At 67.2% G+C, this 107606-nt stretch carries 121 protein-coding genes (2 of these 121 running past the window's edge); 32 read left to right on the top strand and 89 right to left on the bottom strand.

Annotated elements, in window-relative coordinates; genetic code table 11:
* From J7U46_RS10295 to J7U46_RS10280, 4 genes are all read left to right on the top strand, one after another.
* Positions 1–389, top strand: partial view of a formate--tetrahydrofolate ligase gene (locus J7U46_RS10295; RefSeq protein WP_282825468.1) — the final stretch only. The gene continues 1270 nt to the left of window position 1, outside the view; only the last 389 of its 1659 coding nucleotides appear in the window; its start codon lies beyond the left edge, outside the window; its stop codon occupies positions 387–389.
* A gap of 16 nt (positions 390–405) precedes the next feature.
* Positions 406–948: a hypothetical protein gene (locus J7U46_RS10290; protein ID WP_282825466.1), complete on the top strand. Its 543-nt coding sequence runs from the start codon at positions 406–408 to the stop codon at positions 946–948.
* Positions 949–1088: 140 nt separating this feature from the next.
* Positions 1089–1958 carry an ABC transporter ATP-binding protein gene (locus J7U46_RS10285; RefSeq protein ID WP_282825463.1) on the top strand — a complete coding sequence of 290 codons (870 nt, stop codon included), beginning with the start codon at positions 1089–1091 and terminating at the stop codon, positions 1956–1958.
* On the top strand, positions 1955–3520 hold the full coding sequence (locus J7U46_RS10280; RefSeq protein WP_282825461.1) for a hypothetical protein: 1566 nt from the start codon (positions 1955–1957) through the stop codon (positions 3518–3520). Before J7U46_RS10285 ends, J7U46_RS10280 begins: the two co-directional genes overlap by 4 nt.
* Here the strand turns inward: J7U46_RS10280 and J7U46_RS10275 are convergent.
* Entirely contained in the window at positions 3462–4904 is a 1443-nt protein-coding gene (locus J7U46_RS10275; RefSeq protein WP_282825459.1) for an EAL domain-containing protein, read from the bottom strand. The genes J7U46_RS10280 and J7U46_RS10275 overlap by 59 nt on opposite strands.
* A gap of 110 nt (positions 4905–5014) precedes the next feature.
* Here J7U46_RS10275 and dusA point away from each other — a divergent pair, with 110 nt between their 5' ends.
* The 4 genes from dusA to J7U46_RS10255 are packed head-to-tail and all read left to right on the top strand — an operon-like array spanning position 5015 to position 8857.
* Positions 5015–6049: a tRNA dihydrouridine(20/20a) synthase DusA gene (gene dusA, locus J7U46_RS10270; RefSeq protein WP_282825457.1), complete on the top strand. Its 1035-nt coding sequence runs from the start codon at positions 5015–5017 to the stop codon at positions 6047–6049.
* Positions 6050–7009, top strand: a complete 960-nt coding sequence (locus J7U46_RS10265; protein ID WP_282825455.1) for an MBL fold metallo-hydrolase — start codon at positions 6050–6052, stop codon at positions 7007–7009.
* On the top strand, positions 7006–7566 hold the full coding sequence (locus J7U46_RS10260; RefSeq protein ID WP_282825453.1) for a methylated-DNA--[protein]-cysteine S-methyltransferase: 561 nt from the start codon (positions 7006–7008) through the stop codon (positions 7564–7566). The genes J7U46_RS10265 and J7U46_RS10260 overlap by 4 nt, the downstream gene beginning before the upstream one ends.
* A gap of 52 nt (positions 7567–7618) precedes the next feature.
* On the top strand, positions 7619–8857 hold the full coding sequence (locus tag J7U46_RS10255; RefSeq protein ID WP_282825451.1) for a DEAD/DEAH box helicase: 1239 nt from the start codon (positions 7619–7621) through the stop codon (positions 8855–8857).
* A gap of 72 nt (positions 8858–8929) precedes the next feature.
* On the opposite strand, the gene J7U46_RS10250 is transcribed toward J7U46_RS10255, so the two are convergent.
* The 4 genes from J7U46_RS10250 to J7U46_RS10235 all read right to left on the bottom strand — a co-directional run bounded on the left by J7U46_RS10250 (position 8930) and on the right by J7U46_RS10235 (position 12616).
* Positions 8930–9913 carry a recombination-associated protein RdgC gene (locus J7U46_RS10250; RefSeq protein WP_282825450.1) on the bottom strand — a complete coding sequence of 328 codons (984 nt, stop codon included), beginning with the start codon at positions 9911–9913 and terminating at the stop codon, positions 8930–8932.
* A 90-nt stretch (positions 9914–10003) separates the two neighbouring features.
* Entirely contained in the window at positions 10004–10654 is a 651-nt protein-coding gene (locus tag J7U46_RS10245; protein WP_282825449.1) for a DsbA family oxidoreductase, read from the bottom strand.
* A complete protein-coding gene (locus tag J7U46_RS10240) occupies positions 10651–11637 on the bottom strand; it encodes a succinylglutamate desuccinylase/aspartoacylase family protein (RefSeq protein WP_282825447.1) in 987 nt (328 codons plus the stop codon). The genes J7U46_RS10245 and J7U46_RS10240 overlap by 4 nt, the downstream gene beginning before the upstream one ends.
* Before the next feature lie 43 nt (positions 11638–11680).
* Positions 11681–12616 (bottom strand): DMT family transporter, encoded by a 936-nt coding sequence (locus tag J7U46_RS10235; protein WP_282825446.1) that lies wholly within the window; start codon positions 12614–12616, stop codon positions 11681–11683.
* A 125-nt stretch (positions 12617–12741) separates the two neighbouring features.
* On the opposite strand from J7U46_RS10235, the gene J7U46_RS10230 reads away from it, so the two are divergent.
* The 3 genes from J7U46_RS10230 (at position 12742) to J7U46_RS10220 (ending at position 15546) form a co-directional block, all read left to right on the top strand.
* On the top strand, positions 12742–13341 hold the full coding sequence (locus tag J7U46_RS10230) for a TetR/AcrR family transcriptional regulator (RefSeq protein ID WP_282825444.1): 600 nt from the start codon (positions 12742–12744) through the stop codon (positions 13339–13341).
* A gap of 97 nt (positions 13342–13438) precedes the next feature.
* Positions 13439–14140: an SDR family oxidoreductase gene (locus J7U46_RS10225; RefSeq protein ID WP_282825442.1), complete on the top strand. Its 702-nt coding sequence runs from the start codon at positions 13439–13441 to the stop codon at positions 14138–14140.
* 11 nt (positions 14141–14151) lie between these two features.
* On the top strand, positions 14152–15546 hold the full coding sequence (locus J7U46_RS10220) for a DHA2 family efflux MFS transporter permease subunit (RefSeq protein WP_282825440.1): 1395 nt from the start codon (positions 14152–14154) through the stop codon (positions 15544–15546).
* A gap of 4 nt (positions 15547–15550) precedes the next feature.
* Here J7U46_RS10220 and J7U46_RS10215 read toward each other — a convergent pair whose 3' ends face one another.
* From J7U46_RS10215 to J7U46_RS10180, 8 genes are all read right to left on the bottom strand, one after another.
* Positions 15551–17527, bottom strand: coding sequence for an alkyl sulfatase dimerization domain-containing protein (locus J7U46_RS10215; RefSeq protein WP_282825438.1), 1977 nt, complete (start codon positions 17525–17527; stop codon positions 15551–15553).
* A 129-nt stretch (positions 17528–17656) separates the two neighbouring features.
* Entirely contained in the window at positions 17657–18028 is a 372-nt protein-coding gene (locus J7U46_RS10210; protein ID WP_282825436.1) for a hypothetical protein, read from the bottom strand.
* The gene (locus tag J7U46_RS10205; RefSeq protein WP_282825435.1) at positions 18025–18393 is read right to left on the bottom strand and encodes a hypothetical protein; all 369 of its coding nucleotides are present in this window, start codon (positions 18391–18393) and stop codon (positions 18025–18027) included. Before J7U46_RS10205 ends, J7U46_RS10210 begins: the two co-directional genes overlap by 4 nt.
* 20 nt (positions 18394–18413) lie before the next feature.
* On the bottom strand, positions 18414–21521 hold the full coding sequence (locus J7U46_RS10200; RefSeq protein ID WP_282826194.1) for an efflux RND transporter permease subunit: 3108 nt from the start codon (positions 21519–21521) through the stop codon (positions 18414–18416).
* Between the two features lie 97 nt (positions 21522–21618).
* Positions 21619–22713, bottom strand: coding sequence for an efflux RND transporter periplasmic adaptor subunit (locus J7U46_RS10195; RefSeq protein WP_282825433.1), 1095 nt, complete (start codon positions 22711–22713; stop codon positions 21619–21621).
* Positions 22710–23261, bottom strand: a complete 552-nt coding sequence (locus J7U46_RS10190; protein WP_282825431.1) for a hypothetical protein — start codon at positions 23259–23261, stop codon at positions 22710–22712. Before J7U46_RS10190 ends, J7U46_RS10195 begins: the two co-directional genes overlap by 4 nt.
* The gene (locus tag J7U46_RS10185) at positions 23258–24502 is read right to left on the bottom strand and encodes a TolC family protein (RefSeq protein ID WP_282825430.1); all 1245 of its coding nucleotides are present in this window, start codon (positions 24500–24502) and stop codon (positions 23258–23260) included. The genes J7U46_RS10190 and J7U46_RS10185 overlap by 4 nt, the downstream gene beginning before the upstream one ends.
* 120 nt (positions 24503–24622) lie before the next feature.
* Positions 24623–24979 carry a DUF2946 family protein gene (locus J7U46_RS10180; RefSeq protein ID WP_282825428.1) on the bottom strand — a complete coding sequence of 119 codons (357 nt, stop codon included), beginning with the start codon at positions 24977–24979 and terminating at the stop codon, positions 24623–24625.
* A gap of 101 nt (positions 24980–25080) precedes the next feature.
* On the opposite strand from J7U46_RS10180, the gene J7U46_RS10175 reads away from it, so the two are divergent.
* The gene (locus J7U46_RS10175; protein ID WP_282825426.1) at positions 25081–26550 is read left to right on the top strand and encodes a B12-binding domain-containing radical SAM protein; all 1470 of its coding nucleotides are present in this window, start codon (positions 25081–25083) and stop codon (positions 26548–26550) included.
* Here the strand turns inward: J7U46_RS10175 and J7U46_RS10170 are convergent.
* Positions 26547–27572: a hypothetical protein gene (locus J7U46_RS10170; RefSeq protein WP_282825424.1), complete on the bottom strand. Its 1026-nt coding sequence runs from the start codon at positions 27570–27572 to the stop codon at positions 26547–26549. The genes J7U46_RS10175 and J7U46_RS10170 overlap by 4 nt on opposite strands.
* A 40-nt stretch (positions 27573–27612) precedes the next feature.
* Here J7U46_RS10170 and J7U46_RS10165 point away from each other — a divergent pair, with 40 nt between their 5' ends.
* A complete protein-coding gene (locus J7U46_RS10165) occupies positions 27613–28842 on the top strand; it encodes a nucleotidyltransferase family protein (RefSeq protein WP_282825422.1) in 1230 nt (409 codons plus the stop codon).
* On the opposite strand, the gene J7U46_RS10160 is transcribed toward J7U46_RS10165, so the two are convergent.
* Positions 28837–29952, bottom strand: a complete 1116-nt coding sequence (locus J7U46_RS10160) for a glycosyltransferase family 4 protein (RefSeq protein WP_282825420.1) — start codon at positions 29950–29952, stop codon at positions 28837–28839. The two genes, J7U46_RS10165 and J7U46_RS10160, sit on opposite strands and share 6 nt — an antisense overlap.
* Before the next feature lie 29 nt (positions 29953–29981).
* On the opposite strand from J7U46_RS10160, the gene J7U46_RS10155 reads away from it, so the two are divergent.
* Entirely contained in the window at positions 29982–30821 is an 840-nt protein-coding gene (locus J7U46_RS10155; RefSeq protein WP_282825418.1) for a class I SAM-dependent methyltransferase, read from the top strand.
* Here J7U46_RS10155 and J7U46_RS10150 read toward each other — a convergent pair.
* From J7U46_RS10150 to J7U46_RS10095, 12 genes are all read right to left on the bottom strand, one after another.
* Entirely contained in the window at positions 30782–32236 is a 1455-nt protein-coding gene (locus tag J7U46_RS10150) for an oligosaccharide flippase family protein (protein ID WP_282825417.1), read from the bottom strand. The two genes, J7U46_RS10155 and J7U46_RS10150, sit on opposite strands and share 40 nt — an antisense overlap.
* Positions 32233–33342, bottom strand: a complete 1110-nt coding sequence (locus tag J7U46_RS10145) for a glycosyltransferase family 4 protein (RefSeq protein WP_282825414.1) — start codon at positions 33340–33342, stop codon at positions 32233–32235. The genes J7U46_RS10150 and J7U46_RS10145 overlap by 4 nt, the downstream gene beginning before the upstream one ends.
* Positions 33343–33357: 15 nt before the next feature.
* Positions 33358–34848, bottom strand: coding sequence for a radical SAM protein (locus J7U46_RS10140; protein WP_282825412.1), 1491 nt, complete (start codon positions 34846–34848; stop codon positions 33358–33360).
* Positions 34845–35993 carry an amidohydrolase family protein gene (locus J7U46_RS10135; RefSeq protein ID WP_282825409.1) on the bottom strand — a complete coding sequence of 383 codons (1149 nt, stop codon included), beginning with the start codon at positions 35991–35993 and terminating at the stop codon, positions 34845–34847. The genes J7U46_RS10140 and J7U46_RS10135 overlap by 4 nt, the downstream gene beginning before the upstream one ends.
* Positions 35990–36676: a class I SAM-dependent methyltransferase gene (locus J7U46_RS10130; protein ID WP_282825407.1), complete on the bottom strand. Its 687-nt coding sequence runs from the start codon at positions 36674–36676 to the stop codon at positions 35990–35992. Before J7U46_RS10130 ends, J7U46_RS10135 begins: the two co-directional genes overlap by 4 nt.
* Positions 36673–37695 (bottom strand): radical SAM protein, encoded by a 1023-nt coding sequence (locus J7U46_RS10125; RefSeq protein ID WP_282825406.1) that lies wholly within the window; start codon positions 37693–37695, stop codon positions 36673–36675. The genes J7U46_RS10130 and J7U46_RS10125 overlap by 4 nt, the downstream gene beginning before the upstream one ends.
* Positions 37682–38773, bottom strand: coding sequence for a hypothetical protein (locus J7U46_RS10120; RefSeq protein ID WP_282825405.1), 1092 nt, complete (start codon positions 38771–38773; stop codon positions 37682–37684). The genes J7U46_RS10125 and J7U46_RS10120 overlap by 14 nt, the downstream gene beginning before the upstream one ends.
* Positions 38770–39171, bottom strand: coding sequence for a hypothetical protein (locus J7U46_RS10115; RefSeq protein WP_282825404.1), 402 nt, complete (start codon positions 39169–39171; stop codon positions 38770–38772). The genes J7U46_RS10120 and J7U46_RS10115 overlap by 4 nt, the downstream gene beginning before the upstream one ends.
* 114 nt (positions 39172–39285) lie before the next feature.
* Positions 39286–39960 (bottom strand): TorF family putative porin, encoded by a 675-nt coding sequence (locus tag J7U46_RS10110; RefSeq protein ID WP_282825403.1) that lies wholly within the window; start codon positions 39958–39960, stop codon positions 39286–39288.
* A gap of 32 nt (positions 39961–39992) precedes the next feature.
* On the bottom strand, positions 39993–41231 hold the full coding sequence (locus J7U46_RS10105) for a S8 family serine peptidase (RefSeq protein ID WP_282825401.1): 1239 nt from the start codon (positions 41229–41231) through the stop codon (positions 39993–39995).
* Positions 41228–41869, bottom strand: coding sequence for a zf-HC2 domain-containing protein (locus tag J7U46_RS10100; RefSeq protein ID WP_282825399.1), 642 nt, complete (start codon positions 41867–41869; stop codon positions 41228–41230). Before J7U46_RS10100 ends, J7U46_RS10105 begins: the two co-directional genes overlap by 4 nt.
* A gap of 7 nt (positions 41870–41876) precedes the next feature.
* A complete protein-coding gene (locus tag J7U46_RS10095) occupies positions 41877–42536 on the bottom strand; it encodes a sigma-70 family RNA polymerase sigma factor (protein WP_282825397.1) in 660 nt (219 codons plus the stop codon).
* Positions 42537–42705: 169 nt separating this feature from the next.
* Here J7U46_RS10095 and J7U46_RS10090 point away from each other — a divergent pair, with 169 nt between their 5' ends.
* Both J7U46_RS10090 and J7U46_RS10085 read left to right on the top strand, forming a co-directional pair.
* Positions 42706–44316 (top strand): D-aminoacylase, encoded by a 1611-nt coding sequence (locus J7U46_RS10090; protein ID WP_282825395.1) that lies wholly within the window; start codon positions 42706–42708, stop codon positions 44314–44316.
* 75 nt (positions 44317–44391) lie between these two features.
* Positions 44392–44754, top strand: coding sequence for a DUF1801 domain-containing protein (locus J7U46_RS10085; RefSeq protein ID WP_282825393.1), 363 nt, complete (start codon positions 44392–44394; stop codon positions 44752–44754).
* Positions 44755–45089: 335 nt separating this feature from the next.
* Here J7U46_RS10085 and J7U46_RS10080 read toward each other — a convergent pair whose 3' ends face one another.
* From J7U46_RS10080 to J7U46_RS10060, 5 genes are all read right to left on the bottom strand, one after another.
* Entirely contained in the window at positions 45090–46535 is a 1446-nt protein-coding gene (locus tag J7U46_RS10080; RefSeq protein WP_282826192.1) for a TIGR01777 family oxidoreductase, read from the bottom strand.
* Positions 46535–46978 carry a cell division protein gene (locus J7U46_RS10075; RefSeq protein ID WP_282825391.1) on the bottom strand — a complete coding sequence of 148 codons (444 nt, stop codon included), beginning with the start codon at positions 46976–46978 and terminating at the stop codon, positions 46535–46537. Before J7U46_RS10075 ends, J7U46_RS10080 begins: the two co-directional genes overlap by 1 nt.
* 147 nt (positions 46979–47125) lie before the next feature.
* The gene (locus J7U46_RS10070; RefSeq protein ID WP_282825389.1) at positions 47126–47680 is read right to left on the bottom strand and encodes a MarR family transcriptional regulator; all 555 of its coding nucleotides are present in this window, start codon (positions 47678–47680) and stop codon (positions 47126–47128) included.
* Between the two features lie 120 nt (positions 47681–47800).
* A complete protein-coding gene (locus J7U46_RS10065) occupies positions 47801–50041 on the bottom strand; it encodes a molybdopterin cofactor-binding domain-containing protein (protein ID WP_282825388.1) in 2241 nt (746 codons plus the stop codon).
* A complete protein-coding gene (locus J7U46_RS10060; protein WP_349239491.1) occupies positions 50038–50538 on the bottom strand; it encodes a (2Fe-2S)-binding protein in 501 nt (166 codons plus the stop codon). The genes J7U46_RS10065 and J7U46_RS10060 overlap by 4 nt, the downstream gene beginning before the upstream one ends.
* Positions 50539–50666: 128 nt before the next feature.
* On the opposite strand from J7U46_RS10060, the gene J7U46_RS10055 reads away from it, so the two are divergent.
* Entirely contained in the window at positions 50667–51611 is a 945-nt protein-coding gene (locus J7U46_RS10055; RefSeq protein ID WP_282825384.1) for a class I SAM-dependent methyltransferase, read from the top strand.
* Here J7U46_RS10055 and ftrA read toward each other — a convergent pair.
* On the bottom strand, positions 51572–52570 hold the full coding sequence (ftrA, locus tag J7U46_RS10050) for a transcriptional regulator FtrA (protein ID WP_282825383.1): 999 nt from the start codon (positions 52568–52570) through the stop codon (positions 51572–51574). The genes J7U46_RS10055 and ftrA overlap by 40 nt on opposite strands.
* A 104-nt stretch (positions 52571–52674) precedes the next feature.
* Between ftrA and J7U46_RS10045 the strand changes: the two genes are divergently transcribed.
* Positions 52675–53079, top strand: a complete 405-nt coding sequence (locus tag J7U46_RS10045; protein ID WP_282825381.1) for a rhodanese-like domain-containing protein — start codon at positions 52675–52677, stop codon at positions 53077–53079.
* A gap of 32 nt (positions 53080–53111) precedes the next feature.
* Entirely contained in the window at positions 53112–53966 is an 855-nt protein-coding gene (locus J7U46_RS10040) for a hypothetical protein (protein WP_282825379.1), read from the top strand.
* A gap of 12 nt (positions 53967–53978) precedes the next feature.
* Here J7U46_RS10040 and J7U46_RS10035 read toward each other — a convergent pair whose 3' ends face one another.
* Complete coding sequence (locus tag J7U46_RS10035; RefSeq protein WP_282825378.1) at positions 53979–55286, bottom strand: aspartate aminotransferase family protein; 1308 nt, start codon at positions 55284–55286, stop codon at positions 53979–53981.
* Between the two features lie 141 nt (positions 55287–55427).
* Between J7U46_RS10035 and J7U46_RS10030 the strand changes: the two genes are divergently transcribed.
* Positions 55428–55898, top strand: a complete 471-nt coding sequence (locus J7U46_RS10030) for an Lrp/AsnC family transcriptional regulator (RefSeq protein ID WP_282825376.1) — start codon at positions 55428–55430, stop codon at positions 55896–55898.
* Positions 55899–55921: 23 nt separating this feature from the next.
* On the opposite strand, the gene J7U46_RS10025 is transcribed toward J7U46_RS10030, so the two are convergent.
* The 6 genes from J7U46_RS10025 to J7U46_RS10000 form a co-directional block, all read right to left on the bottom strand.
* Positions 55922–56083: a hypothetical protein gene (locus J7U46_RS10025; RefSeq protein WP_282825375.1), complete on the bottom strand. Its 162-nt coding sequence runs from the start codon at positions 56081–56083 to the stop codon at positions 55922–55924.
* A gap of 108 nt (positions 56084–56191) precedes the next feature.
* A complete protein-coding gene (locus J7U46_RS10020; RefSeq protein WP_282825373.1) occupies positions 56192–57112 on the bottom strand; it encodes a DMT family transporter in 921 nt (306 codons plus the stop codon).
* A gap of 98 nt (positions 57113–57210) precedes the next feature.
* On the bottom strand, positions 57211–57900 hold the full coding sequence (locus J7U46_RS10015; protein WP_282825371.1) for a Bax inhibitor-1/YccA family protein: 690 nt from the start codon (positions 57898–57900) through the stop codon (positions 57211–57213).
* Positions 57901–57942: 42 nt separating this feature from the next.
* Positions 57943–58686, bottom strand: a complete 744-nt coding sequence (locus J7U46_RS10010; RefSeq protein ID WP_282825369.1) for a TerC family protein — start codon at positions 58684–58686, stop codon at positions 57943–57945.
* Between the two features lie 114 nt (positions 58687–58800).
* Complete coding sequence (locus tag J7U46_RS10005) at positions 58801–59103, bottom strand: hypothetical protein (protein WP_282825367.1); 303 nt, start codon at positions 59101–59103, stop codon at positions 58801–58803.
* 39 nt (positions 59104–59142) lie between these two features.
* The gene (locus J7U46_RS10000; RefSeq protein ID WP_282825365.1) at positions 59143–59940 is read right to left on the bottom strand and encodes a ferritin-like domain-containing protein; all 798 of its coding nucleotides are present in this window, start codon (positions 59938–59940) and stop codon (positions 59143–59145) included.
* Positions 59941–59997: 57 nt separating this feature from the next.
* Between J7U46_RS10000 and J7U46_RS09995 the strand changes: the two genes are divergently transcribed.
* The gene (locus J7U46_RS09995; protein WP_282825363.1) at positions 59998–60522 is read left to right on the top strand and encodes a gamma carbonic anhydrase family protein; all 525 of its coding nucleotides are present in this window, start codon (positions 59998–60000) and stop codon (positions 60520–60522) included.
* Complete coding sequence (locus J7U46_RS09990; RefSeq protein WP_282825361.1) at positions 60522–61478, top strand: Hsp33 family molecular chaperone HslO; 957 nt, start codon at positions 60522–60524, stop codon at positions 61476–61478. Before J7U46_RS09995 ends, J7U46_RS09990 begins: the two co-directional genes overlap by 1 nt.
* 6 nt (positions 61479–61484) lie before the next feature.
* On the opposite strand, the gene J7U46_RS09985 is transcribed toward J7U46_RS09990, so the two are convergent.
* From J7U46_RS09985 to J7U46_RS09945, 9 genes are all read right to left on the bottom strand, one after another.
* Positions 61485–63167 carry a bifunctional metallophosphatase/5'-nucleotidase gene (locus tag J7U46_RS09985; protein WP_282825359.1) on the bottom strand — a complete coding sequence of 561 codons (1683 nt, stop codon included), beginning with the start codon at positions 63165–63167 and terminating at the stop codon, positions 61485–61487.
* A gap of 85 nt (positions 63168–63252) precedes the next feature.
* On the bottom strand, positions 63253–63930 hold the full coding sequence (locus tag J7U46_RS09980; RefSeq protein ID WP_282825357.1) for an ATP-binding protein: 678 nt from the start codon (positions 63928–63930) through the stop codon (positions 63253–63255).
* On the bottom strand, positions 63923–64552 hold the full coding sequence (gene pnuC, locus J7U46_RS09975) for a nicotinamide riboside transporter PnuC (RefSeq protein WP_282825355.1): 630 nt from the start codon (positions 64550–64552) through the stop codon (positions 63923–63925). Before pnuC ends, J7U46_RS09980 begins: the two co-directional genes overlap by 8 nt.
* 18 nt (positions 64553–64570) lie before the next feature.
* Positions 64571–64840: a cell division protein FtsB gene (ftsB, locus tag J7U46_RS09970; protein ID WP_282825353.1), complete on the bottom strand. Its 270-nt coding sequence runs from the start codon at positions 64838–64840 to the stop codon at positions 64571–64573.
* Between the two features lie 20 nt (positions 64841–64860).
* Complete coding sequence (eno, locus tag J7U46_RS09965; protein WP_282825352.1) at positions 64861–66147, bottom strand: phosphopyruvate hydratase; 1287 nt, start codon at positions 66145–66147, stop codon at positions 64861–64863.
* 110 nt (positions 66148–66257) lie between these two features.
* On the bottom strand, positions 66258–67901 hold the full coding sequence (locus J7U46_RS09960) for a CTP synthase (protein WP_282825351.1): 1644 nt from the start codon (positions 67899–67901) through the stop codon (positions 66258–66260).
* 67 nt (positions 67902–67968) lie between these two features.
* On the bottom strand, positions 67969–68799 hold the full coding sequence (locus tag J7U46_RS09955) for an alpha/beta hydrolase (RefSeq protein WP_282825350.1): 831 nt from the start codon (positions 68797–68799) through the stop codon (positions 67969–67971).
* Positions 68796–71393 carry a DNA mismatch repair protein MutS gene (gene mutS / locus J7U46_RS09950; protein WP_282825349.1) on the bottom strand — a complete coding sequence of 866 codons (2598 nt, stop codon included), beginning with the start codon at positions 71391–71393 and terminating at the stop codon, positions 68796–68798. Before mutS ends, J7U46_RS09955 begins: the two co-directional genes overlap by 4 nt.
* Before the next feature lie 68 nt (positions 71394–71461).
* Entirely contained in the window at positions 71462–72406 is a 945-nt protein-coding gene (locus J7U46_RS09945; protein WP_282825348.1) for an inositol monophosphatase family protein, read from the bottom strand.
* Between the two features lie 134 nt (positions 72407–72540).
* On the opposite strand from J7U46_RS09945, the gene J7U46_RS09940 reads away from it, so the two are divergent.
* The gene (locus J7U46_RS09940) at positions 72541–73269 is read left to right on the top strand and encodes an RNA methyltransferase (RefSeq protein WP_282825347.1); all 729 of its coding nucleotides are present in this window, start codon (positions 72541–72543) and stop codon (positions 73267–73269) included.
* A 43-nt stretch (positions 73270–73312) separates the two neighbouring features.
* Entirely contained in the window at positions 73313–74086 is a 774-nt protein-coding gene (gene cysE, locus J7U46_RS09935; RefSeq protein ID WP_282825346.1) for a serine O-acetyltransferase, read from the top strand.
* Between the two features lie 17 nt (positions 74087–74103).
* Here cysE and J7U46_RS09930 read toward each other — a convergent pair whose 3' ends face one another.
* The 3 genes from J7U46_RS09930 to yjgA are packed head-to-tail and all read right to left on the bottom strand — an operon-like array spanning position 74104 to position 75702.
* The gene (locus J7U46_RS09930; RefSeq protein ID WP_282825344.1) at positions 74104–74580 is read right to left on the bottom strand and encodes an FKBP-type peptidyl-prolyl cis-trans isomerase; all 477 of its coding nucleotides are present in this window, start codon (positions 74578–74580) and stop codon (positions 74104–74106) included.
* Positions 74577–75158, bottom strand: coding sequence for a molybdopterin adenylyltransferase (mog, locus tag J7U46_RS09925; protein WP_282825342.1), 582 nt, complete (start codon positions 75156–75158; stop codon positions 74577–74579). Before mog ends, J7U46_RS09930 begins: the two co-directional genes overlap by 4 nt.
* A complete protein-coding gene (gene yjgA / locus J7U46_RS09920) occupies positions 75151–75702 on the bottom strand; it encodes a ribosome biogenesis factor YjgA (RefSeq protein WP_282825341.1) in 552 nt (183 codons plus the stop codon). Before yjgA ends, mog begins: the two co-directional genes overlap by 8 nt.
* 66 nt (positions 75703–75768) lie before the next feature.
* Between yjgA and pmbA the strand changes: the two genes are divergently transcribed.
* Together pmbA and J7U46_RS09910 are read left to right on the top strand one after the other, a co-directional pair.
* On the top strand, positions 75769–77151 hold the full coding sequence (pmbA, locus tag J7U46_RS09915) for a metalloprotease PmbA (RefSeq protein ID WP_282825339.1): 1383 nt from the start codon (positions 75769–75771) through the stop codon (positions 77149–77151).
* A gap of 138 nt (positions 77152–77289) precedes the next feature.
* Positions 77290–78375 carry a TRAP transporter substrate-binding protein gene (locus J7U46_RS09910; RefSeq protein WP_282825337.1) on the top strand — a complete coding sequence of 362 codons (1086 nt, stop codon included), beginning with the start codon at positions 77290–77292 and terminating at the stop codon, positions 78373–78375.
* A 99-nt stretch (positions 78376–78474) separates the two neighbouring features.
* On the opposite strand, the gene J7U46_RS09905 is transcribed toward J7U46_RS09910, so the two are convergent.
* The 6 genes from J7U46_RS09905 to J7U46_RS09880 form a co-directional block, all read right to left on the bottom strand.
* On the bottom strand, positions 78475–80268 hold the full coding sequence (locus J7U46_RS09905) for a TRAP transporter large permease subunit (RefSeq protein WP_282825336.1): 1794 nt from the start codon (positions 80266–80268) through the stop codon (positions 78475–78477).
* A 2-nt stretch (positions 80269–80270) separates the two neighbouring features.
* Positions 80271–80870 (bottom strand): TRAP transporter small permease subunit, encoded by a 600-nt coding sequence (locus J7U46_RS09900; protein ID WP_282825334.1) that lies wholly within the window; start codon positions 80868–80870, stop codon positions 80271–80273.
* A gap of 146 nt (positions 80871–81016) precedes the next feature.
* A complete protein-coding gene (locus J7U46_RS09895; protein ID WP_282825332.1) occupies positions 81017–81358 on the bottom strand; it encodes a TIGR01244 family sulfur transferase in 342 nt (113 codons plus the stop codon).
* Between the two features lie 13 nt (positions 81359–81371).
* Positions 81372–81818 (bottom strand): GatB/YqeY domain-containing protein, encoded by a 447-nt coding sequence (locus J7U46_RS09890; RefSeq protein WP_282825330.1) that lies wholly within the window; start codon positions 81816–81818, stop codon positions 81372–81374.
* A 131-nt stretch (positions 81819–81949) separates the two neighbouring features.
* Positions 81950–82162, bottom strand: coding sequence for a 30S ribosomal protein S21 (rpsU, locus tag J7U46_RS09885; RefSeq protein WP_007833691.1), 213 nt, complete (start codon positions 82160–82162; stop codon positions 81950–81952).
* 184 nt (positions 82163–82346) lie between these two features.
* Complete coding sequence (locus J7U46_RS09880) at positions 82347–83558, bottom strand: NAD(P)/FAD-dependent oxidoreductase (protein ID WP_282825302.1); 1212 nt, start codon at positions 83556–83558, stop codon at positions 82347–82349.
* A 305-nt stretch (positions 83559–83863) separates the two neighbouring features.
* Between J7U46_RS09880 and J7U46_RS09875 the strand changes: the two genes are divergently transcribed.
* Positions 83864–84898, top strand: coding sequence for a GGDEF domain-containing protein (locus J7U46_RS09875; protein WP_282825300.1), 1035 nt, complete (start codon positions 83864–83866; stop codon positions 84896–84898).
* Between the two features lie 9 nt (positions 84899–84907).
* On the opposite strand, the gene J7U46_RS09870 is transcribed toward J7U46_RS09875, so the two are convergent.
* From J7U46_RS09870 to J7U46_RS09835, 8 genes are all read right to left on the bottom strand, one after another.
* Positions 84908–85717, bottom strand: coding sequence for a sulfite exporter TauE/SafE family protein (locus tag J7U46_RS09870; protein WP_282825298.1), 810 nt, complete (start codon positions 85715–85717; stop codon positions 84908–84910).
* A complete protein-coding gene (locus tag J7U46_RS09865) occupies positions 85717–86163 on the bottom strand; it encodes an EVE domain-containing protein (protein WP_282825296.1) in 447 nt (148 codons plus the stop codon). Before J7U46_RS09865 ends, J7U46_RS09870 begins: the two co-directional genes overlap by 1 nt.
* A gap of 264 nt (positions 86164–86427) precedes the next feature.
* On the bottom strand, positions 86428–86769 hold the full coding sequence (locus tag J7U46_RS09860; protein ID WP_282825294.1) for a cell division protein ZapA: 342 nt from the start codon (positions 86767–86769) through the stop codon (positions 86428–86430).
* Between the two features lies 1 nt (position 86770).
* Positions 86771–86986 carry a cell division protein ZapB gene (gene zapB / locus J7U46_RS09855; protein WP_282825292.1) on the bottom strand — a complete coding sequence of 72 codons (216 nt, stop codon included), beginning with the start codon at positions 86984–86986 and terminating at the stop codon, positions 86771–86773.
* A 49-nt stretch (positions 86987–87035) separates the two neighbouring features.
* Positions 87036–87695 carry an endonuclease III gene (gene nth, locus J7U46_RS09850; RefSeq protein ID WP_282825290.1) on the bottom strand — a complete coding sequence of 220 codons (660 nt, stop codon included), beginning with the start codon at positions 87693–87695 and terminating at the stop codon, positions 87036–87038.
* A 4-nt stretch (positions 87696–87699) separates the two neighbouring features.
* Positions 87700–88374, bottom strand: a complete 675-nt coding sequence (rsxB, locus tag J7U46_RS09845; RefSeq protein WP_282825289.1) for an electron transport complex subunit RsxB — start codon at positions 88372–88374, stop codon at positions 87700–87702.
* Positions 88371–89678: a polyhydroxyalkanoate depolymerase gene (phaZ, locus tag J7U46_RS09840; RefSeq protein ID WP_282825287.1), complete on the bottom strand. Its 1308-nt coding sequence runs from the start codon at positions 89676–89678 to the stop codon at positions 88371–88373. Before phaZ ends, rsxB begins: the two co-directional genes overlap by 4 nt.
* 157 nt (positions 89679–89835) lie before the next feature.
* Positions 89836–91038 carry an amino acid aminotransferase gene (locus J7U46_RS09835; RefSeq protein ID WP_282825285.1) on the bottom strand — a complete coding sequence of 401 codons (1203 nt, stop codon included), beginning with the start codon at positions 91036–91038 and terminating at the stop codon, positions 89836–89838.
* Positions 91039–91211: 173 nt separating this feature from the next.
* Here J7U46_RS09835 and uvrB point away from each other — a divergent pair, with 173 nt between their 5' ends.
* Positions 91212–93311 (top strand): excinuclease ABC subunit UvrB, encoded by a 2100-nt coding sequence (gene uvrB, locus J7U46_RS09830; RefSeq protein WP_282825283.1) that lies wholly within the window; start codon positions 91212–91214, stop codon positions 93309–93311.
* The gene (locus J7U46_RS09825) at positions 93312–93437 is read left to right on the top strand and encodes a hypothetical protein (RefSeq protein WP_282825281.1); all 126 of its coding nucleotides are present in this window, start codon (positions 93312–93314) and stop codon (positions 93435–93437) included.
* 6 nt (positions 93438–93443) lie between these two features.
* Here J7U46_RS09825 and J7U46_RS09820 read toward each other — a convergent pair whose 3' ends face one another.
* The 22 genes from J7U46_RS09820 to J7U46_RS09715 all read right to left on the bottom strand — a co-directional run bounded on the left by J7U46_RS09820 (position 93444) and on the right by J7U46_RS09715 (position 106114).
* Entirely contained in the window at positions 93444–94511 is a 1068-nt protein-coding gene (locus J7U46_RS09820; RefSeq protein WP_282825279.1) for a tyrosine-type recombinase/integrase, read from the bottom strand.
* Positions 94508–94732 carry an excisionase gene (locus J7U46_RS09815; RefSeq protein ID WP_282825276.1) on the bottom strand — a complete coding sequence of 75 codons (225 nt, stop codon included), beginning with the start codon at positions 94730–94732 and terminating at the stop codon, positions 94508–94510. Before J7U46_RS09815 ends, J7U46_RS09820 begins: the two co-directional genes overlap by 4 nt.
* Positions 94729–95196, bottom strand: a complete 468-nt coding sequence (locus J7U46_RS09810; protein ID WP_282825275.1) for a hypothetical protein — start codon at positions 95194–95196, stop codon at positions 94729–94731. Before J7U46_RS09810 ends, J7U46_RS09815 begins: the two co-directional genes overlap by 4 nt.
* A complete protein-coding gene (locus J7U46_RS09805; protein WP_282825273.1) occupies positions 95193–95357 on the bottom strand; it encodes a hypothetical protein in 165 nt (54 codons plus the stop codon). The genes J7U46_RS09810 and J7U46_RS09805 overlap by 4 nt, the downstream gene beginning before the upstream one ends.
* A gap of 23 nt (positions 95358–95380) precedes the next feature.
* Positions 95381–96022, bottom strand: a complete 642-nt coding sequence (locus J7U46_RS09800) for a hypothetical protein (RefSeq protein ID WP_282825271.1) — start codon at positions 96020–96022, stop codon at positions 95381–95383.
* 55 nt (positions 96023–96077) lie between these two features.
* Positions 96078–96482 carry a hypothetical protein gene (locus tag J7U46_RS09795; protein ID WP_282825269.1) on the bottom strand — a complete coding sequence of 135 codons (405 nt, stop codon included), beginning with the start codon at positions 96480–96482 and terminating at the stop codon, positions 96078–96080.
* Between the two features lie 65 nt (positions 96483–96547).
* The gene (locus J7U46_RS09790) at positions 96548–97099 is read right to left on the bottom strand and encodes a hypothetical protein (protein ID WP_282825268.1); all 552 of its coding nucleotides are present in this window, start codon (positions 97097–97099) and stop codon (positions 96548–96550) included.
* 7 nt (positions 97100–97106) lie between these two features.
* Positions 97107–97418, bottom strand: coding sequence for a hypothetical protein (locus J7U46_RS09785; protein ID WP_282825267.1), 312 nt, complete (start codon positions 97416–97418; stop codon positions 97107–97109).
* A gap of 27 nt (positions 97419–97445) precedes the next feature.
* The gene (locus J7U46_RS09780; protein WP_282825265.1) at positions 97446–97757 is read right to left on the bottom strand and encodes a hypothetical protein; all 312 of its coding nucleotides are present in this window, start codon (positions 97755–97757) and stop codon (positions 97446–97448) included.
* Positions 97754–98290, bottom strand: coding sequence for an HNH endonuclease (locus tag J7U46_RS09775; protein ID WP_282825263.1), 537 nt, complete (start codon positions 98288–98290; stop codon positions 97754–97756). Before J7U46_RS09775 ends, J7U46_RS09780 begins: the two co-directional genes overlap by 4 nt.
* The gene (locus tag J7U46_RS09770; protein WP_282825260.1) at positions 98287–99576 is read right to left on the bottom strand and encodes a hypothetical protein; all 1290 of its coding nucleotides are present in this window, start codon (positions 99574–99576) and stop codon (positions 98287–98289) included. Before J7U46_RS09770 ends, J7U46_RS09775 begins: the two co-directional genes overlap by 4 nt.
* 110 nt (positions 99577–99686) lie before the next feature.
* Entirely contained in the window at positions 99687–99842 is a 156-nt protein-coding gene (locus tag J7U46_RS09765; RefSeq protein WP_282825258.1) for a hypothetical protein, read from the bottom strand.
* The gene (locus tag J7U46_RS09760) at positions 99839–100729 is read right to left on the bottom strand and encodes a DNA methyltransferase (RefSeq protein WP_282825256.1); all 891 of its coding nucleotides are present in this window, start codon (positions 100727–100729) and stop codon (positions 99839–99841) included. Before J7U46_RS09760 ends, J7U46_RS09765 begins: the two co-directional genes overlap by 4 nt.
* Positions 100726–102135, bottom strand: a complete 1410-nt coding sequence (locus J7U46_RS09755) for a DEAD/DEAH box helicase (protein WP_282825255.1) — start codon at positions 102133–102135, stop codon at positions 100726–100728. The genes J7U46_RS09760 and J7U46_RS09755 overlap by 4 nt, the downstream gene beginning before the upstream one ends.
* Complete coding sequence (locus tag J7U46_RS09750; RefSeq protein WP_282825253.1) at positions 102132–103223, bottom strand: AAA family ATPase; 1092 nt, start codon at positions 103221–103223, stop codon at positions 102132–102134. Before J7U46_RS09750 ends, J7U46_RS09755 begins: the two co-directional genes overlap by 4 nt.
* 12 nt (positions 103224–103235) lie before the next feature.
* A complete protein-coding gene (locus J7U46_RS09745; protein ID WP_282825251.1) occupies positions 103236–103346 on the bottom strand; it encodes a GlyGly-CTERM sorting domain-containing protein in 111 nt (36 codons plus the stop codon).
* Positions 103343–103621, bottom strand: a complete 279-nt coding sequence (locus tag J7U46_RS09740) for a hypothetical protein (RefSeq protein WP_282825249.1) — start codon at positions 103619–103621, stop codon at positions 103343–103345. Before J7U46_RS09740 ends, J7U46_RS09745 begins: the two co-directional genes overlap by 4 nt.
* Positions 103618–103815 carry a hypothetical protein gene (locus tag J7U46_RS09735; protein ID WP_282825247.1) on the bottom strand — a complete coding sequence of 66 codons (198 nt, stop codon included), beginning with the start codon at positions 103813–103815 and terminating at the stop codon, positions 103618–103620. The genes J7U46_RS09740 and J7U46_RS09735 overlap by 4 nt, the downstream gene beginning before the upstream one ends.
* The gene (locus tag J7U46_RS09730) at positions 103812–104081 is read right to left on the bottom strand and encodes a hypothetical protein (RefSeq protein WP_282825245.1); all 270 of its coding nucleotides are present in this window, start codon (positions 104079–104081) and stop codon (positions 103812–103814) included. The genes J7U46_RS09735 and J7U46_RS09730 overlap by 4 nt, the downstream gene beginning before the upstream one ends.
* A 138-nt stretch (positions 104082–104219) precedes the next feature.
* The gene (locus J7U46_RS09725; RefSeq protein WP_282825243.1) at positions 104220–104981 is read right to left on the bottom strand and encodes a hypothetical protein; all 762 of its coding nucleotides are present in this window, start codon (positions 104979–104981) and stop codon (positions 104220–104222) included.
* Positions 104960–105334 carry a hypothetical protein gene (locus tag J7U46_RS09720; RefSeq protein ID WP_282825242.1) on the bottom strand — a complete coding sequence of 125 codons (375 nt, stop codon included), beginning with the start codon at positions 105332–105334 and terminating at the stop codon, positions 104960–104962. The genes J7U46_RS09725 and J7U46_RS09720 overlap by 22 nt, the downstream gene beginning before the upstream one ends.
* Positions 105335–105352: 18 nt before the next feature.
* Positions 105353–106114: a hypothetical protein gene (locus J7U46_RS09715; protein WP_282825240.1), complete on the bottom strand. Its 762-nt coding sequence runs from the start codon at positions 106112–106114 to the stop codon at positions 105353–105355.
* Between the two features lie 84 nt (positions 106115–106198).
* On the opposite strand from J7U46_RS09715, the gene J7U46_RS09710 reads away from it, so the two are divergent.
* The gene (locus J7U46_RS09710; protein ID WP_282825238.1) at positions 106199–106450 is read left to right on the top strand and encodes a Cro/CI family transcriptional regulator; all 252 of its coding nucleotides are present in this window, start codon (positions 106199–106201) and stop codon (positions 106448–106450) included.
* A gap of 16 nt (positions 106451–106466) precedes the next feature.
* Here the strand turns inward: J7U46_RS09710 and J7U46_RS09705 are convergent, their stop codons facing one another.
* Entirely contained in the window at positions 106467–106895 is a 429-nt protein-coding gene (locus tag J7U46_RS09705; protein WP_282825236.1) for a hypothetical protein, read from the bottom strand.
* Between the two features lie 254 nt (positions 106896–107149).
* Here J7U46_RS09705 and J7U46_RS09700 point away from each other — a divergent pair, with 254 nt between their 5' ends.
* Together J7U46_RS09700 and J7U46_RS09695 are read left to right on the top strand one after the other, a co-directional pair.
* Positions 107150–107530 carry a hypothetical protein gene (locus tag J7U46_RS09700; RefSeq protein ID WP_282825234.1) on the top strand — a complete coding sequence of 127 codons (381 nt, stop codon included), beginning with the start codon at positions 107150–107152 and terminating at the stop codon, positions 107528–107530.
* Positions 107530–107606 carry the 5' portion of a hypothetical protein gene (locus J7U46_RS09695; protein ID WP_282825232.1) on the top strand. Its footprint extends 700 nt past the window's final position, so 77 of the gene's 777 nt are visible here — the first part of the coding sequence; it begins with the start codon at positions 107530–107532; the stop codon falls past the right edge of the window. Before J7U46_RS09700 ends, J7U46_RS09695 begins: the two co-directional genes overlap by 1 nt.

Genomic DNA, 107606 nt, shown 5'->3' with positions numbered 1-107606 from the left:
CGGGCGGCGCGGCGCGCATGCAGTTGCTCTATGAAGATGAGCTGCCGCTGGATCAGAAGCTCGCCGCCGTGGCCCACAAGATCTACCACGCCGATCACGTGGACTGGGAGCCCAAGGCCCGCACGCAGCTCGCGGAGTTGCAGGCCCTCGGTTTTGGCGGCCTGCCGGTCTGCATCGCCAAGACCCAGTATTCGTTCAGCAGCGATGCCAAGCTGCTGGCCGCGCCCAGCGGCCACGCGCTGCGCGTGCGCGAGCTGCGGCTCAATGCCGGTGCCGGCTTCGTCACGGCCGTTTGTGGTGACATCATGACCATGCCTGGCCTGCCCCGGCAGCCGGCCGCCGAGCGCATCGATGTCGATGCCGAAGGCCGTATCAGCGGCCTGTTCTGAAGCGAAGAGGGGAGCGATGCAAGAGAAAAAGATGATCCACCACCTGCTGCTGCTGGCCGCGGTGCTGGGCCTGTCGGCCTGCGCCAGCAAGCCCGACACCGGCGAGCGCATCGGCAATGCCGCCACCGCACCGCTGAACGACCTGAACCTGGTCAAGGACAAGATTCCGGCCGTGCTGCTTGAGGCCCAGGCCGCGCCCTACAAGGCCCCGGCTGACGCCAGCTGTGCGGGCCTGCTGACGGCACTGCGCCCGCTCGACGAGGCCCTCGGCCCCGACATCGACGCGCCGCGCGAGCGCAACGAGCAGGGCCTGGCGGAGAAGGGCGGCGAGGCGCTCGGCGATGCGGCGCTGGATGCGCTCAAGCGCACCGCCGAGGGCGTGCTGCCGTTCCGCGGCTGGCTGCGCAAGCTCAGCGGCGCCGAGCGCTATTCCAAGGAAGTCGCAGCCGCTGTGATCGCCGGCCGCTCGCGCCGCTCCTTCCTGAAGGGCATGGGCGCGGCCCAGGGCTGCCCGCCGCCGCCTGCGGCCGCAGCGAGCGCGGCCAGCGCGGCGTCCTGAGCCCCGTCGTTTGATCGGCCGCATTTGCGGCCTGTCGCCGCAACGCTGCGCCGTGTCGTAAGCGCGTGGCCGCCATAGCGCCCTCTCCTTAACCTGCCGGCTTTCAAGCAAGCGTCGAGCAAGGCGAGGGGAGACAGGCGATGTTGAGCATTCAGGATCTGGTCAAGGTGCATGGCGGCAAGCTGCGCGCGGTGGATGGGGTGTCGCTGGAGCTGGGCCCCGGCGTGCTGGGCCTGGTGGGCCACAACGGCGCCGGCAAGAGCACGCTGATGCAAATGCTGGCCACGCTGACCCGGCCGACGAGCGGCCGCATCCTGCTGGACGGCCAGTGCATCGTGCAGAAGCCCGAGGCCATGCGTCGCCGCCTCGGCTATCTGCCGCAGGACTTCGGCGTGCCGGCCCACCTGACGGCGCTCGAATTCCTGCAGTACTTCGCCGCGCTCAAGGGCGTGCGCGATCCGGCCCGCATTCAGAGGCTGCTGGAGCTGGTCAATCTGCATGAGCAGGCGAAGCGCCTGGCCATCGGCTTCTCCGGCGGCATGCGCCAGCGCCTCGGCATCGCGCAGGCCTTGCTGAACGATCCCGACGTGCTGATCGTCGACGAGCCCACGGCCGGCCTCGATCCCGAGGAGCGGCTGCGCTTCCGCCATCTGCTGTCCGAGGTCGGCTTCTCCAAGCTGGTGATTGTCTCGACCCACATCGTCTCCGATATCGAGAACATGGCCACGCGCCTGGCCATCCTGCGCCAGGGCAAGCTGGTGGCCTTCGACACGCCCGAGCAACTGCTGCAAGGTGCGCGCGGCCGCATCTGGACGGCATTGCTGGAGCCAGCGCATTACGAAGAACTGCGCGGCCAGGTCCTCCATGTGCTGCATGCGCAGCGCCAGGGTGAGCGCATCCAGGTGCGCATGGCCCATGGCCAGCAGCCCTGCCACGAAGCCCAGCCCGGCGAGCCCAGCCTTGAAGAGGCGCTGATGGCACAGCGCTATGCCTTGCAGGTGGCCGCATGAACGGCTTCGCGCTGCGGGCCCTGGTGCTCGACGAATTCCGCCTGCGCTCGCGGCGCCTCGGCAGCCTCGTCTGCCTGCTCGCTGTCGTCGCCCTGTGCTGGCTGCTGGTGGCCGACCCTGAAAGCGGCCGCGCCATGATGGTGATGGGCAAGCAGCGCATCGCCTACCAGAGCCAGACCCTGGCCTTCGGTACCGCACTGACCGCCGGCATGCTGATGGGCCTGGCGGGCTTCTACCTGGCGCGGGGCCGCACGCAGCTGGACCTGCGAAGCAGCATGGCCTCGGTGCTGGCCGCCACGCCGGTGGGCAACGGCACGCTGCTGCTGGCGCGTTGGCTGGGCGCGATGCTGTACCTCAGTGCCCTGATGGGCGGCCTGCTGCTGACCGTGATGGTGCTGCACCTGGTGCGCGACGCCGGGCCGCTGGAGCCGCTGGTCTACCTGGTCACCTATGTGCTGGTGCTGGCCCCCGTGCTGATGCTGACGGCCAGCATGGCGGTGCTGGCCGATGCCTGGCAGCCGCTGATGGGCAAGCGCGGCGATCTGCTGTTCTTCGTGCTGTGGACGGCCCAGTTCGCGTCTCTGCCCCTCGTGATGACGTCCGAGCATCGTGAGATCACGGCCTGGCTGGTGTTCGACATCTCGGGCCTGCCGGCCCATCTGCTGCGCATGAGCGAGCTGCTGCAGACCGAGCATTTCAGCCTGGGCGGCTCGGGCTTCGATCCGAACCTCGCGCCGGTCCAGCTGCACGAGAGTTTCTGGACTCTGCAGCTCGTGGCCTTGCGCGCCGGCTCTGCCTTGCTGGCCCTGTTGCCGCTCGCGCTGGCGGTGCGGCTGTTCCATCGCTACTCGCCCGACAAGGTGCGCGCCATGCCGGGCGGCGAGCGCCGTACCTGGCTGGCTGCACTGCAGCGCCTGCTGCAGCCGCTGGCCCGGACGGTGAACCGCCTGCTGCCCGCGTGCGCGAACTGGCCTGGCCTGGCCGGGCAGGTGGCGGCCGAGCTGCTGAGCAGCCTGAGCGCCAACCCGCTGGCCCTCTTGATCGGCCTCGGCCTCTTCGTGGCCGGCGTGCTCAGCCCGGTGGACAAGCTGGGCTCGGTGCTCGCGGCGGTGGCGGCGCTCTGGGGCATCCTGATCAGCGACATCGGCGCGCGCGACCAGCAGGCCGGACTGCTGAGCCTGACCAGCCTTGCGCCGGGCGGTCCGCGTGCCCGCTATCTGCGCCAATGGCTGGCCAGCCTCGCGCTTGGCCTGGTCTTCAGCCTGCCCGTGCTCTTGCGCTGGAGCCTGCATGCGCCGCTGCTGGCCGTGGCCTTGCTCAGCGGTCTGGCGTTCCTGAGCGCCCTGGCCAGTCTGCTGGGTCTGTTGACCGGCAGCGGCCGCGCCTTCCTGTCGCTGTTCCTGTTCGGCTTCTATATCGCCGTGCAGACGCCGCAGATCGCCTGGTTCGACCCGCTCGGCTTCAATGGCTCGGCCACGCTGGCCACCGTGGGGAGCTACCTCGTTACTGGGCTTGTGCTGCTGGCGCTGGGGCAGGGCTGGAACCAGCGCCGGCACGCCTGAGGGGCGCGCGCACCAGCGCTTCGAACTCAGGCGCCGGCAGGGCGCGCGAGTAGAAGAAGCCCTGGTGCACCGTGCAACCGAGCTGGTAGAGCGTCTCGGCCTGGGCCGCCGTCTCCACGCCCTCGGCCACTGTTTCGAGGCCCAGCTCGCGGCTGAGGCCGATGATGGTGCGCGTGATGGCCAGCGCGCCGGCATCCAGCGGCAGGCCGCGCACGAAGCTCTGGTCGATCTTGAGCTGGTCCAGCGGCAGCAGCTTCAGATAGCTGAGCGAGGAGAAGCCGGTGCCGAAGTCGTCCAGCGCCATGCGGATGCCTCGGGCCCGGCATTCGGCCATGCGTTCGCGCACGCCGCGAAAGTCCTCGACGAAGACCGATTCAGTCAGCTCGAACTTGACGGAGCCATGCCGCAGCGACGGGTCGGTCACGATGTCCAGCAGCCGCTGCATCGCGCGGGCGTCGCGGATTTGGCCCGGGCTGACGTTGATGGCGACGCTGAGGCCCGCCAGCACGGGGTCGTTCTTCCAGCCTCGCAGCAGCGCGCAGACCTGGCGCGCCACCACCTCGCCGGCCGGCACGATCAGGCCGGTGCGTTCGGCGACCGGAATGAACTCGGCCGGCGAGACCCAGCCACGCTGCGGATGCTGCCAGCGCATCAAGGCCTCGGCGCCGACGATGCGGCCCTGGCGGTCACACTGCGCCTGCAGGTGGACCTGGATCTCCTCGGAGCCCAGGGCCCGCAGCAGCTCGGACTCGAGGGCCGAGTTCTCGCGTGACTCGCCGAGGATGGCGATCAGCAGCATGTAAAGCGTGCCCGCGGTGAAGGCCACGACCCACCAGACGGCCGGGATGCGCATTTCGTCGGTCAGCAGCGGCGGGAAGCCGAAGCTGCCGGGATGGCCGGTCAGCACGGCGAAGCTGGCCAGCGTCAGCAGCGGCAGAGTCCAGCGCCAGTGGCGCCGGTCCTGCTGCAGCAGGAAGAAGCTGCTGACGAACAGCGGTATCAGCATCAGGTGCAGGCTGCGCGGCATGGCGGGCGTCGGGACGTCGGTCGCCAGGGTCAGGCCGACCACGGCCATCAGGCTGGACAGCGAGAACAGGAGGCTGGCCAGGCGCAGCAGACGCAGATGCATCAGGCGCAGCACGCCGAAGGCACACGCGGCCACCGCAGCCTCTCCCAACGCCGCGGCCGGATGGGCGATGTAGATGAAGAACAGCATCCAGGGAATGGAGCTGAGTAGGGTGGCGCCGGCGCCAAGCGTCAGCACGCGGCGGCGGCGGCGGTCGAAGGCGGCCGTGGCTGGCGCCTCGCCGGCATTGAGCCGGCGCAGCTGCGCCAGCCAGACCTTGCTGTAGAAGCCGGCATCCTCAGCCAGGCTTTTGTCCATCTTTGCTCCCCGTTGCCGCTCGATGGAGGCGGCAGGCCTGCTGCTTTTATCGGCCGCAGGGCATTCTGGCAAGCCCACTGGGGCGGGAGCGTCGCTGGGATAATGCGCCGGTGAATGCTTCTGCCTCCCCCTGGCGTCTGTCCGTGGCGCCCATGTTGGACTGGACCGACAGCCCCTGTCGCGTCTTCCATCGCCTGCTGACCCGCCACACCCGGCTGTACACCGAGATGGTGACCACCGGCGCGCTCTTGCATGGCGACGTGCCGCGCCACCTGGACTACGACGCCGTCGAGCATCCGGTCGCGCTGCAACTGGGCGGCAGTGAGCCGGCCGACCTGGCGGCCTGCGCCAGGCTGGCCGAGCAATGGGGCTATGACGAGGTCAACCTGAATTGCGGCTGCCCCAGCGAGCGGGTGCAGAAGGGCGCCTTCGGTGCCTGCCTGATGGCCGAGCCCCAGCTGGTGGCCGATGGCGTCAAGGCCATGCGCGACGCGGTGGGCATCCCGGTGACGGTCAAGCACCGCATCGGCATCGACCGCGAGGAGCGCTACGAGTTCGTGCGCGACTTCGTCGGCACCGTCGCCGAGGCGGGCTGCGAGGTTTTCATCGTTCATGCGCGCAATGCCTGGCTGCAAGGCCTCTCACCCAAGGAGAACCGCGAGATCCCGCCGCTGCGCTACGAGCTGGTGCACCAGCTGAAGCGCGAGTTCCCGCACCTGACCATCGTGCTCAACGGTGGCATCAAGGACGACGCTGAGATCGAGGAGCAACTGCGCCATGTGGACGGCGTGATGGTGGGCCGCCAGGCCTATCACGAGCCCTGGCAGATGGCGAGCTGGGATCAGCGTTTCTTCGGTACCGCGGGCCCGGCTGAGAGCCGCGAGCAGGTCGAGGCCGCCTGGGTTGAATGGCTGGACCACCGCAGCCAGGCCACGCGTCGCCACTGGCCGCAGGCCATGCGCCATGCGCTGGGCCTCTGGAACGGCGAGGCCGGCGCGCGCCGCTGGCGCCAGATCTGGAGCGACCACAAGATGAAGGCGCTGCCCGCTGCCGAGGTGGCCGCGCTGGCCGATGCGGCACGGCGCGGCATTGCGGCCCATGCTGCCGAACACCAGGCCGAGAACCGGCATCCCCAGGTGGCCTGAATGCGCCGCCTGCTGTGCCTGCTCCTGTTGCTGCTCGGTAGCACAGCCTGGGCGCAGCAGCAGATCGCGCCCGATGTCTGGCTGCTGCGTGGCGCCTACGAAGCGGGCAAGCAACCCGATGGCAACAGCATCCTCCTGCGCGGCAGCGAGGGCTGGGTGCTGATCGACAGCGGCCGCCATGCCGCCCACGCCGAGGCTTTGCTCAAGCAGGCGGGCGGTCAGCTGAAGGCCGTGATCAACACCCATTGGCACCTCGACCATCTGGGGGGCAATGCCTTGCTGCGCGAGCGTGTCCCCGGCGTGCAGGTCTACGCCAGCGCCACCGTCGACACGGCCCTGCAAGGCTGGCTCGCTCGCAGCCGCGAGCAGATGCTGGCAGCGATGAAGGACGACAAGCTGCCCAGCGCCACACGCCAGATGATGCAGATCGACCTGGATCTGCTGAGCAAGCCGCAGGCGCTGGCGCCGGATCAGCGCATTCGCGAGCCGGGGCCCCTGCAACTCGCGGGGCGACGCTTGCGCATCGGCCTCGAGAGCGCAGTCAGCGGCGGCGACCTGTGGGTCTTCGACGAAGCCACGGCCACCTTGATGACCGGCGACCTGATCACCTGGCCCGTGCCCTTCATGGACACGGCCTGCGCCGAGGACTGGGATGCGGCGCTGGCGCGGCTGGAGGCCCTGCCTTTCGAGCGCCTCGTGCCCGGCCATGGGCCGGTGATGAGCCGGGCCGATCTGCAGAAATACCGCCAGGCCTGGCAGACCTTGCAGGCCTGCGCGGCCAGCAGCGCCGAACCCCGCGCCTGCAGCATGGCCTGGATCGAGGCGCTGCCGGGCCTGATCGCCACCGAGGAGCGGCCGCGCGTGCACGCCATGCTGGCCTACTACCTGAAGTCCCGGCTGCGCGCCGCACCGGCCGAGGCGCGGGCCTTCTGCGCTGCGGCTGCAAAGGACGGGCATTGAAGCGCTTCTTCTTTCATTGCTACGAGACGGCGTACGGCACTTGCGGCATCGCCTGGAGCGAACCGGGCGGCATCTGCGGCTCCCAACTGCCCGAGGAGAGCGCCGCCGCCACGCGCGACCGCATGCGGGTCCGCTTCCCGTCGGCCGTTGAAAGCGCCACTGAGCTGCCGCCCGCCGTGCGCGTGGCCATCGAGGGCGTGCGGGCGCTGCTGAGCGGCGAGGTGCGCGACCTGCTCGAGATTGAGCTGGACGAAAGCGGCGTGCCCGAGTTCAACCGCAAGGTCCATGCGCTGACCCGCCAGATCCCGGTCGGCCAGACCCGCACCTATGGCGAGCTGGCCCTGGCCCTCGGCCTGCCGGGTGCCGCACGCGCCGTAGGCCAGGCCGAAGGCAGCAACCCGTTCGCGCCCATCGTGCCCTGCCATCGGGTGATGGGCAGCGGCGGCGTCGGCACCGGCTTCTCAGCCCATGGTGGCGTGCAGACCAAGCTGAAGCTCTTGACCATGGAAGCGCGCGCCACCGGCCAGCAGGCGGCCGAGCAGAGCTCGCTGTTCTGAGGCTGTGCAGAGGCGCGCCCCGCCCGTCGGGCCGCCAAACCTACAATCCCGCATGTCTTTTCAAACCCTGGGCCTGTCGCCCGCCTTGCTGCGCGCGGTGCGCGAGCAGGGCTACCACGCCCCCACGGCCATCCAGGCCGCTGCGATTCCCGCTGTCCTGACGGGCGCCGACCTGCTCGCCCTGGCCCAGACCGGCTCCGGCAAGACCGCCGCCTTTGCCTTGCCCTTGCTTCAGCGCCTGCTGCAGTCCGCGCCCTCGCGCCAACCGCGTGCCTTGCTGCTCTTGCCCACGCGCGAGTTGGCGGTGCAGGTGGGCGAGGTGCTGCGCGAGCTGGCTCGCCACCTGCCTGAACGGCTGAAGATCACCGTGCTGTTCGGCGGCGTCTCCATCAATCCGCAGCTGATGGGTCTGCGGGGCGGCTGCGACATCGTCGTGGCCACGCCGGGCCGCCTGCTCGATGTGGTGGACCACAACGCGCTGCGCCTTGATGGCGTGCAGACGCTGGTGCTCGACGAAGCCGACCGCCTGCTGGCCCTCGGTTTCGCCGAAGAGCTGCAACGCGTGCTGAGCCTGCTGCCGGCCGAGCGGCAGAACCTGTTCTTCTCGGCCACCTTTCCGAAGCCGGTCGAGGCCTTGGCGGGCTCGCACCTGCGTGAGCCGCAGCGCATTGAGATCGCGCCGGAGCCGGTGCGCACCGAGGCGATCACCCAGCGCGCCATCGTCGTGGACCAGGCCAAGCGCACGCCGCTCTTGCGTCACCTGCTCAAGGCGGAAGGATGGGAGCGAGCCCTGGTCTTCGTGGCCACGCGCTATGCGGCCGAGCATGTGTCGGACAAGCTCTGGAACACCGGCTTCAAGGCGGCTGCCCTGCATGGCGAGCTGAGCCAGGGCGCTCGTACGCAGGTGCTGGCCGCGCTGAAGAGCGGCGAAGTGCAGGTCCTGGTGGCCACCGACGTGGCGGCGCGCGGCCTCGATATCCCGGACCTGCCGGTGGTCGTCAACTACGACCTGCCGCGCTCGCCGGCCGACTACACGCACCGCATCGGCCGGACCGGCCGTGCGGGGGCGACCGGCCTGGCCGTGAGCTTCGTGCCGGCAGCGGCCGAGGCGCATTTCCGCCTGATCGAGAAGCGCCAGGGTCAGCGCGTGATGCGCGAGCAGATCGATGGCTTCGAGTCGACGGAGGAGCTGCCTCAGTCGGACCCGAACGGTGGCATCAAGGGCAAGCGCCCGAACAAGAAGGACAAGCTGCGGGCGGCAGCGGCGGCTGCTGCCGAGTCAGGCACCTAGCCGTCCCGCTCGCAGGCGGGCCGGCCTTCGTCAGGCGTCATCGAGTGCGCAGGCACTCGATTCGGCCCCGACTCAGTCCCAAGGCGCCGCGCCTTCCAGCGCCGGCTCCGGGCTGAGCGTCGGCTTGGCATCGACAGCCGTCGACGCCGGTGCCGAACCGAAGAAGTCATGCTCGCCGCCCAGGCCTTCGATCAGCGCCGGGATCAGCTCGCCGAGTTCCAGCGTCGACAGCGACATGTCCGCATCGAAGGCCTCGTCCTTCGAGGGCTTGTCCTTGCCCTCGAACACGAGGTCCAGGAAGGAGATCTTCTTGATCTGCAGCGTGTCGGTCAGCACAAAGGACACGCGGTCGCGCCAGCTGAGCGCCAGCTTGGTCGGCGCCTTGCCGCTTTGCAGGTGCATGCGCACCTCTTCGATGTCCAGCGCGTGGCGGGCATAGCGCACCACCGACTTCATCTCGTCGCCGCTCTTGAGCTCGCAGTCGCGGTCGATGGTGAACTCATGCGGCGGCTGGCCGTCCATCAGCCAGGCGGCCATGCAGACGGCCGGCGATTCGGCGGTCTGGATCAGGTGCAGCGAGAGGCCGTCCAGCGACTTGATCAGGAGGCTCACCACCTCTTCAGCGCGGGCCGGGCTGGAGGCGTCGATCATCAAGAGGCGCTGCTGCGGCGCGATCCAGACGCGGATGCTGCCCTGCTTGGTGAAGGCCATCGGCAGCAGTTCCTGCGTGGCGAATTCCTTCATTTCCTTGAGCGCCTTCTTGCCGGGCTTGCGGCCGCTCTGCGCTTCTTCGGCAGCGGCCATTTCCTCGACGCGGCGCTTGACCACCGAGCCCGGCAGCACGCGCTGCTCGACCATCAGCTTCAAGAGCAAATGGCCGTCGATGGCCTCGACCAGGGGCGCGTGCTCGATGCCGCGCGGCGGCACCCAGCCGACCGACTGCGCCTGCGTGGCGCCGCATTCGACAAACCGGCCGGCGGCCAGCGCTTCTTCGATCTTCTCCACATCGGCCTGCCACTCGGCGCCGACGCGATACACCATCAGGTTCTTGAACACGTGTTACCTGCCATCCATCAACCAGGGAATCAGAAACGCAGCGCGCCCCGCTAGAGGGGCGCGCCAAGGGGATCAGTGCTGGATTGTCGCTCAGCCCTGGGCCGCGATCTGCAGCAGGGCCTGCTGGAAAACTTGAGGGGGCTGGCCGCCCTGGATCAGGTGGCGGTCGTTGATGATCACCGAGGGCACCGAATGGATGCCCTGGCTGTTGTAGAAGGCCTCGCGCTCACGCACCTCGGCCGTGTACTGGCCCGAGCTCAGCACCTGGCGGGTGGCCTCGGCATCGAGGCCCACGGCGGCCGCGCGGGCCATCAGCACCTCGTGGTCGCCGGGGTTGAGCCCGTCGGTGAAATAGGCGCCCAGCAGGGCCAGCTTGAGGTCTCGCTGGAACGTGCCGCCTTGCAGGCCGGCCCAGTGCAAGAGGCGGTGCGCATCGAAGCTGTTGTAGATGCGGTCGCGGGCCTCGACGCTGAAGGTGAAGCCGAGGGCCGCACCACGCTCGCGGATGGCCTGGCGCGTGGCCTGTAGTTGATCGAGGCTGGCGCCGTATTTGCGCTGCAGGTGCTCGTTGATCTCCTCGCCCTCGGGGACCATCTGCGGGTTCAGCTCGAAGGGCTGGAAATGCAGCTCCGCCTTCACCTGGCCTTCAAGCGCGCCGAGCGCTTGTTCCAGCGACTTCAGGCCGATGGCGCACCAGGGGCAGGAAACGTCGGAGACAAAATCAATCTTCAAGTTCTTCATGCAAGCTTCCGGTCGCTGGGGCGGGCCAGGTAGAACCATTCCTGGCCCGGCTGCGCCTTGTTGTTGGGGAAGACGATGCGGCCGCCGCTGGGCGCATGCACGGGCGTGCCGTCGTGCCGCGTACCGATCAGCTGGCCCTCGGTGACTTCGTCGAAGCTGGCCCACTCGCGGACGAACTGGTCGTCCGCATGCTCGCGGTCGATCACCTCGTAGAGCTGCAGCACCTCGATGGGCCGGTTCGGGTCGGCCAGTTCAACGGCGCCCGGCGCGATCATGCCGAGCAGGGTCAGCGTGCGCAGGATGGCCTTGTAGGCGACTTCGGGCCCTTGCGGGTCAACGTGCTGGCCGCATTCCAGCGTGATCGCATAGCCGCCCTGGCTGCGCATGTACTCGGTGGTGCCCACGCCGTAGTGCGGGTCCTGCACCAGGCTGGCCTGGCGCGAGCCGTCGCTCTGGCGCGCGGCGCGGCGCTGCAGGCCGAGCGCGTAGGTGGAGAGCCAGCCCTCGACGATGCGGCCCGTGCCCACGCAGGCGGCGAGCGCGGCCTCGGCCTGCTCGTGGCGGAAGGGCTCCAGTTCGTCCTGGTTGTCGCGCGGGCCCATCATCGCGAAGGCCGGGCCGGGGTTGTTGAAGCTGTGCAGATCCAGCAGCACCTCGGCATCGGCGAGGTAGGGGCAGAGCTGGTTGGCGATGCGGTCCTCGAAGTCCTGCGGAATCGGTGCCGGGCGCAGGTTGCGGTTCAGGTTGCGCTCGCCTTCGCGGCGCTGCAGGCGGTGGGCCAGCGGGTTGACGATGGGGATCATCGTCAGCGTGCCGCGCAAGAGCGTCAGCTTGCCCTCATCGAACTCCTTCAGCACGCGCGTGATGCCGTGCACGCCAGCCGTCTCGTTGCCATGGACGGCGCCGGTGACCAGCAGCCGGGGACCGACCTTGAGGCCGGCGAGTTGGTGGATGCGCAGATGGGTGGGGTGGGGCGTCGTCATGGGCGTCAACAGCAGGAGGTGAGGGGCATTTTCAGGCAAGGGCTCAAGGCTTGGCCGGCCCGGGGGTATAGCTTTTCTTGGCTGCCTCATGAGGCGGGGCTGGCGCCGTGGTCGCCAGGATCACGCCCAGCACCGCGAGCCCATAGGCCAAGGCCTGCAGGAGACTCATCTGTTCGCCCAGGAAGACCAGGCCCACGAGCCCGGTGGCCAGCGGCAGGAAGACCATGAACACCCCGGCTTGGGCAGCCGGCACGCGCTTGAGCCCCGTCATCCACAGCCAGACGGTGAGGATGCTGGCAGCGGCTGCATAGCCCAGCAGGCCAGCCCAATGCGCGAGGCCCGGCGCGCTGAAATCAAAGCTCAGCGCTTGCCACAGCGCCAGCGGTGTCACAAGGATCAGGCCCCAGCCATTTATCAGCGCGCTGATGCGCCGGGGCGAGAGGCTGGCTGTCAAGCGCTTGCCGATGACCACATAGCCGGCCTCGCAGAACACCGTGGCAAGCAGGAGCAGGGCGCCGAGCCCGCTGGTCTCTCCGCCGCCGCTGCGGCTGAATGCCACGAGGGCGATGCCACCCACGCAGCAGGCAATGGCCGCCATCACCCGGGGCGAGATGCGTTCCTTCAGGAAGACCCGGCCCAGCAAGGCCACGGCCGCCGGAATGCCGGCCATGATCACGCCGGCCGCCAGGGCCGAGCTGTGCTGCAGGCCGAACAGCAGGCAGATCGAGAACAGGAAGTTGCCGACAAAGGACTCGAGGAACAGCAGCCAGCGGGTGCGCCCATCGAGCGGCGCCTCGCCAACATCCTTGCGCAGCCAGGGCAGCATCAGCACCGCCGCAAAGCCGAAGCGCAGGCCCGCCAGCAGAAAGACCGGGAAGGCCGTCAGCAGCAGCTTGGACAGGCCTATGTAGCTGCCCACCACGCTGGTGCTGAGGGCGAGGCAGGCATAGGCGAGCCAGGGGATGCGTTGGGGATCCATGCAGAGGGTGGGAGACGGTAGCAGGCGGCTCCGCATGATGCCTGGATTGCAGCGGCACCAGCCTCGTGCTTGACGAAGTGCGGATTCGCCAATAATATGACGAGCATCATATTTTGAATCAAGCCATGTCCACCACGCCCAGCCGCAAGGAGCTCAGCCATCAGCGCATCGTCGAAGCAGCGGCGCGGGCGCTGCGCCGTGCGGGCCACGATGGCGTGGGCGTGGCCGAGGTGATGAAGGAGGCCGGCCTCACGCATGGCGGCTTCTATGCCCATTTCGCTTCGCGCGAGGCCTTGATCGCCGAGGCCATCGCCCATGCGGGACGGGCCAGCAGCGAGAGCATCGGTGCCCGCATGGCCGCCAAGGCCGCCAAGGGCGCGAGTCCGCTGCGCGCCCTGGTCGAGTCCTATCTGTCGGACTCGCATTTGTCCGCCCTGGAGCAGGGCTGCCCGGTCGCGGCGCTGGCCTCCGAGCTGCCGAGGCAGGAAGGCCTGCTGCGCGAGGCCGGCGTGGCGCGGGTGCAAGGCCTGATCGAGCGGGTGCGCGAGGCGCTGCCGGCTGCTGCCAAGGCCGATGCGGGTGTGGTCGCCGCCAGCCTGGTCGGCAGCCTGCAATTGGCCCGCGCGCTGGGTGACAACGCGGAAGGTCGGGCGCTGCTGACGCGCAGCCGCCGTCAATTGGTCGAACGTTACGAACGGGATTCCGAGGAGCAGAAGGCGCGCTGAAGCGCCCAGCAGATTTGGCGGCCACTGCGGTGGCCATTTCTTGAATCAACAATATGACGATCATCATATTTATCCAAACCACAGAAGGAATCGAACCATGAAGCTCCACAACGCCACCGTTCTCATCACCGGCGCCAACCGCGGCATCGGCCTGGCCTTTGCTCGGGAGGCCCTCGCACGCGGCGCCCGCAAGGTCTATGCGGCCGCGCGAGACCCCTCGAAGATCACGCTGCCCGGCGTGGTGCCGGTGCGGCTTGACGTCACCAAGCCCGACGAGGTCGCTGCGCTGGCGGCCGAGCTCAAGGACGTGGACGTCCTGATCAACAACGCCGGCATCGCCGACTTCGGCGGCTTCCTGGCCGAGGGCAGCGTGGCCTCGGCCCGCAAGCACTTCGAGACCAATGTCTTCGGCCCCATCATGCTCAGCCAGGCATTCGCACCGGCCTTGGCAGCCAACGGCGGTGGCGCCGTCCTCAACGTGCTGTCCATCGCCAGCTGGATCAACCGGCCGCTGCTCGGCGTCTACGGTGCCAGCAAGTCGGCCGCCTGGGCTTTCACGAATGGCTTGCGCCATGAACTGCGCGGCCAGGGCACCCAGGTGCTGGGCCTGCACATGGGCTTCGTCGACACCGACCTGACCACGGGCGTGGAAGCGCCCAAGAGCCGGCCGGAGGACATCGTTCGCGTGGCCTTCGATGCGCTGGAGGCCGGTGCCGAGGAGGTGCTGGGCGACGAGATGACGCGCCAGGTCAAGGCCAGCCTCGGCTCGCCGCAGGCCGCCTACCTGGCTGCCGTCTGAGGAGCGATTCCATGACCGCCACCACCACCGCGCCCGTCATCGCCACGCCGGCCGGCTCGCCCTGGCCGGTGTTCTGGATTGCAAGCGCCGCCGTTTTCCTGGTCTCGCTGGACACGACCCTGCTCTATGCCGCCTTCCCGGCGCTGCGTGCCAGCTTCGCCTCGGCCTCGGCGGCCGATCTGTCCTGGGTTCTGAACGCCTACACGGTGATCTACGCGGCCATGCTGGTGCCGGCCGGTGCCCTGGCCGACCGGCGCGGCCGCAAGCGCATCTTCATGCTCGGCGCCGTGCTGTTCCTCGCCGCCTCGGCTGCCTGCGGCCTGGCTGGCAGCGTGGGCTGGCTGATCGCGGCGCGGGCGCTGCAGGCGGTGGGCGCAGCGCTCCTGACGCCGGCCTCGCTGTCCCTGGTGCTCGGCGCCTTCCCGGCGGCGAAACGCGCTGTGGCGATCAGCCTCTGGGGCGCCGTCAGCGCGCTGGCCGCCGCCGTGGGGCCTAGCCTCGGCTCGCTGGTGGTGGACAGCGTCGGTTGGCCTTGGGCCTTCTACATCAACCTGCCCATCGGCGCTCTGGCCCTGTGGTTCGGCGCGGGTACGCTGACAGAAGCCAAAGGCAATGGCCATGGGCGGATCGACGGAGTCGGCATGACGCTGCTGATACTCGCCGTGGGCGCGATTGCGCTGTCCATCGTGCAGTCGGAATCGCCGCACTGGACGCGCGGCGAGCTCGTCATCGCCGCCATCACCGGCGCGGTCTCGTTGGCCGCCTTCGTCGCCTGGGCCCGCAAGACGCCGCAGCCCTTGGTCGATCTCGGCCTGTTCCGTCACAAGACCTTCGCCATGGTCAACCTGGCCACGCTGGCCTTCGGCGCGGCCTTCGCGATGATGTTCTTCGGCTTTTTCTTCTACATGACCGGCATCTGGCACTACACGCTGCCGCAGGCCGGCTTTGCCGTGACGCCGGGGCCGCTGATCGTGATTCCGGCGGCCGTCATAGGCGGCCGCCTGGCGGCGCGGATGGGCCACCGACCGGTGATGGTGACAGGCGCCCTGATCTATGCCCTCGCCGGCCTCTGGTTCAAGACCATGCCGGGCGAGACGCCCGACTACCTCGGCCGCTGGCTGCCCGGCCTGATCCTCAACGGCATCGGCATCGGCCTCGTGATGCCCTCGCTGTCGGCTGCTGCTGCCCACAAGCTGCCACCCCATCAGTACGCGGTGGGGAGTGCGGTGAACCAGGCCATACGCCAGATCGGCTCGGTGCTCGGCGTGGCCGTGACCGTGCTGCTGCTCGGCCATGGCGTCCTCAGCCACGCGAGCTTCGTGCCCCTGTATGCCGGCCATATCGGCCTCGCGCTGATGACGGCCTTGCTCTGCCTGGCCGTCGACACGCGCCCCAAGGCGGCCTGAGCGCTCAGCGCGTGACGATGGGGAAGGTGCCCGGCGCCTTGTCGATCAGGCCGAAGAAGCGCACCAGGTCGATGCGGCTGCCGCTGGTCTTGAGATCGTCCGACATCAGGGTGTCCTTGGCGCCGGCCGTGCCGGCCATCATCTTGATGAAGATCGGATGGGTCAGCGTCAGCGTGGCATTGGCGTCTGCTGCGGGCTCGGCCTTGCGGTGGTGCAGCACCGAGTTCTCGATCCAGAGCTGGTAGCTCTCCTTGCGGTCGGTGAAGACCAGGTTGATCTTCAGGTTCTTGCCCTCGGCGGCCGGGCCATCAAGGCCGGCGGCCATGGCCTCGAAGAAGCGCTCCAGCGGCGTCTGCATCAAGGTGTCGATCAGGAAGGAGCGGTCGATGCCTTTCTTGGGCGGGCCGTTCCTCAGCTCGGCGGCTGCCGTGAGGTAGCTGTTGCGCCAGGTCGAGGCCTCGGCGGCATAGCCCATCTGCTCGTAGGTCTTGGCCAGCAAGGCCTTGGCGGCCGCGTTGCCGCTCTCGGCGAAGACCACGTGGTTCAGGAGCTCGGCCGCCCAGCGGTAGTCGCCGGCATCGAACGCGGTTTGCGCGGCCTGCACAGCCTTGTCGGCACCGCCGGCCAGTTGCACATAGCGCTTGGCCGATTCCACCGGCGGCAGCGGGTTCAGATTGGCCGGGTTGCCGTCATAGGCGCCGAGGTAGAACTGGTAGACGGCCTTCACGTTGTGGCGCAGGTCGCCGTAGTAGCCGCGGGCGCCGAAGTACTGCTGCAGCGAGGCCGGCAGCTTGATCGTGTCGGCGATCTCGCGCGGCGTGAGGCCCGCGTTGATCAGGCGCACCGTCTGGTCGTGCGTGTACTTGTAGACGTCGCGGTGCTTGGTGATGAACTCGGTGATGCGGGCCTGGCCCCAGATCGGCCAGTTGTGCTGGCCGAAATAGACCTCCGCATCGCCGAGCTGGTCCAGCGCCTGCTGCATGTACTCGCTCCAGCGCAGCGCGTCGCGCACCTTGGCGCCGCGCACGGGCAGCAGGTTGTGCATGGTCTGGGCCAGGTTCTCGGCGCCGCCATAGGCCTTCAGCGAGGGAATGGAGAACGTCATCTCGGCCGGCGCCTCGGCCCCGGGCACGTTGTGGAAGACGAAGCGCAGGCCGTCCAGCTCCAGCTCTTCGGTCGCCTGTGTGATCAGCTTGCTGGGCTGCAGGATGCCGATGGACCCATAGGCCACGTTCTTGCCCAAGCCGGTGTCGACGAGGCCCTTGGCCGAGCGCTCCAGGTCCTTGCCGAACTGGTAGATCGAGCGCCGCGCCATGGCCGTGCCGACGAGGATGTTCTCGCTGGTCGATTCCTCGATGAAGCCGGCCGAGGCAATCACCGGCACTTGGCGCGCCGCCACCTCCTCGGGTGTGAGCACGCCCAGCGCGCCGCCGAAGTGGTCGGCATGGCTGTGCGTGAAAAGCAGGGCCGTGACCGGCTTGTTGCCCAGGTGCTGGCGCGCGAAGGCGAGCGCGGCAGCGGCGCTCTCGCGGGCGGTCAGCGCGTCCACCACGATCCAGCCGGTCTTGCCCTCGATCAGCGTCATGTTGCTGATGTCGAAGCCTCGCAGCTGGTAGATGCCGTCCCTGACCTTGAAGAGCCCGATCTCGGCATTCAGACGCGCATGGCGCCAGAGGCTGGGGTTGACCGTGGACGGCGCCTTGCCGTCCACGAACTTGAAGGCGTCGAAGTCCACGAGGACGGTCTTGCCGTCGGCCGAGAGGATCTTGCCTTCCGGCCGCGCGATGAAGCCGCGCTTGGCGTCCTCGAAGTCCTGCTGATCGGCGAGCGGCAGGCTTTGCTCGAACTGCGCGTTGGCGGCCACGGTGGCCGGCGAGGCGTCGCCGCTGGCACCGCCGACGCCGCTTTGGCGGTTGCAGCCGGCCAGGGCCAGCAAGGCAAGGGAGAGGGCGGCGAGCGGCGTCTTCGACCTGAACTTCATGGGGGCGATCTCCGGTGATTGATCGGACCCGCAGCGCTGCGGCCTGGCGCGGGACTCGTCTGCTGCCTTGTCGCCGATCGCGGCGTCCGGCGCATTGGTGTTTCCGCCGATCCGGGCGGCCTCCTGCCTTCAGCGCTTCTGCTGCAACTGCAGCTTCAGCCTGACCGGCTTCTCGCCCTTGTTGCTCCACATCCAGCAATAGCCCTGGCCCTGCTCGACCTTGAGCAGGCCCTCGCGCTTTGTCACGCCGTTCTCGCGGGACGGGTAGGTGACCTTCTCGCCCTCGTGGAAGTGGATGTTGAAGTTCAGGAGGCCATCGGCCTCGAAGGACCAGGCCACCTGCTCGCCGGCCTTCAAGGGCCCGCAGACTTCGGCGAACTTGCCAGGCGCGAGCTCGAGCGCCTGCGCATGGACGCCGGCCTCGCTCCAGCGGATCTCCTGCACGGCAGCGCCGGCGGCGCTGGCCAGGACCAGCAGCGACAACAAGGCGGCGCGCTTCACTTGAGGCTCCAGCGCACGGTCACGGTCTTGCCGTGCACGCCGTTCAGCACGGCCACCAGCTTGGCCCCGGCCTCGGCCTTGAGGCCGGCGGCGCGCAGCAGCTTGCCGTCGGCGGCGGGCTTGAGTTCCGCCTCCTGCTTGGCGCCGCCGGCCAGCAGGGTCAGCTTGCCGCTGATGCCCGTGGCGGCGAAGGCCTTGCCGTGGTCGGTCAGGTAGATCGCCAGGCCCTCGGCCTCGTTGACCAGTTCGAAGCCGAGGTCTTCGGCCATCTGCACGGTGCCGCCATGCTGGGGCTTGGCATCGCCATGGGCGAGGCTGAGGCTGGCGGCCAAGGCCAGGGTGATGGCGATCAGGGTGTTCTTCATGTTCATGTCCTCATGAGAAATCAAAGGGCTTCGTTGCTGGCCGTGGATAGCAGGCGCTCGGTGGGCCGGCGGCCGTAGCGCCAGTAGAGCAGCGGCGTGAGCAAGGTGTCGAGCAGGGTGGAGCTGACCAGGCCGCCGAAGATCACCACGGCCACCGGATGCAGGATCTCCTTGCCCGGCGCGTCGCCAGCGAGCAGCAGCGGCGTGAGCGCGAAGGCCGCCACCAGGGCCGTCATCAGCACCGGCGTCAGCCGCTCCAGCGAGCCGCGCACGATCATCTGCTGGTCGAAGCGCTCGCCTTCGAAACGGCAGAGGTTGACGTAGTGGCTGATCTTCAGGATGCCGTTGCGCGTGGCGATGCCGGCCAGCGTGATGAAGCCCACCATGGTGGCCACCGAGAGGCTCACGCCGGCGATCCACATGGCGACCACGCTGCCTATCAGGGCCAGCGGGATGTTGGCCATGATGATGGCGGCCAGCACGGCCGAGCGGTAGCGCGTGAACAGCACCAGGAAGATCATCGCCAGCGAGATCAGCGAGAGCGCGAGTATCAGCCGCGTCGCCTGCTCCTGCGCCTGGAACTGGCCTTCCAGGCTGATGAAGCTGCCGCTGGGCAGCTCGGTCCTGGCCACGATCTCGCGGATGTCGGCGATCACATGAGCCATGTCCGTGCCGTCGGTGTTGGCATAGAGGACGATGCGCCGCCGGCCGTTCTCGCGGCCGATCTGGTTGGGCCCGTCGGCCTCCTCGATGCTCGCGAAGCTGGACAGCGGCAGCTTGCCGGCCGGTGTGTCGATCAGCATGCGCGAGAGCTCCTGCGGGCCGCGCTGGCCCTCGGGCAGGCGCAGCAGCAGCTCGTAGCGGCGTGCGCCGTCCACGAGCTGAGCCGTGGGGCTGCCGTCGGTCAGCGTCTGCAGGATGCGCAAGGCCTCGCCCGGTGCGAGGCCGGTGCGGGCCAGGCGCTCATGGTCCAGTCGCAGCAGCAGCTGCGGTATCAGCACCTGCTTCTCGACCGTGAGGTCGGTGAGGCCGGGCAGGGTGGCGAGCTGCGAGCGCAGCTGCTCTGCGAGGCCGCGCAGGCTGTCGATGTCGTCGCCGAAGACCTTGATGGCGATCTGTGCTCGCACGCCGGAGAGCAAATGGTCCAGCCGGTGCGAGATCGGCTGGCCGATGGAGATCTGCGCCGGCAGCGAGGCCAGCCGGGCGCGCACGGCGGCGAGCAAGGCCGCGCGGTCCACGTCCTTGCCGCCGCGCTTCAGGTCGATGTCGATCTCCGAGGAATGCACGCCCTCGGCATGCTCGTCCAGCTCGGCCCGGCCGGTGCGGCGCCCGACCTGGGCCACACCGGGCACCTCCTTGATCAACTGCTCCGCGAGGGCGCCCATGCGGTTGGCCTCGGAGAGCGAGGTGCCGGGGTTGAACAGCAGCGAGAGCACCAGCGAGCCCTCGTTGAAGGCCGGCAGGAAGGCACGCGGGAAGAACGGAATGCTGGCCGCAGCCCCAGCCACCGCGATCACCGCCACGGCGATCAGCCGCTTGGAGCGCGGGAACGACCACTGCAAGAGCCGCTCGTCCCAGCGCTTGAGCCGCGCAACCAACGGGCTGTCGCCATGGTCCAGGCGCTTCATGCCGGGCAAGAGGAAGCTGCACAGCACCGGCGTCACCGTCATCGAGACCAGCATCGAGGCGAGGATGGACACGATGTAGGCAATTCCCAGCGGCGCGAACAAGCGGCCCTCGATGCCCGGCAGCGCGAACAGCGGCACGAAGACCAGGACCACGATCACCGTGGCGTAGACGATGCCCGACCGCACCTCCACGCTGGCCTGGCGCAGCAGCTCCAGCAGTGGCAAGGGAGTCTCGGCCGTGCGGTTCGCCTTGAGCCGGCGCAGGATGTTTTCCACGTCGACCACGGCATCGTCCACCAGCTCGCCGATGGCAATCGCGAGGCCGCCCAGCGTCATCACATTGATCGACTGGTCCAGCAGGCGGAACACGAGCGCCGTCACCGCCAGCGACAGCGGGATCGCCAGCAGCGAGATCAAGGTGGTGCGGGCCGACAGCAGGAAGGCGAACAGCACGATGGCCACCATCACCGCGCCATCGCGCAGCGCCTCGCCGACATTGCCGATGGACGATTCGATGAAGTCCGCCTGGCGGAACAACACCTGCGGCGCGGCCAGGCTCTTGGGCATGCCAGCCTTCAGCTCGGCCAAGGCGGCGTCGATGGACTTGCTGAGCCGCACGGTATCGGCCGCGGGCTGCTTCTGCACGCTGATCACCACGGCCGGCCGGCCCTGGTAGCCGGCGTCGCCGCGCTTGGTGGCGGCCGCGAAGCGCACCTGCGCAACCTGCTCCAGGCGCACTGCGTGGCCGTCCTTCCAGGCCACGGCCAGCGCCTGCAGGTCTTCGAGCCGGTTGGTGCGGGACAGGTGGCGTATCAGGTACTCGCGGCCGTTCAGGTCCACGAAGCCGCCGCCGGCATTGCCGGCATAGCCGCGCAGCGCCTGCTCCAGCTGGGTCAGCGACAGGCCCAGCTGCGCCAGCTTCTGCAGATCAGGCTCGACGCGCAGTTGCCGCACCTCGCCGCCAATGGGCACGACCTGGGCCACGCCGGGGATGCTGAGCAATCGCGGCCTGAGCACGAAGTCGGCGTACTCGCGCGCCTTCATGGGATCGGCCTGATCACCCAGAGGCAGGGCGATCAGCATCACCTCGCCCATGATGGACGAGACCGGCCCCATCGTCGGCTCGACACCAGCAGGCAGCTGGCTGCGCAGCTGCGCGAGGCGCTCGGCCACCAGCTGGCGGTTGCGGTAGAGGTCGGTGCCCCACTCGAACTCGGCATAGGCGATGGACAGGCCCACGCCCGAAGTCGAGCGCACGCGGCTCACGCCAGGCATGCCGTTGAGCGCCGTCTCCACCGGCACGGTGACCAGCTGCTCCACCTCCTCGGGCGCCATGCCGCCGGCCTCGGTCAGCACGGTCACCAGCGGTTTGTTGAGGTCAGGGAACACATCGACCGGCGTGCGCCAGGCGCTGATCAGGCCATAGGCCATCAAGAGCGCGGCAAAGGCCAGCACGAAGAGCCGGTTGCGCAGGCTGGTCTGGACAATCCAGTTGAAGATCATGGTGCTGCTCCTTCTGTCGGCGCCGGGCCGCCCCAAGGCGACTGAACGCCCCCTTGGGGGGCAGAGAACGAAGTGAACGTGGGGGCTGTCATGGCTATCGGATCTGGGCGACCAGGGCCGCGCCCTGGACCACCACGCGCTGGCCGGCCGTGAGGCCTTGAGTCACGAGGAGCGTCGTGCCATTGAGCGGCTGCGTCTGCACCGCTTGTGGCCGGTAGCGCTCGGCGCCGGTCTTGACCCAAACCACGGCCTCGTTGGCCGTGCCGCGCACCACGGCGGCCGTGGGCAGCTCCACGCCCTTGCGCTTGTCGGCGAGCTGCACGACCACGCCGACCGTCTGGCCGAGTGCCAGCGGCACGTCAGCCTTGGCCTTGACGCGGAAGTTCAGCGGCAGCACGCCGTCCCGCAGCACACGGGCAGCGCCCAGCAGCTGCAGCTCGGTGGCGCCGCCTTCGGCCAGTCGGGCGCTGGCGATGCGCGTGGCCAGGCCGGCATCGGTGGTCGTGGCCTCGACCATCAGCCGCGCCGGATCAACGATCTCGACCAGCACCTCGCGGGTCTCGACGATGGCGCCGACCTTGAGATCACTGCGCGCCACCACGCCGGAGATCGGCGCACGCAAGGCCTCGCGGGCGGCGATGCTGCCGGCCACGCTGGCCTCGCGCTCGGTCAGCGATTGCAGCTCGACGCGGGCGGCCTCGATGTCTTTGCGCGGCACGGTGCCTTCCAGCGATTCCAGGCGCTTGAGCCGGCTCTCCGCCAGCACGCGCGCCGCCTGCAGCTCGCTGCGCTGCGACTGCTGGGCCGCATAGGCATAGGGCTCGGCATGGTGTCGCACCCAGGCCAGCACCTCGCCGGCCTTGACCGCCTGACCGGGCAGCGGCAGGCCGCGCGGACCCGCCTCGATGCGGCCGCCATGGGCCGACTGGATCTGACCGCTGGCATTGGGGTCGACGACGACGCGGCCCGGCAACTGCAGGCTGGCGGCCGCTTCGGTGTCGGCCGCCACCAGGGTGCGCACACCCATGCGGCGCTGGGCCAGCTTGGGCACCTGCACGCTGCCATCGGGCAGGCGGGCCAGGCCGCCGCTGCCGACGGCCGAGGGCTCCTCATGCTTGTCGCCGTCAGGGCCATGGGCCTGCGCTGCGGTGCAAAGAAGCAGGGCGATGGAAAGGATGAGCGTCTTCATGCGAAGGCTCCCTTCTTGGCGGCCGTGCGGCGGCGCCACCAGGCGGCCGCAGCGATCAGCGGGACAACCAAACCGGCCCACAGCCAGGGGCTGCGGCCACCGGCATGGCCGGAATGAACATCGGTCGATTCGACGGCCGTGCTGACCCGCAGCACGCCGTCGAGCAGGTCGGCTTCGGAGCCGGCCTGCACGGTGATGACCAGCGCATGCTCGCCCGGTGTGGCCAGCAGCTTCAGAAAGGCCGGGTCGTCGACGGCGTAGTCGCCGATGTCGGCATGGAACTTGGCACGGGCCTTGAGGCCGCCCGATTCCAGCTCGACGCTGGCATTCAGCAGCGGCTCGTTGCTGGCATAGCGGTCGATCATCAGCGAGAGCTCGTCGGCCTCCAGCCGTGCCACCAGCTCGAACAGCTCGGTGTGGGCTTCGAGCCGGGGCGTGGCAGCGCTGGTGGTCGCCGGTGCCTTGGCGCCATGGTCGTCGCCGCCATGGGCGGCTGCGCCGCTGCTGGCGAGCAGCAGGGCGACGAAAAGAAGAATGGGATGTTTCATGGGATCAATCCAAGAGCTTGTTGAAGCCGGGCCACGGCGAGGGCCTGGGCGGCTTGCTGGCGTGCGGCCGAGGCATCGGCCTGGGCGGCGGCGGCGAGGGCACGCAGCAGTTCGGGCAGGGAGGTTTCACCGGCCTTGAAGGCCTGGTCCAGCCATTGCGCACGCTGGCGCAGCAGCGAGGCGCGCTGCTGTTCGGCGCCGGCCTGGGCCTCGGCGGCAGCGAGCGCTTCGCGGGCCAGCTGGGCGTCGGCCTGCAACTGCCGCTGCAGGCGCAGCTTGTGCGACAGGGCCAGGTCTTGCTCGGCCAGCGCGGCGGCCAGCTGGGGCCGGCTGTGCGTGTCGCTGCCTAGGGGGATGCGCAGCGACAGCGTCACGCTGTTCTGCCCCGGCTGGCCCTGGCCCGGCCGTTCCTGGCGCACGCCCACGCCCAGCTCAGGCGGCGCGCTTCGCTGGCTGCGGACTTGGGCCAGGCGCAGGCTGGCGCGGGTCACGGCGGCCTCGGCCAGCTGCAGGTCCGGATGGCGCTCCGGTTGACGGTCGGGCTCGGGCGTGACCATGGCCGGGCTTTCGGCCTCGGGCACCTGCTGCAGACCGGTCAGCAGCAGCCAGGCCGAGCGGGCCTGCGCCAGGCTTTGGGCCAGCTCGCGCTGCTGGCCGGCGGCGGCCAGGGCTTCGGCCCGCGCGGCCAGGCCATCGGCCGGCGCGAGGTCACCGGCCTTGACGCGGCGCTCCACATCGGCCGCCACCTGGTCCAGCAACTGCTGTTGCGAGGCTGCCTGCTGCGCCTCGGCTTGCAGCAGCTGCAGCCGGCCGGCGAGCTCGCGCAACTGGCCAGCGAGGCGCAGGCGGGCGGCCTGCTCGGCGGCCGCCGCCCACTCGGCCTCGGCCTGCGCGCTCTGGCCATTGGCTTCGCGCTGCTGCGGCCGCCACAGCGGCGCGGCCAGGCCCAGCTCGGTTTCGCGCTGGCCGCTCTGGGCGCCCCGGCCTTCGCGCTGGCTCACAGCCACGCTGGGCGGTGCGGCCAGCCAGCTGGCGGCCAGTTGCCGATCAGCCTCGGCACGGCGTTGTCGGCCCTGGGCTTCGGTGGATTCAAGGGACCGGGTCCAGGCCGCTTGCAGCGCCTGGGCCAGGGTGAGGGGCTCGCGCGCCCAGGCGCTGCCCGTGGCCAGCAGCGCGAGTGCGAGCAGGCCAGCAGCGCGCCATGGCGGATGCCATGGGCTTGCTTTCGAAAGCTGATTCATTGATGACGATCGTCCGTGCGGTGGGACGCGGCGCTGCAGAGGCCACGTCAATGCGAACGGCCGCTGCGAACCCGAGCCGGCAAGGCTTCAGGCGCAGCAAGGCGGTCCGCGACCCGGGATTCAGATCGTCGGTTTGGGAGGTCGCTCGAGGGCGGGGAGGTACGGGAGCGGCGGCTCGGTGGCCAGCGCTTCCAGCGGCGCGTCGGGGCGCACCGTGGGCAGGCTGAGCATCAGGTCTTGCAGCAAGGCCGGGCAGAACATGCAGGCATCGTCCATCGCATGCTGGGTCGAGGCACCGGACTGGTCCTTGTGCACGCCGCCATGCTGGTCATGGTGATGGTGGAGCTGGCCCTCGAAGTGCATCAGCGCATGTTGCTGGGCCGCACCCTGGCGCACCAGCACCTCGGCACCGGCAAATGCCAGCGACTGCCAGCAAAGGCAGAGCGTCAGCAAGAGGGCGATGAGGCGGCGGGGCATGGGCGGGAGTGTATCGGAGCGGGATTGAACCTTGCGCCCGCTTGGTGGCATTCACGCGCATGCCGGCATTTGTGCACCGTCCGGCCCACGCAGGAGCTTGCATGCTGTCCATCCTGGTCGCCCATTCCTTTTTCCTGCGCTTCGATAGCAAGCAGTTCGAGCGCGCCAAACCCTATCCGCCGCTGGCCACGCTGCAGATTGCCGCGCTGCTGCGTGGCCAGGGCCATGAGGTGAGTCTGTTCGATGCCATGCTGGCGAGCGGCCTGCAGGACTTCGAGGCCAGCCTGCGGGAGCACGCGCCTCAAGTGGTGCTGCTCTACGAAGACAACTACAACTACCTGAGCAAAATGTGCCTGGCCGCGATGCGGCGGGCGGCCGCCGAAATGACCGCCATGGCGCGCAGCCGGGGCGCACGGGTCATCGTGGCGGGCTCGGATGTCAGCGACGCGCCGGCCCCCTATCTGCAAGCCGGTGCCGATGCCGCGCTGCAGGGCGAAGGCCATGGCGCGCTGCAGCAGCTCTTGCTGCGCCTGGAACAGGATCTCGACCAGGACACCGCCGCGTTGACCGCCGGCCTTTCCGGCGTTCATGCCCTGTTTGAAGGCCAGCCGCGCGTGGCGGCGAACAGCCCGGTGGCGGCCACGGTCGTGCGCCTGCATCCGGCCCGCCAGGCGGATGAGATGGCGGTGGCCTGGGACCTGGTCGACGTGGAGCGCTACCGCTCGGTCTGGCAGGCAGCCCATGGCCGCTTCAGCCTGAACATGGCGGCCTCCAAGGGCTGCTCGTTCCGCTGTGCCTGGTGCGCCAAGCCGATCTGGGGCAACCGCTACCAGCAGCGCGAACCGCAGGCGGTGGCGGCCGAGATGCTCGAACTGAAAGCCCGCTTCGCGCCGGACCACATCTGGTTTGCCGACGACATCTTCGGCTTCAAGGCCGAATGGGTGCAGGACTTCGCCGTGGCTTTGCAGGCGGGGGGCGGCGGCCTGCCGTTCTCGATCCAGAGCCGCGCCGACCTGATCACCCCGGCCATGGCCGAGGCGCTGCGCGAGGCCGGTTGCAGCGAGGTCTGGCTGGGCGCCGAGAGCGGCAGCCAGCAGGTGCTGGACCGGATGAACAAGGGCACGACCGTCGAGCAGATCCGCACCGCCCGCGAGAGGCTGGGCGAACAGGGCATACGCACGGCCTTCTTCATCCAGCTCGGCTATCTGGGCGAGCAGTTGGAGGACCTGCTGGCCACGCGGCGCCTGATCGCCGAGACCCGGCCCGACGACATCGGCGTCAGCGTTTCCTATCCGCTGCCGGGCACGCGCTTCCATGAGCAGGTGCGCCAGCAGCTGGGGCCCAAGACCCATTGGGAAGACAGTGGTGAGTTGGCCATGATGTTCACGGGCCGCTACAGCACGGACTTCTATCGCGAGGTGCGCGACCTGCTGCATGAGCAGGTCGAGGTGGACCGTCGGCACAGCGGCGCGTCTGAGGCCCGCGCCGCGCTCGGCCGCCGCTGGGCCTCCCTGCTGTCGACCGAGCCGGCCCATCGCAGCGAGGCCGGCCTGGCCCGGTCCGCCAGCTAGGCCTGATCCAGCGATGCCAGCGATGCGAGCAGCTCGTCCAGCAAGCGCGCCCCCTCCCGCGGGTGGGGGCTGCGCCTCAACAGATGGGCAGGCAGATGGCTGAGCTGCTGCGCCCATTGCTCCCAGCCCTCCTGGCCGCGCGCATAGGGCTGGCTGGCCGCCAGGCCTTCGAGCAGCTGCGGGCGAGCGAGCGGCTGCAGGGCCGGTTCGGTGCCGGCCGCTTGCCGGTCGATGAAGACCAGGCCGGCGAGTGTCAGCGGTGCGGCGGCCAACGAGCCGCCCGACTGGCGCAGATCGAGCTCGTACTTCTCGACGCCGCTGCGGCGGCGGATGCGCGGCGACCGGCGGACCTGCGCGCGCAGGCCGGCATCGTCAAGCAGGTCCAGCGCGTCGTCGCGCAGGTGCAGGAAATTGGAGATGCCGACCATGGCCAGGTCCTCGCTGGCCAGGAAGCTGGCGTCCTCGGTGAGGAAGTCCATGCCCCGCTGCATCGCATGCAGGGACAGGGTCGATTTGCCGGCGCCGCTCTGGCCGATCAGCAGCAGGCCCCGGCCGTTGCGGCCGACGCAGCCCGCATGCAGCGGCAGCAGGGCGCGTGCGCGGGCCGCCAGCGTGAACACCGCGAACTCCAGCAACTCATAGCGCGCGTTGTAGGGGTAGGCCAGCAGGCCGCGCGAGATCGTCACCTGGGCCTGGCGCTGCGCCGGCATGACGATGGCGTGGTTGTCGGCGTCGACGATGGCGCACAGCAGGCCCGGCCCGCCTTGCATGGTGGGCTCGGCCGGCAGCTCGGGCAGCGTCGGCCCTTCGCGCAGCAGCAGGCGCACCTGCAGCTCGACGGGCCGCTCGTCCAGGTGCAGCGCGGGCAAGCCGTCGTAGGCCGCGTCCACGAGCTCGAACAGCTCCGGGCTGTCGGCGAGGAACTCGAAGCGGCAGCCGAGCAGATCGAGCTGACGGCGCAGTCGCAGCGGTGCGCTTTCGCCGAAGGGGTCGAGGGCTGCAGGCAGAGGGCGTTCGGGCATGGTTTTCATCTTAGGTCGGTGGTCGGCCCGGGAGTGGGCAATGGGTAAGGATCAATTGCAATTGCCGCAGAGGCCGCTGGTCGAGGCCGCGCTGAAAGCGACCACGCTGCGCCTCGCTGCCGAGATGGCGCAGCCCCAGCCTCAGGCGCCGCGCTGGAATGCCTTCGAATGGCGGGCGGCGCTGGCCGTCGTGGCCATGCATGGCATAGGCGCCTTGCTGGCGCGGCGGCTGCAGTGGCAGGGCCCTGAGCTGTGGACGCATTTCCTGGCCGACCAGCAGGCCCAGGGCAGCCTGCGCCAGGCCCGCATCGAATCCTTGCTGGCCGACATCGACCAGGCGGCGCGGCTCGAGGGCCTCCCCCTGCAACGGCTCAAGGGGGCGGCGCTGCTGGAACTGGGCCTGCATGCCAAGGGTGAGCGGCCGATGGCCGACCTCGACCTGCTGGTCGCGCACGGCGACATGGAGCCTGCGTCCGCGCTGCTGCGCGGCCTCGGCTATCGAGACGATCTTGACAGCGCTCGCCACCGCAGCTTCTCGCCGGCCGAACCTGCGGCGGCGCTCGGCTTTGGCGAGCATGCGAGCAATCCGATTCGCATCGAGCTGCACGATCACGTGGCCGAGCCCTTGCCCGTGGCCGAGACCGACATCACGGCCCTGATACGCACGCCGTTGCCTCGACCCGGCCTCAATCCCTACCCGGACCGGCTGGCCCTGATGCGCCACCTGCTGCTGCATGCGGCCGGCAATATGCGCAGCCGCACGCTGCGCCTGATCCAGCTGCAGGACCTGGCACTGCTGGCGCCGCGTCTGTCGCCGGGCGACTGGGCCGCACTGCTGACCGAGCCTTCGCACGGCGTCTGGTGGGCGCTGCCGCCGCTCAGCCTGCTCGATCATCATTTTCCCGGTTGCTTGCCGCGCGACCTGTTGCAATCGCTGGCCAGCGATTGCCCGCCGGTGCTGCGCCTGGCGATCCGCCGTGCGGATGTCGTCGAGGCCTCGCTGTCCTGCCCGCGCATCGCTGCGTTCCCGGGTCTGGCCTGGTCGCGTTCGCCGGCCGAGGCCCTGGGCCTGATAAAGGCACGGCTGTGGCCCAGCGCCGCGACCCGCACGCAGATGCGCCACCTGGTCGCGACCCAGCCGGAGCTGGCAAGTGCAGGCTGGACCGGCCGTACGCACATCGACAAGCTCTTGCGCTGGACTGTCGGCCGTCCGCTGCGCGTGCCGACGCTGTACTCGCTGCAACGGGCGATGGCCTATGAGGTGTCATGAACGATGGGCCTCCAGCATTTCTTCATAGACGCGCTCGAAGGCCGCTGCCGTCCAGTCCGCGTCCTGCTGCAGGGCGCGGCGCTGGGCTTCGCCCGCCAGTTGCATACGCAGTGGCTCGTCGGATGCCAGGCGCTGCACGGCCGCCGCGAGGCCCGCGGCATCGCCCACCTCGACCGCCAGGGCCGCGTCCGGCGCCCATTCGCGCAGATGGCCGACGGCCGTGCCCACACAGGGCACGCCGGCCAGCGCGGCCTCCAGCAGCACCAGCGGGCCCGCCTCATGGCGCGAGCTGAGCAGCAGCAGGTCTGCATGGGCCAGCAGCGGCTGCAGCTGGCGCTGCGTCATGAAGCCGTGGAAGTGCAGCTGCGCGTCCAGTCCCAGCTGGTGGCTCAGCTGCTGGATGCGACCGGCCAGGCAGTCCTCGCCAACGACATCCAACCGGAAGTCGAGGCCTTGTCTCTGCAGCTCGGCCGCAGCGCGCAGCAAGCTGTCCTGGTCCTTGACTGGGTTCAGGCTGGCCACATGGATCAGGCGCAGCGGCTCTCCCGCCGTGCGCCGGCGCGGCGGCAGCACGGGCCAGGCCTCTCGATCGGCACCGAGGGGAATGCGCTCAGCCTGCAGGCCGAGGGCGGCCAGGCGCTCCAGCATGCCGCGACTCGGCGCGCTGACGCGGTCGGCGGCTTTCAGCACCAGGCGCTCGCGCAGCCGGTTGCGGGCCCGCAGCGCGTCGCCGTAGCCGATATCAGGCAAGGCGACCAGCTCGCCGCCGGTCGGATGGACCAGGCAGGGCAGGCCGAGCCAGCGCGCGGCCAGCACGGCACGCAGGCCCGAACTGCCCGACCAGATCGCGTGCACCAGGTCGAAACGGCCCTGCCCATGCTCGCGCCGGATGGCCGCCAGGCAGCGGAGCAAGGCCAGGCGGCCGACGCCGATGTTGTGCACCTGCGCACCGAGCAGCGGCCAGGTGCCGGGTCTTGCCTCCTGCCGCAACGCGAACACATGCAGCTCATGCCGCGCCGCCAGCCGCTTGATCAGCGACAGCAAGGCGGGCACGACCCGCTGCTCGCCGGAGCGGTCAACCCCGCCGGGCACGAGCAGGGCAATCTTCATTTCATGCACTCCCTCACCGCCGAAACGCCATGACCCAAGCCCTCACCGACGAACTTGAACAACACCTGGCCGACACCCGCGCCGCCTTCGACAGCGTGGCCGCCGACTACGACGGCCCGCGAGGCAACAACGGCGCGATCCAGGACATGCGCAACGAGATGTGGCGCTGGCTGGACCGCCGCTTCCCCGCGCCCGCGCGCCTGATCGACATTGGCTGCGGCACCGGTCTCGATGCGGTGCGCATGGCCGGCCTCGGCCACGAGGTCTGGGCCACGGACTGGTCGCCAGCCATGGTCGAGCGCACGCGCGAACGCGCGGCTGCACAGGACCTTGCCGACCGCGTCCATGCGCTGCCCCTCGGCGGCCAGGAGCTGGACCGGCTGGAGGGTGACGGCCTTTTCGACGGCGCCTACTCCGACCTCGGCCCCCTGAACTGTGTGCCCGATCTTGCAGCGCTGGCGGCACAGTGCGCGCGGCTGCTGAAACCCGACGGCCAGCTGGTGTTCACCGTGATCGGCCGCTGGTGCCCCTGGGAGATTGCGCACTATGCGCTGCAGCGGCGCTGGTCGCGCGTGGCGGTGCGCTTCGCCCGCGACACCGTGTCCGTCGGCATGAACAAGCACCGGATCTGGACGCGCTACTACACGCCCGCCGAGTTCTACCGCGCCTTCGAGCCGCACTTCACGCTGGAACACCACCGGGGGCTTTGTGTGTTCGTGCCGCCGCCCTATTTGGACGGCTTGCGCCAGCGCCGCCCGCAATGGCATGAGCGGCTGTGGCGGCTGGACCGGCGCGTGGCCGGCTGGCCGGGGGTGCGGGCGCTGGGTGATCATTTCCTGATCGTGATGAAGCGCCGGCCGCCGGCCTGAAGTTCATCGGCCAGCGGATGGCGGCTGAGGCGCAGCGACAGGAGCCAGCAGGGCAGCAGGGCCAGCAGGGCCAGCGCGAGGCGCTCGGCCGTGGGAAGCAGGGCCAGCACTTCGTGCAGCACCGCGCCAGCGGCGGCGCAGGCCAGCGCCACGAGCAGGCTGGGCTGCAGCGCCTTCAGCAGTGCCAGCGGCGCCAAGCCCAGCCAGCGCTGCTGCATCCAGGCGATCAAGGGCAGGGCGAGCAAGCTGGCCAGCAGCAGCCCCCGCGCCATCGACGCAGCGTCGCCGCCGAACCAGCAGGCCAGCACCGCGAGGCGCAGCGCGGCGCTGCAGGCAGCAGGCCCGGCGGCCCGTGCCGGCTGGCCTGTCGCTGCGAAGGCAGCGCCCAGGTAGTGAAAGGGCAGGGCCAGCGCCGTGCTCAAGGCCAGGGCAGGAATGGCCGCAGCACCGGGCAACCAGGCCGCGCCGTAGAGCAGGGCCACCAGGTCTTCACCGAACAGGGCGCAAAAGACGAGCACCGGCCAGCCCACGCCCGTCAGCAGCACGGTCGCTCGCTGCAGCAGCGGCGCGACGCCGCCACCCTCGTGGTGGCCTTGCGCGAGGCGCGGCAGCATGCCGAAGTTGGCCGCCGGCCCGGACAGGCTGACGAACAGCTGGGCCAGCGACGCGGCGCGCGCATAGAACCCCAGCTCGCTGGCGCCGCCCCAACGGCCCAGCAGCAGGCCGGGCAGGGCCTGGTTGAGGCTGCTGGCCGCGTTTGCCAGCAGGGTGCCGGCGCCCAGTCTTGCAATGGCGGGCCAATGCTGCGTCGAGGGCCGCCAGCTGAGGCCCGGCGGGCAGAACCACAAATGCGCCAGGTTGCAGGCCACGATGGCGGCCACGGTGGCCCAGGCCAGGCTCAGGGGGCCACAGCCCTGCCAGGCCAGCAGCAGCGCCGTGGTGGCATGGGCGATGCCGCCGAGCCGCGAGACCCAGGCGATGCGCGCGGCGGCCAACGCCCGTTGCTGCAGGGCCGCGACCACGCTGCTGAACGGCAGCAGCACAAAGCCCAGCGCGAGCACCTGCAGCGTGGGCGCGAGCAAGGCCATGCCGTAGGCGGCGGCCAGCGGTTCGCTGGCCAGCAGCAGCAGGGCTGTGCTGCACAGGCTGGTCAGCAACAGCAGGCCGAGGGCCGAGCCGATGTGCTGCGGTCCGAGTTCGGGCTCGCGCTGCAGGAAGGCCGACACGCCGAAGTCGCGCAGCAGGTGGGCAAAGCCGGCGATCAGGGCCGCGAGCGTGTAGACGCCGAGCTCGGCCGGCGTCAGCAGCCGCGCCAGCAACAGTGACAGCACGAAGGCCGACAGCTGGGCCACCGAGGTGGAGGCCAGGTTGATCAGGAAGGCCTGGCGAAATGGGGCGGGCGCGAGGCTGTTCACGGGGCCGCGAGCTCCTGGTAGACGGCCGCCAGGCGGCGACCCAGCGCCTCGAACGAGAGTGCTTGCTCGAAACGCGCGCGGGCCGCGGCCCGCAGCGCCGCAGGCGGCTGGTGCGCCAGATGGAGCAGGGCGGCGTGCAGTGCCTGCGCATCGCCGGGCGTCCACAAGCGCCCCGGCGGCTCGGCACCCGCCAGCGCACGGAAGGCCGGGATGTCGGAGACCAGCAGTGGCAGGCCACAGGCCAGGGCTTCGATCACCGTGTAGCCGGTGCTCTCGCGATGACTGCCCTGCACCAGCGCATCGGCCGCACCCATCCAGCGCTGCACCTCGTGGTGCGGCAGGCGGCCGAGCAGGTGGACGCGCCCGGCCAGGCGTGGGTCGGCGGCGATGCGCGCCTGCACGCGCTCTAGCAGCGGCGCGCGGTCAAAGCAGCACCATAGCTGCAGCGCCGGCAGCTGTTCGCTCGCAAGCGCCACGGCCTCGAGCACGGTCAGCGGGTCCTTGTTGTCGTCCAGATGCGCCACCCAGAGCATGGCGGGATCGCCCTGCAGGCCGGTGAGGCGCCGCGCCTCCTCGCGATCGGCGACGCCGAAGCGGCTGCTCGAACCGGGCAGCTCGAAGATGCGGGTCTGTGTGGCCAGCAGGCCTTGCCGGCGCCAGGGCAGCGCTTGCTCGTGCGAGCAGAACAGCAGGCCATCGGCCGCAGCCAGGCTGCGCCGGGTCCGCAGGCAGCGCCACCAGCGGCGCGGCGGTTGGTCGGCGCGGTCCTGCAGCAGCAGCGGCCGACCAGGCAGCGCCTCGGTCAGCCAGCCGATCTCGGCCGGGAAGCCGAGACCCTGCACATGCAGCAGGTCCGGTGCGAGCTCGTGCAGCTGGCGGGCGAAGTCATGCCACTCGACGCGGGTCTCCGTGGGCAGGAAGCGGTAGTCGATGCTGTTCCGCCGAAATTGCCCGCCGCGCCGGCTGGCCTGCAGCACGCTGACCGAGACGCCGGCGCCGGCCGCGCACTCCGCCAGGTCGACGACGGTGGGCCAGGCCTGCAGCAAGGCCTCGGGCGCGCGGCCGGCCGGGTCCACATGGAAGCTGATCTGCGCCACCTTGAGCATCGCCAGCCCCTGGTTTCAGAGCCCCGCCAGCTGCGGGTCCCACAGGCGCACGAGGCGCTGCATCATCTGCAGCTCCCAGGGCCGCTCGTAGTGCTGGAAGCGGTAGCGCCAGGCCGCGCCGGCGCTCAGCGCCTGGCGCTGCCAGCGCGGCGCACGGATGTCGGTGATCGTGGGGAAGCGGCAGCCCAGCACGGTGGTGAAGCCACGGATGCGCTCCAGCAGCCGCTCGCTGACCCAGGGCGCATTGCGGTGGCACCAGTAGGCGACCCAGGCGGGCTCGGCCCAGCCCGCAGCGCTGTCGGGGAAGCGCACGGCGCGGCCCTGCGTGTCGCGCAGCTGCAGCGGCGACACCGGCTTGCGCCCGCCCAGCATCGAGGGCGGCAGCGGCGTGTTGATGTGCAGCATGATCTCGGCCGCCGGATGCAGGCGCTTGATGCGGCGGATGAAGTCGAAGCAGCGCTCGGTCTCGCCTTCAGGGTCCTGCGGCGGGGCGAGCATGAAGGACAGTTCGGGCGTCACGCCGTGGCGCCGGCATTGCTCGACGGCGGCCAGCGTCTGGTCGGCATGCGTGCCCTTGCGCATCTCGCGCAGCAGCTGTTCGTTGGGCGTCTCCACGCCGATGTAGGCCATGCGCAGCCGGCTGCGCTTGACCAGGCTCCAGCCGCTGTCCGACAGCTGAGCCAGCGCATCGGCGCGGGCATAGCACCACCAGGGCAGGCCGTGGTGGGCCAGCACCTCCAGCAGCGGCAGCATCGCGGCCTCGCGGTCGAAGAAGTTGTGGTCGTAGAACTGCACCGAGTCGGCGCCGAACTCGCTCCGCAGGTAGTGCAGGTCCCGGTCCAGCCGCTCGGCGGCCGGCAACGCGGTCTTGCCCTTGAACATCGCGGCCACACCGCAGAAGCTGCAGCGGTAGCGGCAGCCCAGTGCCGCCTGGTAGCCGGTGGTGCGCCGGCCGAGGTAGGTGGGGCTGAGGTACTGCTGAGGCTGGTCCACGGCGTGATAGTCCAGCGGCTGCTGCAAGGCCTCGGCCGAGAACGCGCGGTCCGGGTTGTGCACGACGCGGCCGTCACGCCGCCAGGACAGGCCGTCAATGCCTTCGAGCGACGTGCCGTCCTCCAGCGCCTGCAAGAGCGCGGGCAACGTGGCCTCGCCAGGACCGCGTATCACGCAGTCCACCGGCGAACCATTCAGCGCGGCCTCCGGGCAGATGCTGGGGAAGTAGCCGCCCCAGACGATGGGCAGCTGCGGCGCCGCCTTCCGGATCGCCTGCGACACGGCCAGGGCGCTCACCAACTGCGGCCCGCCCATCACGCTGAGGCCCACGGCGGCGAAGTCCTGGCTGGCGACCAGGGCCGCCGCGCGCTCAGCGAGGTCGGCATGCACATTGCCATCGAGGATCTGCACCTCGTGGCGGGGCTGCAGCGCTGTGGCCAGCTGCATCACCGCCAGCGGGAAGCGCGGCTTGGACGTGATGCGCGGATTGATCAGCAGCACCGGCCGGCTCATGTCAGCAGCTCCGTGGATTTCAGTGCGAGGCCCGCTTCCTGGATCTCGGCGTCGGCCAGTTGCTGCACCAGCTCGCGCGCCAGCCAGCGCGGCTGGCCATCGAGTTCGACCGGCAGCATCTCGGCCTCCCAATGCCCGGCCAGCAGCGGATGCGCGGAGCAGGGCTGGCCGCCCAGCATCACCAGACGCAGATCGGCGCGGCGTGCCTCGCTGAGCCTCAGGCCGGCGGGCAGCACCAGCAGGTCGGCGAGCAGGCCGGCCTGCAGGCGGCCGCGGTCCGGCAGGCGCAGGCGCTCGGCCGCACGCGCGGTCAAGAGGGCTTCTAGTTCGGGCTCGCTCAAGCCAGCGAGCTCGCGGGCGAGCGGCAGCTCGTCCAGCAGGTCGCGCTGGCCGCTGATGCGCGAGTCGCTGCCGAGCAGCAGGCAGCCGCGCTCCAGCAGGGGCCGGACCTCGGGCGTGCGCCAGAACAGGTGCAGGTTGGAGCCCGGGCACCACACCAGGCTGGCGCCACGGGCCGCGAGCCGCTGCTGCTGGGCCGGCGTCAATGCGAGGCCGTGGATCAGCACCGTGTTCGGCGCAATGCAGCCCAGCCAGTCCAGCAGCTCGAACTCGTCGGCCTGATCCAGGCCTTCGGCCGCGTGGATGATCCAGGGCTGTTCAAGCGGTGTGGCGCGGAACGAGCGCTGCACCTGCTCGGCACCATCGAGCCCCAGCGAATGCGACCAGCCATAGGGCTGCAGCACCCGCACCGGGAAGCCCGGCGCCTGCAGCGACGGGTACAGCGGATCGTGATGCACCACCGTGGTCGCGCCGCTGAGCAGGTTCTTCAGGCCGCCGATCAGCAGGCGCCGCTCGCGCGGGATCGCCTGGTTGGCCCGAAGCAGCGGGTCCTCGGCGCGGCGGGCGTCGATGTCGGCAATCCATTCGCCGACGTGGCTGTAGCGCGGCCGGTAGCGCAGCCGGGGCAGGGCGTTGAGCTGCAGGTGGTCGTGGGCATTGATCAGCCCCGGCAGCAGCCGGTCGCCTTGGAGGTCGATGACGGTCTCGCCCGGTTGCGGCGGCGCGCTCGCGTCAGCGATGCGATCGCCCACCACCCGCAGCTGCTCTGGCCCGGGCTCGCCGCCATTGATGAAGAGGAGGCTCATGCCAGCTCCCGCTTGCGCAGCCGCACGGCCAGCACCAGGGCGAGGCCCGGCCAGCGCTGCGCGATGGCCGGCTTGGCATCGAAGGCCAGGCCATGGCCTTCACCGGGCCGCACTTCGATCAGGCTTTCCATTTCGAAGCCTGCTGCCGTGGCGGCCTCGCGGTGCTGCAGCAACTCGTAGGCGCGGTGCTGCAGCACATGCAGGCGCTGCTCGGTATCGACGAAGCTGCGCGTCATGCCGGCGCGTGCGGCATCGGGATGGAAGTCCGAATAGAGCAGGTGGCCGCCCGGCTTGAGCACGGCGGCCACGCCCTCGAGCCAGCGCCCCAGGTCGGGTGCATGGCCGACGGCGAGCCCAGCCAGCACCAGATCGAACGAGGCCGTACGGAAAGGCAGGTACATCATGTCGGCGCGTACCCGCTGCAGGGCGGGGCTGGCATGGCCCAGCATGCCGGGCGAGAAATCGCAGGCGATCACCGAGCTCGCGCCGCGTTGTGCCAGCAGGCGGGAATAGCGGCCGGTGCCGCAGGCCAGGTCCAGCGCGCATTGGCCGGCCATCGGCGGCAGCAGTTCCAGCATGGCCGACTGCTCGGCCAGCATCAGGGCGTTGTGCGGCAGCGGCGGGTAGCTGTCGGCCCAGCGGTCGTAGGCCGCGCGGTTGGCCAGGGCTTGGTCGGTGCTCACAGCGCAGGCTCCAGTTGGCGCTGCAGCGCCGCCGGCTCGCGCCACATCGAGCAGACGCAGCGGCGGCATTCGGGCTGCTCGCCGCAACGAATCGATTCGCGCAACTGCCGCATCGCCGGGCTGTTGATGGACTGCGTCAGCGTTCCCGCCGGCGGCGGGCCCGGGATGAAGAAGCAGGGCCGCACGCCGCCGCCGGCCTCCAGCACCGCCGAGAACTCGGGCGCGTTGCAGCGCACCGGCGGAAAGTCGCCAAGGCCCAGCAATGCGCGGTAGTGGGCATGGATGCGGCGCAGCTTGGCAGGGCTTTCCGCGATGAAGCCGCTCTGGAAGTCGGGGGCCAGCGTGCGCTCCATCTCAGCGAGCAGCTGCTCGAACGCAGCGAGATCGTCGATGCCCAGCGCCAGGCTCTCGGGCCGCGCCGCATCGGCGATGCGACCGAAGGCCTCGGCATTGTTGAGGTCGGCAGCGAGGAAGGAGATGCCCGCAGCGCCGAGCTCATGCGCCAGCGCCACCAGGCGCGGCAGCTGGCGGAAATTGCGACCCTGCACGGTGCAACGCAGCGTGGCCGGCTTGCCGAGCCGCGCGGCCGCGCGCAGCCCGGCACAGACGGCGTCGAAGGCGTCGACGCCCCGGATGGTCGTGTAGGTGGCAGCATCGGCCCCGTCCATCGAGACGGTCAGCGTGTCGAACAGCGCGCAGACCTGCTCGGCATGCTTGGCCAGGGCGAGGCCGGCGGTCAGCAGCCACAGCTGCAGGCCCTGCGCCTTCAGCAGCGCGGCGATCTCGGCCCATTGCGGATGCAGCAGCGGCTCGCCGCCGGATACCAGCACGGCCTGCGTGCCGAGCTGCTTGAGCTCCGGCAGCAGCGCCTGCACCGATTCGAGGCTCAGCTGCGCGCGCCCGTGGCGCCAGTAGTCGCAGCTCACGCAGCGCGAGTTGCAGCGCTCGGTCAGGTAGAGCGTGACCAGGGGCAACTGCTGCAGGCCCGTCGCGAGACCTTTCGGTTCAGAAGTAGCCATGGAGCTCCAGGAAGCTCTGGCGCCGGTTGTCGAAGGCGTTCTGCGGAATGCCGTCGTAGCGCCGGTAGCCGGCCCGCAGCTGCACGAAGGGCAAGGGCGCGTATTCGTAGACCAGGCTGTGGCGCACCTTGCGGTCGTTGGCGACCCGGCGGTCGGGGTCCAGGGCCTCCAGCGTCAGCTTCAGGTTGTGGCCTTGCTGCACCAGCCAGTTGGCCTCGGCCAGGGCGGCCAGCATGCGCCGTCGCCCCTCGGGATAGCCGTCGTCGCTGACCAGGTCCACTTCGACGAGGTAGGTGACGGGCCCGTAGTTCGCGCCACCAAACGCGCCGATGGCGCGGCGCTTGCCGCCTGCGGCGCTGGTGTCGGCCAGGGCCAGGCCGACCCGGCCCCAGCTCTGCAGATGGATCAGCTGCGCACCCACCTGGTGGCCCTGGCCCGTGCCCTTGTTGCCGGGGCCGCGCGTGAAGCTGAGCTGGGCCGACCACTGATCGTGTTCCATGCCCAGCTCCACGCCCTTGTCGGGTGCGGTCATGTTGATGCCGCTGATCGATCGCACGAAGCTGCTGCTGTCCTGCAGCCGCCAGCCGAAGGGCAGGTAGAACTGGCCGGCCTTCAAGTACCAGGCCTGGCCAGAGGTCGCCAGGCGCAGATAGGCCTCCTGTCGCTGCGCCTTGCCAGGCGCCAGCCATTCGTCGATCACGAGGGCCGCATGTTCGTTCAGCAGCTTCAGCTCGCCATAGAGGCGGAACTGGTCGACGCCGCTCTCGGTCTGGCTGGCCTGGCCCGGCACACTGGCCTGCTTGCGGCTGGCGCGGTAGTCGCCGCCAAGGCGCAGGTAGTCGGTCAGCGCACCGTTCCAGCCCTCCATGCCGTCGGGCGTGTTGGCTGGCAGCGAGCGCTGCCCGAAGGCGACGCCCAGCGCATTGCGCAGGCCGCCACCGGTCGGGTTGACATGGCAGGCCACGCACTTGAGGCCGGATTGCACGGCCAGATAGGGCTCGGCGCGAACAGCCGTGAGGCCCAGCATCAGGCAAAGCGCCATCAGCGCCCGGAACAATGAGTCTGGCAGCTTGCTCATTGCGGTGCTCCGTTGCTGATCCATTGGCGAATCTTGGCGACCGTGTCGGCATCGAGGTAGGGGCCGCCCAGCGGCATGCGAGCACCGACGGCCGCATGGCCTTCGAGCTTCTGGATCAGGTAGCTCTGGTCCGGATTGCCGGCCGCGACGCGGCGCAGCGAGGGCACCTCGGCGCTGTTCACGCCGACCAGCATGCTGTAGCTGTTTGCGGCGTCCAGGCGCAGTCCCTGCGGTGCGGCGGCTCCGGCATGGCAGGCGGTGCAGACCGGCGTGAAGACATGAGCCTGGATGGAGGCATGGGTGGCGAGCAGCGGCCCGCTGGGGTTGGTGCCTTCACCGAGTGGGCGGCCGTTGCTGTCCAGCCCGTCGCCCGAGCCGCCGCCGCAGCTGGCCAGCATTGCGCCTGTCAGTGCAGCCAGGGGAAGAATCGAAAGTCGCATCTGCAGTCCTTCGCGCCCACGACGGCGCCGGACATGGATTCCGCCAGCGGGCGCGGCGGTTCAAAACGCAGATCAGAAAGCCAGGCTGGTGCTCAGGATCAGGCGGCGCGGCCGCGCCTCGAACGGGCCGGAGTAAGGGCCGCCGCGACTCAAGGTGATGTAGGCCAGTTGCACCTCAGCCTGACCGAGGCGCAGCGCCAGGCCGCTGCGGGTGTCGATGCGGGTCGGGCCATGGGGATTGCGGGTTTCGTCGCGCGTGCTGAGCACGCCGAGGCCTGCGAAGACGTCCAGCGTTGCCGCCAGGGGCCAGCGCGTCGTCAGCTCGGCATAAAGCGTGGAGGCGGCGCGGCCGTAGTAGTGCGGCGAGTAACTCAGCCGCAGTTGCCAGCGTTCGGACAAGAGACCCAGGTAGGCCTCCTGGTAGTCGTAGAAGTCCTTGGACGGATAGTGGCTGGCACTGAGGCCCGCTTCCCAGTCCAGCCCCTGGGCCAGCGGCATCACGCGGCCCAGGTAACCCAGCAGCAGCGGGCTGCTGCTGCGCGTGTAGAAGTCCACGTGGGTGGCCATGGCACCGGCATACCAGCCATCGCGGCCGTCGTAGGCCAGGCTGAGCTGGCCCTGGGGCTTGTCCGCACTGAGCGAGACGCCGCGATAGCGCAGGTCGGAATGCAGCGAGACGCTGCCGTTGACCTCGGCCTGGGCAGCCGGCGGCAACAGCAGTGCCGCCAGCAGAAGCAGCAGCGCCATCAACAGCGGAGCGGGTGAGCGGGAAGCGGGCATCACTCCGGCGTTTGTACCAAGGCCGCGCAGGCCGAAGCGCGGCCACCGCCGCGCTTGAGCAGGCTGGCGCAGGCATCGATGCGGCCGCTGGTGTCGGTCACCAGGGCGGCCCGGCCCAGCGGTTCGCGCGCGCCGGCACGCTCGCGCACCAGGGCGAGCAGGCCCGAGACATGGGCAGCAGAGAACGAGGAACCCGACACCAGCCCCCAGCCCGAAAGCTGGGTGCTGGGCACGTCGCGGCCGGGGGCCAGCACGGCCCCGCTGGGCAAGGGCGGCGCATCCGCCACGGCCAGCACGCCCTGATGCGTGGCCGGGAAACCGCGACTGCCGGGCGCCAGCGCCGCGACGACCAACTGGCCGCGTGCGGTGGCCTGGTCGATCAGCGCGGCGAGCAGGCGATCAGATGGGCCGGTCAGGCTCATGTTGATCACCTGCACCTCGCGCTGGATCGCGGCCATCAGTGCCTTGGCGAGGCTGAGGCTGGTGCAGAGCGTTTCGCTCTCACTGCGCTGGGCGCAGGCGCGCAGCCCCAGGAGCCGGGCTTGCGGCGCAATGCCGACCCCGCCCTGGGCCGTGTCGGCGCGCGCCGCGATGATGCCGGCCACGGCCGTGCCGTGGCTCTCGGCCGGCGTGGGCCGCGCATCGATCAGGTTCTCGTTGACGATCAACTGGCCGGCGAGGTCAGGGTGCTGCTCGGCGATGCCGCTGTCGATCACGGCGACCTTGACGCCACGGCCGGTGGCGAGCTGGTGCAGCTCGTTCAGATGCCATTGCCGTGCCGCCGGCTGCGCCGCGTATAGCGGTTTCTGCGGCGGCTGCGATGCGGGCGGCAGGGCCTGCGCGTGAAACACCTGCATCGCCTGCGACCAGGCCACGCGCGAATCCTGTGACAGCTGCTCGGCCAGTTGTCCTGTGGTGCGGGCGTCGCCCGCCGGCAGGCGCATCACGAAGCAGTCCACACCGATGGGCTGCATTGGCCAGTCGCTCAGCAGGACGAGGCCATGGGACTTGGCCAGTTCGGCGGCGAGGCGGCGGCGGGCGGGCGAGGCGGCGCCATCGCCATAGCGGCCGCCATAGCTGCCTTCGGGACGGAAATGCGGCTTGGGCAGCGGCAGCATGACCAGCAGCTGGCGCTCGGCGTCGTCCAGCGCGCTTTCGGGTTCGGCGGCTTTCGCCTGCAGCGGGCCGGCAAGGCTCAGGGTCAGCATCAGCAGGCCGAGCCAGTGCCCGAATTTCATCGCAGGCTCCCCGGGTCGAGCGTTTCAGCCAGCGTGACGCCGGGCTGTTGGCGCAGCCGCTGCAGCGCGGCCTGCTGGCCGGCGGCGGGCAGGCGCAGCACATAGGCGCCGCTGTCGGTCGGGCCACCGACGAGGGTGGCGCCGGCGGTCTGCAAGGCGGCGCGGATCTGCCGTTCGCTCGCGTCGGCCGAGAACATCACCAGGGCCTGGGCCTGGCTCGTGGGCACGGGCGCGGCGCTGGAGAGGGCACGGTAGGCAGGCGGCTCAAGCTGGGTCCAGACCAGCAGCATCAGCAGGCAGGCGATGGCGCCACCCTGCAGGCCGACCAGCCAGGCCAGCCAGCGCGGTTGACTCGCGCTTGCGGGCCTTGGCGCCGGCGCGCCGGCGCGAATGCGCTGCATCACCCGGGCCAGGCCGGCGTCCGCGCTGCCAAGGCCAGCGTCTGACAGTGGCGTGGTGGCCAGCAGCGCCTGCAGCGGCCGCTCGGCCTCCAGCTCGGCGCGGCAGTCGGGGCAGCTCGCCAGGTGGGCCTGCACCTCACCCATCTCGGCGTCGTCCAGCTGGCCCCGGGCATACCAGGGCAACTGGGCCAGCACGGCCGCGTGGGGGTCTCTATCGATGGGAACGACGGTACTCATGGCTGTCTCACTCAACGGCGGGTTCGTCCCACAGCTCGGCCAGCAGCGTGCGCAGCCGCCGGCGGGCGTAGAACATCCGGGTCTTGACGGTCTCGGGCGGGCAGGCCACGACCTGGGCGATCTCGGCGTGGCTCATGTCGTGGAAGTAGCAGAGCTCGATCACCGCCCGGTGGTCGGCCGACAGCTCTCCGAGCGCCGCCAGCAGGTGGCGCAGCTGCTGCGACTGGCCGAGCCGCAGCTCGGGGCCGGGCGCGGGGTCGGCCTGCTGGTCTTCCTCGGGGTCTTCCTGTGGCAGGTCGAGCCGGCTCAGGGCCTTCAGCGCCTTGCGGTAGGCGATGCCGAACACCCAGGTCGAAACCTTGCTGCTGCCGTCGAAGCTGGTGGCGCGCTGCCAGACCACCAGCATGGTGTCGTCCAGCACCTCGTCGACCAGGTCGGCATGGCGGGTCAGGTGCAGCACGAAGCGCTGCAGCCGCGGGTGGTAGAGGCGGTACAGCGCTTCGAAGTCACGGTGCTGCCCCTGCTGAACGCCGCGCAGCAGCGCCAGCTCCAGCGCCTCGCTGCCGGCCTTGCCGCGTACCGTGGTGGCGGGTGGCGTGGTCCCGCGTTTGAAGAGCTGCCAGTTCGGCATGGTGTCCCCGTTGATATCGCCGTGTATGCCGGCCACGGCGCAGAAGGTTCAAGCCCTAGGGTTGATACGGAGAAATTCTCTCCGTTTCTCTGCGGCGGTGCGATCAGCGCGCCGGACAACCAAGCGGCGCCCGATTGCTGCGATTGCCGATTGTGGTCGAGAGCCGGCTTCCCATAATGGACCGTCTTCTGACTTGCTTTTCCTCATGAAAGCCCTTGCCGTGCGCCGTACCTTCTCCACCCTGTTGATGGCTGGCCTGCTGGCAGCCTGCGCCAATCCGGTGCCGCCGGTCGCGCCGCTTGACTATGACCTGCTGATACGCGGCGGCCGCATCGTCGATGGCAGCGGCAATGCCTGGTACCGCGCCAATGTGGCAATCAAGGACGGCCGCATCGCCGCCATCGGGCCCCTGGCCGGCGCCCGGGCCAGCCGCGTGATCGACGCGCATGACCACATCGTCGCGCCCGGCTTCATCGACACCCATGCCCATATCGAGGGCAACCTGTTCGCCCGGCCCACGGCCGACAACTTCGTCCACGATGGCGTGACCACCCTGATCACCGGCAACTGCGGGGCCTCGGAGGAGCTGGGCATCCAGGCCTTCTTCGAGCGCATGGCCAACGATGGCGTATCGGTCAATGTGGCTTCGCTGGTCGGCCACAACACAGTGCGCAAGCAGGTGATGGGCCTGGCGCGGCGCGCGGCCACGCCCGAGGAGCAAAAGCGCATGGAGGCCCTCGTCGACCAGGCGATGAACGAGGGCGCCGTGGGACTCTCGACCGGCCTGATCTACCTGCCCGGCCTCTACAGCGACACGCCCGAGGTGGTGGGCCTGGCCCGCGCGGCGGCACGCCACCATGGCGTCTATGCCTCGCACATCCGGGACGAGGGCAGCAAGGTGGTCGAGGCCATCAATGAGGCGCTGGACATAGGCCGCCAGGCGGGCCTGCCGGTGCAGATCTCGCACTTCAAGGTCGGCGCGCCGGCCAACTGGGGCCGCTCGCGCGAGACCCTGGCCCTGGTGGAGAAGGCCCGGGCCGATGGCCTGGACGTGACCATCGACCAGTACCCCTACACCGCCAGCAGCACGCAGCTGAGCGTGGTGCTGCCCGACTGGGCGGTCGAGGGCGGGCAGGCGGCCATCAGCAAGCGCCTGGCCGACCCGGCCGACCGCGCCCGCATCGCGGCCGACATCCTGAAGAGCGCCCGGCGCAATCAGCGACCTGATTTCTCCTATGCCGTGGTGGCCCGCCACGCGCCCGAGCCCGCCTTGAATGGCCGCAACATCAGCCAGATCAATCTGCAGCGCGGCCGCCCGGCCACGATGGAGGCGGAGATTGAGACCCTGCTCGACATCGTGCAGGCCGGTGGCGCGCAGATGACCTTCCATGGCATGAGCGAAGAAGACGTGCGCCGCATCATGGCCTGGCCCTTCGCCATGGTCGGCGCCGATGGCGGCGTGCAGAGCGGCACCGGCATGCCGCACCCGCGCAGCTACGGCACGAACGCTCGCGTGCTCGGCAAGTACGTGCGCGAGGAGCAGGTGATGCGCCTGGAAGAAGCGGTGCGCCGCATGACCTCGCTAGCCGCCCAGCGCTTCCAGCTGCGGGACCGGGGCCTGCTGCGCCCCGGTTACGCCGCCGACATCGTCATCTTCGACGACAAGACCGTGCGCGACCGTGCGACCTTCGAGAACCCGCACCAGCTGTCGGAAGGCTTCGACGCGGTGGTGGTCAATGGCGTGGTGACGATGGAGGGCGGCCGGCACAGTGGCGCCAGGGCCGGCGTGGCGCTGCGCGGGCCGGCGTCACGATGAAGCTGCTGCTGCTGACAGCGGATGTCAGCAGCCCTTGACTAGCATGCAGGCTCGCTCACTCCTTCGATCGCGGCCATGGCAACGAAATCGGTTCAGTCCCTGCTCGAAGACATCCGCCTGCTCGGCGAAGGTCAGTACGAAATCGTCACTGCCGTTCGCGCCTTGGTCCGCAAGGAATTCCCCCAGGTAGCGGAGGAGGTCAAGTACGGCGGCATTCTGTTTGCTTCGGAGGTCCAGTTCTGCGGTGTCTTCGCCTACAAGGAGCATGTGTCCGTCGAGTTCGGCCGAGGCGCGAGCATCTGCGATGAGTTCGGCCATCTCGAAGGCGCGGGCAAAGGACGGAGGCACCTGAAGCTCAGGTCGCAGGCTGACATCAAGAGCAAGCATCTGGCGCAGTATTTGCCGCTGGCACTTGAGGCCAGCAGGGCTTCTGCTTGATGTCCATTGCAGCCTTCGGCGCCCTGTCTGTTCCATTGATTGAAGCTGTTGGCGTTTGCCGATGAACGGTGCGTTGCGGTGCCAGCACGGCCCGCTTGCGGCTGAACACTGGCGATGCCTGGAGCCCAGTGGCTTCGTCGGGCCTCGCCAATGTGGCCGGGCCGCTGGGGCGATGGTCTCGGTGACGGGGCTCGCCTGAGCGGTGCCTATCTGCGCAATCTCTGCTTCGACATGCCGGCCGGTACGCCGCTGCGCCAGCCGCGTTTGCTGAGCGAGGTGGAGCGGGCGCAACTCGGTGAGCAGGCGCCGGGCGCCGCTGACAGGTCATCAAGCCATCAAGCCGTCAAGTCGCGCAGCGCCGGCTCCAGGCGGGCAAAGCGGAACTTGAAACCCTGCTGTTGCAGCCGCTGCGGTAGCACGCATTGGCCGTCGAGCAGCAGCTGGGCCATTTCGCCTGCCGCCCAGCGCAGCGGTGCGGCTGGCAGATGCAGCCAGACCGGCCGGCGCAGCACCCGGCCCACGCAGCGGGCGAACTCGGCCTGGCTGATGGGTTCGGGTGCGACGGCGTTGTAGATGCCTTGCATGCTGGTTTCATGCAGGGACCGGGCGATGAGGCGCAGGACATCTTCGCGATGGATCCAGCTCATCACCTGGCGGCCATCTCCCAGGCGCCCGCCGAGGCCGAAGTGGTGCGGCAGCAGCAGGGGCGGCAGGGCGCCACCCGGCCCGAAGACCACGCCGAGCCGCAGCACCACGCTGCGCAGCCCCATCGCTTGCGCAGGCGCTGCCGAAGCCTCCCATTGCCTGCACAGGGCCGACATGAAGCCACCGCCGGCCGCGCTGGCTTCGTCCAGCCGCTCCCCGGGATCGCGCACGCCGTAGTAGCCGATGGCCGAGGCCTGGATCCAGGTGGTGGGCTTGACGCGGGTTCGCCCCAGCCATTGCACCAGCGCCTCGGTGACGCCGACACGGCTGGCCAGCAATTGGGCCTGGCGGCGCGGGCTCCAGCGGGGCCCCAAGACGGGCGCACCCGCGAGGTTGATCACGGCATCGAAGCGCTCCTCGGCATCCAGCTGCGACAAGGCCGTGATGCAGCGCACCCGCCCCTGGAACTGGTAGGCGGCGCGCAAGGGATCACGCACCAGCAGGGTGGGCGCGTGGCCGGCCTCCAGCAACTGCCCGACCAGGGCCTCGCCGATGAAGCCCGTGCCGCCGGTGACCAGCAGGCGCTGGTGCGGCAGACCGGCAAAGGGGTTGTCCACCGGCCTGCGGCGTGCCAGCCGCCGTGCGGCCAGGGCGTCGCGCAGGCCGGACAGGATCACGCCGGCGGCCAGCAGGTCGAGCAGCCACCCGCGCCAGCCAAGATCAGCAATAACCAGGGCCGTGGGCAGCGCCGCCCATTGCGCCAGCTGCAGCGCGTAGAGGCCGAACAGGGCGCCGCCGTTGATCGCCAGTACCGTGTGCAGCACGCGCTCTGACGCGGGCAGCTTGCGGCTGCCATCCTCGATGACGAAGTCCCACAGCGTCAGCAGCACCTCCACCAGCACCAGGCCGGCAATGACGCCGGTCCAGGCGCCGTGGAACTGGAAATTGGCGATGCCCGCGAACAGCAGGCCGTAGAGCAGGGCGCGAGCGGCATGGAGGGCGAGCTCCCGCCGGGCCCGTGGCTGGTGCGGCAGGTCCTGGTGCAGTTCGTGGTGGTAGAGCGTGTCCAAGGCGCCCATCAGACCTTGGGCGATCAGCAGCGCGATGGCCCAGTCCAGGGCCGGCAGGGTGTTCATCATGAGGGACGGTCCTTGTTCCAGAGCCAGAGCAACGGCGGCAGCAGCGCCAGCAGCACGGCGCCATCGAGCCAGAGGTGCGGCCAGGCCTTGGCCTGCAGCGAGATCAGCATGTCCTGTGGCGCCCACAGCAGCAGGCCAGCGATCAGCCAGCCCCAGGCAGCGCGCAGCCGGTGGCGATGGCCCAGGTGTACGAGGGCCAGCATCCACACGGCCAGGTTCTGCACCGTGGCGCCGAACAAGGCGATCCACCAGAGCTGCTGTGGCCGCGCCGGCGGCGGCGCGCTGCCCGACCAGAACTGCTGCTCGATGCTGCGGTGGTAGCCGTCGAACAGCGCCGCATCGGCGATCCAGGGCAGGGCCAGCCCTGCAAGCAGGTGGGCCATCGCTGCCAGGTACAGGTATCCAACCAGGTACTGGCGCGTGTGATTTCTTGACTCCATGATGCCTTTCGAGCCTGCAACAGCTGCCTTCAACGCTTCAGGAAAGGATTGCCGATGCTGCATTGATCGCCGTTGCAGGTCTGCGTAGCGCCATAGCCCAGCCAGCGCGAGAGCAGACGAAGAACAGCAGCAGAGCGGGGGCGGCGCTCATCGCTTGGCCGCTTTCTTGTCCGGGCCCAGGAACTGGGCGATGCTGCCGCCCGCCTTGAGCAAGCGCTTCAGCGTGGGCGTGGGCAGCTGCTTGAAGTCGTCATAGGCCCGCATGAAGATCTCCATGAACTCCAGCATGCCCTCCATCTTCTGGCGGGTGGAGGCGTCCAAGGCGCCGTCCTGGGCCGACTCGGCCGCGCATTCGCGCAGCACCTGCAGCGTGGGATCGAGCTCGCGCTTCTTGCGCTCGTCCATCACGACCCGGAAGATCTCCCAGATGTCCTGGTGGGCAACGAAGTGGTCGCGCCGGTCGGCCGGCAGGTGGACCACCCGCAGCAGCCCCCAGGCCTGCAGTTCCTTCAGGCTGTTGCTGACGTTGGAGCGGGCCACTTCCAGCGTGTCGGCGATCTCTTCGGCATTCACGGGAGAGGGGCTGCAGAAGACCAGCGCGTGGATCTGTGCCACCGTGCGGTTGACGCCCCACCGGCTGCCCATCTCTCCCCAGTGGAGTACGAACTTCTGCGTCGTGGGGCTCAGGGGGCTCAGCGGCATGATCTCTCTTATTTCTGTCGTTGCAGAAATTAGAGAACTAAACGGACGGCCCGTCAAGAACCCTTTACAGGCCGCCGGCTGCGGTCAGTGCCGGCCTTTCGGGTTCAGCTCAGGCTCAGCTCAGCGCCAGCTCAGGTCCGTGCGGCTCAGCGGCAACTGCCGCACGCGCTTGCCGGTGGCGGCAAAGATGGCATTGCAGACGGCCGGCGCCAGCGGCGGGAAGGCCGGTTCGCCCAGGCCCGTCACCGGCTGATCGCTGCGCAGGAAATGCACCTCGATCTTCGGCGGCGTGTCGGCAATGCGCAGCAGCGGGTAGTCGCCGAAATTGCTCTGCACGATGCGGCCGCGCTGGATGTCCAGCTCGGGGTGCATCAGGGTGCCGAGGCCGTCGATCACCGAGCCCTCGACCTGGTTTTCGGCGCCGCTCAGGTTGACGATCTGCGAGCCGATGTCGGAGACCACGACCACGCGGTCTACCTTCAACTGGCCGCTCTTCGTGACCGTCACCTCGGCCACCTCGGCGATGTAGCCGCGATGGCTGAAGTGGAAGGCAATGCCCGCACCTTGGCCGCGCGGGAACTTCTTCTGGCCCCAGCCGGCCTTGGCCGCCACTTCCTTCAGCACGGCGCGCATGCGGCCCACGTTGTAGGGCGTGCCGCGCTCGCCGGTGCCGGGCACGAGGTCGCGTTCGCCGAGCAGCTCGAGGCGGAACGCGAGCGGGTCGCGGCCGGCTGCATGGGCCAGCTCATCGATGAAGCTGTGGAACACCCAGGCGAACACATTGCTGCCCGGCGCGCGCCAGGGGCCCATCGGGATCGTGCATTCCAGCGGCGTCTGCTCGATCAGGCAGTTCGCCAGCCAGCGGCCGGGGAACTCGTCGCCCGAGAGGTTGGCACCGCTGCCCGGTTGTAGCACCGACTTGCCGTCGCGCATCACGCGGTTGGCAAAGGTGACGAAGTGGTTGTGCCATGCCGTCAGCTTGCCCTGCGCATCGACACCGCCGCGCAGGAAGTGGAAGCCACCGGCGCGGAAATGGTCGTGGCGCAAATCGTCTTCACGCGTCCAGGTCAGCTTGACCGGTGCATTGACACGCTGGGCGATGGCGGCGGCCTCGACGATGAAGTCCGAGCTCAGGCGCCGGCCGAAACCACCACCGCTGCGGGTAATGTGCAGCAGGATCTTTTCCTTGGGTATGCCGAGCGTGGCTGCCACCAGGTTCTGGCCCGAGGCCGGGTTCTGTGTCGGCGCCCACAGCTCCAGGGCGCCGCCTTTCCCATCCTTGAACCAGGCCGTGCAGTTCTGCGGTTCCATGCTGGCATGCGAGATGAAGGGGTAGCTGTAGGCGGCCTCCACCGTCTTGGCGGACGCGGCCAGCGCCGCCGCTACATCGCCGTCCTTGCGCTGCACCTGGGCGCCGGGCTGCTTGGCCAAGGCCTCGGCCTGGCGCGTGAAGCCGTCCCAGCTCTCATCCGCGGCCTTGCCTTCGTCCCACTGCACCTTCAGCTGCTTGCGTGCGCTGAAGGCCGCCCAGGTCGATTCGGCCACGATGGCCACGCCGGGCATCAAGCCATTCAGGTTGGCGGTGCCTTCGATGACGAACGCATCCTTCACACCGGGCAGGGCCTTGATCGCCGCCAGGTTGGCGCTGAGCACCTTGCCGCCGAAAGCCGGGCATTTCTCGTAGACGGCGTACAGCATGCCGGGCAGCTTGATGTCGATGCCGAACAGCGGCTTGCCGGTGACGACGGCCGCGTTGTCCACGCCGCCTATGCGCTGGCCGAGCAGCCTGTAGTCCTTGGGCGATTTCAGCTTGACGCTGGCGGCGTCCGGTACGGGCAGGGTGGCTGCCTTGGTGGCCAGTTGTCCATAGCTGAGCTTGCGGCCGGTCTTGGCATGGGTGACCACGGAGTTCTCGGCCAGGCATTCCTCCACCGGCACGCCCCAGGTCTGCGCAGCGGCCTGGGTCAGCAGCAGGCGTGCCGTGGCGCCGAGGCGCAGGAAGTCCTGGTAGTTGGTCGGCGTGGACGTGGAGCCGCCGGCGCTCTGGCTGCCGTAGATCGGGTCCAGGTCGCCTTGCACGATGACCACATCGCGCCAGTCCACGCTCAGCTCCTCGGCCAGCACCATGGGCAGCGAGGTCTTGATGCCCTGGCCGATCTCGGGCTGCTTGGAGACGAGGGTGACCACGCCCTTGTCGGAGATCGTGATGAAGGCATTTGGCTTGAAGGCCGTGCCGGCTGCGGGCGCGGCCACGGCAGCCGCCACGCCGGGCGAGAAATACAGGCCGAGGATCAGGCCACCGCTGCCGGCGGCGGTGTTGCGCAGGAAGGCGCGGCGGCTGGTGTTGGCTGCGGTGCTCATGCGCCCACCTTCTTGCTGGTCTTGGCGGCTGGCTTGGCCGGCGCTGCGGCGATTTCCGCCGCGCGATGAATGCCGGCCCTTATCCGCGTGTAGGTCGCACAGCGGCAGAGATTGCCCGACATGGCGCCATCGATCTCGGCGTCGGTCGGCTTCGGGTTCTCCTTGAGCAAGGCTGCGGCGCTCATCAGCTGACCGGCCTGGCAGTAGCCGCATTGCGGCACGTCGAGCTCCAGCCAGGCCTGCTGCAGCGGATGAGCACCCTTGGGGTCCAGGCCCTCGATGGTCGTGACCTGCTTGCGACCCACGGTGGAGACCGGCGTCATGCAGGAGCGCGTGGGTACGCCGTTCAGGTGCACGGTGCAGGCGCCGCAGGCGCCGATGCCGCAGCCGTACTTGCTGCCGGTGAGTTCCAGGGAGTCGCGCAGCACCCAGAGCAGCGGCGTTTCGCCGGCCACGTCGACCTCGCGCTGGGCGCCATTGATGTTCAGGCTGTAGATGGGCATGGGCTCAGACCTCGCGGCAAAAACTGCAATGGCGCGGAGCTTAGCGCCTGATGCCCGCCTTGCCCTGTGCCATGGGCTTATGCTGTCGCGCCTTTTCTCCGAGCTGATCGCTGATCGCCCCCATGCATGCTCTTCTGAACGCCATCGCCACGATGGACCTGCCCGCCACCGAGGCCGAACGCCTGTTCCATGGCCGGGGCGGCCGCTATCCGGGCTGCGAGCAATGGACGCTGGACTGGCTGGCGCCGGTCTGGCTCTTGACCAGCTTCCAGCAGGTGACCGACGAAGAGCTCGCCACCGCGCAGACGGCCCTGACTGAACGTTGGGCACAGCTGGCGCCCGGCCAGGCCCTGAACCTCGTGTTCCAGAGCCGCAACGAAGGCCGGGCCGAAACCCGCTTGCTGGCCGGCAGCGTGCCCGAGCCCCATGTGGTGAGCGAGGAGGGCGCGCGCTACCGCCTCCATGTGCTGCGCGGTCAGAACCATGGCCTCTTTCTCGACATGGCGGCTGGGCGGCGCTGGGTGCGTGAGCATGTAGCCGCGCGATCCCGGGTCAAGGTGCTGAACCTGTTTGCCTACACCTGCGCGTTCTCGGTCGTGGCCTTGCAGGCCGGCGCACGCCAGGTGCTCAACCTCGACATGAGCCAGGGCGCGCTGACGATTGGCCAGCAGAACCACCAGCTCAATGGCATCACGACCGGCGCCAGCTTCCTGGCCCACGACATCTTCAGCACCTGGGGCAAGATCACGCGCGGCGGGCCCTACGAGCTGATCGTCGTCGACCCACCGAGCTACCAGAAGGGCAGCTTCGTGGCGACCAAGGACTACGCCCGCCTGATGCGCCGCCTGCCCGATCTGCTGGTGCCGGGCGGCCATGCGCTCCTGTGCCTCAACGCGCCGGAACTGGGCCTCGCCTTCCTGCAAGACCAGATGCGAGAGCTGGCACCGGAGCTGACGTTTGTCGAGCGCGTGGCCAATCCTCCGGCCTTTGCCGATGTGTCGGACGAGCGCTCGCTGAAGGTGCTGGTCTATCGCGCACCGGACCTGTTGCCAAACGCATCGCGGTAGCCACGCGGCGACAAGCCCAGCTGGGCCTGGAAGTGATGGCGCAGCGCCTGCACGCTGCCAAAGCCGACCGCGTCGGCCACCTGTTCGACCGAGGCCTGGCTGGCTTCCAGCAGGCGCTTGGCTTCTTCCACCCGCTCGCCGGTCAGCCATTGGCCGGGTGGCTGGCCGGTCGCCTCGGTGAAGCGGCGCAGAAAACTGCGCGGGCTCATCGCCGCCGCGCCGGCCATGCGGGGCACGGTCCAGGGTGCACGCAGGTCGGCCCGCACCTGTTCAAGCAACTCAGCGAGCCGGCTGCCGCCGTCAGCCGGCACCGGCCGCTCGATGAACTGGGCCTGGCCGCCGCTGCGGTGCGCCGGCATGACCAGGCGGCGCGCCACGCTGTTGGCGGCCTCGGTGCCGAAGTCGCTGCGCACGATGTGCAGCATCAGGTCGATGCCGGCGGCGCTGCCGGCCGAGGTCAGCACGCGGTCTTCCTCGACGTAGAGCACGCTGTCGTCCACCTCGATGCCGGGGTGAGTCTCGCGCAAGGTCTTGGCATAGCGCCAATGCGTGGCGGCACGGCGGCCATCGAGCAGGCCGGTTGCAGCCAGCACGAAGGCGCCCGAGCAGATCGAGGCCAGTCGGGCACCGCGTTTCCAGGCTTTCTTCAGGCGGCGCGTCAGTTCGTCCGGCACGGGCACCTGGGCGCCTTTCCAGCCGGCCATGACGATCAGGTCGGCCTGGTCCAGGAGCTCGATGCCGCCGTCCGTCGACACGGTGAGACCCCCGTGAGCGCGCAAGGGCCCAGGCTCAACGGCAGCGCTGGCGAAGCGGTACCAGCCCGACCCCATCTCCGGCCGTGCAAGCCCGAAGACCTCGGCCACGATGGCGAACTCGAAGGTGCAGAGACCGTCGTAGATGGGCGCGACGACCAGGGGGCCCTGGGCGCCCCGGACCGCTGTCTTGGCCTTGGTTTTCATGCTTGGCGAGATCTTGTTGATAAATGGCTTTTGCGCCAATTGTGATCCAGCGAGGCCCTGGCCACCATGGAGGCCTTCCTTCACCCAACCCGGAGCTTGATCCCATGCCCACCGAAGTGACCGCGATTCCCGCCGCCCCGTCCCATCTCGCCGAAGCGCATTTCGCCGCCGAGTTCACGTTTGAAACCGACTGCTGGGATGTGCATGACGCTGTCCAGCGCGGCATGGATTTCGTGCTGCTGGATGTGCGCTCGGCCGCCGCCTACGCAGCCGGCCATGTGCCCGGCGCCATCCACCTGCCGCATGGCAAGATCGTGGCCAGCAAGATGGCGGCCTGGCCCGAAGACACGCTCTTCGTCACCTACTGCGCCGGCCCGCATTGCAATGGCGCCGCGCGCGGCGCCTTGCGCCTGGCCCGCCTCGGCCGCCCGGTCAAGGTGATGCCGGGCGGCATAACCGGCTGGATCGACGAGGGTTTCGAGCTGGAAACCGTGGCCGCCGTCGCCTGAACAAACCCGTCGCATTTCTGAAAGGAAAGCCCTTGCGATTTGACGTCACCCTCGTCACCCACCAGGGGCTGCCTCAGGGCTCCGAAGACGATCTTCTGCTGGCCGAGGCCCTGCGTGCGCAGGGCTGCGCGGTTCGCTGCGCGGTCTGGAACGACGCCGCCGTGGACTGGAGCGCCAGCCGCCTCACGCTGATCCGCTCGACCTGGGACTACCACCTGATGCCCGCAGCCTGGCTCGCCTGGCTCGATCAGGCGGCCGTGCAGACCCGCCTTGTCAACCCGGTGACGCTGATGCGCTGGAACACCGACAAGCGCTACCTCGGTGAGTTGGCGGCACGCGGCGTGCGCTGCCTGCCCACGGTGTTCGTCGAAGCGCAAGAGCGGCCGGCGCTGCAAGCCATCGCGGCACAGCAGGGCTGGCAAGAACTGGTACTCAAGCCCGCCGTCGGTGCCGGCGCGAGCGGTGCGCGGCGCCTGCGGCTCGATCAGCTGGCCGAGGCCGGCGAACAGCACCTCAGCCGCTTGCTGAGTGAGGGCGCGGCGCTGGTCCAGCCCTATATGGCCGTGGTCGAGGAGGCCGAGGAGCGCTGCCTGGTCTACATCGCTGGGCAGTACAGCCATGCCTTTGCGAAGCCCTCGTTCTCCGGTGGCGCGGCCGTCTATGCGGCGGTCCGCCTGCATGAGGCCAGCGAGCTGGAGCAGGCGGTGGCGCAGCAGGTGTTGGCGGCCGCGCCCTCGGTGCCGCTCTATGCGCGGGTGGACCTGATCCCCGATGAGCAAGGCCCGCTCCTGATGGAGCTTGAGCTGATCGAGCCCGACATGGTCCTGCGCTTGAAGCCGGCGGCCGCCGAGCGGCTGGCAGAGGCCTGCCTCGGCCTGCTGGACTGAGGCAGGCGCCGCTCAGGCGGCCCGTTTCAGGGCGCCGCGCAGCGTGTCGATGATGCGGTCGATGTGCTCGCGCTCGATGATCAGCGGTGGCGACAGCGCAATGGTGTCGCCGGTCGTGCGTATCAGCAGGCCCTTGTCCCAGCAGTCGAGGAACACATTGAAAGCCCGCTTGGCCGGCTCGCCGGGCAAGGGCGCCAGCTCCACGCCGCCCACCAGGCCGATGTTGCGAACGTCGATCACGTTCGGCTCGCCCTTGAGCGAATGCAGGCATTCCGCGAAGTAGGCTTGCATCTCGGCGGCGCGGGTCAGGAGGCCTTCCTCGGCATAGGTGTCCAGCGTGCCGAGGGCAGCGGCGCAGGCCAGCGGATGGGCCGAGTAGGTGTAGCCGTGGAAGAACTCGATCAGGTGCTCGGGGCCGTTCATGAAGGCGTCGTAGATCGTCTGCGTCGCGAACACCGCGCCCATGGGCACGCAGCCATTGGTGAGGCCCTTGGCCACCGTCATCAGGTCGGGCGTGACGCCGAAGGTCTGGGCCGCGAACGGGTTGCCGGTGCGGCCGAAACCGGTGATCACCTCATCGAAGATCAAGAGGATGCCGTGCTTGTCGCAGATCTGGCGCAGGCGCTGCAGGTAGCCCTGCGGCGGGATCAGCACGCCGGTGGAACCGGCCACCGGCTCGACGATCACGGCGGCGATGGTCGAGGCATCGTGCAAGGCGATCAGCTTATCGAGGTCGTCGGCGAACTCGGCGCCATGCGCCGGCTGGCCCACGCTGAAGGCATTGCGGGCCGGGTCGTGCGTGTGGCGGATGTGGTCCACGCCGCCCAGCATGGTGCCGAACATCTTGCGGTTGGCCACCATGCCACCTACCGAGATGCCGCCGAAGTTGACGCCGTGGTAGCCGCGCTCGCGGCCGATCAAGCGGGTGCGCGCGCCCTCGCCACGCACGCGGTGGTAGGCGATGGCCATCTTCAGCGCGGTGTCGACCGACTCCGAACCCGAGTTTGTGTAGAAGACCTTGTTGAGCCCGTCTGGCGTCAGCTGCACCAGGCGCTCGGCCAGCTCGAAGGCCTTGGGATGGCCCATCTGGAAGGGCGGTGCGAAGTCCAGCTCGGCGGCCTGGTCCTGGATCGCCTTGACGATCTTGGGCCGGTTGTGGCCGGCGTTCACGCACCACAGGCCGGCGATGCCGTCGAGGATCTGGCGGCCCTTGTCATCCGTGAAGTACATGCCGTCGGCGCGGGTCAGCAGGCGTGGCGCCTTCTTGAACTGGCGGTTGGCGGTGAAGGGCATCCAGTAGGCGTCGAGGTCCTTGGCCATAGCGATATCTCCAGCTTGTTCGGTGATGCCGCAGTCTAGGCAGATCCCGGCGCAATGTGCAGGCGCGTCGGCGTGGGTGATACCCCTGTTTGCACAACTTTCTGCGATGGCATGATGGGTCATTCGCAGGAAATTCCAACAATGAACTCAGAAGTGAAACTGGATGCGATCGACCGGGCCATCCTGCGGGAGCTGCAGCAAGACGGCCGGCTTTCGAATGTGGACCTGGCCCAACGTGTGCATTTGAGCCCGTCGGCCTGCCTCAGGCGGGTCAAGCAGCTGGAAGACAGCGGCGTGATCGACCGCTATGTGGCCCTGGTCAACGCCAAGGCCGTGGGCAAGCAGGGCACGAGCTACACCATCATCAACCTGGAGCGGGTCAGTCCGGCGGCGCTGTCGGCCTTTGAACAGGCGGTGCGCGACAGCCCGGACATCCTGGACTGCTTCTACGTGGCCGGCAGCAACGACTACCTGATCCGCTTTGCCTACCGGGACTCGGAAGACCTGGAGCGCATGCACAGCCAGGTGCTGATGCATCTGCCAGAGGTGGCGCGCTCCAACTCCATGCTGGTGCTGCGGACGATCAAGAAGACGACCGCGCTGGAGCTCTGAGTCTTCTGCCTGATCAGGTCTGATCAGGCCTGCTGCAGCAGGGCCAGCAAAGCCGTGAGGCCGAAGGCGGCGATCAGCAGCGGCATGCCGTAGGACTCGGTCCAGTTGCCGAAGGGGCGGTCTGCTTTTTCGGCGGTGAAAAGGTACTGCTGCGATTGCGTGAGGAAGAGGGGCAGGGTGCTCATGACTTCGATTCGCTTCAACTTGGGGCCACCCGGCGGGTGGCTTGGGACGAAGTCTCGTTGAAGTCCGTGTAAACCCTATGACAAGGGCGCAAGGTCCCGCAAAAGACACTACACCGGGTGGTCCAAGTTTGAAGCGGTCCTCAGCCGGCCGATCTTGAACAGTGGCAGCAACTGGATCAGCAGCAGGCTGCCGAGGATCAGCGCGCAGCCGGCAAAGCCGGCCGTGTTCAGCCGGTCGCCCATCAGCAGGTAGCCGAAGACGGCGGCGAACAGCGTCTCGCTGGACAGGATGATGGCGGCATCCGCCGCATGCGCGTAGCGCTGGGCCACCACCTGGGCCGTGAAGGCAACGCCCACCGAGAGGATGCCGGTATAGGCGATAGGGCCGGCTGCTGCCATCAAGCCCTTGAGGCTCACGGGCTCCATGAAGAGGCTCCAGATCAGCGCCAGGCTGCCGCAGACCAGGAACTGGCCGCAGGCGACCAGGAAGGGCGCGGCCAGTCGGTCGGCCACGCGGCCGATGAACAGCACGTGCACGGCCCAGGGCACGGCTGAGGCAATCACCCAGAGATCGCCGGTCCCGATCTTGAGCTCGTGGGCACCCGACAGCAGGAAGGCGCCGACCAGGCAGGCCAGGGCTCCCGGCCAGACCGACCAATGCGGCAGATGGCGCAGCCACAGCCAGGACAGCACCGGCACCAGGGGCACGTAGAGCGCGGTGAGGAAGCCGGCATTGGTGACCGAGGTCGAGATGATGCCGATCTGCTGCAGGGCCGCGCCCATCAGCATCAGGAGGCCTAGGCCACCGATGTGCCGGGCATCGGCCACCTTCGGTGCCCGGTCCTCACGCGCCAGCTGCTTCCATTCACGCCAGGCCAGCGGCGCCACCACGGCGGCACCGATCAGGAAGCGCACGCCGGTGAACAGCATCGGCCCCACGTCCGCCATGCCCTGGGCCTGGGCCACGAAGGCCGAGCCCCAGATCAGGGCGATGACGATGAGCAGCAGATTGGCTTGGACGCGGGACACAGGGCGAGCGCAGCAATAAAAAAGAGGACGGGATTATCGGTCCCGTCCTCAAGCACAGGCTTGCGCCTGCTTCGGGAGGAAAGCTCTGCTGGTTCGTCTTACTCGTCGCGGCCGCCGAAGATGCCCAGGAGGGACAGCAGCGACTGGAACACGTTGTAGAGGCTCAGGTAGACGCCCAGCGTGGCGGTGATGTAGTTGGTTTCTTCGCCGTCCTGCACGCGCTTCAGGTCGTACAGGATGAAGGCCGAGAAGATGCCGATGGCCAGCACCGACAACGTCAGCATCAGCGCACTGCTCTGCAGGAACACATTGGCAATGCCGGCCACGAACAGCATGATCATGCCGATGAACAAGGCCTTGCCCATGCCCGAGAGGTCGCGCTTGATCACACTGGACAGCGCGGCCATGCCCAGGAAGATCAGGCCGGTGCCGGTGAAGGCCGTCATGATCAGGCCGGCACCGTTAGCGAGGCCCAGCACCGCACCGATCAGGCGCGACAGCATCAGGCCCATGAAGAAGGTGAAGGCCAGCAGCAGCGGCACGCCCGCGGCCGAGTTCTTGTTCTTCTCGATCAGGAACATGAAGCCGAAGGCGCCGACCATGAAGACGATCAGGCCCGTGAAGCCGGTCAGCGAGCGCGTCAACCCGGTGCTCACGCCCAGCCAGGCGCCCAGCACCGTGGGCACCATGGACAGCGCCAGCAACCAGTAGGTGTTGCGCAGCACGCGGTTGCGCTGCGCGGCGACGCTGGCCGAGCCAGCCGGGAAGGTTTGGACGTTCGGGTTCATATCAACAAGCTCCTTGCTTTGAAGATGAAGGGAAGAGGGGACTCAAGCCTTGGCGCGGCGCTTGGCGCGGGCGCGGATGTTCAGGGCTTCAACGGCCAGCGAGAAACACATGGCCGCATAGATGTAGCCCTTGGGCACGTGCTGGTCGAAGGCTTCGGCCGTCAGCGCCATGCCCACCATCACGAGGAAGGCCAGGGCCAGCACCTTGACGGAAGGATGGCGGTCGACGAACTCGCCGATCGGCTTGGCGGCCACCAGCATCATCAGCACCGACACCACCACGGCCGCCACCATCACCCAGATCTGGTCGACCATGCCCACGGCGGTGATCACGGAATCGAGCGAGAACACGATGTCGATGATGGCGATCTGGCCAATGATCATCCAGAACAGCTTCTTGCCAGCCGCCTTCATGGCCGCAGGGTCGGCGGCCGGTGGGCCGTCCTGCTCGCGCGCCTCCACCTCCACGAAGATCTCATGCGAGGCCTTGTAGAGCAGGAAGACGCCGCCCAGCAGCAGCACCAGGTCGCGCCCGCTGATGCCTTGTCCGAAGATGGTGAACAGGTCTTCGGTCAGGCCCATCACCCAGCTCAGCGAGAACAGCAGGGCGAGGCGCGAGGCCATGGCAAAGCCAAGTCCCAGGCGACGGGCCTTGTCGCGTTGTTCCGCCGGCAGGCGGCCGACCAGGATGGAGATGAAGATGATGTTGTCGATGCCCAGGACGATTTCCAGGGCAGTCAGCATCGCGAAGGCGATCCAGAGATTGGGGTCGAGCAGGAATTCCATGATGGCGGTGTGTCAGCGGCGCTTGCGCGTGCGCAGGCCTAGGCCGACAAGGGCTGTGGAGGGTGATGCGAGGATAGGCCGGGTCGCTGCGCGACGGGGCCTCGGCGCCTGGAATCAGGCCGCTCGTGGTGGCCGCTGTGGGCCTTCGAGATACGGTGCAGCCGGCAGGCGGCTGTTGGCGCCTTGCGGCAGGCCGGCCGTGCTGGCTTGCGGTGCGCCGGCAAGCGGTGCCAGCGTGGCCTCGGGGGCCTCGGGGGCCTCGAGCCCGGCTTCGCTGCCGGTCAGCTCATCGTTGCTGTCGTCGTCCAGGGCGATCTCCAACGTGACGCTGGTGCCCGGCTCCGGTGCCGCCACGGCTGCGCCCATGCCCAGGAAGAGCAGGCTCAGCATCAGGATGGCGACGAGGCGTTGAATCACGGAGCGCATTTTAGCGGGACGCGGGCCGCTCTGCTGGCGTCAAGAAAGTTCGGCCTGCAGATAGGCCAATTCTTCTTCGCTGAAACCGGCCGCCCCGCGCGCGCTCAGGTTGAACGGCGGCCGCAGGCGCGGTGCCTGGTACTGGGCTACGAGGCCGGGGTAGATCGCCACCGGATCGAGGCCGCGTTCGCGGCACAGCTGGCGGTACCAGCGATTGCCGATCTCCACATGGCCGATCTCGTCGCGCAGGATGATGTCGAGGATCTCGACCGAGCGCGTGTCGCCGGCACGGGCCAGCTTGGCCTGCAGCGGCGGCGTGGCATCCAGGCCGCGGGCCTCCAGCGTGCGCGGTACGAGCGCCATGCGGGCCAGCACGTCGCCGGCCGTGCGCTCGGCCATGCTCCAGAGGCCGTCGTGGGCGTCGAAGTCGCCGTAGTCGAAGCCCAGCGTCTGCAGGTGCTCGCGCAGCAGCGTGAAGTGCAGAGCCTCTTCGGCCGCCACCTGCAGCCAGTCGCGGTAGTAGGCGGCCGGCATGCCCGCAAAGCGCCAGCAGGCGTCCAGCGCCAGGTTGATCGCGTTGAACTCAATATGGGCGATGGCATGCAACAGGGCGGCACGCCCATCGGTGGTGAAGGGTGAACGCTTGGGCACCTGCAGGGTGGGCACCAGTTGCGGCCGGGTGGGACGACCCGGCAGGCCAGCCGGTGCGCTCAGTTGCGCTGCGGTGTCGAGGGCGCTGCCGGTCTGCAATTCCGCAAACAGCTGCCTCGCCGCCTCGGCCTTGGTGGCGGGATCGACGATGCACAAGACCTCAAGGGCGCGGGCGCGGGCTTCCATCCGTAAAATTATCGCTTTGCGCGGCCCGCTGGGTCCGCTCGTCCAGGAGTAGAAGCAATGGCCGTTTATCAGCTGGGCGAGTGGCAGCCCGATGTTGCCGAGTCGGCCTGGGTGGCCGAGAGCGCCCAGGTGATTGGCCGTGTCACGCTCGAAGAGGAGGTGAGCATCTGGTTCAACGCCGTGCTGCGCGGCGACTCCGAGCATCTGCACATCGGCCGGGGCTCCAACATCCAGGACGGCTCGGTGCTGCATGCCGACCACGGCTTTCCGCTGGTGCTGGGCGAGGGCGTGACGGTTGGCCACCAGGTCATGCTGCACGGCTGCACCGTCGGAGATCATTCCTTGATCGGCATCGGCGCCGTGGTCTTGAACGGCGCGCGCATCGGCAAGCACTGCCTGGTGGGTGCCGGTTCGCTGGTCACCGAAGGCAAGGAATTCCCCGAGGGCTCGTTGATCATGGGCAGCCCGGCAAAGGCCGTGCGCCAACTGACGCCCGAACAGATCGCCGGCCTCAAGGCCAGCGCCGCCCACTACATCGCGAATGGCCGCCGCTATGCGGCCGACTTGAAGAAGATTGCTTGATGTCTGAACTCCACAAATTCCTGTTCGAAGGCCTGCCGGTGCGCGGCCTGCTGGTACGCCTGACCGATGGCTGGCGCGAGGTGCTGAAGCGCCGCGAATCCAGCGGCGCCTTTCCTCCCGAGGTGCGTGAACTTTTGGGCGAGATGGCGGCGGCCAGCGTGCTGATGCAGGCCAACATCAAGTTCAACGGCTCCCTGGTGATGCAGGTGATGGGCGATGGCCCCTTGAAGCTGATCGTGGCCGAGGTGCGCCCCGATCTCACCTTCCGCGCCACCGCCAAGGTGGTGGGCGAGGTGCCGGCCGGGGCGGGCTTGCAGCAGTTGCTCAATGTCCACGGCCAGGGCCGCTGTGCGATCACGCTCGATCCGCTGAACAAGCTGCCGGGCCAGCAGCCCTACCAGGGCGTGGTCTCGCTGCATGGCCAGGACAATGAGCCACTGCAGACGCTGGCCGACGTGCTGGGCAACTACATGCTGCAGTCGGAGCAGCTCGACACCAAGCTGGTGCTGGCCGCCAACGACGAGATCGCCACCGGCCTCCTGATCCAGCACCTGCCGGTCGAGGGCGAGGCCAATCTGCAAGGCAAGGGCAAGGCGAGTGCCGAAGACATCGCCGATGCCTTCAATCGCATGTCCACCTTGGCTGCGTCAATCACGCGCGAAGAGTTGCTGACGCTGGATGCCGACACGCTGCTGCGCCGGCTCTACTGGCAGGAGGGCCTGCAGCGCTTCGAGCCGACGGCGCCTCGCTTTGCCTGCAGCTGCTCGCGCCCGCGCGTGGGGCAGATGCTGAAGGGCCTGGGGCGCGAGGACATCGACTCGGTGCTGGCCGAGCGCGGTGACGTCGAGGTGGGCTGCGATTTCTGCGGCCTGCAGTACCGCTTCGACGCGGTGGACGTGGGCGCGCTGTTCACCGACCAGAGCCTGCAGGCCGGTGGCAGCTCGACCGTGCAGTGAGTTCGTTCAGTCGAGCCGCTTGACGCGGTTCATCGCCGGCGCGCGCATCGGGCCGCTCTGCTTTTCCATGTACTCGACCAGCGCGTCCAGGTCGGACTTGCCGATCTGCGCTGATTTGCCCACGGCGAAGCTGGTGAAGCCATCACCACCGGTGCTCAGGTAGTCATTCGTGGTGACCCGGTAGACAGCATTCAGGTCGATCGGCTTGCCGTTGAGCCTCATGGTTTCGACCAGCACGCGCTGGCCCAGTGGGCGGCTGCCATCCCAGCTATAGCTGAAGCCCTGGGATACCGGCAGCGGCGAGTTGCGCTGTGAGGGCGGGCGCCATTGCTGCTCCAGCACCTGGCGCAATTCTTCGCCGGTCAGGCTCAGCGTCACCAGCTCGTTTTTGAAGGGCTGGGCGGCATAGACGTCGCCGAAGCTGATGGCGCCATCGCCCCTGAAGCTCAGCGAGCGCCGCACGCCGGTCTGGTTCACCAGCGCCAACTGGGCTCCGCCATGCTCGGACGCGGCCGTGGCGTCCAGATAGGCATCAGCGATCAACTGGCCCATGGGGCTGGAGCCGGTGCGGTCGGCGGTCTGGTCTATGGTCTCTGCGACCCGCGCGACGACACGGTTGATCAGCGCTGCTGATTGCGATTCGTAGGCACCCAGCAGCGCCGTCTGCTCGGGCGCCTTGGCGTAGCGGGCCGGGTCGACGACTTCGTTGCGGGCCTCGGCCGTGATGATGCGGCGCGTCTTGGGGTCCAGCTTCAGATCGATGGCCGACACGATCACGCCATAGCGCTCGGCACTGGTCACCAGGCGGCCATCAAAGCGGCAGACATAGGACTTGTGCGTGTGGCCGCTGACCACCAGGCCGACAGCCGGATCCAGCTTCTTGACCAGGCCCACGATGGCGCCCGAGAGGCTGGGGCATTCATTGGGGCCGCCGCTGGGGTAGCCGCCTTCATGGATCAAGAGCACGAAGGCCTCGACACCCTGGGCCCGCAGCTCGGGCAAGAGCTTGTGGACGGTCTCGACCTCGTCGTCGAAGCGCAGGCCTTCGGCCGCGGCCGGGCTGATCAGCTCCGGCGTGCCGCGCAGCGCCATGCCGATGAAGGCCACCGGGATGCCGTCGAAGCGGCGAATCTCATAGGGCGGCAGGATGGGCTTGCCGGTCTTCAGGTTGATAGTGCTGGCGGCCAGGTACTTGTAGGTCGCGCCCTTGAAGGGCTCGGGCCCCTTGCAGCCGTCCTTGGGATGGCAGCCGCCGTTCTGCTTGCGCAGCAGCTCGTCGAGGCCGTTGTCGAATTCGTGGTTGCCGACGGCGCTGAGCTCCAGCCCCATCAGGCTGAGCGACCGGATGGTGGGCTCGTCGTGGAACAGGGCCGAGAGCAGGGGGCTGGCGCCGACCAGGTCGCCGGCCGCAACGAAGACGCTGTGGCGCTGGCCCTGACGCAGCTGCTTGACCGCCGTGGCCATCACCTCGGAGCCGCCAGCGGCGATCTGGACCTTCTTGCTCGGGTCTGTCGGATCCTGCAGCAGGATGCCTTCGCGGCTCGGCTTCACATTGCCGTGGAAGTCATTGATCGCCAGGATGCGCACGCTGACCGGCTCGGTCGGCGCTTGCCAGGCCGCGCAGCCGGCGAGTCCGGCGGCTGCGATAGCGATGAGGAGGTGACGGCGCAGCTGCGGCTTGAACAACATGAAGGGAATCCTTACGGCGGGCGTGGGTCGGATTCTAGGCAGCAAACGTTTGTACTTTGTTGCTGGGGCTGTTGCCTGGCCGGGCTCAGCGTGGGCGCTCTGCAGCCAGCCGGTGCTCGCACTCCGGCACATCACATTGCTCGCAGGTCCAGCGCCAGGGCTTTTGCGCGGCCTGCTGTTGCTGCAGGCGGCTGAAGAGGCCGGCAGCTCGGTCTGGTCTTGCCAGCAACGGCGTCAGCGCATCCAGCGCCGATTCGAGGCGGGCCGCGCCGCTGCCGGTGATCGAGGCCCAGGGCAGATTGGCTGACAGCAGGTGGCCGCGAATCAGCGCATCGATAGGCGCTTGCACCGCCGGGCTGTCGCGCAGCACATCGGCTTCCCAAGGCAGGTCGGGCGCAGTCAGCAGCGTGATGCTGCAGCGGCGCTGGAAGGCCAAGGCCTCGGCCAGCAGGCTGGGGTCGCCGAAGATGAACTCGCTGTAGATCGCGATCATCAGCGGCGTGGTGTCGCAGATCACCAGCTCGTGCTCGCGGGCGGCGGCCTCGATCAGCCGGGCCTGCTCGTTGGCGATGCTGAGCTGTTCGTCCTCGCGGGGCGTGCGGCCTTCGCGGTAGCACCAATCGCGCAGCCATTCGCTGACCAGGGCGCAGTCCAGGCCATGCTCGTTGGAGAGCCGCTCACGCAGCGCCTGCGCCAGCGTCGATTTGCCGCTGCTCTCGGTGCCGACGATGGCGACGATCAAGGGAGCGCTGGAGTCAGGCATGCGCCATCTGACGCTGCCAGGCGCGCCAGCCGGCCATCGACATCGGAATGAAGACCGCGTAGAGCACCACCGTCAGCCAGTAGCCCTTGTAGGCGAACAGGGCCACGCTGACCGTGTTGACCACGATCCAGACGCCCCAGTTCTCCTGGTACTTGCGACCGAGCAGCCATTGGCCGAGCAGACTGGCGACGGTGGGGAAGGCGTCCCAGAAGGGCACGGTGGAATCGGTCTGGCGGGCCAGGAAGAGGCCGAGGGCAGGCCAGGCCAGCAGGGTCAGCACCAGCGCGGCGAGCCGGCCGCGTGTGCTCAGGAGCCGCACGCGCAAGGCGCTGCCGTCGTCGGCCGTGCCGCGCAGCCATTGCCACCAGCCCCAGATCGAGAGCGCGGCAAAGACCAACTGCAGCGAGGCCTCGCCATAGAGCTTGCCGCTCCAGAACAAGAGGAAGTAGAGCAGGGAGGAGATGAGGGCCAGCGGCCAGGCCAGGGCATGGACCCGCATATTGCATATCACCATCCACACGGCCAGCACGAAGGCAATGAGCTCGGCCCAGGTGATGGGGCTGCCCAGCAGTTCAAACGCGGGCGCGAACAGTGGTTGCAGCGAGAGCAGCAGTGCGTCCATCGGTGAAGACAGCGTCGATCAGCGCAAGACTTGGACGTAGATCTCGTCGGGCTTGACCATGCCCAGCTCGAAGCGGGCCTTTTCCTCGACCATCTCGAGACCTTCGCGCAGGTCGCGCAGCTCGGCTTCGAGCTGGGCGTTGCGGGCACGGGCCTTGTCGTTGGCGGCCTCCGCCACGCGCAGTTCCTCGCGCAAATTCACGCCACGGCCGATGCCACCCTTGCCGAACCAGAGTTGACCCTGGATCAGCAAGAGAAACGCGGCGAGGATGATGCTGAGGACGCGCACGCGGCGAGTGTAGCCTTGGCTTACTTCAAGTTGTAGAAGGCAGCACGACCAGGATAGGTCGCGATATCACCGAGGTCTTCCTCGATGCGCAGCAGCTGGTTGTACTTGGCCATGCGGTCCGAGCGGCTCAGCGAGCCGGTCTTGATCTGGCCGGCATTGGTGCCAACGGCGATGTCCGAGATCGTCGAGTCTTCGGTCTCGCCCGAGCGGTGCGAGATCACGGCCGTGTAGCCGGCGCGCTTGGCCATCTCGATGGCGGCGAAGGTCTCGGTCAGCGTGCCGATCTGGTTGATCTTGATCAGGATCGAGTTGGCGATGCCCTTGTCGATGCCTTCCTTCAGGATCTTGGTGTTGGTGACGAAGAGGTCGTCGCCCACGATCTGCACGTTCTTGCCGAGGCGGTCGGTCAGGATCTTCCAGCCGTCCCAGTCGCCTTCGGCCATGCCGTCTTCGATCGAGATGATGGGGTACTTGTCGCACCAGGTGGCCAGCATGTCGGTCCACTCCTGCGACGTGAGGCTGATGCCGCCTTCGCCTTCGAGCACGTACTTGCCGTCCTTGTAGAACTCGCTGGCGGCGCAATCCAGGCCGATGGCGATCTGCTCGCCGGCGGTGTAGCCGGCCTTGTCGATGGCGTCCAGGATCATCTGGATCGCGGCTTCATGGCTTTCAACGCTGGGCGCGAATCCGCCTTCGTCACCCACGGCGGTGGAGATGTGCTTGTCGTGCAGGATCTTCTTCAGCGCATGGAAGACCTCGGCGCCCCAGCGCAGTGCTTCGCGGAACGACGGCGCGCCCACGGGGATGATCATCAGCTCTTGCAGGTCCAGCGAGTTGTTCGCGTGGGCGCCGCCGTTGATGACGTTCATCATCGGCACCGGCAGCTGCATCGAGCCCATGCCGCCGAAGTAGCGGTACAGCGGCAGGCCGGATTCTTCAGCGGCAGCGCGGGCCACGGCCATCGAGACGGCCAGCATGGCGTTGGCGCCCAGGCGGCTCTTGTTCTCGGTGCCGTCCAGGTCGATCAAGGTCTTGTCCAGGAAGGCTTGTTCAGCGGCATCCAGGCCCAGCACGGCTTCGGAGATCTCGGTGTTGATGTGCTCGACGGCCTTCAACACGCCCTTGCCCAGGTAGCGGCTCTTGTCGCCGTCGCGCAGCTCGATGGCTTCACGCGAGCCGGTCGAGGCGCCCGAGGGCACGGCAGCGCGCCCCATCACGCCCGACTCCAGCAGCACGTCGCATTCGACGGTGGGGTTGCCGCGGCTGTCCAGGATCTCGCGACCGACGATGTCAACAATGGCGCTCATTCAAAAGTCTCCAAGAGTCAAAAAATCTTTTCGGGCCGCATCCTGCCAGCGATCCGTTACCTGCGCTGAACATCTTGCTGAGCAATTGAGCAGCGCAGGCGGGGCAAGGCTCAGGCCTTCTTGTGATCCAGCGCGGCCTTGATGAAGGCCGTGAACAGCGGATGGCCGTCCCAGGGCGTGGACTTGAACTCGGGGTGGAACTGCACGCCCACGAACCACGGATGTACCGTGCGCGGCAGCTCGACCATTTCGGTCAGCTTCTCGCGCTGGGTGATGGCCGAGATCACGAGGCCGGCTTCCTGCAGGCGGTCGAGGTAATGCTCGTTGGCCTCGTAGCGATGGCGGTGGCGCTCGGTCACGATGGGGCCGTAGATGTCATGGGCCAGCGTGCCGGCCTTCACATCGGAGCTCTGGGCGCCGAGGCGCATGGTGCCGCCGAGGTCGCTCTTCTCGTCGCGCTTCTGGATCGTGCCGTCGGCGTCCTGCCACTCGTCGATCAAGGCGATCACCGGGTGCTTGGTATCCGGATCGAACTCGGTGGAGTTCGCGCCTTCGAGGCCGGCCATGTGGCGGGCGTACTCGATGGTCGCGACCTGCATGCCGAGGCAGATGCCGAGGTAGGGCAACTTGTGCTCGCGGGCATATTGCGCCGCCAGGATCTTGCCTTCCACGCCGCGCTTGCCGAAGCCGCCCGGCACCAGGATGGCGTCGTACTGCTGGAGCTGATCGATGTTGTCCTTGCTGAGCAGCTCGGAATCGACGTACTCGATCTTGACGCCCGCATGGTTGTGGATGCCGGCGTGGCGCAGCGCCTCGTTCAGCGACTTGTACGAATCCGAGAGGTCGGTGTACTTGCCGCACATGGCGATGGTGACCTGTTTGGCCGGGTTCTCGACCTCGTGCACCAGGGTGTCCCAGCGCTTCAGGTCGGCCGACTTGGTGTTGAGCTGCAGCTTGGTGCAGATCAGCTGGTCCAGGCCCTGCTCATGCAGCATGCGTGGCACCTTGTAGATGGTGTTCACGTCCCACATTGAGATCACGCCGTACTCGGCCACGTTCGTGAACAGCGAGATCTTCTCGCGTTCGTCGTCCGGGATGCGACGGTCGGCGCGGCACAGCAGGGCGTCGGGCTGAATGCCGATCTCGCGCAGCTTCTGCACGGTGTGCTGCGTGGGCTTGGTCTTCAGTTCACCGGCAGCGGCAATCCAGGGCACGTAGGTGAGGTGAACGAAGGCAACGTTCGTCGGACCCATCTTCAGGCTCATCTGACGAGCGGCTTCCAGGAAGGGCAGGGACTCGATGTCGCCCACCGTGCCGCCGATTTCGACGATGGCCACGTCCACCGCCTCCGGCGTGCCGTGACCGGCACCGCGGCGGATGAATTCCTGCATCTCGTTGGTGATGTGCGGAATCACCTGCACGGTCTTGCCCAGGTAGTCGCCACGGCGCTCCTTCTCCAGCACCGACATGTAGATCTGGCCGGTGGTGAAGTTGTTGCTCTTCTTCATCCGCGTGGTGATGAAGCGCTCGTAGTGGCCGAGGTCCAGGTCGGTTTCAGCGCCGTCGTCCGTGACGAAGACTTCACCGTGCTGGAAGGGAGACATCGTGCCTGGATCGACGTTGATGTACGGATCCAGCTTGATGAGGGTGACTTTGAGGCCGCGCGATTCGAGGATGGCAGCCAGAGAGGCCGATGCAATGCCCTTGCCGAGAGAGGACACCACACCGCCGGTGACGAAGACGTACTTGGTCATTGCTTGCAGCGCCCGGCTGTGCGGACGCTGTGGTGGGAAATTGCGATTATAGCGATGCGTCCGGCCCCTACCGGAGACCGGCCTCGGCATCGGCCCGCAGGGCGTCGAACATCTGCAGCGCCAGGGCGGCCGTGTCGTCCGGCTTCTCGAATGGGAACAAATGGCTGCCCTCCATCCAGACGAAATGCCGCCGGGCGAGGGCCTTGGAGGCGGCTGCGCCAGCGCGGCGCAGCTCCTCGCTCTGCGTGCCCGCGATGAAACCGACCGGGCATTGCGGCGCATGGCGCAGCAGGATGCGGTCCATGTTGTGCGGCAGCGTGTCGTAGATCTTGGTCTCGACCTCGCGGGTGAAGGCCAGCTCGGTCTGGCCCTCGCGTTCGACGAAGCCGCTCGCCACATAGTCGGCCAGCACGCGCGGGTCCCAGCGGGCGAACTTGTGCTTGGCAGCGAAATGCTCCTGCACCGCCTCGCGGCTCGGCCATTGGTAGCGACGCTGGCTGGAGATCTTGCCTGGCGAGACCTTGTGCATCAGCCGCGTGGCCTTGGCCACCTGGATGCTGTGGGCCCGCCAGCCGCTGACGACGGGCGAGTCGATCATCAAGAGGCCGGCCGCCAGATCGGGCCGGCGGCAAGCCACGAGCAGGCTCAAGGCGCCGCCCAACGAGTGTCCGGCCAGCATGACCTTGCCTTTGGGCTTGATCTCGTTCTCGATGAAATGGATCAGCTGGTCTCGCAGATGCGGCCAGTTGCTGGTGACCGGATAGGCTGGGTCATGGCCGATCATGGGCAAGGCATGGACGGTCCAGCCAGCTTCGCGCCAGGTGTCGAACAGCGTCCGGTAGCAGCCAGCGGGGAAGCCGTTGGCATGGGAGAAAACCAGCGTCTTTGAGCTGCTCATGGCTTGGCGAGTGCCTTAAGGCGGTACAGCGCATCCAGCGCCTCGCGGGGCGTCAATGCGTCGGGATCGAGATCTTGCACCGCTTCATAGAGCGCGCTGGTCTCGGCGGCGACAGCCACCGGGTTCTCCGGCGGCGGCGCGGCGAACAGGTCGATCTGCTGCACGCCCTCGCTGGCCTTGGTCTCCAACGCCTCCAGCGTGGCACGTGCTTGCCTGACCAGGCTCGTGGGCATGCCAGCCAGGCGGGCGACCTGCACGCCGTAGCTGCGGCTGGCCGGACCGGGCTGGATCTCGTGCAGGAAGACGATGTCTTCGCCGCTCTCGGCCACGCCCACATGGCAGTTGCTGGCCTGGCCATGCTTGGCAGGAAATTCGGTCAGCTCGAAGTAGTGCGTGGCGAACAGGGTGAAGGCCTTGCACTTGTCGTGCAAATGGCTGGCGATGGCGCCGGCCAGGGCGAGGCCGTCGAACGTGGAGGTGCCCCGGCCGATTTCGTCCATCAGCACCAGCGATTGCTCGGTGGCGCTGTGCAGGATGGCGGCGGCCTCGGTCATCTCCATCATGAAGGTCGATTGCGCATTGGCCAGGTCGTCGGCCGCGCCGATGCGGGTGTGGATCGCATCAATGGGGCCGAGGCGGCAACTCGCCGCCGGCACGTAGCTGCCGATGGCGGCCAGCAGGGCGATCAAGGCCACCTGGCGCATGAAGGTGCTCTTGCCGCCCATGTTGGGGCCGGTGATCACCAGCATGCGGGTGCGCGCGTCGAGCCGACAATCGTTGGCCATGAACTCGCCGGCGCCGGTTTCGCGCAAGCGCATTTCGACGACCGGATGGCGGCCGCTGGCGATCTCTACGCAGGGCTGGCTGACGAATTCCGGCCGGCACCAGCTCAGCGTCGCGGCACGTTCGGCCAGCGCAGCCAAGGCATCGAGGCTGGCCAGCGCGCGGCCCAGGCGGGAGAGCGGCTGCAGCTCTTCGATCAATTGGTCGATCACCAATTCGTAGAGGTACTTCTCGCGCGCCAGCGCCCGCTCGTTGGCCGAGAGCGCCTTGTCCTCGAACGCTTTCAGCTCCGGCGTGATGTAGCGCTCGGCGTTCTTCAGCGTCTGGCGGCGCTGGTAGTCCATCGGCACCTTGTCGACCTGGCCCTGCGTGACCTCGATGTAGAAGCCATGGACCTTGTTGTACTGCACGCGCAGATTGGCAATGCCGGTGCGGGCGCGCTCGCGGGTCTCCAGGTCGAGCAGGAAGGCGTCGCAGTTTTCCTGGATGCCGCGCAGCTCGTCCAGCTCGGCATCGAAGCCGCCGGCGATCACGCCGCCGTCGCGCATCAGCACGGCCGGCTCCTCGGCAATCGCGTGGCGCAGCAGCTCTTCGATGTGGGGCGAGGCACGCAGGCCCACGGCCAACTGGTCGATCAGGGCCGAGCCCTGTGGCAGCGTGGTCTGCAATTGCGGCAGGGCTTGCAAGGTCGCACGCAAACCGGTCAGCTCGCGCGGGCGCACCTGGCGCAGGGCGATGCGGGCGGCGATGCGCTCGACGTCGGAGACATGGCGCAGCGATTCACGCAGACGCTCGAAGCCGCTGCGCTGCAGCGCCTCGATGGCGCCATGCCGGGCCATGGCTTCGCCGCGTTCGCGCTTGGGGTGCAACAGCCAATGGCGCAGCGCGCGGCTGCCCATGCCGGTGCGGCAGCTGTCCAGCAGCGAGAGCAGGGTCGGCGCGGTTTCGCCGCGCAGCGTCTGCGTCAGTTCGAGGTTGCGCTGGCTGGCGGGCGGCAGGTCCAGCAAATCGGTGCTGCGCTGCACCTGCAGGAGCTTCACATGGGCCAGCGCGCGGCCCTGGGTGTGCTCGGCAAAGCTCAGGAGTGCGGCGGCGGCGGCCTGTGCGGCGGTCAACTCTTGTGCGTTGAAGCCGGCCAGGCTGGCCACACCGAGCTGCTCGCAGAGCTTGCGGGCACCGAGCTGGCTGTCGAACTGCCAGCTCGGTCGGTTGGTAATCGGCAGGCGCGCGGCCAGCACCGCGCCGGGCTGGCGCTCGCGGTCCACCAGCACCTCGGCCGGCGAGAGGCGGGCGAGCCATGAGGGCAACTCGGCCTCCTTGCATTCCGACAGGCCGATTTGGCCCTGCGTCAGCGAGAGCCAGGCCAGGCCCAGCGTCTTGCCTTGCGTGGCCACGGCCAGCAGCACGGAATCCTGCTTGTCGGCCAGCAGCTCGGTGTCGGTCACCGTGCCGGGCGTGACCACGCGGACGATCTTGCGCTCGACCGGGCCCTTGCTCGTCGCCACGTCGCCGACCTGCTCGGCAATCGCCACGGCCACGCCAAGCTTGATCAGCTTGGCCAGATACGACTCCAGCGCATGCACCGGCACGCCCGCCATCACCACCGGCTCGCCGGCGCTCTGGCCGCGCGTGGTCAGCGTGATGTCGAGCAGCTGGTTGGCCTTGCGCGCGTCGTCGTAGAAGACCTCGTAGAAGTCGCCCATGCGGAAGAACACCATGTCGTCCGGATGCGCAGACTTGAGGCGCAGGTACTGTGCCATCACCGGGGTGTGGGCAGAAAAGTCGGCAGAAGCGGTGGCAGCTTGGCTCATCGGCAGGGCGGCTAGAAATGAACAAAGCCCTCGACAGAGGGCTTTGGCAGATGTCTTGGGGCGGAAGTTTAGACCGGCGCGCCGTCGTCCGACTTCTTGATGCGCACCGCAGCGCGCTTCTTCGGCGCCGCACCCTCAGCCAGCACCTCGGCAGCGCTCTTGGCGGCCGGTTTGGCAGGTGCTGCGGCCTCGTCCTCAACCTTGATCACGCGGGTGTAGGGCGTCAGGATCTGCACGAGCTGGCCGTAGATCTTGGGGCTGCCGGCCACCACTTCGCGCTGGTGCAGATAGTCGCTCTCGCCGGTGAAGTTGCCGATCAGGCCACCGGCCTCGGTGATGATCAGCGAGCCGGCGGCCAGGTCCCAGGGCTGCAGGCCGGTTTCGAAGAAGGCGTCGTAGTAGCCGGCTGCCACATAGCAGAGGTCCAGTGCGGCAGCGCCCGGGCGGCGCAGGCCGGCACAGAGCTGCATGACCTCTTCGAACATCTTCACGTAGCGCTTGAAGTTGTCGCCCTTGCGGAAGGGGAAGCCGGTGCCGATCAGGGCGTCGCCCATGCGGGTGCGCTTGGAGACGCGCAGGCGCTTGTCGTTCAGGTAGGCGCCACGGCCCTTGGTGGCGTAGAACAGGTCGTTGCGGGTCGGGTCATAGACCACGGCCTGCTGGATCACGCCGCGATGCGACAGCGCGATGGACACGGCATAGACCGGGAAGCCGTGGATGAAATTGGTGGTGCCGTCCAGCGGATCGATGATCCAGACGAACTCAGACGTCTTGTTGCCGCGGGTGCGGCCCGACTCTTCGGCGAGGATGCCGTGGTCGGGATAGGCCTGCAGAAGCGTCTCGATGATCACTTCCTCGGCGGCGTGGTCCACCTCGGTCACGAAGTCGTTGGGCGACTTGCTGTTGATCTTGAGGATGTCGAGGTCCAGCGAAGCGCGGTTGATGATGGCACCGGCTGCGCGCGCCGCCTTGATGGCGACATTGAGCATGGGATGGAGTGAAGCTTGCGTCATGCGTGGAGACCCTGCGACGAATTGAGGTGGACTGGCGAAGAGAAAGAGCGTGTGGCAGCAGCAAAGTTGCTTTGGGCGCCACGGATAATCGAACATTTTAGCCGAGAGCCGGGATATCCCCAATGAGCGACCGCGTGGAATCCACACGATTCATCCTGATCCAGACCAGCCACCCCGGCAATGTGGGGGCCACCGCGCGTGCAATGAAGGTGATGGGCTTCTCCGAGCTGGTGCTCGTGCAGCCCCGCTTTGCCGATGTGCTGTGCCAGGAAGAGACGGTGGCCATGGCCAGTGGCGCGGCCGACATCCTGGCCCGGGCCCGTGTCGTCGAGACCCTGGAAGAAGCGCTGGACGGCGTGACGTTCGCCTGCGCCACGGCCATGACGCCACGCGACTTTGGCCCGCCGACGCGCGAGCCGCGTTCGCTGTTCGCGGAGCTGGCGGGCGGCGGCCACAAGCTCGGCCTGGTGTTCGGCTCGGAGCGCTATGGCATGAGCAATGAAGACGTCTACCGCTGCCATGCGGTGCTCTCCATTCCGACGCATCCCGACTACGGCTCGCTGAACCTCGCGCAAGCCGTGCAGCTGCTGGCCTACGACTGGCGCCAGGCGCTGGGCGGCTTCGAGGTGGCCCCACGCACGCCCGACGCCAACATCGCTGACGGCCGTGCCGTGCAGGGCCTTTTGACCCATCTGCAGGCCTCGCTGGAAGCCATCGGCTACCTCGACCCGGCAGCGCCCAAGAAGCTGATGCCGCGTTTGAATCAGATGTTCAATCGGGCTCAATTGACGGCTGAAGAGGTCCATATCCTGCGCGGCATTGCTCGCGCCATGGCCAAAGAAGCCCCGCCCGACAAGGGTTGATAGCGGTAGATACACTGGCCGGCCCTCATTGGAAAACCCCTCCATGTTCCAGCGCCTCCGCGACGACATCGCCTGCATCCTCGAGCGTGATCCGGCTGCCCGGTCGGCCTGGGAGGTGCTGACCTGTTATCCCGGTTTGCACGCGCTACAACTGCATCGCCTTTCGCATTGGTGCTGGACTCATGGCCTCAGGTGGCTGGGGCGTTTTCTTTCCAACATCGGCCGCTTCCTGACCGGCATCGAGATCCACCCGGGCGCCACCATTGGCCGCCGTGTCTTCATCGACCACGGCATGGGCATCGTCATCGGCGAGATGGCCGAGATCGGCGACGGCTGCACGATCTACCAGGGCGTGACCCTGGGCGGCACGGCCCTGGTCAAGGGTGCGAAACGCCATCCAACGCTGGAGGCCGGCGTGATCATCGGCGCCAATGCCTGCGTGCTGGGTGGTTTCACCATCGGTACTGGCGCCCGAGTGGGCTCGGGTGCGGTGGTAACGCGGCCGGTGCCTGCTGGTGCCACGGCGGTGGGCAACCCGGCCCGCATCATCGAGGCTCAGGCCGATGCCAAGCGTGAGGAGGCCGCCGCCAAGATGGGCTTCTCGGCCTATGGCGTGACGGCCGGCGATGACCCGGTGGCCCAGGCCATGAAGGGCCTGATCGACAACGCCGCCGGGCACGAGCACCAGATTGCGATGCTCTGGAAGGCCATTGAGACCCTGTCGGCCAGCGCCTCCCGCAAGGACTGCGTGCCGACCGATGCGGCGCTGACCGAGAACTTCGAGGCTGACAAGCTGAACCAGCTCGTCAGCAAGTAGGCCAGCGATTCAGCGATTCAGTGGTGGTGGCCGTGGTCGCCGTGGGCGTGGCCGTGGGCGATTTCTTCGGCCGAGGCGCCGCGCACCGAAACGACCTTGATCGCGACCTTCAGCGTCATGCCGGCCAGCGGATGGTTGCCATCGAGCAGCACGGTGTCGCCCTTGATTTTGACCACGTTGTAGAGCTTGAACTCGCCGTCGCCCTCGCGCAGCTCCAGCTGGCCGCCGACCTTGACGCCGGGCGGGAAGTCCTTCTTCGCCAGCGTGCGGGCCAGGGCCTCATCGCGCTCGCCGAAGGCGCGGTCGGGCGTCAGCGTCAGCGTGACCTGGTAGCCGGCTTCCTGGCCTTCCAGTGCTTCTTCGACGGCCGGCAGCGTGTTGCCGTAGCCGCCGATCAGGCAGGCCATGGGCTCCTTGGAGGCCTCGATCAGCTGGCCCTTGGCGTCAGCCACCTTCAGATGCAGGGTGGCGATGGTGTCTTTGGTGATCTTCATGATGTCTTGGGTCGCAATGCGGATTTGGGGCGGAAGGCCTTGCAGACCTCCTCGCGGGTTTCCAGGTAGGGGCCTTGCAGCAGGTCGATGCAGTAGGGCACGGCGGCAAAGATGCCGCTGGCGGCCGGGTGGCCGGCCAGGGTCTCGGCAATCGCCTTCGGCTGGCCAGGCAGGTTGATGATCAGGGCCTTGCCGCGTATCACCGCGACCTGGCGCGACAGGATGGCCGTGGGCACGAAGTGCAGCGAGATCTGGCGCATCTGCTCGCCGAAGCCGGGCATCTCGCGGTCGGCCACGTCCAGCGTGGCCTCGGGCGTGACGTCGCGCAGCGCCGGGCCCGTGCCGCCGGTGGTCAGCACCAGGTCGCACTGCGCCTCGTCGACCAGTTCGCGCAGCGTGGCAGAGATCATGGCCCGTTCATCGGGAATCAGGCGGGGCTGGAACTCGATGGGGTTCAGCAGGGCGCTGGTCAGCCAGTCCTGCAGCGTCGGCAACCCCTTGTCTTCGTAGACGCCGGTCGAAGCGCGGTCGCTGATGGACACGATGCCGATCCGGACGGTCTGCGCCGCCTCACTCATCGGCCGCATCCTTGCTGGCGCTCAGGAGCGTGGCCTTGATGAACTGGAACAGCTCGCGGAACGCACGCCCGCTGCGCTGCTCGGGCGCTGCCGAGGCGTCCTTGCGCGCCGCGCGCACCAGGCTGCGCAGCTGCTGCACATCGGTGCCGGCGAATTCCTTGACGAAGACCTGCAGTTCGTTGTCGCTGCTCAGTAGGCGCTCACGCCAGCCTTCGGCCTGGTGCAGGGCCAGGCTGTCCTGGGCATGGCCGAGTTTGAAGGCGGCCACGGCTTCGCGGATCGGGCCCGGGTCCTCGCGGCGCATCAGCTTGCCGAGGTATTGCATCTGGCGGCGCCGGCCTTCATGGGCGGTGATCTTCTTGGCGTCGCGGATCGCTTCCAGCAGGATCTCGGGCAGGTTCAGCGGTTCGAGGCGACTGGCGGGCAGGGTCAGCAGGTCCTCGCCGAGGTCCTGCAGATCGTGCATGTCGCGCTTCTTCTGGCTCTTGCTGGGGCGGTCGAAATCGTCGTCTTCGGACGGGGTTTCGGCGTCGTGGTGTCGCATGGTGGGGGAGCAAGAAGGCGATGGGAAGGGCCCGTATGATAAGCGCCCCACCTCCAGACAAACCCCATGCCCAGCTCCAAGCCGTCTTCCGCCGCCCATGGTTTCGCCTACACGCAGGACCAATTCCGCCAGTTGGTGGAGGACGCTTTGCTCGAGGCCAAGCGCCTGGGCGCCAGCGACGCCGGTGCTGAGGCCTCCGAGGGGTGCGGCCTGTCGGTCTCGGTGCGCAAGGGTGAGTTGGAGAACGTGGAGCTGAACCGAGACAAGTCGCTCGGCATCTCGGTCTACCTGGGCCAGCGGCGCGGCAATGCCTCCACGTCCGACTTCTCGGCCCAGGCACTGAAGGACACGGTGCGGGCCGCCTTTGACATTGCCCGCTTCACGGCCGAAGACCCGGTGGCCGGCCTGCCGGACGAGCAGGACCTGTCGCTGGATGTGGCAGCGCGGCCTGAGCTGGACCTGTTCCACCCTTGGGACCTGAGTGCCGACAAGGCCGCCGAGCTGGCGCTGCGTTGCGAGGCTGCGGCCTTTGCCACGGACTCGCGCATCACCAACTCCGAAGGCGCGGCCACCTCGGCCCAGCAATCGCATTTCGTTTCCGGCAACACGCGCGGCTTTCGCGGTGGCTATGCCAGCTCGCGCCATTCAATCTCGGTGGCGCCGATTGCCGGCCGGGGCGCAGGCATGCAGCGCGACTCCTGGTACAGCTCGATGCGTGCCGCCGGCGACCTGGCCAGCCCCGAGGCCGTGGGCCGCTATGCCGCCGAGCGCGCGCTGTCGCGCCTGAAGGCGCGAAAGGTCAAGACGGCCGAAGTGCCGGTGCTGTTCGAGAGCACCGTGGCCGCCGGCCTGCTCGGCGCCCTGGTGCAGGCCACCAGCGGCGGTGCGCTCTACCGCAAGGCCAGCTTCCTGCTCGACAGCCTGGGCAAGCCGGTGCTGGCCTCGCACATCGACGTGGCCGAAGACCCGCATGTGCTCAAGGGCAAGGGCAGCTCGCCGTTCGACGACGAGGGGGTGATCACACGCGCTCGCAGCGTCGTCGAGGCAGGTGTGCTGCAGGGCTATTTCCTGTCGACCTATTCGGCCCGCAAGCTCGGCCTGCGCACGACCGGCCATGCCGGCGGCTCGCACAACCTCGTGATGAAGAGCCGCCTGACCGCCCCTGGCGACGACCTGAAGACCATGTTGCGCCGTTTGGGCCGCGGCCTCTTCGTCACCGAGCTGATGGGGCAGGGCGTCAACTACGTGACTGGCGACTACTCACGCGGCGCCAGCGGCTACTGGGTCGAGAACGGCGAGATCGCCTACCCGGTGCATGAAGTCACCATCGCCGGCAACCTGCGCGAAATGTTCCTGGACATCGCCGGCATCGGCACCGATCAGTACACGCTCGGCACCAAGACCATCGGCTCGGTGCTGGTGGCGCGGATGAAGCTCGCGGGCAGCTGATTGGCACGTCGCTGAGCGCCATTTCGCTGACGCTGGCCTGACGCGTTCTCGCCGGGTTTTTCCCGGGAATTTCCGGTGTGGAGCGACTCCTAGAATCGCCCGGCTATAGACTGCCCTTCCCACATCAGGAGACAACAGATGGAGCGTCGTTCCTTTGTTCGCAGCGCCGGCATTGCCGGCGTGATCGCAGCCGGCACCGCCCCGGCCATCGTCCATGCCCAGACCAATGTGCGCTGGCGTTTGGCCTCGAGCTTCCCCAAGTCCTTGGACACGATCTATGGCGGCGCCGAGGTCTTCGCCAAGGCGGTCAAGGCCATGTCGGGCGGCAAGTTCGAGATTTCGGTCCATGCCGGCGGCGAGCTGATGCCTCCGTTCGGCGTGGTCGACGGCGTGCAGAACGGCACCGTCGAGATGTGCCACACCGTGCCCTACTACTTCTACGGCAAGAACCCCGCGTTCGCCCTGGGCTCGGCCATCCCCTTTGGCCTCAATGCGCGCCAGATGACGGCCTGGATGATGCATGGCAACGGCCGCAAGCTGATGAACGAGTTCTATGCCACCTACGGCATGACCAGCCTGGCCGGCGGCAACACCGGCACGCAGATGGGCGGTTGGTTCCGCAAGGAAATCAAGTCGGTGGCCGATTTCAAGGGCCTCAAGATGCGCCTCGGTGGCGGCCTGGTCGGTGAGGTCATGCAGAAGCTGGGCGCCGTGCCGCAGAGCCTGCCTGGCGGCGAGATCTACCAGGCCCTCGAGAAGGGCACGATCGACGCCGCCGAATGGGTGGGCCCCTACGACGACCAGAAGCTGGGCTTCAACAAGGTCGCGCCGTTCTACTACTACCCCGGCTGGTGGGAGGGCGGCCCCGAGGTCGACTTCTTCATCAACCAGAAGGCGCTGGACGCGCTGACGCCCGAGTACAAGGCCATCGTCGAGGCGGCGGCTGCGCTGGCCAGCTCCGACATGCTGGCCAAGTACGACGCGCTGAACCCGATCGCGCTGAAGCAGCTGTATGCGGCCAAGACCAAGGTGCTGCCGTTCTCGCAGGCGGTGCTCGATGCTTCGTACAAGGCCGCCATGGAAGTGTTTGCGGCCAACGACGCGCGCAGCCCGGAGTGGAAGAAGATCTACGCCGACCTGCGCAACTTCCAGCGCGACCAGGTGCTGTGGTTCCGCTTCGCCGAAGCAGGCTTCGACACCTTCATGGCCAAGCAGAAGCTCTGAGTTTCAGCGCTTGCCCCGCGCCCGCTGAAGGCGAGGGGAAATAGAAAGGGCGACCCTGGAGGTCGCCCTTTCTCTTGGTGCGCTGCCCAGCAGCGTGGCTTACTTCTTTTCCTTCTTCATCGCCTCTTCCAGCGCCTTCATAGGATCGTCGTCGGCTGCGGCTGGCTCGGAGGCAGCCGAAGAAGCGGCCGAGGCCGGTGCCGACGCCGCGTCGGCCGCTTCGGGCACGGTCAGCTCGGCCGGCGGCGGCATATTGGCCTCCATCTCGCGCTGGACCTTGTCGAGGTCGTAGACCTCCTTCTTGTCCAGACCGCTGGAGACGATGCCCGGGAAGGCAATGATCAGGCCCACCATGACGATCTGGATCAGCACGAAGGGCACGGCGCCCCAGTAGATCTGGCCGGTGGTGACGGGGGCGATCTTCTTGCCGGTCAGGCGGTCGATGTACTCGCTGATCGGCGCCACGCTGCGCAGGTAGAACAGCGCGAAGCCGAAGGGCGGGTGCATGAACGAGGTCTGCATGTTGACGCCCAGCAGCACGCCGAACCAGATCAGGTCGATGCCCAGCTTCTCGGCCACCGGCGCCAGCAGCGGCACGACGATGAAGGACAGCTCGAAGAAGTCCAGGAAGAACGCGAGCACGAAGATCAGCAGGTTCACGAAGATCAGGAAACCGAGCTGCCCGCCCGGCAGGCTGGTCAGCAGGTGCTCCACCCAGCGCGGGCCGTCCACACCCTGGAAGGACAGGCTGAACACCGTGGAGCCAATCAGGATGAAGACCACGAAGCAGGAGAGCTTGGTGGTCGAGGTCAGCGCCTGGTTCATCAGCTTCATCGTGATGCGGCCCCGCGCGGCCGCCATCAGGAAGGCGCCCATGGCCCCCATGGCGCCGCCTTCGGTGGGCGTGGCGATGCCGAGGAAGATGGTGCCCAGCACCAGGAAGATCAGGGCCAGCGGCGGGATCAGCACGAAGGTGACCCGCTCGGCGATGCGCGACAGCAGGCCCAGCTTCAGGATCTTGCTGACCACGGCCGCCAAGAAGGCCAGGCCCACGCCCACCGACATGGCCACGACGATGGTTTCGTCAGTCGGTGCGCTGGTGACCGCTTCGCCCTTGAAGTGGCCCAGCACTTGCGCATAGTGCTCGCCGAAGTAGATGGCGACGGCCGTGCAGACCAGGGTCAGGATGCCCAGCGAGCGCAGGCCGCTCTTGCCGTTGTCCTCGCGGATCGAACGCGCCTCCAGCGGCAGGGCCGGCACCCATTGTGGTTTGAAGATGGCGATGCCGACGATGTAGAGCGTGTAGAAGCCCGTCAGCACGAAACCGGGCACAAAGGCGCCCTTGTACATGTCGCCCACGCTTTTGCCGAGCTGGTCGGCGAGGATGATCAGCACCAAGGACGGCGGAATGATCTGGGCCAGCGTGCCCGAGGCCGCAATCACGCCCGAGGCCACGCGCCGGTCATAGCCGTAGCGCAGCATGATGGGCAGCGAGATCAGGCCCATGGAGATCACCGAGGCTGCCACCACGCCGGTGGTGGCAGCGAGCAGGGCGCCGACGAAGATCACCGCAAAGGCCAGGCCGCCACGGATGGGGCCGAACAGCTGGCCAATGGTGTCGAGCAGGTCCTCGGCCATGCCGGACCGTTCCAGTATCAGCCCCATCAGGGTGAAGAACGGGATGGCCAGCAGCGTGTCGTTGCGCATGATGCCGAAGATGCGCAGCGGCAGGGCCTGCAGCAGCGACGCAGGCAGCACGCCGAGCTCGATGCCGACGAGGCCGAAGAACAGGCCGCAGGCACCGAGGCTGAAGGCCACGGGGAAGCCCATCAGCAGGAAGACGATCAGCCCCGCGAACATGATGGGGGCGAGGTTGGCAGCGAGGAATTCCATGCTCAGGCCTTTCGTGCGGCTTGTTCGGCCTGCAGGCGGATGGCTTCGGCCAGTTCCTCTTCGGCGCTCTTGGTCTCGGCCTTCTTGGTCGGGTCGTCAATCAGACCCATCAGGTAGGCAATGCGCTTGATCAGTTCGCTGACACCTTGCAGCATCAAGAGGCTGAAGCCCACCGGGATCATCAAATAGACAGGCCACATGATCAGGCCGCCGGCGTTGGAGGACATCTCGCCGGAGCGCAGCGCCTGCAGGAAGAAGGGCACGCCCAGGTAGAGCACCACGCCGCACAGCGGCAGCAGGAAGACGGCGAAGCCGAACACGTCGATCCAGGTCTGCACCCGCTTGGAGAAGCGGCCGACCACCACGTCGATCCGCACATGCTCGTTGTTCAAGAGGGTGTAGCCGGCCGCCAGCATGAAGGAGGCAGCGAACAGGTACCACTGCACCTCGAGGAAGGCATTGGAGCTGTAGTTGAAAGCCTTGCGGATGACCGCATTGACGGCGCTGATGGCCGTCGAAGCCAGGATCAGCCAGATGACCCATCGGCCAACGAAGCGATTCAGGCCGTCAATGAGGCCTGAGAGTTTTAGTAGGGCAGACACCGCGATCTCCTGCGACCTGGTCGGTCGACATCCTGGGCAAGCGCGCCACCGCAAGACTGCGGTGGCGCGGACAGGCAGGACTGTAAAAGGGTGCTGCTGACCCCAGCCTGAAAGCCGGGCAGCGCCTAGGGCAAGTCCCGAGCGGGTTAGCCCTGGGTGGCAGCCTGGAACAAGCGGCCCGAGCGGGCGCCCGAACGGCAGAAGGCGAGGATGGGGCGGGGCAGGGTGTCGATGAGCTGGCGAAAGGCCGCGATCTCTTCCGGCGACTGGTAGCCGCCAGCCACCGGCAGATGGCGGTACTCGAGGCCGGCGGCGAGAGCGGCGGCTTCGATCGCGGCACTGGTCGGTTGCTCGGGGCCGTGCTCGAAATCGGGCCGGTTGTTGATCACGGTCTTGAAGCCAGCTGCCGCCGCTTCGGCCATGGCTTCAGGCGTCAGCTGAGGTGCGGTGCAGAAGTCGGCAGCGAGTTGTTGAAGGGGCAGGGGCATGGCCGCCTCCTGGTTATGGTGCCAGCGCGGCCTTGACCGCCGCAGACACCAAGCCCATGTCGGCCTTGCCGGCCAATTCGGCCTTCACGGCGCCCATCACCTTGCCCATGTCGGCCGGGCCCTTGGCGCCGAGGTTCGCCACGATGGTGGTCACGGCGGCGGTGATCTCTTCGGCTGACAGGCGTTGCGGCAGGTAGGCCTCCAGTACCTTCAGCTCGGCGGTTTCCTTACCCGCCAGATCCATACGGCCGGCGGTGGTGAACTGGCTGATCGAGTCCTTGCGCTGCTTGATCAGCTTGTCGACGATGGCCACCAGGGCCACGTCGTCGACCTCGATGCGCTCGTCGACTTCCTTCTGTTTCACGGCGGCCAGCAACATGCGGATGGTGGTCAGGCGGTCGCCTTCCTTGGCGCGCATGGCGGCCTTCATGTCTTCGGTGATGCGTTCTTTCAAGCTCATGGCAGATCCTTCTTGTTCAGTGCGTCGATTCTGGAGCGGAAATAGAAAAAGCCCGCGGCAGCGTCCTGTGCGGGCTTTGTTCTTTCGCGGACCCTGGGGCCCACGCGAAGCTCATGATTCCCGAAGGAAGATCAGTACAGCTTCTTCGGCAGCTGCATGCTGCGCACGCGCTTGTAGTGGCGCTTGACGGCGGCAGCCTTCTTGCGCTTGCGCTCGGCCGTGGGCTTCTCGTAGAACTCGCGGGCGCGCAGGTCGGTCAGCAGGCCCAGCTTTTCGATGGTGCGCTTGAAACGGCGCAGAGCCACATCGAAGGGCTCGTTCTCTTTGACGCGAATGGTGGTCATGAAACAGTGATTCCTAATAATGCGCTCGGTGTTCGCCAGTGGCCTGATCGAGAGAATTCAACGATGCAGCCTCTGAAGCGGATGGTCCGGACTCTCCGCTACCGAATCGACGCGCAGGGTTTTGCCAGCAAAGACAGCGATTGTAGCCTGAAAATCAAACAATTGCCAAAGTGCGCCTGGGAATTCAAACAGGAGCTGCCGCCATCGAGCGCGCGCAGGCGGCGGCACTGGCCCAGGCCCACTGGAAGTTGTAGCCGCCGAGCCAGCCGGTCACGTCGACCACTTCACCGATGAAATGCAGGCCTGGCACGCGCTGGCTTTCCAGAGTTTGGGAGCTCAGCTCCTTGGTATCCACGCCGCCGCGCATCACCTCGGCCTTGCGCCAGCCTTCGCTGCCATTGGGCTTCAAAGTCCAGCGCTTCAGCGATTCGCCAAGGGCCTGCAAGTCTTTGTCCTTGCATTCGGGCAGCGGGCGGGCGGCGTCCAGTTTCAGCCGTTCTATCCACGCCTGGGCGAGGCGCTGGGGCAAGAGGCTGGCCAGTTCATTGCCGAGGTGGCGGCGCGAGTTGGTCTTGAGCTCGCGGAGGCCGGCCACCAGGTCGGCATCGGGCGCCAGGTCCAGCTGCAGGTCCTGACCTTCGGTCCAGTAGCTGGAGATCTGCAGGATGGCCGGGCCGCTCAGGCCGCGATGGGTGAAGAGCAGGTCTTCCAGGAAACGCCCCTTGGCCTTGCCCTGGCCGCAGCTCAGCTCGACCGGCAGCGACAGGCCGGCCAGTTCGGCAAACGGTGCCCAGTCTTCTGGCGCAAAAGTGAGCGGCACCAAGGCGGGGCGGGGCTCGACGATGCGATGACCGAAGCGCTGTGCGAGGCGCAGGCCCCAGTCGCTGGCGCCGATCTTGGGGATGGAAAGGCCACCGGTGGCGATGACGACGCGCCGGCTCAAGACCTGGCCCCGGGAGGTGTCGATCTCGAAACCGCCGGCCGCAGCCGGCCGCAGGTCGGCCACCGTGCAAGGCTGCCAGCGTTCGACGCCGCCCGCCTCGCATTCGCGCAGCAGCATTTGGATGATCTGCTCGCTGGAGTCATCGCAGAACAGCTGGCCCTTGTGCTTCTCATGGAAGGCGATGCCGTGGCGCTGCACCAGCTCGATGAAGTCGCGCGGCGTGTAGCGCGCCAGGGCCGAGCGGCAGAAATTCGGGTTCTCTGAGAGGAAGTTGGCTGGCGTGGCTTCGCGGTTGGTGAAATTGCAGCGGCCGCCGCCGGAGATCCGAATCTTCTCGGCGAGCTTGTCCGCATGGTCGATCAGCAGCACACGCAAGCCGAGCTGGCCCGCGACGCCAGCACAAAAAAGGCCGGCAGCGCCGGCACCAACAACGGTCAAATCGAAACTCTGCATGGGGCGAGGATTGTCGCTTAGCCGCTGATGCTGGCCCGGTGGACCGGGTTAGCCCCCTCAGACGGGTGCTTTTCCTCGGCTGTGAGGCGACATTTCGGTGCGAACATCGGGCGACAACGAGTGGTTGAGCGCTCGAATGTGGCTACGATCCCGGCCGAGCAAGCTAGGGGGGCGTGGCGGGTTGGCGGCATGCGGCACTTGATGGTGCAGGGTGGCCGCCCCTACATTCGTTCGACACTGGCTCGTGCAGAGAAACTTTGCCGATCCGCAGGACATGCCTGGCGGGTCGCCGACCTCGAGGGTTCATGGACACATCAGCTTCCGCGCCAGGCGCGACCACGCCTCTGCCCATCGGCCCGTTCGGCCAATGGCTGAGCGCCTTGGCCGTGGCCGACCAGGAGGCCGCCCAGCGGCTGCTGAGCCTTGTCGAGCCGCAAGGCAGCCTGGTTGCCGTCAAATCGCTTGCGAATGGCCGCTATGTCTACGCCAGCCCCGGGCTGGATGCGCTGTTCAGTCGCGAAACCGGCGTGGTGGGATGCACGGACAACGACCTGATGCGAGCCGACGAAGTCGTGGCCATGCGGCGCGTCGAGCAGGCCGTGATGGCCCAGCGGAGCGCGGTGCTGAGCGAGCACAAGCTGGAACTGGGCGGCCGCCGGCGCGAGTTCACGGTCACGCGGGCGCCAGTGGGTAGCGAGTTCGTGATGTCGCTGTGGGTGGAGCGCACCGAAGAGCGCCACCGTGAGAGCCACCTGCAACGCGCCCTGCAGCAGATCGAGCAGCAGCAGAAAGCGCTGGAGCAACTGCGACGCGAGCTTCAGCAAGGCAGTGGCCGTGACGATGTCTCAGGCCTTTATCTGCGCGCCCAGTTTGACGACCAGTTGCTACGCGAGATCGACCTCTCGACCCGCGAACACCGTGAATTCGCCCTGGTGATGATTGCATTGGACGCCTCGCCGGCCAAGCTCGCCGAGCTGGGCGCCGAGGCCGAGCAGCGCATGCTCGAAGGTGTGGGCCGCATGCTGCGCGCCAATACCCGGGCTATGGATGCGGCCTGCCGTGTGGGCGAGCAGCGCTTTGCGGTGTTGCTGTCGGGCGTGGGCCTGGCGACGGCTCATGCGCGGATGGAGCAACTGCGCCGGCAGTGCATGGCGCAGATCGTGGTGCTCAACGGCCAGGACCTGGGTCTGTCGCTGTCGCTGGGCGTTGCCAGCTTCCCGCACACCGCTTCCAAGCAGGAAGACCTGGTGACGGCCAGTGAAGCTGCCGTGCAAGAGGCGCAGCGCCGGGGCGGCAACCAGGTGGTGCTGGCTTCGATTCCGTTCGCCGTCTTGCCCTGAGGCGTCGCTTCAGCCGGTCAGGCCCTTCCAGAGCATGTAGCCGGCCAGCAGGAACAAGAGGCCTGCAAAGGCGCGCTTGAGCTGCTTCACATCCATGGCATGGGCCGCGCGAGCGCCCAGTGGTGCCATCAGCACGCTGGCCGTGGCGATCACAGCCAAGGCCGGCAGGTACAGATAGCCCAGTGCTCCGGGCAAAGCCGGCTCCAGCTCCCAGCCGCCCAGCAGATAGCCAAAGGTATTGGCCAGGGCAATCGGAAAGCCCAGGGCCGCGCTGGTGGCCACGGCCATGTGCATGGGCACGTTGCACCAGGTCATGAAGGGCACCGACACAAAGCCGCCGCCGGCGCCGACCAAGCCAGAGAGCAAGCCAATGCCCGAGCCCACACCTACGAGGCCAGCGCGCTCGGGCAACTGCCGGGTCGGTGAGGGCTTCTTGTCGCGCAGCATCTGCAAGCCGGAGAAGCTCACGAAGGCCGCAAAGATCAAGGCGAGCGCGGCGCCCTTGACCAGGGCGAACACGCCGGCGCCGGCTGCGAGGCCGCCCACCAGGATGCCCGGCGCCATGTGGCGCACGATGTCCCAGCGCACCGCGCCGAGCTTGTGATGGGCGCGCACACTGGACAGCGAGGTGAACATGATGGTCGCCATCGAGGTGGCGATGGCCATCTTGACCGACATGTCGGCGCCAACGCCGCGCTGCGAGAGCAGGGCGGTCAGCAGCGGCACCATCAGCATGCCGCCCCCAATGCCGAGCAGGCCGGCGAGAAAGCCCGAGACCAGGCCGAGGCCCAGCAGTTCAGCAAACAGCACGGCGTCCATCAGACGCCCAGCAGCCGGCAAACCTCGGCCCATTCCTGCGGGCTCACCGGCGTGATCGAGAGGCGGTTGCCGGGCGCCAGCGTGCGCATCGTCGCGAGCTTGGGCGCGGCCTTCATCTCGGGAAGGCCGAGCAGCCGGGTCTTCTGGCGTAGCTTCACGTCCACATGCAGCCAGCGCGGCTCCTCGGGCTTGGCCTTGGGATCGTAGTAGGGGCTGTTCTTGTCGAACTGACTGGCGTCCGGGTAGGCCGTGCTGGCCACCTCGGCCAGGCCGGCGATGCCGGGCTGCGGGCAGGACGAGTGATAGAACAGCACGCCGTCACCGACCTCCATGCCATCGCGCATGAAATTGCGGGCCTGGTAATTGCGCACGCCAATCCAGGGGACGGTCTGGCCCGGTGCGGCGGCCAGCTCGTCGATCGAGCACTCTTCGGGTTCGGACTTCATCAACCAATAGTTCACCGCGTGCCTCGCTGGGTCGGTGGGTTGGAAGGCAGGAAAAAGGTGTCCACCGCGAGCCATGAGCCGCATTCCTGAACCCGGGGATTCAGGTGGGCGAGGTCAGCCGAGCTTCGGGTTCATCTGACGCGAGACGATCACACCAACTGGGCGATGTTCCAAGCCCATGCTCATAGAGCATCGGTCAAGGAAATATAAGACTCACGCGAACGCGATGGACGCTGCAGATTCTACGCGCGGCGAACCAGCTCCTCAGAGCAGTTGGCCGTCTTCCGCGAGGGCCGCATCGAGGCGCTGCATCAGCGCTTCAAGCTCGGTCTCGGGCAGATCTGGTGTGGCAGCGGAAGCAGCATTGGCAGGCGTCGCAAGCTTGGGCGCGGCCGCCGGTTTGCTGGCTTGCTCGGCCAGTTGATAGGCCAGATTCAGCGCCGCCAGGACGGCAATGCGCTCGCGCGCCTTGATCTTGCCGGCATCGCGGATCGCACACATCTCGCGGTCCACCTGGGCGACCGCGCGGCCCAGGGTCTCGGCACCGCCCTCGGGGCAGCCGAGCAGATAGCTCTGGCCCATGATGGTGACTTCCATCTGCTTCATATCAGCTGTTCTTCCCGGGTTCGGTGGTTTCAACAGGCAGGCGCTCCAGCAGAGCATCGATGCGCGAGCGGGCCGCGCCCAGGCGCGAACGCAGGCTGTCGCGTTCCTGGCTCAGGGCCTGCACCTGTTCTTGCAGCAAGGTGTTGGTGCGCTTGAGCTCGTCGTGGCGCAGCAGCAGCCGCTCTACACGGTCGAGAAGATCGGTCATGCTTGGCATGGGCGTGGCTGGATGAGTGGAGGACGGCGCGGGCGGCTGATTGTAGGCGTCAGGCCGCAGCCGCCTGCGCGTGCTTGGCAGCGAGCGCGCGGCCGTGATCGCAACAGTTGGCAACGGCACAACGCTCGCACTGCGGCCGGCGTGCCTGGCAGACGTAGCGGCCATGCAGGATCAGCCAGTGATGGGCATCAACCAGGTACTCCGCCGGGATGCGCTTGAGCAGGCCTTGCTCGACCGCCAGCACGTTCTTGCCGGGCGCCAGGCCCGTGATGTTGGAGACGCGGAAGATGTGCGTGTCCACCGCCATCGTCGGTTCGCCAAAGGCCACATTCAGCACCACATTAGCAGTCTTGCGGCCGACGCCGGGCAGGGCTTCGAGCGCCTCACGTCTGCGTGGCACCTGGCCACCATGCTGCTCGAGCAGGATGCGGCAGGTCTCGTGCAGGTTCTTGGCCTTGGTGTGATAGAGGCCGATGGTACGGATGTACTCGGCCAGGCCTTCGACGCCGAGCGCCAGGATCTTGGCCGGCGTGTTGGCCACCGGGAACAACCTGCGCGTGGCCTTGTTGACGCCGACGTCGGTGGCCTGGGCCGACAGCAGCACGGCGGCCAGCAGCTCGAACACGCTGGCGTATTCGAGCTCGGTCTGCGGTGCGGGGTTGGCCTGCTGGAGGATGGCGAAGAACTCGCCGATCTGCTGAGGGTTCATGCCCTCATTTTGCGCGAGCGCGGGCGCGCGCCAGGGCGGCTTCGATGACAGCGCGCTTGGCGTCCAGGATCTTGGGGTCCGTGTGTTTGGAAGCGGCCGCGACATCGGCCAGCTTGGCCTCGGCCTTCAGGCGCAGGCGCTCTTCGTTCTCTTCCTCGCTGCGGGCCACGCGCAGTTGGTGGAACTGGTAGCGCTGGCGGGCCTCATTGGCTTGCGGCTGGCTCCAGGCATCCCAGGCTGTGCGGCCTTCGCTGACCTCGACCATGGAGATGCAATCGACCGGGCAAGCGGGCAGGCAAAGCTCGCAGCCGGTGCATTGATCCGCAACGATCACATGCATTTGCTTGGGTGCACCGACGACGCAGTCCACCGGGCAGGCCTTGATGCACAACGTGCAGCCAATGCACCAGCTTTCGTCGATGACGGCCAGCGCCCGCGTGGCCTCGATGCCGTTGTCTGGATTGAGCGCGAGGACCGGCTTGCCGGTCAACAGGGCGAGCCGGCGCACGCCTTCATCACCACCGGGCGGGCATTGATTGATCTGGGCCTCGCCCGCAGCGATGGCCTCTGCATAGCGGCGGCAATCGGGATAGCCGCAGCGCGTGCACTGGGTCTGCGGCAGCGCCTGGTCGAGCTGCTGAACCAGGTTCGCCAGCTCGTCCGGGGCTGTCGAAGTCATCGAGTGGCGGGCTTTCGGCCGCGATTGGCTGGGGTGCTCGTCTTGGCGACCGGGCTCAGCGGCTTGGCCTGGTACTTGGCGATGAACTCGCGCACCTCGGGGTAGACCTTCTCGCGCCAGCGGCGGCCCGAGAAGATGCCGTAGTGGCCGGCGCCGATGGCGTCGTAGTGGAACTGATGGCCCTTGGGAATACCTTCGCAGAGGTCATGCGCGGCACGGGTCTGGCCGGCGCCGGAGATGTCGTCCAGCTCGCCTTCCACCGTCAGCAGGGCCGTGGTCTTGATGTCCTGCGGGCGCACCAGCTGGCCATTGACTTCCCAGGTGCCGTTCACGAGGGCGAAGTCCTGGAACACGGTCTTGATGGTGTCGAGGTAGTACTCGGCCGGCATGTCCAGCACGGCGTTGTACTCGTCGTAGAACTGACGGTGGGCGTCAGCGCTGTCGCCGTCGCCGCGCACCAGGTCCAGGAAGTAGTCGTAGTGCGAGCTGAGGTGGCGGTCGGGGTTCATCGCCACGAAGCCGGTGTGCTGCAGGAAGCCGGGGTAGACCTGGCGGCCGGCGCCCGGGAAGTTGGTCGGCACGCGGAAGATGACGTTGTTCTCGAACCAGCTGTGGCTCTTGTTCATCGCCAGGTTGTTGACGGCCGTCGGGCTCTTGCGAGCGTCGATGGGGCCGCCCATCATGGTCATGGTGATCGGCGTCTGCTCGCCGTTCGAGGCCATCAGGGAGATCGCTGCCAGCACCGGCACGGTGGGCTGGCAGACCGACATCACATGGGAATTCGGGCCCACGTGGCGGATGAATTCCTGCACGTAGGCGATGTAGTCGTCCAGATGGAAGGGGCCCACCTCGGTCGGCACCATGCGCGCATCGGTCCAGTCGGTGATGTAGACCTTGTGGTCCTTCAAGAGCGTGCGCACCGTCTCGCGCAGCAGCGTCGAATGGTGGCCCGACAGCGGCGCCACGACCAGGACGGTCGGCTGGTCCTTCATCTTGGACAGCACAGCCACGTCGTCGGTGTAGCGCTTGAAGCGCAGCAGGCGGCAGAAGGGTTTGGTGATCGGCACCAGCTCCTGCACGGCCACTTCCACGCCATCGACCTCGACACTGCGGATGTCGAATTCAGGCTTCTCGTACTCCTTGGCCAGCCGGTGCATCAGGTCGAGGCCGGCGGAGACGCGCTGCGCCATAGGCGTGTGCGTGAATGGCGACAGCGGGTGGCTGTAGAGCTTGGCCGAGGCGGCCGCGAACTCCGAGAAGGGGCTCAAGAGGGCGCGCTGGGTTTCGAAGAGCTGGTACAGCATGGGCGAGGACCTTTGAGGCAGGGCAGCGAAGGCCCTATCTTGCCTCAATTTGTGCAATGCAGCATCAGCACCAATCCGGGGTTTCAGCCCCAGATCGGGGCTTCCGCGCCAAAAAATGGCGCTTTCCGCACATCCATCGTGCGGGGATGGGTCGGTATCAGCCGCGCATCACAGTGGCCATGGCCGCTGCCACGGCCGGCAGGTTCTTCTCGTTGAGAGCAGCGACGCAGATGCGGCCCGAGTCCACGCCATAGATGCCGAACTCGCTGCGCAGGCGCTGCATCTGGGCGGCGTTCAAGCCCGAGTAGCTGAACATGCCCTTCTGGCGGGTGACGAACTCCAGGTCGGCCGTGACGCCGGCAGCCTTCAGCGCCGCAACCAGGGCGCCGCGCATGGCCTTGATGCGCACGCGCATGCCGGCCAGTTCCTCTTCCCACATCGAACGCAGGGCAGGCGTGCCCAGCACGGTGGCGACGACTTGCGCACCGTGGGTCGGCGGGTTGGAGTAGTTGGTGCGGATCACGATCTTCAGCTGGCTCAGCACCTTGGCGGTCTCGTCGGCCGAGGCGCAGACCACGCTCAAGGCGCCGACGCGCTCGCCATAGAGGGAGAAGCTCTTGGAAAAGCTGGTCGAGACGAAGAAATCGAGGCCGGCGGCCAAGAACTGCTGGATGACGGCGCCGTCTTCGGCAATGCCTTCGCCAAAGCCCTGGTAGGCCATGTCCAGGAAGGCCACCAGGCCGCGTGCCTTGACGGCGGCGACCACCTGCTCCCACTGGGCGGGCGTCAGGTCGTAGCCGGTCGGGTTGTGGCAGCAGGCGTGAAGCACGACGACGGTGCCGGCCGGCGCGGCGCTCAGCGCGGCCAGCATGCCTGCGACGTTGATGCCGCGGTTCTCTGCGTCGTAGTAGGGATAGGTCTCGACCGTGAAGCCGGCGTTGGTGAACAGCGCGCGGTGGTTCTCCCAGCTCGGGTCGGAGATCAGGACCTTGGCGGCGGGGTTCAGCTTCTGCAGGAAGTCGGCGCCGATCTTCAGGCCGCCGGTGCCACCGATGGCCTGCACCGTGGCCACGCGGCCAGCCTTCAGGATCTCGCTGTCGGCACCGAAGACCAGGGCCTGCACGGCCTTGTCATAGGCGGCGATGCCGTCGATGGGCAGGTAGCCGCGTGCCTTGGGAGCGGCCTGCATGCCGGCCTCGGCCTCGGCCACGCAGCGCAGCAGGGGCAGCTTGCCGTTCTCGTCGTAGTAGACGCCCACGCCCAGATTGACCTTGGCCGGGTTGGTGTCGGCATTGAACTGCTCGTTGAGGCCCAGGATGGGGTCACGCGGGGCCATGGCGACGGCGGAGAACAAGGACATGGGAGCTCTTTCCTGACAGAACGGTGGCATGAGGGCTTGACTGGCGGCGCGGCGCGGGCGGTTTGACTGCGCTACGCTGTCGGGCTGTTGGCTGCCAACGCCAGCGACGCCGATTCTAGGCGGCGGCGGGATGGCAGCTCAGGGAATTCCCGATGCAAAAAGCGACTGCCGCCATGCCCGTTTCAGAGGGAGCCATTGACACGCCGAAGGGCGAGTTCGTCAGCTTCGAAGGCTCCCCGTTCCAGCTGTTCCAGCCTTTTCCGCCGGGCGGCGACCAGCCCACGGCCATCGCGGCCTTGTGCGAAGGCATCAATGACGGCCTGAGTTTCCAGACCCTGCTCGGCGTGACCGGCTCGGGCAAGACCTACACCATGGCCAATGTGATCGCCCGCATGGGGCGGCCAGCCATCGTCTTCGCCCACAACAAGACGCTGGCGGCCCAGCTCTACAGCGAGTTCCGCGAGTTCTTCCCGAACAATGCCGTCGAGTACTTCGTCAGCTACTACGACTACTACCAGCCCGAGGCCTACGTGCCGCAGCGGGACATGTTCATCGAGAAGGACAGCGCGATCAACGAGCAGATCGAGCAACTGCGCCTGTCCTGCACCAAGAGCCTCCTGGAGCGGCGCGACGTGGTGATCGTGGCCTCCGTGTCGGCGATCTACGGCATCGGCAATCCGAGCGACTACCACCAGATGGTCATGACGCTGCGGGTGGGCGACAAGATGGGCCAGCGCGACGTGATCGCCCAGCTGATACGCATGCAGTACACGCGCAACGAGATGGAGTTCAGCCGGGGCGCTTTCCGCGTGCGCGGCGACACCATCGACGTGTTCCCGGCCGAGCATTCGGAGCTGGCCTTGCGCATCGAGCTGTTCGACGACGAGGTCGAGGGCATGTCGCTGTTCGACCCGCTGACCGGCCAGATCCGCCAGAAGATTCCGCGCTTCACCGTCTATCCGAGCAGCCATTACGTGACGCCACGCGAACGCGTGCTGGCGGCGGCCGAGGCCATCAAGGAAGAGCTGCGCGAGCGCCTGGGCTTCTTCGTCAAGGAAGGCAAGCTGGTCGAGGCTCAGCGCATCGAGCAGCGCACACGCTTCGACCTGGAGATGCTGCAGGAGGTGGGCCACTGCAAGGGCATCGAGAACTACTCGCGGCACTTGTCCGGCGCCGCGCCGGGCGACCCGCCGCCGACCCTGGTGGACTACCTGCCGCCAGACGCCCTGATGTTTGTCGACGAAAGCCATGTGACCCTGGGCCAGTTCGGCGCCATGTACAACGGCGACCGCTCGCGCAAGACCACGCTGGTGGAATACGGTTTCCGCCTGCCCTCGGCGCTGGACAACCGGCCGCTGAAGTTCGAGGAGTTCGAGCGCAAGATGCGCCAGGCTATCTTCGTCTCGGCCACGCCCTCCAACTATGAGAAGGAGAACGCCGGCCAGGTGGTGGAGCAGGTCGTGCGGCCGACCGGCCTTGTGGACCCCGAGGTCGAGGTGCGTCCGGCCACGCACCAGGTGGACGACGTGCTGCAGGAGATCCGCCTGCGCGTCGAAGCCAGTGAGCGCGTCTTGATCACCACGCTGACCAAGCGCATGGCCGAGCAGCTGACCGACTACCTGAGCGACAACGGCGTCAAGGTGCGCTACCTGCATTCGGACGTGGACACGGTGGAGCGGGTCGAGATCCTGCGCGACCTGCGCCTCGGCACCTTCGACGTGCTGGTCGGCATCAACCTCCTGCGGGAAGGCCTGGACATTCCCGAGGTCTCCTTGGTCGCCATCCTGGATGCCGACAAGGAAGGCTTCCTGCGCTCCGAGCGCAGCCTGATCCAGACGATTGGCCGGGCGGCGCGCAACCTGAAAGGCCGTGCCATCCTCTATGCCGACCGCGTCACCGATTCCATGCGCAAGGCCATGGATGAGACAGAGCGGCGGCGCAACAAGCAGATCGCCTTCAACACCGAGCACGGCATCACGCCGCGTGGTGTGCAAAAGCGCATCAAGGAGCTGATCGAGGGGGTTTATTCCGACAAGCCGGGCCGCGATGACCACAAGCTGATCGCGGCGGCCCAGGTGGAGGAGCTGTCAGAGAAGGACCTGAGCAAGCGCATCGTCCAGCTCGAGAAGAAGATGCTGGAGCATGCCCGCAACCTCGAGTTCGAGCAGGCCGCCCGCGTGCGCGACCAACTGGCCCAACTGCGCGAGCAGGCCTTCGGCGCGGCCGTGCACGACAATATCGTGCCCATCGAGGCTGCCAAAGGAAACCGCTGAGTGATCAAGCCCCTGCTAGACCGCGTGCTGGGCCGCAAGGCCAAGATCAGCGTTCTGATGGTGTGCTCGGGCAACACACCTCGCCCCTATGAGCGTTCACTTCCTGTTCACTTCCTGTTCACTTGACGGCGCTCATCCGACCTTGACGTAGATCGGTTCAATCCCTCGCGGGTCGGCGTAGATCGCTGCCGTTTTCTCGTCGGCATGTCCGAGCAGAGCCTTCGTATCGACCCCGCCCTGCTGGGTGTAGAGGCGCTTGCAGAGGCTGCGGATTTCGTGAAAGGTTGGTGCGCCCTCGTCGGGGATCTTGGCTAGCTTGCGCGCGTCCGTGAATGCGTGGCTGATCCGGTCTGGGTGCACCTTCGATCCTGTCGGCGCATTTCCCCATTGGCTGACGTGATGAAGCAGAAGCGGGCTGATCACACCGGTGCGGTGCTTTGCCACGTCACGGACTGACACTCCAACCGCCTCCAGGCGAAGATCGAGCGGGATGCCGATCAGCGCTCCTGTCTTCACTCGCCTGACAAGCATGCAGCCGTCTTTGATGCAGTCGCGCGGCGTGCTTGCAATAGTCGCCCGGTCGGCTCCAGTCACCAGCGCGAACATCATTGCCTGCTGCAGCCATTCCGCCACCTTGGGCGCCTCTGCATAGATCGCCTTGAACTGCTCAAGCGTCAGCCGGCCGCGCTTGACCGTGGCGTCAGGACGCGCAGTCGGGTCGGCCGGGTTGCTGTCCAGCAGGCCCTTGGTGATACCGAAGTTGAAGATTGACACCAGGCGCGAGCGCACGGCCTGGGCGAGCCGTTCCTTGCCCTCAGCCAGAACCGCGTCGATCAAATCCGCGCAGAGCTTGGTCGTCACCGCATCGCAGGCCCGATCACCCATGAAAGCGTTGATTCGTTTGTCGAGAGACCTGGCTGCCTTCGCGGTGTTCGCCTTTTCGGACACCGGAAGCCTCTTCGTCAGTTCGGCTACGGTGCAAGTCTCGACGCCTTCTAGGCGCGCGACCAGCGACGGCTTCTGATCGGCCACAAACTGATTGGCTGCCAGCGCCTCATTTCGAGCGACTGCCAGCGGAACCGCGCCGATTGCATGCGTCTTTCCGGTTGTCGGATGCCGCCAGGTGAAGTAGCCCGGCCGAGGCTCATAGAGCCCGCGCGGCCAATCACGCTTCCTGGCTGATCGACGGGCTGCGTTCATGCGCGGCGGCTCTCCAGTTCAAGGCGCTGGACCAGAGACAGGCGCGGCCCATCGTTGACGGTGCGGCGCGCGTCCTTGGCCACATAGTAGGCCCGGCCGACCTTCTCGGGCGGCGGATAGATCTGGCCATCGCGCACCCACTGCCGCAGCGTCCACATCGAGGGTGCGGGGTTGTAGTTGGTAGCGGCCCACTCTGACAGAAGGATCTTCGGGCTGCTCATACCTTCTCCTTGCCAATGGCGGCAGCGAACTGAATCAACGCGTCCTTGTTGAACGTGTAGGTGTCCGAGTGGTGCGGGTCGCTGGATTTCTTGTAGCGCCAGGCTATGCGGTGGGCTAGTGCTTCGATCTGCTCAGGCGTCTGCGGATGCGCTACACGGTGAGTGGAGGCGTATGGCTTCATGTACTCGATGATCCTGGCAGCAAGCTCACGATTTCCAACGGTCCTCGCGGAATGGCAGCGCGCCTCGTTCAATAGCTGCACAAGTCCAGACTCGAATCCATAGGCCACAGCCTGCTCCGGTAGTACCGCAGCTCCGGTAGTAGCAGCTCCGGTAGTAGTTGCCTGCGCACGATAAGCGGCGAGGGCTTCGCGTGCCTGCTGTTCTGCCGCAGCTGCATCAAACTGAGTTTCGACAGAGAGAATCTGCTCCAGCGCTCTAGCCAGTTGGTCCGCTTGTGTCATTGCTTCCCTTTCTGTGCTAATTCAATAGCTGCTCTCAGCGTGCCGCCAGCAAACACCTCGCCAGCGACAAGCACCTTGCATTCATCTTTGCCGTGGCTAAGGACAACGATGGGCATCGCTGGCACCGGCTCGAATCGGGTTGGTTGGGGTTGTTCGTTCATGTTCGTCGGCAGGGGCTTGGATTTCAGGCCGTGCGTGCGAACTCGACGCACCAGACCCAGGGATTCGCCTCGACGCTGCCCGGGCCGTTGATGGCCTCCCACAAGCTCAGGTAGCTCTGGCGCGGGTCTGCCGAGTGGTAGTGCTCGCCGGCCGGAAGGCCGTAGCCACCGTCCTTGAGCTGCACGATGCCCTCGGCCAGCGCGTCGGTTTTGCTGATGCCCTGCAGTCGTTCCACGCGCACGCCGGCCACCCCCAGGGTGATGCGGCTGGCCCAGCGGGGCATGTGGATGCTGGGACGCCAGCGGAATCGCGGCACGCCGTCCAGGCGGTTGCGCTCCCAGTCGTCAGCAGACCCACCTAGGCCAAGGTCGGCGCGGTACATCAACGCTCCGTCCTCGTCGTCGCGAGCCCAGCATTCGCGCACCCACAGCCGGTCGCCGGGCTGACCGTAGGGGCACGGCACGTGCTTGATCGTTTCGTTCACGTCGTAGCCTGGGCCATCGCCCCACAGCCATGACAGTTCGGCCACGCCGTTGTCGCTGCAGTCAACGCTGAGGCTCGGGCCGGTTGCCTGCTTCAGAACTCGCCGCGTCTGCGTCTTCGTGCCGGCCAGGATGGCGCGGACCATCGGGCCGCTGAAAAGGATGGGGCGTTCTTTGGTCATGATGTACGGGTGCAGGGGATGGGAAGTGGGCGACCACAGGGCCGCCCGTTTGCCGTCAGGCCTTGCCGAAGAAGTAGAGCCAGTCGGCCTGGGTCAGCTCCAGGCGGCTTTCGGCGTTGGCCTCCAGAACCTGCACCCAGCCGTCGTACTCAGCCACAGCCTGGGTATGCGTGCCGATCTTGGCGTGGCACTCGGCGAGCTTGCGCGTCAGGTCGGCATTGATCGTGACCTGCGGGCCTTGCATGGCGCTGGTCGCGTAGTTGGCAACCTGGGCCGCCACGCTCTCGTTGACACTGACGCCGGACTCACGAATCTCGGTCATCACCTTGGCCTTTTGCTCCGTCCACCAGGCTGCACGCGACTCGCGGAACGCCTTCTGCGCACGGGCGCCCTCGGCCAGTTTGCTGGCGGTGTAGGTGAACTTCCATTCGTCGCGGATACCGGAACCGACGTGCATCATTGAAATCTCCTTGGAATGGCCTGTTGGCCGGGGTTGTGCCGATGTGCGGCAATGGGGGATGGGAATCAGACAGCGGCTTCAAGTGCCAGGTGGAACGGCGTCCAGTAGCCGTCGTCCATCGGCACAGACACGGGCTGGCCTGGCCCGTTCCAGCGCAGGCCATAGCGCGGCAGCGCGTGGTGCTGGTAGCTGGCGTCGTTGTTGTGCGGCGGCCGGGGAGGAACCTCCGGTTTCAGGCCGCGCAGCGCTTCCACCTCTGCGCGTAGCTGTTCACGCTCTGCCTCCACTGCGGTGAGCTTTGCTTGCAGTGCGTCCTTCTCGTCGCTGTGCCGCTTGTGCGCTTGGTAGGCGTGCCACGACTGGCCGGCGCGGGCGCTCTTGCGCAGGTCTTCAAGGTCTTGGGCGCTCATGGCCGACATAGGGCGGCTTGGCGTCAGCACGAGCTGCCGCGCTTCCCAGTCGAAGCCGAACTGCGCTGACACCACATCGACGGTCTGGTGCGCGGTCAGGCCTCCAGGGTTCTCAATGCGGATGGTCAGGCGACACTCTTCGGCATCGCGCGGAAGGCGCATTGCCATCAGGCCTCCCAGGGTCAGTGCTTCGGGTGTGGTGGTCATGGTTTTCCTATGTGCGACCGGCAGGGATTGGGTTGTCGATGCTGCGCAAGGCGCGCTCCCACTCGCTCCGGTCCATGTCCATGCCAAGCGGTAGGCACTGATCGCCGCGCTCGCGGGCTTCTTCGTCCCGCTGCACGGCTTCGCGGATGTCACGAACGATGATCTTGAGAGTGGCCGGCTCGATAGCGTGCTGCTGCTCGATGAGCCAGTCCACGCAGTCACCGACGATGTAGGAGGAACGGCCCAGGCAGTAACGCACTGCGGCCGTCGCCATCAGGTCCGCACGCCCCCACGGGCGAGTGCTGCTGGTAGTGGTCATGGTGTTGTGCTCGGCAGGGGGATTGGGTCAGCGTTCATCGCTCATCCTGACCTTGCCCGACTGGTGCGAGCCGGTCTCGGTGATGCCAACGCCAGACACGCCGATGAACTCTTTCCCCGTGGCGTTGTCGCGGATGACATAGACACCCCGGCGCTCACCGTAGGCAAGGTCATCGAGAAACACGCCGATCCGCTCGACGGTCACGCGTGGCGCGCCGTCGGCAATCGCAACGGGCGGTGCACTTTGGCTGCGCTTGCGCATCTCCATGTCTGGATCGGGGCCGCAGCCGGCCAGAATGGCAACAGCGGCAATGAGCGTGATGGATGTGAATCGGGTCATGTCGGTGTGTCCTGTGAAAGTACGGGATTTGCCACGGGGTTGTGGGTGTGAAGGCGAGCCGCAGCAGCGCAGTAGGCCGCGTGGGCCGCCTCCGGGCTGTCGAACGTGCCAAGCCAAATCTGCTTGTTGTTGGCGCAGATCAATGCGGGCCACCCGCCGTACTTGGTGCGAGGCAGTACGCCTTTGAGCCCCGTGGAGTTGTTCCGTTGGTGAGGCCGGTTCTGCATGTTCTCGGCGTGCGTGACAAGCCGCAGGTTCTCCAGGCGGTTGTCGGTCTTGTCCTGGTTGATGTGGTCGAGTTGGCCGTCAGGCCAAGCGCCATGCACGTACAGCCACGCCAGCCGGTGCGCCATGTGGTTGGCGCCGATCCAGATCACCCGATAGCCGTGGGCGTTGATGTGTCCAGCTACGGTGCCGGCCTTGCCCCATTTCCCAGGGCGGTTGACGCGCCGGATAAACAGGCCCGTCTCGGGGTCGTAGGTCAACAGCTCGCGCAGCCGCTCGGCGGTGAGCTTGTCCTCCTTGGCGCTCACGGCTTCTCTCCCATGTGGTGTACCGGCACATCGGATTCACCCATCGCCACGTCGATGGCAGCGTCGAGCGCATCGCCAAAAAGCGTTTCGTCTTGCTGGTCCTCGCGGAACGGCATGGCTGCCCGCACCACATTGATTTCGCGCTGGCTGGCTGGCACCTCGATCTCGTCGCTGCGCAGCCACCGATACCGCTCGGCGTCCTTGCGCTGCGGGTCGTCTTCGCAGCCGAACTCGCCCAGCAGGCCACCGAGCTTCTTGTCGATGCAGGTCAGGCAGACATAGCCGCCCATCGCGTCGATGCGCAGGGGCGTGTGCTTGTGCTTGCCGCATCCGGCGCACTTCGTCGCCTGCGTGCTGCTGTAGGTGGGAGCCTTGCCATCCACTACTGCGGGGGCTTGGGCTGGGACGAGGTATAGAGGAGTTGGTTCAACCCCGTCCTCGCAGTACGTCCTGGCTTCACACAAATCGTCTGGTGTCCAGAGCATGATTTGACCGTCATCCTGCTCGGTCAAGTAAGCAGCGGGCTCGACCATCGCCACCGTGGTCTGGGGCTGCGAAATTGGTGTCTCCACTTCGGTCTTGCGCAGAGCGCTTGGCAGCCTCAGGCCAAGCTTAAGCGCGTCGGCCGCGAACTCCACGCGCGTCCGCGCCGCCTCGCTGATGGAGTGCTCACCGTTGCCGACGCCCACGGCATCAAACCAGACCTTCTCGATGGCGTGCTTTGCTAGAGCCAGCGCGTCCAGCGGCGTTTCGTTCCATGGCCCGCTGCATTCTGGCCAGCGGCTAATAGTCAGGATCGGCTCATCATGGCAGCCGTCGTGCTCATACATCCATGCCACGGGCTTTCCAGCCCCAGGCGCGGGGGCTTGGGCGGCTGTGTCCCAGTACATGCGGATGTACTTCATCACGCGGCCTGCAAGCTCACGATTGCCGACCGTCTCTTTCGACAGGCACCGCGCCTCGTTCAGCAGTTGCACCAGGCCAGATTCAAAGCCATAGGGTTCCTGCGTACTCTTGGGCTGGGGCTGGGCTCCAGGGAAGAGCGGCACCCACTCGCCCGGCTTCTCGTCGCGCAGCATCTTCCCGCCGACCGACTTGTGATAAACGGGGCCTTCATAGAGGCCGTCGCCGCAGGGCCGATACCAGAACAGCGGCTCATGTGCCTCTGCTGAGGATTGGTTTGCGGGCACAGCGCCGGCCTGCTGCGGGCGGGTGGCGAGGGCTGCCGCTTCTTGGTCGAAGTCAACAGCATGCCCGCCTGCGTAGCGGATCGCAGCGTCTTGCATTGCGGCGGAAATCGATAGGACGTGTTCCGATGGATAACTCCCATCCGGCCTAGGCCATTCCTGCGTGCAATCTCCGCACGGCTTATCGCACTTGGGGGTGTTGTTGCAGTTCATGCGGCCTCCAGTTCGGCAACAACTTCCAGCACCGCCTCAACAGGCAGGCCGAGGCTGGCGGCCACTGCTGCCGCAGCAGATTCGCGGCACGGCGACAGCGATAGGGCGCGCTCGAAAGCGGCCAGGACGGATTGGCGGGGGTGGATGGTCATGCGGCCACCGGTTCGGTGAACAGGTCTTGTGCGCGGTTCGCCAGCACGCCGGCCAGGTTGCGTTTAGCTTGGTCGAAGTAGCTTTTCTTCAGCTCCACCCCGACGAACCGACGCCCCATTTCCAGCGCCACGAATCCCTCGCTGCCGATGCCCATGAACGGGGACAGCACAATGTCTCCGGGATTGCTCCACAGAAGCACGCCACGGCGGATCACTTCAAGCTGAAGCGGGCAGATGTGCTTCTCGTCTTCGTGGTCGCGGGCTGACTGGTATTGCAGGGTGTCGCTCGGGTTTATGTCCATCCAAACCGGGCTGGCGATCCGCTGCCAAAGGTGGACAGGGAACTCGTCCACGGTATGGGTCACATGGACGGCAGACTCGCCTGGTGCGCGCATGGTGATGAGGTAGTCCGGGATTCCCTGGCGGCACATTTCGCTGCGCTCACGGATGCTCTTGTGCAGCAGGCCCAGCGCCTTGGTGCGAGTCATGGCGGTCACTGGGTCTTTCCAGATCGTGACCTTGCTGTGAAACACGAACCCATGCTTCTGGAATGCGCGAATCAGATCGCCGGGGAAGTCCTTCAGGCCGATCACCCCGTCGCGCTCCTTGCTACTGGGCAAGTCCATGCAGTGAAAAGACACATTCCGACCCGGAGCCATGACGCGGCGAAGCTCTGCGATCAGGAAATCGAAGTGTTCGAAGAACTCGGCATCGTTGCGCACGTTGCCCATGTCGCGGGGGCTGTTGCTGTAGGTGTAGAGCGATGCAAACGGCGGGCTGAAGATGCTGAACCCGATGCATTGGTCGGGCAGGCCCTTCAGCGCCTCCACACAATCGCCATTGATGGCGGTATAGCTGTCGGTGACGACTTGATCGATGCAGTTCATGCGGCGGCTTTCAAGAATGCGGGCACTTGCACAGTGCGGCCCGCGTTGTAGTCATTGGTCTGACGGGTCAGGCCCTTCACTTCGGCCATCACGGCCTCGCGTGTTTCTTCGGACAGGCTCGCGGCCATTTCGGCGGCTTCGCGTTCCTTGCGGCGCAGGTTGGCAACCACAGCGCCCTCTGCCTTGCTGGCGAATATGTGAACGTCAACGGGCCTTGTCTGCCCGAAGCGCCAGCAGCGGCGGACGGCTTGGTAGTACGCCTCATAGCTGTCAGTCACGCCGACGAAAGCCATGCGTGCGGAGTGCTGCCAGTTCAGCCCCCATCCGCAGATCGACGGCTTGCTGACCAGGACACGAATGCGACCCTCCGCAAAGTCTGTGAGTCGCTGCTCCTTGACCTCGATGGAGTCGGAGCCGGCGATCTGCACTGCGCCTTCAATCGCCTTTGTCAGTGCATCACCTTCAGCGTTCAGGTCGCACCAGACGACCCACGCCTCAGAGGCATCAGCATTCACCCGGTCAGCGCACGCCTGGACGCGATCCTCAAGGCTCAGGCGGCGAGCATCGCGGCGCTCACTGAGGGTCTGCGCCTCCATGGCGAAAAGCGCGCCATTGAGCGGCATTTCAGTGCCGACCAGATGCTCGTGGAGCTTGAGCGGCGGCAGGTTGTAGGCACCATCATCGAAGCCGAGATCGGACGGCTTGCGGATCATTGCACCCCAGCTCGATACCCAGCGCCAGAAGGCTCCGCGTGCGTGGCCCTTCAGCCTCCAGGCGCTTGTGTCGCCGCCGTCGTGCATGAAGTACTCGGCCAGCATTTCGGCCTTCGTGCAGATCCCCAGGAACTCCGCATGAGTGCCAAGCTCCGTCCAATCGTTCGGCGCTGGCGTGGCCGTGGCTGGCAGCTTGAACGGGGTATTGCGGTAGGCCTCGGTCAGTGCCTTGAATGCCTGAGTCTCTGCATGCTTGATGCACCCGGACTCGTCTAGGACCACGCCGCCGAAGTCGCTAGGGTTGATCTTGTGCAGGCGGTCATAGTTGATGACGTTGATGCCTTCCCACACTTCGGAGCCTTCTCGGATCACGCGGGCCTCGATGCCGATCTTTCGGCCCTCGGCTGCGATCTGAGCGGCGACGGCGAGAGGCGTGTGGATGATGACGGGCTGCTTCGTGTGCTTGTTGACCGCATCGGCCCAGCACAATTCCATCCGCATCTTGCCCAGGCCGGTATCCGCGAAGATCGCAGCACGGCCACGGCGCAGCGCCCATGCCGTCAGCGCCGACTGGTGCATGAACAGTGAACCCGGCAGGCTGAATCCCGACGAGATACCGGACGGCTGAACCAGCGAGAGCTTGCGGCTGACGAACTCGTCATAGGCCGGTGAGTTGCTGGCGTGCGTGCTCATGCCGGTACATCCTCGAACGATTCTTCAGGCTTCGCCATGTGCTCAGGGATGGCGATCTGGTACTCGACGCCATCGAGCTGAAGCCAGAGCCAGTTGCGAGCAGATCGCACGGTGTCCCAGTCCATAGACTGGACGCGCTCCCAGCTGCGGGTGCTGAAGGCCTTCTCGAGCCAGTCGGCCTTGGCGCGCTTGGCGTCTGCCGTCGAGCCGCCGTGGTGCTTGTTGAGCAGTTCGGTGATCTCGTCGAGCGCTATCTCTTTGGCTCGCTTCTCGCGCTGCCACTTCGGCGTTCCGTCGTCGGCGAACAGTGCTGCGTTGTCACGGCTGGTGTCCATGCTGAACTGCTGGCCGCCGAGGTTCAGGAACTCGATGTGAGGCAGAAAGTCCTTGAACGTCGGGTTCTCGAAGGTCTTGCCGTCGATCTTGTCGGAGCGATCCTTGAGGATCGTTGCTGTGCGCCAGACGCGGTTGTCGGCGATGCTCTGGTGCTTCTCCATCAGGACGAGGATCGAGGGCTCATAGCCCGTTTCCGTCTCGGCCTTCATCTTGATGCCGGTCTTCTCCAGTTGCTTCTTTCCAGACTCATCCTCGAAGAAGTCGTACTCGAAGCCGGCGCGGCCGCACATGATGATGTGCGCCTGGCTATTGACGAAACGGTCAGTGAAGCGAGCCCACTCGGACTTGAGCCATGCCCAGTCGCTGAACTCCAGGCCGCGCTTGCGGTTTCGGCGGGTTGCGTACTCGTCGCACAGCACGCGCCAGAAGTGGCTGATCGAGTCGATCATCAGCACCGAGCCGCTGGCCTCCGCCTCGTTCACGGCGTCGATCAGATCGACGAACGCCCGCGTCTTGGCGACCTGCAACTCGATGTTGGCCGAATCGAAAAGCGGCTTCACCCAGTCGGAGCCAGTTTCGGTGTCGAGGAACATTGCCGGCCGGTTGCCCATGTCGAGGCCGCGACGGCGCATGAGCTCAACCATGCCAATGGCGACCTGCGAAGCCGTAAAGGTCTTGCCGTCGCCGGCAAAGCCCATGAGGCCCATCTTGAGGAATGCTTGGCCATTGGTGGCCTTCTTGAACAGTGCCAAGGTGATCTCCAATCAGTTCAGAAACCGCGCCGCCACGATCAGCAGCGCAAGGGAAAGGACGCCCAGGGCTCCGCCTGCGGTGAGGCGGGAGAGGGCTTGCTGGGAGGTTTCGTCGAGGCTCATGCCGACCCCCAGGAGCCGAATGCGATCAGCAACACCCAGCCCAGCAGGGCGAGGCCGGCCGTCAGCGCGGCGCGCTCGTAGGGGTCCAGCAGGGCCTGCATGAGGCGCGAGGGGTTTCCCCGGCGCTCGCGGGGCGCCACGCGGCAGGCCTCTGGACAAGGGCAGGGCTTGCGACCCTGGTCGCAGGCATCGGCGGTGCAGGCCGGCTCCAAGCCGGCGCAGTCGTCCATGCCGGCGTGGCCGATGCGATCCATATCGGACAGGATCAGGCTCATTGCTGCGGCCCCTTCTTCACCGGCACAAACACCCGAAGCGGAACGCACCGGTGCTCGACCTTGGGCTGTTCGAAGTGCTTGTTCAGCTGCTCGTCGTTGCAGGCTTCGCGGCTCTCGAACTGGCCGTTCAGCTTCACCTTCTCAGGTGCGGCCGGCAGGCTCAGTAGCAGCCAGATCACGATGGTGGAGTTCATGCCGCCACCGCCATCCGATGCTGAGCCGCACCAATCGCACCCTTTGCACGGGCGGCGCGGAGAGCGTCTTCGCGATCCTGCTCGCGCGCCTGGCTGGTCAGCAGTTCATTCCAGCCATCGACCACGAAGGAGTCGATGAACTCGCCTGCGTTGATCCACATGCCATTGATGCAGACGAACAGGACCGTGGCCTGGCCATCGACCACTTCAAACTCCACCTCTACCGAGGCTTTGCCGAGTGGCATCCGCTGCTTCTTGATCTCCATCGTTCACTCCTGCGCTTCGTTGCGTTGGAGTGCAGTATTAGCCAATGGCTTTCAACAGTCAAGAGCCTGGGGCTAACATTTCTTGCAAAATTGCAAAAGCCCGCACGCGGCGGGCTTGATGTTTGTCTAGCGTGTCGGCTACAGCTGAGGCAACTTGAAGAAGATCGTCAGGTCGCGCAGGCCTGCCGAGTAGACGATAGGTACGAAGTCGCTCGCGTCATTGAATCCATAGGCCTTCAAAAGATCGTCTGTCACCATCAAGATGCGCCCCATGCTTCCAATCGTGCCTGGCGCGAACAGAAACAGTTCATCTGAGTCAGGCTTTCGCCAAACTTTGAGGCGATCTCCCGGCCGACACGTATTGACGGCGCTTAGTGGGAGCCAGCTCACCGCCGCGAATCCATATCCATTGCTTCGAATGAAAACTGGCGTCAGCTTGGGCAAAATCAGCCGTTGATCGTGTGCCAACCCAGCATCAAAGAGCACATCAGACTCAAAGTCCATGTCAAGCTGAACCGAGAACCTTCGCTGCTCGTCTTCTAAGTGGCTTCCGCTAATTAAGCAGTTTGCCCATGTCGTCCGGTTACTCAATCCCAACGCTTGCACACGCTGGTGATACGCGACGGCATCCATGCGCGACAGGTGGCCTACGTGAAGGTCATCTATGAAGATGGCGACGGCGTTCCCGTCGTGCTCATTTTCCGGCTGATGAACAAGCTGCGCGGCGCACAGGACAACTGCGCCATCAAACCCTTTGGGCCACTCGAAGCTGTTCAGTGCCTCGTAGTTGAAAGACTCTCCTACTGCGTCAAGCTGGTATAGCCCAGACCACTTCCAGATTGCTCGCCGAGTTGGCTTGGCGCCGCGCGCCTTTCCCGTCACCACCTCGCATACCACCATGGGACTGGAAGGTTGCTGAAGTCGCAGAACTTCAACTTGCCTTCGTCATAGAGGCCGTTCATCACATCTGGGACGATCTCCGCCCCAGACTGCGACACTTCAAATCGTTTAAACCCTACGTAGCCACCCATAGAATTCTTCGCGTTGACTTCTCCGCAGAGCATTGCGTCCTGCCATGGAATCCAAGTGCCAACGAACTTAACGTTCCTGAACTGTGCAGAGGCAGGATCCTTAAGCTGTTCAACTAGCCGCGCCTGCATAGGCGCAACAAGTGCTAACTTGACGTAGAGCGCCGCAATCGCTGGCGCGGCGACCAATGCGGTCAATGAAATCGCAATCGCTCTCTTTTTCATGCGCCTCCCTGGCGTTGATTAATCGTCCGGTTCGATCTGGCCTTTGTAGTGGCCCTTGATCACCGCACCGTCTTCACTGTTGAAGTTGAAATAGCCGGGCGCCTCTGCATTGGCCGTCCACTCGCCAGCCGACTTTCCCTGACCGTAGATGCGAACATGCACCTGGTCACCGTGGGCCACCAGTACCGCCTTGCCAATCTTCGGCTGGCCCGTAGTGCGAAAGATGATTTGAAGGCCTCGCGGGTATGTGTCGCGCGTCGCGTCGTCTGTCACGGTGTACGTGAACAGCTCTCCAAGATTTCGTCCTGACAAGACTTCCTCCCTGGTCTTTAGGGGAGGAACTGTGAAGCCACCCTGGCTCACTTGATGAGCCCCGCCCCCAATTGGGGGGATGGTTTCGTGCGATTGATGGACGTTCCCGCTCAGTGCCGCTTTCAGGGCCTTTGGGATCGCGAATGTCGATACGAGTTCGGCCTCCTCCGGTGGGCGCAGGTTGTCATCTCCGCGCTCATGCATGTTCCACAGCTGGAATGCCTCTGAAGCGTGGGAGTTGTCCATCCACCCGCCTGGGAGCTGTAGCTTCTCTTCGATTTCGCGTGCCAGGTCGTCACCGATGGTTCGAGGCTTGCCGCTGGTGCTATGAACGACTTGGTTGCGCAACTGGCTCAGCTGGGAGTGCGACTTGTTGAGGGCATCCGCCAGCTTCTGGATGCTCCCCGCGTAATGGATCAACGCTAGCAAATTCGCATGGCGGATCGCTCTAACGGGCAAAAGAGACATGGTCGGGATTGGATAGCCGCTGGCTAATTCCGGGAATTGGCCGGGGGCTAGCATTAATGAAAGCCATGGGCTAATATGCGGCTCATGGACCTACGCACTTACCTTGAACAAGCCGACCGTGGGGCTGCTGCCGCCCTTGCGCGCGCTGTCGGCGTGCATCCCGTCATGGTGTCTCAATGGGCGTCCGGCCTGAAGGCGGTCCCGGTCGAGCGTTGCATGGCCATCGAACGCGCCACAGCCGGCCAAGTCACTCGCCAAGACCTCCGCCCCGATGACTACTGGCTGATCTGGCCCGATCTTCCGGCGCCGGAACTGGCCGAGGCGAGGGCGGCTTGAGATGACGCGCCGCCAGTCAGAAACCGTGCCGCCCTTCGGCCGGACAAGTCCAAAACACAACGCCGTCATGGTGCGCGTCTTTACGCAAGACAGACTTGATTCCGTTGTCATAGCAGGGCTGGCACAGGTAGTGGAGCGCCTTGGACGAATCCAGAGACTTGTAGGCAAAGACACCGCTGGACGCTTCCGCAAGTTCATAGCTTCCTCGCTCGGCGAGCTTCGCTTCCACCTCGGCATGGTTGGCACTGGCCTCTGTCAGCGCCGCCTGCAGCGCCATGTTCTTCTCGGCCATGGCGAGAGCGGCCTGGGACAAGCTGAAAAGGCGCTCTGACATGTCCTGCAGAGCCTCCTTCACCTTTGCCTCGTCTCGCGCCGCTAGCGCTACCTGCGCTATTCCAAGCGCCGCTTTGAAGGTCGAGATCGCTGCTGTGATTTCGATTGCCATGCGCGCCCTCCTTGGGCTGGTTGCTGTAGGGGCTTCCAGCATAACCAGGGAAGGGCGCGCGCCCCATCACCTTCCACCAGCCAGCAGCGGTCGCTTCCACCTCATGGGCGGTCAGGCTGGTGGTTTCCCCTCGGGCCACGGCTCGGGGGCTTTTCTTCTGCGATTGATTGGCTTGCATGTCGCCAGTCTCTTTTTTTGCCTGAATCGTGTCACTCCGAACGGTTCCGAACTTTTCGGAGTAGGGGAGATCGCCTATGTTTGAAACCCTGAACGACTGCCTGATCGAGTGCGTCAAGGCGGCCGGAGGTTCGAAGGCTGTCGGCAATCGCATATGGCCCGAGAAGACGATGGAAGCAGCCCAGCGCCACCTGCTGAACTGCCTGAACGAGGGCAAGGCCGAGAGGATGACGCCCGACCAGGTACTGCTGCTAGCCAAGCTGGCGCGCGAGAAGGGCTGTCATGCCTACGCTCATTTCGTGGCCCACACGCTGAGTTACGCCGAGCCGACGCCTATCGAGCCGCGCGATGAGGCCGACGAACTGCGCCGCCAGTTCATTGAGGGCACCCGTGCGTTGGTAGCCATGGCGCAACGGATTGAGTCGCTGGAGCAGCGCCCGTCCCTGAGGGCTGCCTGATGGCTGGTCCCTGGCTCAAGATCGAATGCTCCACGCCGGACAAGCCGCACATGCTGGCGATCACGGCTGCGATGGG

Source organism: Pelomonas sp. V22 (genome assembly GCF_030014915.1).
Classification (GTDB): Bacteria; Pseudomonadota; Gammaproteobacteria; order Burkholderiales; family Burkholderiaceae_C; genus JAUASW01.
Note: the sequence above shows the minus strand (reverse complement) of the source record. Positions and strands in the feature narration are given on the sequence as shown.

Excerpts from the sequence above, each read along its gene's own strand:
- J7U46_RS09910 (WP_282825337.1), top strand. The coding sequence starts at position 77,290 with ATGGAGCGTCGTTCCTTTGTTCGCAGCGCCGGCATTGCCGGCGTGATC.
- J7U46_RS09890 (WP_282825330.1), bottom strand. The coding sequence starts at position 81,818 with ATGAGCTTGAAAGAACGCATCACCGAAGACATGAAGGCCGCCATGCGC.
- J7U46_RS09820 (WP_282825279.1), bottom strand. The coding sequence starts at position 94,511 with ATGAACGCAGCCCGTCGATCAGCCAGGAAGCGTGATTGGCCGCGCGGG.
- J7U46_RS09755 (WP_282825255.1), bottom strand. The coding sequence starts at position 102,135 with ATGAGCACGCACGCCAGCAACTCACCGGCCTATGACGAGTTCGTCAGC.
- J7U46_RS10190 (WP_282825431.1), bottom strand. The coding sequence starts at position 23,261 with ATGAAACATCCCATTCTTCTTTTCGTCGCCCTGCTGCTCGCCAGCAGC.
- nth (WP_282825290.1), bottom strand. The coding sequence starts at position 87,695 with ATGAACCCTCAGCAGATCGGCGAGTTCTTCGCCATCCTCCAGCAGGCC.
- J7U46_RS10000 (WP_282825365.1), bottom strand. The coding sequence starts at position 59,940 with ATGGAAGCCCGCGCCCGCGCCCTTGAGGTCTTGTGCATCGTCGATCCC.
- J7U46_RS10205 (WP_282825435.1), bottom strand. The coding sequence starts at position 18,393 with ATGAAGAACACCCTGATCGCCATCACCCTGGCCTTGGCCGCCAGCCTC.
- J7U46_RS10090 (WP_282825395.1), top strand. The coding sequence starts at position 42,706 with ATGAAAGCCCTTGCCGTGCGCCGTACCTTCTCCACCCTGTTGATGGCT.
- J7U46_RS09725 (WP_282825243.1), bottom strand. The coding sequence starts at position 104,981 with ATGGTGGTATGCGAGGTGGTGACGGGAAAGGCGCGCGGCGCCAAGCCA.
- J7U46_RS09880 (WP_282825302.1), bottom strand. The coding sequence starts at position 83,558 with ATGCAGAGTTTCGATTTGACCGTTGTTGGTGCCGGCGCTGCCGGCCTT.
- J7U46_RS09960 (WP_282825351.1), bottom strand. The coding sequence starts at position 67,901 with ATGACCAAGTACGTCTTCGTCACCGGCGGTGTGGTGTCCTCTCTCGGC.
- J7U46_RS10195 (WP_282825433.1), bottom strand. The coding sequence starts at position 22,713 with ATGAAGACGCTCATCCTTTCCATCGCCCTGCTTCTTTGCACCGCAGCG.
- J7U46_RS09745 (WP_282825251.1), bottom strand. The coding sequence starts at position 103,346 with ATGAGCCTCGACGAAACCTCCCAGCAAGCCCTCTCCCGCCTCACCGCA.
- J7U46_RS09705 (WP_282825236.1), bottom strand. The coding sequence starts at position 106,895 with ATGGCAATCGAAATCACAGCAGCGATCTCGACCTTCAAAGCGGCGCTT.
- J7U46_RS10015 (WP_282825371.1), bottom strand. The coding sequence starts at position 57,900 with ATGAACCCGAACGTCCAAACCTTCCCGGCTGGCTCGGCCAGCGTCGCC.
- J7U46_RS10045 (WP_282825381.1), top strand. The coding sequence starts at position 52,675 with ATGCCCACCGAAGTGACCGCGATTCCCGCCGCCCCGTCCCATCTCGCC.
- J7U46_RS10125 (WP_282825406.1), bottom strand. The coding sequence starts at position 37,695 with ATGGCTACTTCTGAACCGAAAGGTCTCGCGACGGGCCTGCAGCAGTTG.
- J7U46_RS10070 (WP_282825389.1), bottom strand. The coding sequence starts at position 47,680 with ATGCCGCTGAGCCCCCTGAGCCCCACGACGCAGAAGTTCGTACTCCAC.
- J7U46_RS10290 (WP_282825466.1), top strand. The coding sequence starts at position 406 with ATGCAAGAGAAAAAGATGATCCACCACCTGCTGCTGCTGGCCGCGGTG.
- rsxB (WP_282825289.1), bottom strand. The coding sequence starts at position 88,374 with ATGACTTCGACAGCCCCGGACGAGCTGGCGAACCTGGTTCAGCAGCTC.
- J7U46_RS09765 (WP_282825258.1), bottom strand. The coding sequence starts at position 99,842 with ATGACCATCCACCCCCGCCAATCCGTCCTGGCCGCTTTCGAGCGCGCC.
- ftrA (WP_282825383.1), bottom strand. The coding sequence starts at position 52,570 with ATGAAAACCAAGGCCAAGACAGCGGTCCGGGGCGCCCAGGGCCCCCTG.
- J7U46_RS10035 (WP_282825378.1), bottom strand. The coding sequence starts at position 55,286 with ATGGCCAAGGACCTCGACGCCTACTGGATGCCCTTCACCGCCAACCGC.
- J7U46_RS09780 (WP_282825265.1), bottom strand. The coding sequence starts at position 97,757 with ATGACCCGATTCACATCCATCACGCTCATTGCCGCTGTTGCCATTCTG.
- J7U46_RS10135 (WP_282825409.1), bottom strand. The coding sequence starts at position 35,993 with ATGAGCCTCCTCTTCATCAATGGCGGCGAGCCCGGGCCAGAGCAGCTG.
- J7U46_RS09720 (WP_282825242.1), bottom strand. The coding sequence starts at position 105,334 with ATGAAAAAGAGAGCGATTGCGATTTCATTGACCGCATTGGTCGCCGCG.
- cysE (WP_282825346.1), top strand. The coding sequence starts at position 73,313 with ATGTTCCAGCGCCTCCGCGACGACATCGCCTGCATCCTCGAGCGTGAT.
- uvrB (WP_282825283.1), top strand. The coding sequence starts at position 91,212 with ATGCCCGTTTCAGAGGGAGCCATTGACACGCCGAAGGGCGAGTTCGTC.
- J7U46_RS10220 (WP_282825440.1), top strand. The coding sequence starts at position 14,152 with ATGACCGCCACCACCACCGCGCCCGTCATCGCCACGCCGGCCGGCTCG.
- J7U46_RS10235 (WP_282825446.1), bottom strand. The coding sequence starts at position 12,616 with ATGGATCCCCAACGCATCCCCTGGCTCGCCTATGCCTGCCTCGCCCTC.
- J7U46_RS10285 (WP_282825463.1), top strand. The coding sequence starts at position 1,089 with ATGTTGAGCATTCAGGATCTGGTCAAGGTGCATGGCGGCAAGCTGCGC.
- J7U46_RS09905 (WP_282825336.1), bottom strand. The coding sequence starts at position 80,268 with ATGGAATTCCTCGCTGCCAACCTCGCCCCCATCATGTTCGCGGGGCTG.
- J7U46_RS10075 (WP_282825391.1), bottom strand. The coding sequence starts at position 46,978 with ATGGAGTCAAGAAATCACACGCGCCAGTACCTGGTTGGATACCTGTAC.
- mog (WP_282825342.1), bottom strand. The coding sequence starts at position 75,158 with ATGAGTGAGGCGGCGCAGACCGTCCGGATCGGCATCGTGTCCATCAGC.
- J7U46_RS10275 (WP_282825459.1), bottom strand. The coding sequence starts at position 4,904 with ATGGACAAAAGCCTGGCTGAGGATGCCGGCTTCTACAGCAAGGTCTGG.
- J7U46_RS09985 (WP_282825359.1), bottom strand. The coding sequence starts at position 63,167 with ATGTTGTTCAAGCCGCAGCTGCGCCGTCACCTCCTCATCGCTATCGCA.
- J7U46_RS10170 (WP_282825424.1), bottom strand. The coding sequence starts at position 27,572 with ATGCCCGAACGCCCTCTGCCTGCAGCCCTCGACCCCTTCGGCGAAAGC.
- J7U46_RS09995 (WP_282825363.1), top strand. The coding sequence starts at position 59,998 with ATGGCCGTTTATCAGCTGGGCGAGTGGCAGCCCGATGTTGCCGAGTCG.
- yjgA (WP_282825341.1), bottom strand. The coding sequence starts at position 75,702 with ATGCGACACCACGACGCCGAAACCCCGTCCGAAGACGACGATTTCGAC.
- eno (WP_282825352.1), bottom strand. The coding sequence starts at position 66,147 with ATGAGCGCCATTGTTGACATCGTCGGTCGCGAGATCCTGGACAGCCGC.
- J7U46_RS09930 (WP_282825344.1), bottom strand. The coding sequence starts at position 74,580 with ATGAAGATCACCAAAGACACCATCGCCACCCTGCATCTGAAGGTGGCT.
- J7U46_RS09870 (WP_282825298.1), bottom strand. The coding sequence starts at position 85,717 with ATGGACGCCGTGCTGTTTGCTGAACTGCTGGGCCTCGGCCTGGTCTCG.
- J7U46_RS09795 (WP_282825269.1), bottom strand. The coding sequence starts at position 96,482 with ATGATGCACGTCGGTTCCGGTATCCGCGACGAATGGAAGTTCACCTAC.
- J7U46_RS09860 (WP_282825294.1), bottom strand. The coding sequence starts at position 86,769 with ATGAAGCAGATGGAAGTCACCATCATGGGCCAGAGCTATCTGCTCGGC.
- J7U46_RS10230 (WP_282825444.1), top strand. The coding sequence starts at position 12,742 with ATGTCCACCACGCCCAGCCGCAAGGAGCTCAGCCATCAGCGCATCGTC.
- J7U46_RS10085 (WP_282825393.1), top strand. The coding sequence starts at position 44,392 with ATGGCAACGAAATCGGTTCAGTCCCTGCTCGAAGACATCCGCCTGCTC.
- J7U46_RS10105 (WP_282825401.1), bottom strand. The coding sequence starts at position 41,231 with ATGAAATTCGGGCACTGGCTCGGCCTGCTGATGCTGACCCTGAGCCTT.
- J7U46_RS09710 (WP_282825238.1), top strand. The coding sequence starts at position 106,199 with ATGGACCTACGCACTTACCTTGAACAAGCCGACCGTGGGGCTGCTGCC.
- J7U46_RS09810 (WP_282825275.1), bottom strand. The coding sequence starts at position 95,196 with ATGACACAAGCGGACCAACTGGCTAGAGCGCTGGAGCAGATTCTCTCT.
- J7U46_RS10140 (WP_282825412.1), bottom strand. The coding sequence starts at position 34,848 with ATGAGCCGGCCGGTGCTGCTGATCAATCCGCGCATCACGTCCAAGCCG.
- pmbA (WP_282825339.1), top strand. The coding sequence starts at position 75,769 with ATGCCCAGCTCCAAGCCGTCTTCCGCCGCCCATGGTTTCGCCTACACG.
- J7U46_RS09730 (WP_282825245.1), bottom strand. The coding sequence starts at position 104,081 with ATGGAGATCAAGAAGCAGCGGATGCCACTCGGCAAAGCCTCGGTAGAG.
- J7U46_RS09835 (WP_282825285.1), bottom strand. The coding sequence starts at position 91,038 with ATGTCCTTGTTCTCCGCCGTCGCCATGGCCCCGCGTGACCCCATCCTG.
- J7U46_RS10185 (WP_282825430.1), bottom strand. The coding sequence starts at position 24,502 with ATGAATCAGCTTTCGAAAGCAAGCCCATGGCATCCGCCATGGCGCGCT.
- J7U46_RS10145 (WP_282825414.1), bottom strand. The coding sequence starts at position 33,342 with ATGCTCAAGGTGGCGCAGATCAGCTTCCATGTGGACCCGGCCGGCCGC.
- J7U46_RS09955 (WP_282825350.1), bottom strand. The coding sequence starts at position 68,799 with ATGAGCAGCTCAAAGACGCTGGTTTTCTCCCATGCCAACGGCTTCCCC.
- J7U46_RS09875 (WP_282825300.1), top strand. The coding sequence starts at position 83,864 with ATGGACACATCAGCTTCCGCGCCAGGCGCGACCACGCCTCTGCCCATC.
- J7U46_RS09805 (WP_282825273.1), bottom strand. The coding sequence starts at position 95,357 with ATGAACGAACAACCCCAACCAACCCGATTCGAGCCGGTGCCAGCGATG.
- J7U46_RS10010 (WP_282825369.1), bottom strand. The coding sequence starts at position 58,686 with ATGGAATTCCTGCTCGACCCCAATCTCTGGATCGCCTTCGCGATGCTG.
- J7U46_RS10155 (WP_282825418.1), top strand. The coding sequence starts at position 29,982 with ATGACCCAAGCCCTCACCGACGAACTTGAACAACACCTGGCCGACACC.
- J7U46_RS10165 (WP_282825422.1), top strand. The coding sequence starts at position 27,613 with ATGGGTAAGGATCAATTGCAATTGCCGCAGAGGCCGCTGGTCGAGGCC.
- J7U46_RS09740 (WP_282825249.1), bottom strand. The coding sequence starts at position 103,621 with ATGAGCCTGATCCTGTCCGATATGGATCGCATCGGCCACGCCGGCATG.
- J7U46_RS10120 (WP_282825405.1), bottom strand. The coding sequence starts at position 38,773 with ATGAGCAAGCTGCCAGACTCATTGTTCCGGGCGCTGATGGCGCTTTGC.
- J7U46_RS10110 (WP_282825403.1), bottom strand. The coding sequence starts at position 39,960 with ATGGCGCTGCTGCTTCTGCTGGCGGCACTGCTGTTGCCGCCGGCTGCC.
- J7U46_RS09990 (WP_282825361.1), top strand. The coding sequence starts at position 60,522 with ATGTCTGAACTCCACAAATTCCTGTTCGAAGGCCTGCCGGTGCGCGGC.
- J7U46_RS10240 (WP_282825447.1), bottom strand. The coding sequence starts at position 11,637 with ATGACGACGCCCCACCCCACCCATCTGCGCATCCACCAACTCGCCGGC.
- J7U46_RS09770 (WP_282825260.1), bottom strand. The coding sequence starts at position 99,576 with ATGCAAGACGCTGCGATCCGCTACGCAGGCGGGCATGCTGTTGACTTC.
- J7U46_RS10115 (WP_282825404.1), bottom strand. The coding sequence starts at position 39,171 with ATGCTGGCCAGCTGCGGCGGCGGCTCGGGCGACGGGCTGGACAGCAAC.
- J7U46_RS09815 (WP_282825276.1), bottom strand. The coding sequence starts at position 94,732 with ATGAGCAGCCCGAAGATCCTTCTGTCAGAGTGGGCCGCTACCAACTAC.
- J7U46_RS09865 (WP_282825296.1), bottom strand. The coding sequence starts at position 86,163 with ATGAAGTCCGAACCCGAAGAGTGCTCGATCGACGAGCTGGCCGCCGCA.
- J7U46_RS10265 (WP_282825455.1), top strand. The coding sequence starts at position 6,050 with ATGCGCCGCCTGCTGTGCCTGCTCCTGTTGCTGCTCGGTAGCACAGCC.
- J7U46_RS09735 (WP_282825247.1), bottom strand. The coding sequence starts at position 103,815 with ATGAACTCCACCATCGTGATCTGGCTGCTACTGAGCCTGCCGGCCGCA.
- J7U46_RS09895 (WP_282825332.1), bottom strand. The coding sequence starts at position 81,358 with ATGCCCCTGCCCCTTCAACAACTCGCTGCCGACTTCTGCACCGCACCT.
- J7U46_RS10055 (WP_282825384.1), top strand. The coding sequence starts at position 50,667 with ATGCATGCTCTTCTGAACGCCATCGCCACGATGGACCTGCCCGCCACC.
- J7U46_RS10025 (WP_282825375.1), bottom strand. The coding sequence starts at position 56,083 with ATGAGCACCCTGCCCCTCTTCCTCACGCAATCGCAGCAGTACCTTTTC.
- J7U46_RS10100 (WP_282825399.1), bottom strand. The coding sequence starts at position 41,869 with ATGAGTACCGTCGTTCCCATCGATAGAGACCCCCACGCGGCCGTGCTG.
- J7U46_RS10280 (WP_282825461.1), top strand. The coding sequence starts at position 1,955 with ATGAACGGCTTCGCGCTGCGGGCCCTGGTGCTCGACGAATTCCGCCTG.
- J7U46_RS09760 (WP_282825256.1), bottom strand. The coding sequence starts at position 100,729 with ATGAACTGCATCGATCAAGTCGTCACCGACAGCTATACCGCCATCAAT.
- J7U46_RS10175 (WP_282825426.1), top strand. The coding sequence starts at position 25,081 with ATGCTGTCCATCCTGGTCGCCCATTCCTTTTTCCTGCGCTTCGATAGC.
- J7U46_RS10255 (WP_282825451.1), top strand. The coding sequence starts at position 7,619 with ATGTCTTTTCAAACCCTGGGCCTGTCGCCCGCCTTGCTGCGCGCGGTG.
- J7U46_RS09800 (WP_282825271.1), bottom strand. The coding sequence starts at position 96,022 with ATGACCAAAGAACGCCCCATCCTTTTCAGCGGCCCGATGGTCCGCGCC.
- J7U46_RS09715 (WP_282825240.1), bottom strand. The coding sequence starts at position 106,114 with ATGTCTCTTTTGCCCGTTAGAGCGATCCGCCATGCGAATTTGCTAGCG.
- J7U46_RS10030 (WP_282825376.1), top strand. The coding sequence starts at position 55,428 with ATGAACTCAGAAGTGAAACTGGATGCGATCGACCGGGCCATCCTGCGG.
- J7U46_RS09980 (WP_282825357.1), bottom strand. The coding sequence starts at position 63,930 with ATGCCTGACTCCAGCGCTCCCTTGATCGTCGCCATCGTCGGCACCGAG.
- J7U46_RS09785 (WP_282825267.1), bottom strand. The coding sequence starts at position 97,418 with ATGACCACTACCAGCAGCACTCGCCCGTGGGGGCGTGCGGACCTGATG.
- J7U46_RS10080 (WP_282826192.1), bottom strand. The coding sequence starts at position 46,535 with ATGAACACCCTGCCGGCCCTGGACTGGGCCATCGCGCTGCTGATCGCC.
- pnuC (WP_282825355.1), bottom strand. The coding sequence starts at position 64,552 with ATGGACGCACTGCTGCTCTCGCTGCAACCACTGTTCGCGCCCGCGTTT.
- J7U46_RS10215 (WP_282825438.1), bottom strand. The coding sequence starts at position 17,527 with ATGAAGTTCAGGTCGAAGACGCCGCTCGCCGCCCTCTCCCTTGCCTTG.
- mutS (WP_282825349.1), bottom strand. The coding sequence starts at position 71,393 with ATGAGCCAAGCTGCCACCGCTTCTGCCGACTTTTCTGCCCACACCCCG.
- J7U46_RS10160 (WP_282825420.1), bottom strand. The coding sequence starts at position 29,952 with ATGAAGATTGCCCTGCTCGTGCCCGGCGGGGTTGACCGCTCCGGCGAG.
- phaZ (WP_282825287.1), bottom strand. The coding sequence starts at position 89,678 with ATGCTGTACCAGCTCTTCGAAACCCAGCGCGCCCTCTTGAGCCCCTTC.
- J7U46_RS10180 (WP_282825428.1), bottom strand. The coding sequence starts at position 24,979 with ATGCCCCGCCGCCTCATCGCCCTCTTGCTGACGCTCTGCCTTTGCTGG.
- J7U46_RS09945 (WP_282825348.1), bottom strand. The coding sequence starts at position 72,406 with ATGACGCAAGCTTCACTCCATCCCATGCTCAATGTCGCCATCAAGGCG.
- zapB (WP_282825292.1), bottom strand. The coding sequence starts at position 86,986 with ATGCCAAGCATGACCGATCTTCTCGACCGTGTAGAGCGGCTGCTGCTG.
- rpsU (WP_007833691.1), bottom strand. The coding sequence starts at position 82,162 with ATGACCACCATTCGCGTCAAAGAGAACGAGCCCTTCGATGTGGCTCTG.
- J7U46_RS10245 (WP_282825449.1), bottom strand. The coding sequence starts at position 10,654 with ATGAAGAACTTGAAGATTGATTTTGTCTCCGACGTTTCCTGCCCCTGG.
- J7U46_RS09700 (WP_282825234.1), top strand. The coding sequence starts at position 107,150 with ATGTTTGAAACCCTGAACGACTGCCTGATCGAGTGCGTCAAGGCGGCC.
- J7U46_RS10065 (WP_282825388.1), bottom strand. The coding sequence starts at position 50,041 with ATGAGCACCGCAGCCAACACCAGCCGCCGCGCCTTCCTGCGCAACACC.
- J7U46_RS09790 (WP_282825268.1), bottom strand. The coding sequence starts at position 97,099 with ATGACCACCACACCCGAAGCACTGACCCTGGGAGGCCTGATGGCAATG.
- J7U46_RS10225 (WP_282825442.1), top strand. The coding sequence starts at position 13,439 with ATGAAGCTCCACAACGCCACCGTTCTCATCACCGGCGCCAACCGCGGC.